Source organism: Hallerella succinigenes, assembly GCF_002797675.1.
Lineage (GTDB): Bacteria > Fibrobacterota > Fibrobacteria > Fibrobacterales > Fibrobacteraceae > Hallerella > Hallerella succinigenes.
The window spans coordinates 1,843,144-1,958,486 of sequence record NZ_PGEX01000001.1; the positions used below are offsets into that span (position 1 = coordinate 1,843,144).

The window sequence follows — 115,343 nt, forward strand, 5'->3', positions numbered from 1 at the left end:
ACTTTAGAAATCCCGAAATCAATTTGATGGACGCGGATAAAGCGGCCAAGTTCCGCTTTGTGCTCAAAAAATTAAAGGAAGTACACGAGGAGTATCAGGCGGATAAGCTTTCGAATAAGCAGCAGTCTTTTAACGATATGATTTTGCTTGTGCAAAAAGCGGTTCTCGAAAAGAATTCCACGCTTTGCCGTAAGCTGCGCGAAATGTACCGTTATGCGATTATCGATGAATTTCAGGATACGAATCAGGCGCAGTGGGATATTTTCAAAACGGTCTTTTTGAATTCCGGAAGCAACAATCTGATTGTGGTCGGCGATCCGAAACAGTCGATCTATTCGTTCCAGAATGCCGATTTGAATGTGTACTTTAATGCAATTCATTCACCGGGATTTGAAGGCCGTTCGCTGGGGGTGAATTACCGTTCGACGAATGCGATGATTCATGCGTGCAACGAAATGTTCAAGGCGCCTTTCTTTGGCGATTCGGAAAAGGCGATCCCTTTTAATGCGTCACTTGCACCGAGTGAAAGTTCTGCGTCGAATCCAGAAATTCCTTCGCCGACTTTCGATGGCCAGGTTCTAAAGCCGGTTTCGATTGTCAAAGGTTCTGCGGAAGAATTTGCCCGTTATGCGGCACAAAAAATTGCCGAATTCTGTGAAAAAGATTCGAACGGGAAAACGCGTTTGCAGGTTTTCCATAAAGAAGATCAGACGTTCCGGAATGTGAAATTTTCCGATATCGCACTTCTTGGCAGATCGCGCACGGAACTTGCAGAAATGGAATCGGTTCTTGCGCTTTCGGGAATTCCTTTTGCGCGGTATAAAGATGCGAACCTTTTTAAGGGGCGTGAATGTCAGCAATGGCTTGCGCTTTTCCGCGCGGTGGACGCTCCGGATTTTTCGGGCAGAAATCGTGCCATTTTGAATACGGCTTTGGTTTCGGACTTTTTCCGAATCTCTTTTGTGGATTTAGAAACCAAAAAATGGGAAGATCCGCGAAATCCGATTTTACTGCTCTTTGCCAAATGGAGAACTTTGGTGAAAAAATTCCGCTGGGCGGAATTGCAGGAAAGCATTTACGGCGAGACGCAAATCGACAAGTTCCTTTGTGAATCTTCCAAGCTGCAAAGCTTTGCGAAGGTCAAACAAATAGGCATGTACGCGTTTGATTATTTGTACAATAACCGTGTAAGCTTGGACGAACTGATTCACCATTTGGAAGGCCTGACGTCGAATTCGGAAGATGCCGATGAAGACGATGGAAATTTGGTTTCCAAGGGCAGCGATCTAGATGCGGTACAGTTGATGACGATTCACGCGTCAAAGGGATTGCAGTTCCCGGTGGTGATTTCACTTGCGGGAAACAAGGGCAAATACGCCCAGGCACCTGGACCTTTTGTTTATACGGATGCCGAAAAGCGGAGAATCTTCGGCTTGGATGACGAGTCCAAGAAGACGCGTCAGGCAGAAGAACTCGAAGAATGGCGCCGCTTGCTGTATGTGGATTATACTCGTGCAGAAGCTTTGCTGATCGCGCCGTTATACTCTCATTGGTTTGATGATAACGGAAATCTGAAGGGGGATTTCGTGTTCCTCGCTCAGGCGGAAATGTCGCTTCCCGAAGAATGGAAAGAAAGCGTGGATGCGACGGATTTGGAATGGAATCGCAACGCCTTAAAGTCTCGTGTGGATGCGATTTTGCAGACCGCCGATTCCGAAACAAAAACGTTTGCGAAGGTGCCGGAGGAAGGCGAAGAAGAACATCGGCAAAGAATTTTAGCCTTGGACCAAAGCCTGGGTGAAAAAAGCATTTTCCCGTATTCGTATAGCTCTCTATCCGGTCACGGCGATACAGACGATGTGACGAAAGACGGCTCCCGTGAAAATCAGGAAGACGGTGACACGGACGATGTAAAACCTTTGAAAATCGACTTGGATCCGGTGCGCGTTCTGCCCTTTGCTCCCACCGAAACCGTTCCTGCTTTGGAAACCGTCGAAGGATTCCCCAAGGGACGTTTGCTCGGTAATGCGATGCACGCCGTTTTTGAAAAGATGGATTTTGAACGGAGCGATAACTGGGTAAGTGAAGATGCTGTCTTGAATGATTCTGCGTTCCGGGCTTTGATTGCGGAACAGTTTCAAGATCAAGGCTATGAAATCCAGAGTAAGCCGGAATGGATTTCTCAGATGGCAAAATTCATTTATCATACGATGAATGCGACCCTCCCGGAAATCCACGGTTCCCGTTCGATGGGAAAGAACTTTGCTTTGAAGGAACTTCCGAAAAAGGATCGTTTGTCAGAAATGGAATTCCATTTGAAGGCGAATGATCTGGACATGGATTTGCACCAGTTCTGCAAAGGGTTTATGGACGTGCTTTTTGTGCGCGGTGATTACTTCTCCATTTTGGACTGGAAGTCCGATGTAATCCCGAATTACGGCGTGATGAATGCAGAAGGGGACGGAACGCAGACGACGGTTGACAAACGCTATGCGGTGCAACGGGTGCTGTATTCTTACTGCCTCATTCAATGGCTAAAATCTTTTGGTACGTTCGGCGATTCGGAAGAAGAAATCTTTGAAAAACATTTTGGTGGCGTTTATTACGTGTTTGCTCGTGGTTGCCGTTCGGGAGAAACGGCGGGCTTGTATGCGCAAACGTGGAAAAACTACGAAGATTTGAAAAAAGAATATTTGGTTTTGAAAAAGATGATGAGGGCGTAATTCGATGGAAGAAACGATTTTGAATGAAATTCCAAAAAGTTCGGAATTGAATCAAAAACTTTTGACGATGCTCGAACATTTTCAAAAGGATTTAAACGCTCTGGATGCAAAACAGATTTTTGCTGCTTACTTTGCGCTTCTGGATGACGGCAGTAGCTGTGTGACTTTAGACGCAGAGGCTTTGATTGCCAAGTGCGAAAAGAAATGGAAGCTCCCGTTTTCAAACGATCTGAAAACGATTTTTGAAAAAGGTTGTGGACAGATTTTAAACGGTGAACTTTCGCAAATCGTGACTTTTGTGCAGAACGACAACGAAATCGTTAAAACGCCTTTCGTCCTGGAAGAAAGTTCCAAGTCTCTTTTTGCGAGCAAGTACTGGACGGCAAAAAATGTCATCCTCAAAACCTTTGACGCTTCGAGCGGTATCTTTACGCAGAATGCACCGAAGGAATCCGAGGAAGATGTCAAACGTTATGTGAAGAGCGTTTTGCGAAAAGGCTCCCCGATTGAATTGAAAACGGCCCAGGCTCAAGCGATTCTGCGCGGGCAAAATTCCAACTTGCTGATTACAGGCGGTCCTGGCACCGGCAAAACGACCGTGGTGCTGTTTTTGCTGTGGAAGCTCCTTTCGGATCATGACGATATGCGGGATTGGAACCTTTATTTTGCGGCGCCGAGCGGTAAGGCGGCAAACCGTTTAAAGGAAAGCTTGGACCTTTCGGAAATCAATCCGGAGCTTTTGAACAACGAGTCCGCGGGTTTAATCGTCGAAAAGTTCAAAAACGCTGAAGGCCTTACCATGCACCGTTTGCTCAAATACAATGCGGGCAAGAACGCCTTTACGTTTAATGAGAACAATCCCTTCCCCGATAATTCGATTTTTGTAATCGACGAAGCGAGCATGATCGACATTTCGTTGTTCGCATCTTTCCTGAAAGCACTTCCAAAGGATCCTTCTAAGTTCAGACTTTTTATTTTGGGCGATAAGGACCAGCTGCCTTCGGTGAACGCGGGCGCGGTCCTTGGCGAAGTGCTCGGCAAATATCCGCAGTACATGGTGGAACTTTTGGAGTCGAACCGTTTCCAAGACGATTCTAAAATGGGACGCTTTGCGCATGCGATTCAAAAGGATTCTTTTGAAGATTGTGAAAAGTCTCTTGCAGAATGTGGAGACTTCCAAAAATGGGATGCTGCGAAAAAGTTCTGGCCTGCAGAAAGTTCACGGATGAACTTTGTTTCGTTCGACGAGAATATTCCTAAAAAGCAGCTGCAAGAAATGCTTTCGCAGTGGGTAAGTGCATATTGCGCTGCGCTTCCGATACTTGCAAAAGAAGTGAATCCGAGCGAGGAAGCGCCAAAAGGTTCTCGGGAATGGGACGCTCGGGAATGCCTATGGAAACGTGCCGAACAGGCGCGCATCCTTTCGGCAGAACGCCGAGGGCTTTTTGGCGTGGAATCGTTGAACCGGATGGTTCGCAACGCGATCCGCTCGATTCCGGAACTTGAAATTCCATACAGCACCTACTTCGCCGGTGAAATTCTCATGTTCAATCGCAATCAGAATATGATGAAGCTTTTCAACGGCGACTCGGGCGTTGTCGTGAAAAAAGATGGCGTCGATTATCTGATGATCAAAAAGGATGAGAACTTTGTCTGTTATCAGCTCGCGCTCTTCCCCAGCGATTGTTTGGAATCCGCTTTTGCGATCACCATTCACAAATCGCAGGGTTCGGGCTATGAAAATATCCTCATGTTCTTGCCACCAGAAACGGGCCATCCGCTGTTGAACCGTCAGATCCTTTATACGGGTGTGACACGTACCAAGGTGACACGCAAATACGGAGCGGATAAAGCCTCTTTTGTGGAAACGGGAACGCTGACTCTGGTGAGCGATTTGGATCACTTGAAGGAAGCGCAGCAGACGGTTCTTGAACGCGATACGGGGATCTATAGCGCCTAAAATGTAAACAAACTTTTTTGGCTTACAGTTTTTTGCGTAAACGCTACTGCCATTTTTCAAATCCCTTAAAATCAGACTGTCCCGCAATTGCAGAATCCAAATCCCTTAACGGCATTTTAAATAACCCTTCCCATGCAGCAGCATAGATAGTGTCCCCAACGATATCTAAACTATATGTAGCATCTTTAGAAACACAACCTCTTTTTTCGGCACACCAGCCGAGCATTATCGCACGCCATCCTTTAGGGATATTCCCATAGGGTTCGCCATAATCCCCCATATAAACTTTTGGGTAGGACGCATCTCCCGAGATAAAAAGGTGTTTTCCATCAGTAGCTAAATCCTTTATATCTCGCAGTGAACTTCTGTATATGTTATAAGACGAATCCCCGTTTCTTATTATAGTGGGAAGAATCATGCTATCTAAAGCAAGCCAATTACTCGAACCATCCCATTGATAGACTCGATCATTTGTTCCATCAACAGCAATCAATGCGCCCTTGTAAACGACTAGATCCTCAACCTCGTAGACATCATGATAATTAGCATTCCACTTCATCTTTGGAAATTTAGGCAACTCTGTCCATGAAAGGGAGGCTTCGTCCAGTTTCCATACCCCATCTCCAGTACCAACATACAGATTTCCATCCATTTCTGCAGCTTTCACACAAAGAAGGGGTTCCGTTTTACTTACATCATATATCACGCTATCTACAAACATTTCTTTGCGAATGCGAGGCAACTGTAATTCCAGCCATTCTGAGCCTTCTTGCAAAAGAAGTTTCGCATAATACCCCATAGATTCCGTGTAGCCAGCCATACTAACGATTAACCTACCGTTAAATCGTTGTATTCCATAAATATGATACCACAAAGAATCGTTTGTTTTTTTTACAGATAAGTTTTTCCATTCTTTTTTTTCTGGATTATACTCAAACACTTCGGAATTATAAGTACCAATATATACACCGAAAGAATCTGCATAAATCCGTTTGACATAGGCAGAAGTCGGCGGAACAAGGGTATCCCAAATGTCCGATCCAAGTCTAGAAATGAAAAGCCTCGGTGAATAAGTTGATTTTCCTGATTTTCCTTCTATAGGACTTGTCCACGCATCCATCAAGACTAGCCAATTTCCAGAATGCGTCACGTTTTGGAGACCACCGCCCCATTCAAAAGAAATCACGGGCGTAAAACCGGCACTTCGCCAACCGACAACGCTAGAAGGGACCTCTTCATGTTTAGAGTTCGTTCCCGTATCGTCAGAACACGCAAAGAATACAAATGCAGCTAATAACAGAGCAAGGATTCTTTTCATCTTAGAATCCCCATGCATACTGATTCGTCAGCAAATTCGGGCCGTCGTAAGATTCACATTTTTCAACAGAAGGAATTTGGCCGTATATTACATTTCCGAATCTAGTCTAAACGATAATAAAATCATTTTTTTTATCAAGTTGTATTCTATGCACAAATCAGGATTAGCCCCAGTTCCGCAAAGGCTTTACGGACGTACTTTTGTGCGTAGCGAAGACTTCTTATGTGAAAAATACTTCGCCGGTGAAATTCTCATGTTCAATCGCAATCAGAATATGATGAAGCTTTTTAACGGTGACTCGGGCGTTGTCGTGAAAAAAGAGGGCGTCGATTATCTGATGATCAAAAAGGATGAGAACTTTGTCTGTTATCAGCTCGCGCTCTTCCCCAGCGATTGCTTGGAATCGGCATTCGCCATTACGATTCACAAGTCGCAAGGCTCGGGATACAAAAATGTTTTGATGTTCTTGCCACAAGAAACGGGCCATCCGCTGTTGAACCGTCAGATTCTTTATACGGGTGTCACGCGTACCAAGGTTACACGAAAATACGGAGCGGATAAAGCCTCTTTTGTGGAAACGGGAACGCTGACTCTGGTGAGCGATAGGGAGCTTTTGAAGGAAGCGCAGCAGACGGTTCTCGAACGCGATACGGGGATCTATTCTGCGTAAATGTTCCTAAATTCACTACGAGTGGAAAAATCCGGCTTTTGACTTGGTTTTTCTTTTGTTTACAATGCTTGCATTTTCTTTTGCAAAACTTTTCGACGGAAAAAAGTTTGTAAGCCAGTTTTCCCTAGCAAATGAAATTCCGAGGATATAGTTTTACAAGAAATAAAAGGGTTGATTATGCAGATTTTAAAATCTTTAACTCCGTTTGCCGTAAAGCTGGGCTTTGGCTTTGCTTTAGGTCTTGGTTTGTGCTCGCAGGCTTCTGCTGTAGAAGATTACGTGTGGGGTAACGTTCGTTTTGACGGTGGCGGTTTCGTTTCCGCAGTCATATTTCACCCCAAGTCCGAAAACGTGCTTTATGCCCGCACCGACGTGGGCGGCTTGTACCGCTTCGATTTTGCGAACAATAGGTGGATTCCGCTGATGGATTGGATTAGCCAGACAGACGTGGGCCTTTACGGTACCGAAGCCTTTGCCTTGGACCCCACCGACCCCAAGCGCATCTATGTTTTGGCTGGTACCGGCTACTTTAGCGACGGGCGTACCGCCGTACTCCGGAGTGAAGACTTTGGCGCCACCTGGGACACCAGCTACGTAGAAATGTTGGCTCATGGAAACGGCATGGGCCGCCAGACCGGTGAAAAACTTGCGGTAGATCCGAATATGCCAAAAATTATCCTTTGTGGAAGCCGTTCCAAAGGCGTATATAAAAGTACGGACTACGGAAAAACGTGGACAAGCTTGTATGAAGTTGCGCTTTCTTCTGCGACGGGAAGCAGCCTGAATGGCGTGAACGGGGTGAGCTTTGTCATGTTTGACCCGGCTCAGGGAAAGCTTTCCGACGGAAGTACCGCTACGATTTACATTGGTATTTCGGAAACGGCAAAGAGTTTGCAGGTGAGCCACGATGGTGGCGCTACATGGAAAGCCGTTGAGGGAGCTCCGGAAGGATTGATGCCGCACCGTGCAAAAATTGTAGATGGCAATATGTACATTACTTTTGCCGATGGTCCGGGACCTTACAATATTTCTCGTGGAGGAGTTTTCAAGTACAACATCGCTTCGGGAACGTGGACAGATATCACTCCGTATGATGACAATAAAAAAGAAGACGGCTCGATTGTCCATGAAAAAAATGGCTGCTCCTATGGCGGTATTGCGATTGACCCGAAGGATTCGAAGCACATTGTGGTTTCGACTCTTGGACAGTATACGGGTCGCCATCTGTTCAAGGATGGAACCGAAAATTATGGCGACCGCATTTATGTGACGACTGACGGCGGCGCCAATTGGACTTTTGGACAGCACTACGACGACGGTGTGAACATGGATGAAAATGGCAACAACTGGATCCATGGAAATGCGATCCACTGGGCCGGTTCCGTGGAATTCGATCCGTTTGACAGCAAAAAGGTTTGGGTCACAAGTGGTAACGGTATTTTCCAGACGGACGACATTACTTCCAAAGTTCCTGTGTGGAAATTCCAGTCTGTGGGCATTGAAGAAACGGTCCCGCTGGATATCGTGAGCATTCCGGACGGACCGCTTGTAACGGCGATCGGAGACTATGACGGCGCAGCTTACACGAATATCGAAGAAAGCACGCCGCGCCATACACCGATTATAGGAACGACGGAGAGTATGGCTTACGCACCGCTTTCAGGAACACTTCTCCGTACAGGAGTCATTACCAAGTATTACACTTATGAGTCCATCAATTACAACGTGATGTACCGCTCCGATGATCTGGGTAAAACTTGGGATTCCGTCAAGACAACGCTCAAAGGCGGCAAAGGCCTTGTTGTGCTTTCTGCAGATGGTAAGGTGATGCTTCACCGTCCGGATCAAAGTGCTACCGTTTATCGTTCCGATGATAACGGTGCTACTTGGGAAGCTGTAGAAACGGGAACTCAAACGCAATACTCTCGAATTGTAGCAGATCCGGTAGATCCGAACGTTTTCTATGTCGTCGGTTCCATGGGAACGCTTTATAAGTCTACCGATGCGGCCAAAACATTTGTGGAACAGCCGGCTCGTCTTCAAAATGAACAGGCGGGAGAATATTATAATGGTGGCGGTTTGATTCGCACTGTCCCGGGTAAGGAAGGTCACTTGTGGGTCCCGATGGACCAGGCTCAAGTTTGGCAACCGAAGGGATTTACGGAATACGGTCTTGCTTATACGGAAGATGGCGGCGCTTCTTGGAATCGTTGCGAAGGCGCAAGCACGGCGATTGCGGTTGGCGTTGGCATGGCGAAGGAAGATGCTGACTATGAAACCATCTTCATCTGGGGGGCTGCGAAGTCTGGAGATCCGATCGGCATTTACCGTTCGACGGACAAATGCAAAACCTTTGAACGCATCAATGACGATGCGCATCAGTATGGTGGCCCGGGCAACGGTAATTTTGTTGTCGGTGATATGAATCACTTTGGCGTCGTGTACATGAGCACGGTGGGCCGTGGACTTGTCGTAGGCGCTCCGAAGGGTTCCATTTTGCCGATCCCGACGATTCGGATGCAGGAATCTTCGATTGTGAGCATGCAACTTTCCGCCCGAAATTTACGGGTGAGTGGTCCGTCGGAAAGCTTGCTGCTCTTGTTTGATGCGCAAGGAAAGCTCTGTCTGCAGCAGCGGATCGGGCCGAATTCCGAAGTGTCCTTGGAAAAGCTCCCGGCGGGGAAGGTGCTCGCCCGTGTGATTTCAAAGGACGGAAAGGCGCTGCATCATCAGAGCTTGACTCTGCGGTAAAAGATTCTCTTTTGCAACTGTTTGCGACTGGTGCACAAAAAAGGTAGCTGAAGGCTACCTTTTTTGTTGCAGATGCTAGTAAACTTCACTATGCGTTTTGCACATACTGAGCATGAAAATTCGGTATTTTGCGCATGCTCCGAAATGATTTATCTTATGGGTAAAGCTTTTTCCCGAAACCATCTTGTTGATTGATGCGTGGGAAAGCCAGGCCGCCATCGACGCGCATCACGCTTCGCTCATGATGAAGACGATTGCGAAACTCCGCGACAAGTACGACTTGAAAATGACTGTCGAACGCTACACGCCCGACAACACCATGCCCAAGACCGACGAAAAGTTCATCAGGAAGTAGTCCGATGAAATCGCGCGCGCTGTTTGGCGAGAAGGATTTTGGCGGGAAATAGCTTGGCTGAAAAATTCCGCTTTACTTCCTTTGCGAAGCTTGCCAATAAGACCATGGAGGGGAAAGCCTTCCCCTCGCTCGCACTTTGTTGCTCGCTACCCCTTCTCCTAGGGGTTTTCGCCCCTAAAACCCGGAAAATCGCGGACTAAAAAAGGCCAAGCGCGAAAATGCCCAGCCCATTGTAGAGGAAATTGATAAGGTTTTGAAAAAATATAGAATAAAGAATATTGAATAGATGCTTTTAATGTTTGAATAATTTCATTATTTTATACGGAATCCGAATATACCAAGGTCCAAACATAGAATCAACATCCTTCCACGTTATAAACTCGACTTTATTCTTTATTTGTTGAAACACGGCCGTTTCCTCAATATCTTCCTTTGAGCTTTCGTCATAATAACAAATAAACCATTTAGCATTTGGAGCAATTTTATCTATTTCATTAAAATACACATAATCAACACTACTTAACGAATGCCCCAGAACGTAAATCTGCTTCAATCCGGCTAAGGATTCAAAATAAGCCCTATTGCTCTGTGCTATTTGATTTACATCCTTTAAACATGCTTTATAATACTTTTCCATATATTTGTTCGCGTTAAAAGACGCGGCAGTTTTTTGCAATACATTATCAATAATGGGATTCCCCGTAGAATAAACTGAAATCGGCTGCATCGTATCTTGAATGGCCTCATAATTAGCATGACCAAAAATTAGTTGTTGACCGACCTTATTATGAATATGATTAACAAACTCTGACGGGATATTACAACTTTTTTCTAAAGTTTCCGTATAATTGAATGTTAAGTAGAATGCGTCACTTGTGGGCATTTTTAATCTACTTTTCTTTGGAATTTTTGTATTTATTTCATCTTTCATCCAATCAGAAATCTTAGTTGTTATGTTTTTCGCAAAATTTATAGCAGTAGGACCATCAGAAATTCCATTTACATATCCTAACATAGCTTCTAAGCAACGCCATGTATTCAGCTTAGGCAATAACCAATAATTTTTCGCCAATATCGTTCCATATTTTTTTCTATCTCCATGACATTCCTCTAAGCCCTTATGAATTTTTGTGTATTCTTCCGGCAAATCAAAAGGAAGATAATTGCGGTCGTAAAAATCTACAACCCTCTCCAGACCATTATTCTTCAAATAGACTTTATAATCGTCATAAGAGCAGGGTACATTATGATGTAAATCAAATCCATTGCCAATGATAAAGAGTTTTTTCATTTAGTTCTTTTTCCTTCCCCAAATACGAACCGCATGGCAAAAAGGGGGGGGGCTCCTGCCATGCGTCCATATACACTCGGCCAAATTATACACAAATTCACCAAAAAAGCACATATTTTGACGAAATTTTACAAAATTCAGTAATGTGCCGATTCTTTGACAATTTGTGACAGTTCGATTTGTTTATATTTCAAAAAAATCAAAGGCACTTTAAAGGATTTTCAAAATGGCTGACAACAAGAAAGAGCAGGAACGGGCAGAGCTGCACCGCGCCATCTGGAACATCGCCAACGACCTTCGCGGTTCAATCGACGGATGGGACTTCAAGCAATATGTACTTGGGATGCTCTTTTACCGATATATATCCGAAAACTTGACGAACTACATCAACCAATCGGAAAGGGAATCGGGAGACAAGGATTTCAATTACGCCGACTTGAACGACATGGATGCAAAACAAGCAAAAGATCAGATGGTTCAGGAAAAAGGCTTCTTTATGTTGCCGAGCCACCTCTTTTGCAACGTACTGAAAAAAGCAGAAAAAGACGAAAACCTGAACATAACTTTGGAAGGGGTCTTCAAATACGTGGAAGAATCCGCCAAGGGTACGGCTTCCGAAGAAGACTTTGCCGGGCTTTTCGATGATTTTGACGTAAACAGCAATAAGCTCGGAAAAACGGTCGCACAAAAATGCGATAAGCTGGTGAAGCTGATGAAGGGCGTTGCCGAAATGAAATTGGGCAGCTACCAGGACAACACGATAGACGCCTTCGGTGATGCCTACGAATTTCTAATGTCCATGTACGCAAGCAATGCGGGGAAATCAGGCGGAGAATTTTTCACGCCGCAAGAAGTTTCCGAGCTGCTGGTACGCATCGCCGTTTACGGCAAGAAGAACATCAAGAAAATTTATGACCCTGCAAGCGGTTCGGGTTCCCTGCTGCTGAAAGCCCGTAAAGTTCTTGGACCTAATGGAGTGCGCAAGGGCTTCTTCGGGCAGGAAATCAACCTTACGACATACAACCTTTGCCGCATCAACATGTTCTTACATGATGTGGGCTACGAAAAATTCGACATTGCTCTTGGCGACACCCTAACCGACCCGAAGCATTGGGACGAAGAACCTTTTGAAGCAATCGTCTCCAATCCGCCATATTCCATCAAATGGGCGGGCGATAGCGATGCGACCCTGATAAACGACCCGCGTTACGCGCCGGCCGGTGTTCTCGCTCCGAAATCCAAAGCGGACCTCGCTTTCGTAATGCACATTCTCAAATGGCTGTCGACCGACGGAACTGCTGCCGTGGTGTGCTTCCCTGGCATAATGTATCGCGGCGGCGCAGAACAGAAAATTCGCCAATATCTTGTTGATAACAACTTTGTTGATTGTATCATCCAGTTGCCCGACAACCTTTTCTTTGGAACGAGCATCGCAACGTGCATTATGGTGCTCAAGAAAAACAAGGCCGACAACAAAATTCTTTTCCTCGATGCAAGTAATGAATGCGTCAAAGTGACAAATTCCAATAAGCTCACAGACGAAAACATCGAAAACATTATAGGGAACTGGGCTAACCGCAAGAACAAGAAACATATCGCAAAGCTCGTTACAATCGACGATGTTGCCGAACAGGATTACAACCTTTCTGTCTCAACATACGTGGAACAGAAAGATACGCGTGAACAAGTTGACATCAAGAAGCTCAACGCAGACCTTGCTGAAATCGTAAAGCGCGAAGACGAACTACGCAGGGCGATTGACAAAATCGTGAAGGACTTAGAGAAGTAGACAATTCAGACACCGTCTGAACTATCTTGGAACGGTATGTACATGAACAAGGAAAGTCATCTTGTAGAATATAAGCGGGAACTCCCGGAAGGTTTGGAGCGCTCCGTTATTGCTTTCTTGAATTCCGGCACCGGTGGGCATATCTATATCGGCATAGACAACGACGGCTCGGTATATGGAATCAAGGACGCCGACGGACTCCAGCGCCAAATCGCCGATAGAATTTTAAACAATATCAAGCCGAATGCTATCGGATTGTTCGAAATCGTCGTTGAAGAAAACGAAAGCAAAAATGTCATCCATGTCATCGTTTCTGGGGGAACGGAAAAACCATACTATCTGAAAAAATTCGGAATGACGCCAAACGGCTGCTTTGTCAGAGTCGGCAGTACGGTGCATGAAATGAGCGAAAAAATGATTCTCGAATCATTCGCCTCCCGTGCAAAACTTTCCCTCGCCAAGATACCTTCACCACGCCAGGACCTGACCTTCAGCCAACTGAAAATATATTATGAAGAAAGCAAAAAGGCTCTGAACAGTCAATTTGCCAAGACTCTCGAATTGCTTACACCTGATGGTAAATACAACTACAACGCTTACCTGCTTGCTGATGAAAATGGGGTGTCTATCAAAGTCGCTCGTTACAGAGGCAAGGACAAATACGACCTTATCGAAAGCGAAGAATTTGGTTATTGTAGCCTTATAAAGGCGGTAAAGTCTGTCCTCACTCGGTTGAAGGTGGCGAACATCACGCAAACAAAAATTACCCCCATGGAACGGATTGAAAAACCTCTGGTTGACCCAGTCGCATTGCGGGAGGCCGTAATTAACGCAGTCGTCCATAACGACTATACAAGGGAAGTGCCGCCCCTGTTCGAGATATTTTCCGACCGTATGGAAATCACGACCTATGGCGGACTTGTCGAAGGGCTTTCAAAAGCGGACTTTTTTAACTGCTGTTCCATGCCAAGAAACCGTGAACTTATGAGAATATTCCATGATTTGGATATGGTAGAGCAGTTGGGAAGTGGAATGCGACGAATCTTGAGGGCCTATGATGAAAATTCGTTCTCGTTTACGGACCACTTTATGCGGACCTCTTTCTATTTTGATGCTCCGCAAAAACAGGATGATAGAATAAATGACAAGTTGGGAAGCCGGTTGGGAAGTAAGTTGGGTAGTGAGTTGGGTAGTACTCGTTCGGAACTGACCTATACACGGAGGCGGATTCTTGAACTTATGGAAATCGACTCTCGGATTTCCATAGCGCAAATTTCGGAAAAACTGGGATTCAGCACGACTGCCATTGAAAAGAATATAGATTATTTGAAAGTGAACGGATATCTTCAGCGAAAAGGAAAAACTAGCGCAGGCTATTGGGAGATTCTGAAATGAGCAAGATTGATGAGATGATTAATAATACATAATGGAGAATGGACTATGAAAAACGAAAATATCCCTGAAGAAAAAGATGCGCGGAAGGGTTTTTCTGATGAAAGCGGGCTTGTTCGTTTTACAGCTCCGCCAGAGAGCGTTGAAATGGACAAAACTTATAGCGATTTCATAAATAGTCTTGTTCAAGATGTTCATAAAACAAGAATTTCCGTAGTTCTTGCGTCCAATTCCGCGATGATTACTCTTTATTGGAATATCGGAAATGAAATTTTGAAAAAGCAGAAAGAACTAGGTTGGGGGGCAAAAGTTATAGACAGAATTGCTTTTGATTTGAAAAAGGCGTTTCCTGAGATGAAAGGCTTTTCTCCCAGAAACATCAAGTATATGCGAAAATTTGCAGAAACTTGGGTTGATAAAGAAATTATGCAACAGGTTGTTGCACAAATACCTTGGAGAAGCAATCTTATTTTACTTGAAAAGCTAAACGACCAGGAAAAACGTATTTGGTATGCAAAAATGACTCTCAAAAACGGTTGGAGCAGCAATATCCTTCAGTTACAGATAGAGAGTAAAGCAAAAGAGCGTATGGGGAAAGCTTTGAGCAATTTTAAACTTACGCTTCCGGATAAAGAAAGCGATTTGGTAAACAACATCTTCAAGGACCCCTATCTTTTTGATTTCTTGGGAACCGATGTTCCTCGACGAGAGGTAGAAGTTGAAAAGAAACTTACTGAACATATACAGGAATTTTTGCTTGAACTTGGACAAGGCTTTGCATTTGTTGGTCGTCAGGTACATCTTGAATTGGGCGGTGATGATTTTTACATAGATATGCTTTTCTATCATTTAAAACTTCGTTGTTATGTTATTGTTGAATTGAAAGTATGCGAATTTGACCCGGGTTTTGTGAGTAAACTGAATATGTATGTAAATGCAGTGAACAGAATTTTGAATCACCCTGATGACAAACCTGCAATAGGGCTTTTGCTTGTAAAAGGAAAAAATGAGACTGTTGTAAAGTATTCTCTTGATGGACTTACAAATCCAATTGGAGTTGCAGATTGGCAGGACAAACTGAATGGTTCTTTGCCTGCAGAACTAAAAAGTTCTTTGCCGAGCATAGAAGAAATTGAAGCAAGCTTGAAAGATGGAGAAGCCTTATGAGCAAGATTGATGAACTTATAAAAAAGCATTGCCCCGATGGCGTGGAAACCAAGGCTCTTGGGGATGTGTCAAAAATCAATCGCGGAGTTCGTGTAACGCGTGATATGTTGACTACAGATGGAAAAATTCCTGTTTATCAGAATGCGTTGACTCCACTTGGATATTTTGATAAATCAAATCGCAAGGCTTATTCGACATATTTGATTGGTGCTGGTGCCGCTGGTAAAATCGGCTTTTCCGATGTTGATTTTTGGGCCGCTGATGACTGCTATACTTTTGATGAATTAGACAATGTTAATGATAAATTCTTGTATTACTTCCTACAAACGCAACAAAATTATATTGACACAAGGGTGAGAAAAGGGAGCATTCCAAGAATTAGTAGGGATGTTTTTGAAAAAATTCAAATCCCCGTTCCTCCGCTAGAAATTCAGGAAGAAATCGTAAAGACCCTGGATGCGTTTACATCGCTTACAGCAGAGCTTACAGCAGAGCTTACAGCGCGTCGCAAGCAGTATGAATACTACCGCGACGCGCTGCTGTCCTTCGGAAAAGTTAGCCCCCCCTAACATTTGGCTTAAACAACGAAGAAGTAAGGTGGATGACCTTGGGCGAGATTTGCAAAAATATCTGTTCTGGCGGAACACCCTTAAAAGGCAATTCCGAGTTTTATGAAAATGGTACAATTCCATGGCTTCGCACGCAGGAAGTCGTTTTTAACGAAATTACAAAAACAGAATGTTTTATAACTGAAACCGCTGTTAAGAAAACTTCTGCAAAGTGGATTCCCGCAAACTGTGTTATCGTGGCGATTTCAGGAGCTTCTGCGGGCCGATGTGCTATAAACAAAATTCCTCTTACAACAAACCAACATTGCCTAAACATGGAAATAAATAGCAATGTTGCCCACTACAAATATGTTTTCTATTGTGTTCAAAATCAATATAACGAACTTCTTGATAAAAAAGAAGGTGCTAGAGGTGATTTAAACGCTTCACGTATAAAGTCTTTAAAAATCCCTGTTCCATCACTTTCCGTGCAGGAGCGCATCGTGAACGTCCTCGACAACTTCGATGCCATCTGCTCCGACTTAAATATCGGACTTCCTGCGGAAATCGACGCACGCAAAAAACAATATGAATATTACCGCGATTTGCTTCTGAATTTTGATCCGCTTGGCACGGTTCTTGCACAAGCAAGCAAGCAAGCAAGCAATAATTAGCCTCTATCGGTATGTGTTCGGGTATGCGGTCGTGCAGCTGGGAGATGTGGCGAAATATTCAGACACCCGCATAAAGAATTCCGAATTAAAACCTTTTACCTATGTAAGCGTAGAAAATCTTTTGCAACAAAAACAAGGTGTCGAATTTTCTGATAAAATCCCAGACGGTAATAATTCAATCGAATACAAAAAAGACGATATTCTGATAGGAAACATTCGCCCTTATTTAAAAAAGATTTGGAAAGCCGACAGAAACGGCGGAACAAATGGAGATGTTTTGACGATACGAATCATTGACGAATGCAAGGACGTAATTACGCCGAACTATTTATACTATCTACTTTCTTCGGATGATTTTTTCAACTATGATATGCAATTTGCAAAAGGCGCAAAAATGCCGAGAGGTTCAAAGGAAGATGTTATGAATTTTGAATTTTCCCTTCCCCCCCTCGCCGAACAGGAACGCATTGTCAAAATCCTCGACCGGTTCGACGCCCTGTGCAACGACATCAGCACAGGGCTTCCCGCCGAAATCGAAGCACGCAAAAAACAATATGAATATTACAGAGACAAACTGCTCTCGTTCCCTAAAATAGGCTAGATCTTCCAGGAATTTGACAACGCCAGAACTAAAAAGTTGAAGTGGTCTAAAGGGCTATATTACAAATAGAATCTCCGTAATTGCTTGTCAGAAATAGAGAAATGGTAACTTCCTTTCCTAGAATTTTTGTGGATATTTTATTTTTCAGTTCTTCAGGTATTAATGGAATTTCGCCAATTTTCAACTTTATTGTTGATGGCATTTGAGATTTCTGTATAGCTTGTAAGAATAAATTTTGATAAGAATTTTCGCCTATTTGCTGCATTTGAGACACTGCATGTTCAATGCTGGTTTTTTGGTCGTCGTTAGCGAAAGTTTGACAAACGATAACGAAAAATACACAACATTTATCAACATCAAAGTCGCAAACGGACAACATCATCAGCAATTTAACGAAAGAAGAGGATGTTTGTTTAATGGCTTTATCAATATCATGGGTGTCGAAGTTTGATTTTAGCTCGACAAAATGCAACGCAATATTGCCTTTTTCAGAAATGATGATTCCATCGCATTCATTCTTCATCAGCGAAGACGAAAGATTCTCTAGGCCGAGTTTCCCCTTTGTCAAATTCTGGTCGTAACAGATATAATCGCTAGATGTCAATTGGACTTCTACATGCCGTAAAGATGCTTGCGGGTCTTGTTCTGATATGTGAGTATTAGTTAATGGCTTTATTTTGTCGTACAGTTTTTTAAATTGGTCGATAAGTGCCATTACGTCCCTCGTCATCCTCAAAGAAGTCTTCGATTTTACCCGGAGTGTATAAATTTTTTTCTATAGCCTTTTTAAACGATTTAAAAGGAATTCCTTTGTCAAGATTTTCTTTTTGTATGGAAACAAAACCGTCTCTTTTTTCAAGATAATATGCCGAAATTTTGTTTCGATCTAATGTTACGATAGGATTGATTCCTTCCTCTTTACAATACTTATCGAACTGCTCTTGAGATTTTTCTTTTAAATCGTTCAGAAAAATCAATTCATTTAACCTTCGTAAAAAATAATCGCTATGAGTTGTAATCTGCATAGAAGCTCCTGTATTTACAAAAGCCCCAATGATGTCTGCGGCATCTCGCTGTTTTTGTGGATGTAAATGCGCCTCCGGTTCTTCAAACAAAATAGATATAGTTCTTATGTTTTCTTTTTGAGCTATTAAAGCCAAAGGAGCTAATTCCCTAATGGAAGCTGCTGCCGCTGATAAAGGCATTCTTTTTGAATCTTCAGTTACATAAGAATACTCCCCATTAGAATCTCGCAACACGTCGCCTTCTAAAATATGACGGATAATATTTAAGACATCTTTGGAGGAGGACCTTGTGGATTCTTTGGCGGCTTCAAGAGATTCTTTTTGACGAATAAATTCTTTATACAATCCTGTTTTTCCTGTGATACCTTCCGTCATAACAGGTCCTCTTGATGGAGGAAGACTGTATGTGCCCGTCAAGTTTCTAAAATCGCCAAATATAAGGTTGACCAATTCAGCACCTAAAAGAAATGAATATGGAGATTCAAAATCGTCTGTCAAATTATCGTCTCTTTTATTTCCGGCACGATAGCTTAAATTTGGGCCGGAAAGCAGAAGATAAACTTCGTCCTTGTTAACTAGACCAGCTAGTTCCTCTTTGTAGTTAAAAATAATGTCTTGAGGAACAGCTTCTGGCAACTTTACAGAAAGTTTTCCATCAAGTTGTTCATTATTCAAAAGATATCGCAAATATTTTAACGAATCAACTGCAAGCCATTCTTCCAATTGAGTTTTTTTAAAGCGAAAAGCCTCACCTTCATTTCTAAATTGTTTAACCCTTTCGGAATAATCAAAACCTATCGACTTGAAAAATTCTGTAAATCTCGGACTTTTGTTAGAGAGCACTGCATAAAAATAATGAATAAGCATAGCTGTATAACTTTTGCCTAGCCCCGAATCCCCACTAAAGATCATCAGCGGAGAAACCTCTATGTCAGAGTCCTTTATAAGTCCAAGTTGGTCAATATGAATTTTAATATTAGCCATATTTCATTCCTGCCATAGTGCGAAGATAAAAATACAAAAATAAATGTTCTTTTTTCAAAGTCGTGTCCAACTTTCTGTGCTCATATCATTGAATTATGAAGTCTTTTCAATGGACAATGCCATCGTGGGAAATCCTAGTTGAAATCGAGGCACGCAAAAAACAATATGAATATTACAGAGACAAACTGCTCTCGTTCCCTTCGACATAGCTCAGGGACCGCCCTTCGACCGCTTAACCTAAAGAAGCTCCCTTTGATAAGCGGTTGCTGAGCCTGTCGAAGGGCAGCAACCGGCAGAATGGGATGCTGAGCAAAATAGAAGCGTCGGCATTTCGGCAGGCTTAATGACCGAGAAATATTGTATCTTTAAAAAAGATGAATTTGTTTTTATTGTCACAAAGGTGAATGATGAGCACAGCAACAAAAGAACCCATAACCGAAGCGTCCGATATAAAAAAAACGCCAATCGATATATTCCAAGGCGGGTATTGCTGCTTACAAGAAGGCTCTCTCAAGCGGGGTTCCAGTCTGTTTTACCGAAGGAACTGTTATCTACAAGATGTTCCCTAGTGGAAGAAAAACTAGCATCGGTCAAGTAAATCCCCCTGTGAAGCTATCCAAAAAGGTTTTCTCCATATGATAACGAAGCGGTTTAGGGTATTCGCTGGGCCAAACTTGACGGAACGCTCAATATTACTATCAGCCTTTTATTAAATATTATTGTATATTTATAAGTGCTGAAGGTTGTTATCATGGCTACGACCCTTATCAAGGAATTCATTTTTTTATGAAAAAAGTTTCAGAAATGTCTGCGGGTGAGTTGAATAAAGCCCTGAACAGCGTGTTAAAGGGGTTTAATTCCGTTTCCGTCCCCCAGGAGTCTGCCATGGATTCGCAGGGAAATTTCAAAAAGTTTTCGCTATATGAGGATTTTGATATTGGCTATGCCGTAAATGCGACAACTCGTTAGGTGGAAATTGTATGCCAAATTGGAATGATGTCCTGACAGAAATTCAAAATTGCGGACGGACGAATGCTCTGGATTTTATCCGTCGCTCCCACTTGAAAGAATTTTCCGATTACCGTAAGCGAAATACGATTGCCTATTATTCAGGGTGGCTCCAAAAAAACGGAAATGCCAAATCCAGTATAAACGACGATGATAAGAATGGATTCATGGCGACTATCCATAAAATGGATCGTTCTCTTGGTCTAGATTTAATTCTGCATACCCCTGGTGGCGATATTGCAGCAACTGAATCTATTATAGACTATCTGCAACGTATGTTCAAGGGGAATATTCAGGCGTTCATTCCTCAGCTGGCAATGTCAGCAGGGACCATGATTGCCTGTTCGACCCAGTGTATTTACATGGGAAAAGAGTCCAGCATAGGCCCCATTGATCCTCAATTTGGTGGAATCCCCTGTCATTCTATTTTAAAAGAATTTGAAGATGCAATTGCTGAAATAAAAAGGGATCCAGGATCGCTTCCTGCTTGGCAGTGTATTCTAAGCAAGTATCACCCAACGCTTTTGGGGGAATGTAAAAAAGCGATTGAATTGTCTAGTGAGATTGTCTTGAAACAACTGGAAAGCGTCATGTTTGCTGGAGACGAGGACGGTAGGCAAAAAGCTGAAAATGTTATCAATAAACTGAATGAACACGAAAGCACCAAAATTCATGCAAGGCATCTTTCTATTGATGATGCGAAAGGATGTGGGCTGAAAATTTGCGATTTAGAAAATGATCCAAAATTGCAGGACCTGCTTTTGACAGTTCATCATTGTTATATGCACACTTTTGCCAATTCTACCGCTGTGAAAATTGTGGAAAACCAAAAGGGAGTCGCGGTCGTTACAATGGCAGGGATTCCGCAATAGCTAAAGATGTACAATACCGTCGCCCAGACAAGTGAATCTACAGTCGTTGCCGAATACAGGCCGATTCGTTCCAAGTCAAGCGCCTACCAAAGTGAAGCTGACCTTGAACGGGAGTTCGTTAAGCAGTTACAGGCACAGGGCTACGAGTATCTTAAAATCAAGTCAGATGCGGATTTGATAGCCAATCTTCGTAAAAAGCTTGAAGAACTGAACAAGTACAAGTTCAGTGATGACGAATGGGAACGGTTCTATAAGCAGGAACTTGCAAACGCAAATCAAGGTATCGAAGAAAAGACAGCGACTATCCAAGAAGACTCTGTAAAGACATTCAAGGACGACCACGGACGTTCAAAGAATATCACCCTTATCGACAAGAAGAACGTCCACAATAACAGCGTCCAGGTCATCAATCAGTATGTAATCGGAGAAGACCAGGGTGCCGCTCACGACAACCGTTATGACGTGACAATTCTTGTAAACGGCTTGCCGCTTGTTCACGTCGAACTCAAACGTCGCGGAATCTCCGTCAAGGAAGCATTCAACCAAATCAACCGCTACCAGCGAGACAGCTTTTGGGCAGGGACAGGGCTTTTCGAGTTCATTCAAATCTTTGTCATAAGCAACGGAACGGAAACCAAGTACTATTCAAATACCACTCGCGACGGACACTTGAAAGAAAATGCGGGGCGTCGTGGCAGGGTCAAAACAAGTAATAGTTTTGAGTTTACCAGTTACTGGTCGGACGGCAACAACAAAAACATTCGGGACCTAGTGGACTTTACCGCAACATTCTTCGCGAAGCATACAATCTTGAACGTGCTCACCAAGTATTGTATCTTTACGGAAAAGAGAATTTTGATGGTGATGCGTCCCTATCAGATTATGGCGGCGGAACGCATACTGGAACGCCTGAAAACCTCTACCACCTACAAGAAGATGGGAACGGTCGATGCTGGCGGCTACATTTGGCACACGACGGGTTCGGGAAAGACGCTTACCAGCTTCAAGACTGCGCTACTGGCTTCACAAATGGAGGCCGATGAGAAAGACAAAATCGACAAGGTGCTTTTTGTCGTCGATAGACAGGATTTGGACTATCAGACGATGCGCGAATATGACAAATTCCAAAAAGGCGCCGCCAACGGAAATACTTCTACAGCAATTCTCAAAAGACAGTTGGAGAATAGAAACGAGAAGGGCGGAGTCCAGGAATACAAAATCATTGTCACGACCATTCAGAAACTGGGCTGTTTCATCAAGCAGAACAAGACGCACGAAATCTACAATAAGCACATTGTCCTCATATTCGACGAATGCCATCGAAGCCATTTTGGTGAGTTGCACCAGCGCATTACAAAAACTTTCAAGAACTACCATATTTTCGGCTTCACGGGAACACCCATATTCCCGCAGAACTCTGGCAGCGGCAAGCTCCCGCAGCTAAAGACAACTGGGCAGGCTTTTGGCGACAAGCTCCACCACTACACAATCGTAAACGCAATCAATGACGGAAATGTTCTTCCATTCCGCATTGACTACATCAATACAATCAAGGCAAAGAAGGGTGGAAGCGACAAGCAAGTTTCTGCAATCGAAACGGAAGAAGCCCTGCTTGACGGCAAACGCATCAGCGAAATCGTCAAGTATGTTCTCGACCATTTCGACAAGAAGACCAAGCGCAATAAGGCTTACGCGCTTGAAGGAAAGCGTCAATACGGTTTCAATTCCATCTTTGCTACGGCATCTATCCCAGCAGCCAAACTCTACTATAACGAGTTCAAGAAACAGATAGCAGAGCGCAAGCCAGGAGAACCAGGCGCGGGCTTAACCATCGCGACAATTTTCAGCTACGCTCCTAATGAGGAAGATTCTGGAATCCTGCCCGAAGAAGACTTGGATTCTCCCGATGGTCTCGACCAGTCTTCAAGGGATTTCCTGGAATCTGCAATCTTCGATTACGACAAGACTTTCAAGACCAACTTTAGCGGAAAGAATAAGAGCGCGAAGGTCGTTGCAAGCAAGGGCGGAAACTTCGACAACTACTACAAGGATTTGTCGGAGAAGATGAAGACGAGGCAGGTGGACCTGCTTATTGTCGTAAACATGTTCCTTACGGGCTTTGACGCAACCACGCTCAACACGCTATGGGTCGATAAGAACTTACGCCAACATGGTCTATTGCAAGCCTATTCCCGCACAAACCGCATTCTCAATTCCGTCAAGACATTCGGAAACATTGTCTGTTTCCGTTCTCTTCAAAAGGAAACGGATGACGCAATCGCACTCTTTGGTGACAAGGATGCAGGCGGAATAGTTCTCTTAAAGACTTTCAAGGACTATTATGAGGGCTATACGGAGAAGGGTAAGCACGTCAAGGGCTATCTTGAAATTGTTGCCGAACTAGAAAAGAAATTCCCCCTTGAATACCTGACAAGTGGGGAGCCTGTTGGCGAGAAAAATGAAAACGAGTTTATCCAGCTTTACGGCGCCTTACTCCGCCTAAGAAACATTCTCAACTGTTTCGACGAGTTCAAAGACGATGAGTTTTCTGCAAGAGCCTTGCAAGATTACCAGGGCGAATACCTGCGTCTTTATGAAAAATATAAGCCGCATCCAGGCGAGAAGGAAAGTATCAAGGAAGACGTTGAATTTGAAATCGAGCTTATCAAACAGGTGGATATTACCATCGACTACATCCTTGAACTTGTCGCCAAGTACCATAAAAGCCACTGCAAGGACAAGACTATTCTTGGCGAAATCAATAAGGCCGTGAATGGTTCTATTGAACTACGTAGCAAGAAAGAACTTATCGAAGCGTTCATCGAACGGGTGAACACCAAGACAAACGTGGATAAGGACTGGCGCGAGTTCGTCCGCGAAAGCCGCGACGCCGACCTTGAAGAACTTATCAAGATAAACAGGCTCAACGACGAAAAGACTCGACAATACCTTGCAGACGCATTTAGGGACGGCAGCTTGAGCGACATAGGTACAGGGCTTCCCGCGCTCATGCCGAAAAAGAGCCTTTTTGCAAAGAAGGACGAAGGTTCTGAAAATAGAAGCGAGTTGAAGAACAGAATCTTCGCGCTGCTAAAAAACTTCTTTGACAAGTATTTTGGAATCTGCGGCTTTGAAGATGATGAGGTTTCATCGCAGAAAAAAGCAGATAGCAATCTCATAAGTATGAAAGAAGCCGAAGAGATCATGCATGAAGCTGAAGAACTCAAAGATTTGCAGCTTTACAAAAATGTTGCCGAACCCCATAAGAAGTATTCTGCGAAAAAATAGTGATTTCTATAGAACTCAAAGAAGAAATGTTTTAGCTACTGTGCGTTCCTGTAACTTTCGTCCAGCAGTTGCTTATAAAGGCTTTGGAATCTGGTGGCGAGGCTAGCGAAACAAAAGAAAAACAGACATCATGTGATGAGGCTTTTGAGGTGTCCATTGTAGACCCGTCAGGTCCTACGAATATCCGCGATAAACCCAGCGGAGCGACCGTCATGCAGATTGATGGCAATGCTGTAATCAAGGTGAAAAACTCTGAAAGGGGGTGGTGGCGTATTGAAGGTAATAGCTATATACAAGGCGTTCCCTATCGAGAAGATTCCTATATACCGTTAGAAAAGAAAGGATGCTGGATTAAGGCCAAAACGAAAGACGGCTCCCATTCCGGATGGATCGGCTTTAGTTGGGTAAATACGGTTTTGGGAGGCGCATAACGATTCCCTCCAGGGAAATTTATTCCAAGATGCTTTCCTTGAGCAAGAAATCACATAATCCGATGTGGTAGATTCCGTTGTCATCGTACCAGGGCGAAAGTCCGTTCCGCGTGATGACGATTTTTTTGAAAGAGTTGCCGACAATATTGAAAGGTAAAAGTTCTGCACGTTCCTTTTCGGGGGTGTCCATGCGGTATGCGGATTGGATGTAGCATTGGGCGTTCCCGTAATTGACAACAAAGTCTATCTCTCTGGTTGATCGGACCGTTTTTCCGTTAGCGCCCTTGCTGAAACTTTCTAGAACTCCCACATCGACTGAATATCCCCTTTGCACCAGGTCGTTGAAAACGATGTTCTCCATGATGTGTGTTTCTTCGTTTTGTCGCATGTTCAGTCGGACATTTCTTAATCCGACATCGACGCAGTAGAACTTGCTATTGGAATTGAAGTATTGCTTACCGCGGATGTCGTAGCGCTTCGCTTCCTTGAAGAGGAATGCGTTTTCCAGATGTGACAGGTACGAGGCGACGGTGTTATTGTTTACCTTGTTGTCTTTGCGGTTCTGGTAGCGCGAATTGATGGTGTTCGCCAGTTTCGTCGAGTTTGTAAGGGAGCCGGTCGCAGAACAGATTTCATCGATAAGCGAACCCAGGAGTTCTTGGTCCCGGATTCTGTTTCTTTCCACGATGTCCTTTAGGTAGGTCTCTTCGAACAGGTTCTTGAGATAGGATATTTTTGATTCGGCAGAAGGTCTCGAAAGAATGAAGGGCATCCCGCCATAGAGCATGTATTCTTTCAGGGAATCTTCCTTGGAGCCGCCCTTTGCAGAATAAAATTCGCGGAAAGAAAGGGGATGGACCTTAACTTCATCGCCGCGTCCCCGAAATTCGGTCAAGACATCTTTCGACAGCATCTTGGAATTGCTGCCGGTAACATAGATATCCAAATTCTTTTTTGCGAGAAGTCCATTCAAAACATCGTAAAAGGTGATGTGGTCGCCCTCGACATCCCTGTTCTTGACTTTCTTGACAAGCTGGATTTCGTCGATGAAGATAAAGTAATCCTGGTCTTCCGAAATTTTCGACTTGATATATTCTGATAGTTTCAAGGGGTTGCGTAGGGAGGCAAAATCGGAATTGTCCAGCTGAATGCGGATGATTTGCCTATCCAGTATGCCTTCGCCAATGAGATGCCTGAAAAACAGGTCGAAAAGGAGTACGGACTTTCCGCAACGACGGACGCCCGTAATAATCTTGATGAGACCGTTCTGCTTACGGTCAATCAGTTTTTTCAAGTATATGGGCCGTTCAATCATATTGGTCGCTTCTTTTAGAGATAAATATAAATAATTTATTGTTTAAATGCAAGTTTTATTTGTAAAATATGTGACTAGACACAAGTTTTATAAACTTATCGTGTGTTTTTTAAATATGCCTATTTTTGCTGCCTAAACTCCATGTCAGGGCAAAAAAACGCCAAAAGTGTAAAAAAATGCCAAAATTTCAAAAAAACTTGACATTGTTTTTTTTTGTTTACATTTGGTGCAAAATACTTTAGTTAGTTAATGAAAAAGCTGGTAGATTCCTTTTATGATGCTTTGTTCGCATTGTAATAAAACGTTGAATGACAACTTGAAGTTTTGCACCGCTTGTGGAAGGCCTGTTTATGCAGACCTGAAAGAAAAGTTTGGCTTCGGACGTTTTGTTTATTTGAACATATATGCGTTTCTTTTGCTTGCTAGTTCAATTTCTGTTCTTTGTATTCCTGGCTATAAGATATCGTTATTCTTGTACGTTCTTCAAATTTTTTTATCGATATATCTTTTGAAAACGTGTCGTCAACTCTTTTCAACTTGGCAAGATAAGAAACGTAAGTATTTTCTGCTAGTCCAAAGGAATCGGATAAAATTTTGTGCATATTCCTTTGAAAAATTTATGAAGGCCCCTTGTGGACGATTGCTGACAAGGGTGGTTTTAAAGGATATCCGTCAAAGCGGACGATATGCTTATTTGAAAAAGAGGTATTGTAGCTCCTTTTGGAGTCAATTTAGTTTTTTCTTCAAAACAAAAACAACAATCACAATTTATAAAAAATATTATTAGTGTCCGGGTAAATCGTTGAAAACGCCTAGGCCCTAGAATTCGTACGCTCTAAACTTTTATTTTGCCGTTGCAAGCCCCTCCCTAAAAAAACGGATGTTATGGCGGGCCGGGCGAATGCTGCATCATCGTAGCCAGCCCTGAAAAACTCCAGTGCCGTTTAAGTCCGCGCTGCACAAGCGTCAGGAGCAGATTCGCGATGAGCGTTATCCAGATTTGGATCTTGATCGAGGTCGAGGCTGTTCGTCAAGAGCTGGACTTCCTGCTCCTTGCATCCCCTTCCGGATGTCTTGGTTTCAACATACGAAACGATCCTGGCCCTGTGCGTCGTGCCGTCCTTGTGAAAGACGACTTCCTTAACGGATTTTTTCCGAATTTCCCGTCGTCAAGCAGGAGGCTTTCGGAGACGGTTTCATAGGTCAGGTTCTTCTTCATTTTGGTTACGTAAGTCACGCCACGCCGTGTCAGTTCCTCGAACTTTTCATAGTCGATGTAGGCGCGGTCCATGGCAAGCACGTCGCCATCGTCAAAGTTCGCGGGCTTCAGCATGAAACTGTTGTCTCCAAAGATCGAGTCGCTCCTTTTTGCGTTGGCGTCCCCCAGCGTGCTCCGCTTTGGTACGAGCCCATTTGCAGATGCGTCCACGTGTCAAAAGACTTCCTGTAACGTTCTCCGCCAGATTCCGTGCTGATCTTGAGGACTTCGTCCCTGTCAAGATACTTGCAGAGTTGCGCGAAGACCGGCTGTCCGGTAAAAAATGTACTTTTGACCATAGCGTTTTGTTTTTGTTTGTTTTGTGGTAATTACAAAGTAAAAACAAAACGGGCGGGTTCTTCGTCTGAGGATCCTGCCATTTTTATTTTTGGCTATATTTTTACCGGACACTAATAATTTAAGCCAAACGTCTGGTACACAAACTTGTGGACCACAACTTTGTGTACTTTTTGGTACACAGCATTGTGTACCGACGAAAAATAATGTATATTCTAGGCGGAGGTTCCCATGAACGACGCTTTTATATATGGTTATGCGGTTGAGGGCGAAAACTTTACGGATCGCAAAGCCGAGACCAAAAGGCTCAAGGCGAATTTTGAGCATGGGGTAAACACCTTGCTTATCTCTAATCGCCGTATCGGCAAGACATCTCTGGTTCGCCATGTCGGCCGCTTGGTGAATCCGAAAAAGGCCCTCGTCGTTTATTTGGACATTTTTGATTGCCGCAGTGAATACGATTTCTACAATAAACTTGCGACCGCGGTCTTGCAGCAGACTTCGTCAAAGATTGATTCTATCCTGCAAAATGCGAAGAATTTTTTGAGCCGGGTTTCGCCTAAAATCAGCATGGGGCCGGATCCGACGTCTGAATTTTCGCTTTCGCTGGGTATCACTCCGAAGGAATACGCTCCCGAGCAAATTTTGGAATTAGCCGAAAGGATCGCAAAAAAGCAAAAGAAACGCATCGTTGTTTGCATCGACGAGTTTCAGCAGATAGGCGAGTTTCCGGATTCAATCTCGGTTCAGAAAAGGCTTCGCGGTGCATGGCAGTTGCAGCAGAACGTTTCGTATTGTCTGTTGGGCAGCAAAAAGCACCTGCTCACAAACATCTTCCAGAACAAGAGCATGCCATTCTATCAGTTTGGCGACGCGATTTACCTGGGGGTCATTTCTACTGAAAATTGGGTTCCCTTTATCTGCGATAAGTTCAAGAAACATGGACTTCGTATCGACAAGGAACAGGCTTCAAGAATTTGTGGCGAAGTGGAAAATTATTCTTCTTACGTGCAACAGCTTGCCTGGCTGGTAATGTTGCACACGGAACGCGAAGTTACTTCTGAAATAATTGATACCGCCATGAATGAACTTATCGCCCAGAACGCGGCGCTCTTTATGCAGCAGACAGAGGGGCTTTCCAGTTACCAGATGAACATGCTCCGGGCGATTGCCGCGGGGATTCATAATGGATTCTTATCGCAGGAGGTGCTGGAGACCTATCGCCTCGGGACTAAATCGAATATTCCCCGAATAAAGAAGGCCCTGATAGACCGAGATATAGTAGAACAGCGTGAAACGGGTCTCTATATCAGCGACCCCATATTCAACAAGTGGTTCAGGAGATTTTAAGAAATGAACATCAATTCTCTGCCGAAACAATATCGTAGCCGTTTACTCCGTGAAACGAACTGCATCCACAAAGAACCGATTCCGTTTAAGACTCTTGCAAAACTTCTGAATGCTTGCCCAAAGGATTCCGTCCAGGATATTCATTTCTGCACGACGCCGGAACTAGAAAAAGACGAGGCTTGCGAAGAACAATTGCGCAAGGCCGAGTACATCGAAATCCTTAAAAAGCGAATTCCCAAAATATTCGAGAGCTTTGTCAAGTATTCCGGTGAATTTGAATATTCGCTGTTCTTGGACCTTATGTTTGATGAATACGCGAATAACGCTCCCTTCAAGGAAATGTTCCCGGAAGGTTATCCTGCAAAATTCAACTTTCTGAACATCGACGAACGCGTGTTCAAGTTCGTGGAACAGAATTTGTCTATTGGGTTTATGTTCCTTTTTGGAACGGATGAAGACCACTTGACATTGGTTGTTCCTGAGGAATTTCTTGAAATTGTGGATGGAACAAAACGGTCTATGGCTGGGTTCCATGACTATTGCAAGGTTTACGCCAATCTTTATGGCGTCTGCAATCCCGAAACCGTCATCAGCAAGTGGAACATGGACCATGTCGACCGCACCCTGACCAAGAAACAAGGCGTTGCGGCAATCAACGAGTGCAGTTTGTTTACCCGTTATTTTATAAATTATGGCGTGTGCCTTTGCACTTGGAGTGTCGAAACATCTGTAGCGATTGAGCACATTATTGAAGAACGTAAGATCCATCGCCCCTACAGGCCGACCGATGAGGAATTTAACGAGTGGCTTGACTATACGGATGATATCAATGAAAATCTTGCGGAATTCAAGACCATCCGCGATCATTTTAAAAGATATTCGGATAAGCCCGCCTCTGCTGATTTTGATGCGCACTGCCTTCTGGACGATTTGCGCATAGGACTGCAACATCCTGCTGCAATTATTGAAAGGTATCGTCTGCAAATCGGCTTTACCCGTATCGATATGGATAAGATTACGCCTATTATCAGTGCCATTATGGAACTGAACAACAAGGCTAGGCTTTGGGTTACTTACGGAAATGCTCCAGATGAATTGTCTTCGTCTCAAGAAAGCTGCTTTGGAATGAAGCAGAATATCGCCGTTGTTCGCTCGACGCCGAAAGTGGGGCGCAATGATCCTTGCCCTTGTGGTAGCGGCCTCAAGTACAAGAAGTGCTGCGGCAAAATGGTGAATTAGACCCTTCCTTCATGAACCCGAACGGAATGAGCTTCTTGACAAGGAGTTTCTTGCCGTTGAATTGTTCTTCGATGCCTGTCACAATCGAAAAGATAGATGAATTTATTTACGGCTCAGTTAGAAACAGCGACTTCCCGGCGTGCGTCGCGGTACTTGTGCAGGCCTAGCATCACGCGACGGGCAATCGGCTGCGCGATCAAGATTTCTACGGCAAGCGAAATGGCAAAGTTGCGGGGCCACTTGTAAAAGAAGTTCACGATGGGTTCCGTCGTAATTTCGCGATTTCCGACCCAGGTGCCTACAATCGTCAAGATGATGGACATCAGGAAAACCGTGCACATGATGTTGAGGGTAATCACCGCGTGGAAGCTGTCGCCTTCCTGCGTGAGTCTTGATGTCAGGAACGCCGCAGGCTTGTATGTGACAAGCACCGTCGCGATGACGCACGGCCAAAGAATCGGCATAATCGGGAATACATGCGCCCAGCTTTCCATGCTAAAGCCCATCTCGAAACAGGTGATGAGCGGCGCGATGATGTTCATCGAGATAATCGAAAGCGTCACGAGAAATAGGGTGAATTCGCGTTTGCCGCGCGGGAGTTTCATGTAAAAGTCCATTTTAACCTCTTTTGTTGCGGGCCCTGCGCAATAAAAAAGGCGCAAAACCCTGATGTTTGAGTTTCACGCTGAACCATTATACGCAATGAAATTTCGTGCCCATAAATAAAATTTTTTTTTGGCTTTGTCAAGAACTTGCCAACGGAAAATTTTTTCCTAAATCCGCTTGCGAAATCAACGTGTAGCGGTCCCGTCCTCACCAAGTTCCTTGCGATGGTGAACGCTGTGAACGGAGTTGCCCCGATTATAGCCCCGGTGCTAGGCGGATTCTTGCTGAATTTCATGAGCTGGAAGGGAACTTTTGCGCTGAATACCGTTTTCACGAGCATTGGTTGCGCGTTGTCGGGTAAAGTCGGCAACGAATACAAGGCTCTGAAAATCGCGGGCACGGGAATGTTCGGTTCATGTTCAATATGAGCCAGCTTCCCGCAACGGCCTTGGCATTGAACGCTGAGCGTACAAATGCAGGTACCGCTGCAACGGCCATCGGTTCACTATGCGCAAAAGGCATAGTGAGTCATAGCAAATAAGTATTTTGAATTGCTAGCACAATTATTTATTTTGTGTGTATGCGAAACATCGTACTTGTAGCGTTGTTCTTTCTCGTGGCCTGCAGCGATGCCAGTTCATCATTAAAAGTGGGTGAGGCTACCGTGAAACTCAAAATCCATGTGAACGACACCACCTTCACGGCAACGCTCGAAGAAAATTCCTCCGCCAAGGCCTTCGCCGAATTCCTTGCGCAGGGCGACCTCACGCTCGACATGCACGACTACGGCAGTTTCGAGAAGGTGGCCGACCTGCCACGCAGTTTTCCGCGTAACGACAAGCAAATCGACACCGATGCAGGCGACATCATCCTTTACCAGGGCAATTCCATCACCATCTACTACGACAAGAATTCCTGGAACTTTACGCGCCTCGCCCGTATCGACAACGTGAACAAGAAACGCCTCCAGCAGATTCTCGGTAAAGGGAACGTGAAGGCGACTTTCTCGGTGGAATAAACGTTTTCTTGTCTCCTCAAGAAAAAAAACAATAATTCCCTTGCTTTTCAAAAATAATGTTTGTATATTTACGAACAATAAACAGGAACCGAAATGGCCCAAAAGAGCAAATACTGTGAAGAAACAGAGATCTTGGCGAGGTATGCCAAGGCATTGGCGCATCCCGCACGCGTAAGTATCATGCAGTTCTTGGCCAAGCGCAATACCTGTTATTTTGGCGATATCCACGAAGAATTGCCCATTGCGAAGGCCACGGTTAGCCAGCATTTAAAGGAGCTAAAAGAGACCGGTTTGATCCAGGGTGAAATCGAAACGCCCAAGGTCAAGTACTGTATAAACAAAAAAAACTGGAAAAATGCCCAGGCATTGTTCAGTGATTTTTTCAATAAAGATTTTTGCGATAGGGAATGCGGATGCTAAAAAATTTTGCCATATATGTTCGTTGTTCTACGAACTACAAACAAAAAAGAGGAAAAATGAAAAACATAAAAATACTCATGAGCCGGTGTGGCTGTAACATTGCTTTCGCCGAATCTGTTGAAAAAATCGTTAAGGAATCGGGCCTAGAAGCTTCGGTCTCCCGCATTGATGATGTTGTCCAAATGCTTCCGTACAATGTCATGACATTACCCGCGCTTGTTGTCGATGAACGGCTTGTGTCCACAGGTAAAATTAGCGAAGATAAAATAAAAGAACTTATCAAAGGTGAAATATGAAGATACTCTTTCTTTGTACAGGCAACAGGTGCCGTAGTCAAATGGCCGAAGGATTTCTCAAGGCTCTGGATTCGTCGTTGACCGTATGTTCTGCAGGAACGTTTCCGGCAAAGAACGTGCATCCGACTGCAATCGAAGTGATGAAGGAACGAGGGGTTGACATTTCCCTTAATAAGCCCAAAAATGTATCGCAGTACCTTGATACATCGTGGGACAACGTTGTCACCGTCTGCGACAAGGCGAAAGAAAGTTGTCCGTTTTTTTTGGGGGGCGTCAAGAACAGAATTCATCTTGGCTTTGATGATCCTGACGCGTTCAGAGGAACAAAAACCGAAATTCTGCAGGAATTTCGTCGTGTAAGGGATGAAATCGACATGGCTGTAAGGACTTTCTATGATACAATCATTCGCCGATAATCTTGTTTACAACATTATTGGATTGGATGGCTCGTCTCCTTTGGGCTCGACGATAAATTTCTTCGTTTACGACAGCCTCAAAATTATCCTGATATTGCTTTTTATTAGTTTCCTGATGGGGCTGCTGAATACATTTTTCCCGATTGAGGCGATTCGCAATTTTTTGTCGTCGCATCGTTTGTACGGAGTCCAATATTTCCTCGCCGCAATCTTCGGAGCGGTTACCCCTTTCTGCTCATGTTCCAGTATTCCCCTGTTCATCGGTTTTGTCAGGGGCGGCATCCCCCTTGGCGTCACGTTCAGTTTTCTTATAACATCGCCACTTGTAAACGAGGTCGCTGTTGCCATGCTTGCGGGAACATTCGGATTGAAAGTGACTGTGATTTATGTAGGTTCCGGCGTGTTTCTTGGAACATTTTTAGGGATGTTCCTGGAATGGTTCAAGCTGGAAAGATTTCTAAGCGATTGGGTGAAAAATTTGCAGCAGACAAACGAATCTGTCAACAACGACGCAAAGCCATGCAGCCTTAAGCAAAGGGGCGTTCAAGTACTGCAGGAAATACCCCAAGTAGCAAGGGATGCCCTTGGTGTAACGCGTTCGGTTTTGCCCTATGTGCTTGCAGGCATTGCGATCGGCGCATTAATGCACGGTTATGTTCCTTCGGAATTTTTTGAAGAATACCTGTCAAAAGACAAATGGTTTGCCGTTCCCCTGGCGGTAATTCTTGCCGTTCCCATGTACGCAAATGCAGCTGGAGTTATTCCCATTGTCGAGGTTCTTGTTCAAAAGGGTGTCGCTCTTGGCACGGCACTTGCCTTTATGATGGCCGTTGTGGGACTCTCGCTCCCCGAAGCCATACTTTTGAAAAAGGTCATGACACTTAAGCTGATATATGTCTTTTTCGGAACGGTTACGGTGGCTATCATCGTTCTTGGAATCGGCTACAATCTTTCTATAAGTTCCTGATTATTTAGTTTGTGTTAATGTCGGCGAACCAAGTGAATCATCGTTTTGAATTAGTTTTGGCGATTTTAATGCAATAAATCTGCCAAAAATATGGATAAATCAATAGATTTGGCAAATTTTATGGTGTAACTCCGCCAAAAGTTGAAATTTTTAGCCTATTTTGGCAAAAATGTTGTATAGTTATAGATTAGGCAGATAAATACTTTACAAAACAAGCAAAGTTTACTATATTTGCATCATGGAAAAAGATGATGCAAGAAAGAATGTCCAGAGCCTTCTCGAAAAACGGAAGACAATCGTAAAAATGAAGAAGGCGGGATTCAAGAAAAGCAAGATCGCAGAGACCTGCGGCGTGAGCCGCCCCATGGTGGATGCAGTTCTATCGCTTTACGAGAAAGGCGGGATGAATGCGCTCAAGCCGAAGACAAGGGGCCGCAAGGAAAGGGAAAAAAGGCTCCTTTCCGCCAATCAAGAATCCGAGATACAGAAACTAATCCGGGACAAGCGTCCCGAACAGCTCAAGTTCAAGTTCGCCCTCTGGACCCGCGAAGCGGTTGCGGAGCTTGTCCGCAGCAAATTTGGAGTGAAGCTGGCCAAGAGAACGGTCGGCGACTACCTCAAAAGATGGAACTTCACCCCGCAAAAACCGATTGTCCGCGCGTACGAGCAAAACCCCGAAGCGGTGAAGAAGTGGCTCGAAGAGGAATACCCGAAAATAAAGGCCGATGCGGTATGCGAGAATGCGGAAATCCACTGGGCGGACGAGACCGCCATCGTGAACACGGATGTCCGTGGCCGCAGCTACGCCCCCTGCGGGCAGACCCCGGTCGTGAAGGCTCCCGGATGCAGGGAGCGCTTTTCCATGATATCGGCGGTGAACAATCGCGGGAAGTGCCACTGGATGATGATTGACGGGGCGTTCGACGCGACGAAGCTCATCGACTTCATGACGGCTCTGGTGAAGGATGTGTATGCAGACGGGAAAGGGAAGAAAGTGTTTCTCGTGATGGACAACCTGAGGGTTCACCACAGCAAGCCGGTAAAGGAATGGCTTGAAGCGAACACGGACAAGATAAGCGTATTCTACCTGCCCAGCTACAGTCCCGAGCTGAATCCTGACGAACGTCTTAATGCCGACCTGAAACACGAAATATCTTCCAACGCACCGGCTCGGACTCGCGAAAAGCTACGCTCCCATGCGGAATCCCACATGAAAATGGTGAGCAACAGCCCTGAACGAGTAATCAAGTATTTTGGCGACAAGCATGTCTCTTATGCAGCATGACTATGTAAAAAATATATCCGCCGGAGCAATAGGTTCCGAGGTGCCCCTGGCGATGAAAAAGATTATCGGACGCGGTAGAGAACTAAAAAATTCAAACTCATATTGAACTCGAAGAAATCCGAGTTTGTAGTGGTATGTGGCAGACGCCGTGTTGGAAAAACATTTATAATCCGTGAATTTTTCAAAGAAATCAGAGAAAGATTGCTAGAAGAAATTTTCTAAGAATAATCTTGTTTAGCAGTTGTTAATGAGAAATGAATTGTTTGGCAAATCCTCCATTTGGAAAGTGGTAATCAAGCAGGCTGTCAAGAACGCAAAAAATCCCGGTCGCTGTGTCGGGATTTTGATTTTCCAAGAATGGGATTTGGTATAAATTAAGACTTCCTTTCGTCGTGGACAAAAGCGTCGATCGCGTTGAGGGATTCCTGCGAAAGAATGTGTTCCATTTTGCAGGCATCTTCGTTTGCGTTCTTTTCGCTGACGCCGAGCTTGGTGAGCATGGCCTTGAGCAAAAAGTGACGGGCGAGAATTTTTGCAGCGGTCTTTTTGCCGACCGGGGATAGGGAAATGCCTGTGTACGGTTCCTGAATCACCAAGTCGAGTTTCTTGAGTTCATTCATCGCTTTGTTCACGGAAGGCATTTTCACGGAAAGACGTTCGGCGATATCCTTGACGTGTGCGGTCCCCTTGTTTTCTAGACAAAGAATGTGAACCATTTCCAAATAATCTTCGAGGCTCTGCGAAAGCTTCAGTGTTTGAGACATTTTTCACCCTTACTTTTAGCTCTATCTAAGTATAATAAACATAACAAACAGAATCAAAAAAAACAAGAGCGAGAAGAGTCCCTATAAATATTGAATACGTTTGCGTTCTTCGATCCAATTTGAAATAAATTAAAAATGTGAATGCAGATAAAAAGAAATACAGATGGGATAGGGAAGAAGACGTCTCCGCCATTCTTTTCGCCTTCGTCGCACGGGAAAATTTCATCTTTGAGTTTGGGGGAATTTTCTTCGGTTTTGGAATGTTCTCCATTTTTAAAATCCTTTGCTATCACGGTTTTAATTATATCCGATTAAAAGCTTTTGAGGCATCGCAAGCACCTTACGCTTATGCTTTGAACGGTTGAGACATGATGAACGCTTATGGGAAGCTTCCGTTACAGGGAAGGGTTGTTAGATTTCTGATGCGAAGAGGGTGGAGAATGCGGGATTCGGATTGTTGGAATCGTATGAGTTTAACCGCCCAGGTCGCAGGATTTTGCAGAATTTGATGCTTTTGTGGCAAAATACAACCTTCGATAAAGATCTGCATTTCGTAGGGGGAAAAGAAAATTCTAAAATTGGAGTATGGAGAAAATTTCTATAGCCGCATTCGCTTTTTGCCTTTCGACATCCGCGCTTTTCGCGATGGATTCAGAAGAACGTTTGACCGCTCAGGAAGAAGAACTTCGTTTGGTTCAGGAAACTTATGATACGCGTATCAACGAAGTCATGGAGACCCTGAATGAAAAAGATTCAACCGCTTTCTTTAAAGCGCGTGCCGAAGGCAAGTATGTGACGTGGAAAGATTTTGAAATTGAAATGCCGAGTCTTCAGATGTTCACGATCAAGGAAGAACCTTACGGTTACACGCTCAAGAGCAAGCATAACGCGCGTGAATCGGTGACCGTTCTTGTGTACACGCGCGATGACGATTTGTATTACAAGACGACGATCGGAAAGAAAGCATCGAATGATTTTAGTCGCATGGTGGAAGCGATCTTTGAAGCCGAAGGGGAAACTACATCGCGTGAAGGAACGGCTTGCAACAGCAAAGCGGTTTCTTGCATTGGCGGCTACGAAAAAGGCACCCCGGGCAAGAACAAAAAGTAATTCGACAAAGACTTAACTAGGGAAAATTTATGGCAGCAGAACTTGGATCGATTGGTACACCTCTGAGCACGAGCGCAACGCGCGTTCTCTTTTGCGGTGCAGGTGAACTCGGCAAGGAAGTCATCATTGAAATGATGCGCCTTGGCGCCGAAACGATTGCCGTGGACCGCTACGCAAACGCTCCGGGTATGCAGGTGGCGCACCGCAGTCATGTAATCAATATGCTCGACGGTGCGGAACTGCGCCGTGTGATCGAAATGGAAAAGCCGGACTACATCGTTCCGGAAGTCGAAGCGATTGCGACGCCGACCCTCGTGGAACTCGAAAAGGAAGGCTACAACGTGATTCCGACCGCCATGGCGACACGTCTCACGATGAACCGCGAAGGCATTCGCCGTCTTGCCGCTGAAGATCTAGGCATTAAGACGTCCCCGTACCGCTTTGCCGATACCGAAGAAGATTTTAAGGCCGCCGTGAAGGCTGTGGGCATTCCGTGCGTCGTAAAGCCCGTGATGAGCTCTTCGGGTCACGGACAGAGCACGGTCAAGTGCGAAGAAGATATCGATAAGGCTTGGAACATTTCTCAGACCGCAGGTCGCACGGGTAAGCCTTCCCGCGTGATCGTCGAAGGTTTTGTGCCGTTCGACTATGAAATTACGATGCTCACCGTGCGTCATGTGGGCGGTACGAGCTTCCTCGAACCGGTCGGTCACCACCAGGTGAGCGGTGACTATCAGGAATCCTGGCAGCCGCAGCCGATGAGTGCCCATGTGCTCGAACAGGCTCACGACATTGCCAAAAAGGTGACGGACGCTCTCGGCGGTCGTGGCATCTTTGGCGTGGAGCTTTTTGTGTGCGGCGAAGAAGTGCTTTTTAGCGAAGTGAGCCCGCGTCCGCATGACACCGGCATGGTGACTCTCATTTCCCAGGATCTTTCGGAATTTGCCTTGCACGCTCGTGCAATCCTCGGGCTTCCGATTCCGAACATCGCATTCCGCGGTCCGTCCGCTTCCAAGGCAATCGTTGTTGAAGGCGAATCGGATAAGGTGCGATTTAGCAATCTCGCCAAAGTCCTCGAAACTCCGGATACGGGCATTCGCCTGTTCGGTAAGCCGCAGGTGGGCGGTCACCGTCGGATGGGCGTTTTGCTTGCCCGCGCGAACTCCGTCGAAAAGGCGGTGGAAACGGTAAAGGAAATGCGCGAAAAGCTGAGCGTCGAACTATAGGAATATTTTGGAAAGGAGGGCTCATGTCCGCTCCGCGTAAGTTGCTTTTGTTGGATTCGTTTGCACTCGCGTTCCGCATGTTTTATGCGTATGCGAAAAATCCGTTGGTGAATAAAGACGGCTTGGATGTTTCCCTGGTGCACGGTTACTGGGGCGCTGTACTTCGCATTCTCGCCAAGCATAAGCCGACGCATTTTGCAATTGTGACAGATGTAGGCGCGCCGACGTTTCGGCATGAACTTTACCCGGAATACAAGGCGAATCGCGGTCCGATGCCCGAAGAAATGGCCAAACAGATGCCGCTCCTCGAAGAAATCATCAAGGTCAGCGGAATTCCACTGCTTTCCGAAAAAGGTTACGAAGCTGACGACGTAATGGCCGCCGCTGCGGAAGTTGCGTACAAAGAAGGTTTTGAACAGATTCTGCTGGTGACAAAGGACAAGGATCTTTCGCAGGTCGTGAACGATCGCATCCATCTTTTCCATTTGGAAAAAGGGGCGGACGGCATCGACTTTGGACCGGAACAGGTCAAGGAAAAGTACGGCATTCCGCCGGAACAGATCCGCGATTATCTCGCTTTGATGGGAGACTCTTCCGATAACGTTCCGGGTGTTGCGAAGGTTGGCCCCAAAACGGCTGTACAGCTTTTGCAGGAATACGGCTCGATCGACAATTTGTATGAGAACCTCGACAAGATTACCAAAAAAGGTTTGCATGACAATCTGGAAAAGGGCAAGGAAAACGCCTTCCTTTCGCGTGAACTGGTAACTATCCAGTCGGCACGCGGATTCAAGGGGACCATGGCAGAGCTTGAATTCAAGGGCATCGAAAGCGATGCGATGGCAAAGCTCTTTAAGGAAAACGAAATTTTTAGTCTGATCCGTTTGCTCGAAGATGTTCCGTCCAAGGCGGGATTTTCGGGTGAACTTCCGAAGCGGCATGCGAAACCGTTTGAAACGGTTGTCGTGCGCACGACCAAGGCTTTTAAGGAAATGATGGAAGCGGTCGAAGGCTCTCCTTCGCCTGCGATTTCTGTGATGTATGACGGTTCGAATCAAATGGAAACACGCATTTCGGGCGTTGCCTTTGCAACGGAACCGGATAAAGGTTTTTACGTGCCGCTCGGTCACACGGACGACATGGGAATTCCGCTGAACAACATCGATACGGAATATTTTTCGGATTGGTTTGTGCCGGCGTTTACGGTTGCGCAAAAGCCGTGGCGTATGTTCGGTGCAAAGACCGCGTTGCATGTGCTATCCTGGTCGATGGATGAACGTGTGGAACCGCATCAGGTTTTGGATGCCCAGATTGGAGCATGGCTCGTTTCCCCGGGGGAATCCAAATACGAGCTTGAAGAACTTTCGATGCGTTATGTGGGCAGGGAAGTTCCCTTAAAAGAAACGCTTGTCGGTCGTGGAAAAAATGAAATCGAATTTTGCCGTGTGTCTGTTGACGATGCAGCGGAATATGCCGCACAGACCGCTGCGGCGATTTATGAACTCTGGGACAAGATCCAGGAAAAGCTTTCTCAGAACGGGCAGCTGAAGCATTTTGAAGAAACGGAAATGCCGATTCTCAAGGTGCTCTTTAACATGGAAGAAAACGGCGCGTCCGTGGACTCCAAGGCTTTGCAGGCGCTTTCCGCAGACTTTTCGACGCGCATCGAAAAAACGGAAGAACTCGTGTACCAGCTTTCGGGTGGAAGCCCGTTCAATATCAGTTCTCCAAAGCAGCTCGCCGAAGTTCTTTACGACGATTTTAAGCTCAAGGTCTTGAAGAAAACGGCGACCGGCCGCAGCACGGACAGCGCTGTTCTCGATCGCCTTTTGAACGAATTCGACCTTTCGGAACAGGAAACACTTTTTATTCAGTCGATTCTGAATTACCGCGAACTGAAAAAGCTTCAGAACACTTACGTGGAAGTTCTCCCGACGCTCGTGAACAAGGAAACGCATCGCATCCACACGAACTTTGTGCAGTGGGGAACGGCGACGGGTCGCCTTTCGAGCCGTGATCCGAACTTGCAAAATATTCCGATCCGTTCTGAAGAAGGGAAAAAGATTCGTGCCGCGTTTGTCCCGGAAGATCCGGTTCATAACGTGATTCTTTCCGCGGACTATTCGCAGATTGAGCTCCGTATGCTCGCCCATTTGAGCGAAGACGAAAAGCTGATCGAAGCTTATAACAGCGGCATGGATATTCACGCGCTCACGGCTTCTGCGGTCTTTGGCAAGGCCCCTTCCGAAGTGACCGCAGACGAACGCCGCCGCGCCAAGGTGGTGAACTTTGGCGTTCTTTACGGCATGACGCCGTTCCGCCTTTCGCGCGATTTGCACATTCCGATGGGCGAAGCGAAGACTTTTATCGACGGTTACTTTAACCTTTACCGTGGCGTGGAAACTTACGTGGAAAAGATTAAACAGTTTGCGCATGAACACGGTTACGTGGAAACTCTCACCGGCCGCCGTCGCGCCATTTTAGGCATCGATTCGAGTGACCGCACGGAATGTCAAATGGCAGAACGCATGGCGGTGAATACGCCTGTGCAGGGAAGCGCTGCCGATTTGATCAAGACGGCGATGATTCGTGTCGCTAAGCGGATCGAGGAAGATTCCTTGCCGCTGACGATGATGCTCCAGGTGCACGATGAACTTGTGTTCGAATGCCCGAAGGACCGCGTGGAAGAAATGGGAAAAATCGTGCAGAGCGAAATGCAGAGCGCGATGGAATTGAAGGTTCCTCTCGTCGCTTCTGTCGGCTATGGTGCAAACTGGCTCGAAGCGCATTAAGCTTCGGGAAAGAACGCGGGGAGCGTTCCTTCCGCAAGTTCAATACACGCCTTTTTGATTTCGAGCGGTTGACGCTTGATTAAAAATTCTAGGCGCATGGCGTCGTGTTTGGTTTTTAATTCAAAGACCTTGAGAATTTTTTCTGGGGGGAACGCCTTGGTGAACTTGGCGCCCTTCCCGGATTTGTGCGCTTCGAAACGTTTTTGTACGTCAGTCGCGTACCCGGTGTAAATCCGGTCGCCCTTGCAAAGCAACATGTAGACGTAATGCGACATATTTTAAAGTTAAAACTTTTGAGCGTCCATGCAGATTGCTTCGTCGCGTTTCACGCTCTTTGCAATGACAGAGGGGGAGCTTCTCGTAATGACAGAAGGGGCGTCCTTTTCGCTGTCGTGTTTCAAGAAGTTCTGTGGCACGTTGGAGAATGCCTCTTTTTAAAGGAACGTTAAAGCTTTTCGGGTAACTTTGTTTAGAAGATAAGCAATTAAAAGAATCAGGAGGATGGTCACCGCCAAGAGAGCGGCTACGTTCCATTCTGTAAATCGCAGGTGCAGTTTAGCGAATAGCTGAATATAAGCTGCTTGACTCCAAAGAATTGCTACGTGCTGTACCAAAAATACGCAGTAGGAAAGCGGAGCGATTTTTTGAACGGAAGTGCCGACCGCTTTGTTGCGGAGCAGGGACGGAGCAAGGTAAAAGCCAAAGACGAATAGGGCGATGGCAGCAATAGTTCCGAAGCAATCCGTGTTGAGACTTCCGGGAATGTCGATGAAGGACAAAACGATAAAGACTATCGCAGAGATAATCGCCGTTCGCGAGCTCCGGAGTTTTTCCAGGTTCTCCACTAGGGCAAATCCCAAGCAGAACTTGAACAGGAGCGTGAAGGGGTATGCGCTCAATAAAAAATTCGGGGCGGGAATCCAAAACTGCAACGCATAAAGAACCGTCAAAACGGACAGGGTAACGATAGGCGCCTTTCGATAGACTTTGGCGAGGAGCGGATAGAGAAGATAAAGGAATACGATCGCTCCCACAAACCAGTCTCCGCAAAAGGCGTATGTGCTCACTCCGTAAAGCTTAACGTAGCCATCAAAACCGATGAGCGTAAGCAACAGCGTCAGAGGATGCGCAAGGGCAAAGGTGTTTCCGTCGGTCAACGCGTGACGCAATAGGCTAAAGGGAATGTAAAGGCTTAAAATCCAGAAGGGCGGGTAAATCGCCAAGGCTCGTTTTTTGTAAAAGCGCTGAAGGGAAATTTCCTTAGAAGGCGCATTCAACAAGTCCCCGTATTTCTTATAAAGTAACCCACCTGAAAGAATCAAAAAGATCGTGACAGCGACGTTTCCAAAATCATAGTTCGGAGTGGTGCAGAACAAGTTCATAACAGGAATCCCGGCGAAACCGTATTCAACAGCGAAATGGTAGGTGATGACAAACAGCATCGCCAAAATTCGCAGAACATCCAATTCCTGAATTCGCTTGATCATACTGGCAAAGATACAAAAGATCCGCAGCGCTTTAACAAAAATCCCGGGTCTTAAAGACTCGGGATTTTTGTATGTATTCAAAACCGCCGGCTAGGCCGGTGGTCCCGTTTAGCCTTCTGGCGTTCCATCCTCGACAAACAAGAAATCCTTTGGTTACTATTGAAATGCGGTCTGCCGGTAAGGACCTTCCGCAAGTGGCAGATCGACCAACGCGACGTGACGCGTGGCTAGTATCCTAGGGCTACGCCCGTAAAAGAAGAACCGCCGGCTATGCCGGCTATTGTAAAATTGCGTTTTTTTTATTTTTGTAAAAATTTATAGGTTTAGGCATGAAAAAATTATTTGCTTTGATTTGTCTGTTTTCCGCTTGCGTTTTTGCCGAAGGCTCTGCGTGGGAAACTGCTCCCCATTTCTCCACTTCGGAATCTGCAACTTTAGAATCCTCTGCGTCTGAAGCTCCGGCTGTGGAATCTTCGACGCTTGCCGCTCCTGTGGCAGAAGAAACTTTGCCTACCGCAAAACAAACTGCGCCGCGGATCGCGAACCCGAAGGAACACCGTGGCTTTTACAGTAATTTCGGTACGGGCTTTTCGTATGTCAATTTCCATACGGAACAAGTAGATGGCAATGACTACGAGGAAGCGAGCTTTAAGGGATTTACCTTCCCGCTTATGGATTTCCGCTTTGGCGTTGGCGTTGCAAATTTGCTCGTTTTTTATACAGAGTTCAATATTGCGGTTTATTCTGGCGAAGCAAATGATATCGAGATTTACTGTGATTCTTATGGGAATTGCGATGTCGACAAGGGTTCTGACGACAATTCGATTATGGCGCGTTCGTATATTGGTTTTGGAACGTCGATTTATCCGTTCCGCGATACAAGCTCTGCTTTGAATGGCTTCTTCTTGGGAGGATCGATTGGTTATGGATTAGATGCCGTGTATGGAGCTGATCTAGAATCTGTCGATTCCGAAGTGAATGTGGATTGGGGCTTTACGGTAGAAATTGGTAAAGACTGGTGGGTGAACGATCATCTCTCGATCGGTCTCAGTGCGGCGTATTTCCATGCGTCGCCGAAGGTCTATGTAACGGGCAGTGACAACGGCATTGACGGTTTCCACATCCTGTTCCGTTTGACGCGAGGCTAAAATGAAGACTCTCCTCCGAATGGGCCTTTGCGCGGCTCTGCTTTCCTCCGTCGCCTTTGCCCGTAATCCGCATGAGCACCGGGGCTTTTATTTTAGCGCGGGCATCGGTCCTGCTTATCATTCTTTTTCGGCAAGCTCTTCTTCGTCTAGCTATCGCTACCGCTGGAATGAGTATACTGCCGAATATGACTATTTCTGGGAATCGGAAAAAGAGGAAAATTCCTATAATGCGTTTGTCTTCCCGGCGATTGATTTCCGCTTTGGAAAATCCATCGGGAATTTGATTGCGCTTTACTCCACGTTTGATTTCATGTTTGACACGGACAACTGGGAATGTTTACGTGAAGAACAGAGCGATGTTTATGGAAAAACTTCAGAAAAAGCGGACTCAGAAAATTCGATCATGTTTTCTGGTGGAGCGGGCCTCGGGTTTGAAGTCTATCCATTTTTGAATCCGAATTCGGTGATGCGCGGTTTCCATATCGGGGAATCGACCTCTGTCAACGGGATGCTTCTCGATGCTGTCGGCGATGTCGGCGATAGGTCTGAATGGGGCGGTGTCTTTGTGGCCAATCGCATTAACGTAGGTATGGACTGGTGGGTGAGCGATACCTGGTCTTTGGGTGTTGAATTTTCTTATACCTATTTCGGTGTCATCGAAGTGGATTCCGACGATGACCCGGATCGACATTTGTTCCGTCTGATGTTCCGTTTCACACGCGGATAAATTTTTTTCAAATACAAAATCAAACAAAAAATCCCGGGTCTTAAAGACTCGGGATTTTTCAAATCAGAATGGGAAGTTAAAAATTAGGCTTCTTCTTCAGACTTCTTGGACTTCTTAGCCGGAGCAACAGCTTCAGCGATGGTAGTACCGTTTTCGCCCGGCTTGTGGGAATCCATCCAAGCCTTGAGCTCAGCGGATTCACGGTTCTTGAAGTAGTCCACCACAGAGAGATAGATCTTGCGGTTGTTCTGGTCGATTTCCGTCACAGCAGCCGGAACTTCGTCGCCGACCTTGAAAGCGTCTGCCGGAACCTTGATGTATTCGGCAGTGAGCTTGGAGACCGGGATGAAGCCTTCGAGACCGTTCGGGAGTTCCACCACGACACCACGGTCGAGGAGACGAACGATCTTGCCCTTCACTTCGGAGTCAACCGGGAAAGCCTTTTCGACGGAATCCCACGGGTCTTCGGTGAGGTGCTTCATGGAGAGGGAAATGCGACGCTTTTCCTTATCGACTGCGAGAACGACGCATTCGACCTTGTCACCCTTCTTGACCATTTCGGACGGGTGATTGATCTTCTTCGTCCAGGACATATCGGAAACGTGGATAAGGCCGTCAACGCCGTCCTTGATTTCGACGAATGCGCCGAAGGAAGCGAGGTTACGGATTTCGCCCACGACGCGTGCGCCCGGAGGAAGTTCGTCATCGATGTGTTCCCACGGATCTTCTTCGAGCTGCTTCAAGCCGAGAGAGATGCGTTCCTGTTCTTCTTCGACCTTGAGCACGACAGCTTCCACTTCCTGGCCAACGGCGAGAATCTTGGACGGGTGCTTCACGTGCTGAGTCCAGGACATTTCGGAAACGTGGATGAGGCCTTCGATGCCATCTTCGAGTTCGACGAATGCACCGTAATCGGTGATGGAAACGACCTTACCCTTCACGACCATGCCTTCCGGATAACGGGCGGCAACGTCCTTCCACGGATGCGGCTTAAGCTGCTTCATGCCGAGAGAGATACGTTCCTTCTTGTCGTTGAAGTCGAGAACCATAACTTCCACTTCATCGCCGAGCTTGACGATTTCAGACGGATGGCTGATACGCTTGTAGCTCATGTCGGTGATGTGGAGGAGACCGTCTACGCCGCCGAGGTCAATGAATGCACCGAAGTCGGTGATATTCTTGACGATACCCTTGCGGACCTGACCCTTGTCGAGAGTGTCAAGGACCTTGTCGCGCTGACTGTTGCGCTGTTCTTCGAGAACGACGCGGCGAGACACGACGATGTTCCTACGAGCCTTGTTGACCTTGATAACCTTGAGGTCAAAATCCTGACCGATGAGGGCGTTGATGTCCGGGATCTGACGGAGGTCGATCTGGGAGCCCGGAAGGAAGGCGTCGATACCGAAGAGGTCTACAACCACGCCGCCCTTGATACGCTTCGTGAGCGTACCGCGAACAATTTCATTGTTTTCGAAAGCCTGGTGAATACGTTCCCAAACGCGCACGAAGTCGGCCTTCTGCTTGGAGAGAACGAGACGGCCGTCGTCGTCTTCGAGCTTTTCGATGAAAACTTCGATTTCGGAACCGACTTCAGGAATTTCGCCTTCCTTGAATTCGTTGCGAGAGATAACGCCTTCGGACTTGAAGTTCACGTCGACGAGCACTTCCTGATCGTTCACCTGGCTGATCTTGCCGGTGACAACCTTGCCCGCTTCGAGGCCTTCCATACCAGCATAAGCTTCTGCGGCTTCGTTCGTGCCGATGGAACCGAGTTCCTTTTCAGCTTCGAGAATTTCTTGGAGGTCTGCGTCTGTACCGAATTTGAGTTTTGTAGACATATATTAATTGGGTTGTGGAAAAGGGATCGAGGCTACGCCACTACACCTACGCGGTCTTCGATCTTCTTTACCTGTTGTTCAATTGAGAGTTGTGTAGTGTCAATTTCGATGGCATCGTCCGCCTTTTTGAGCGGAGCGGTTGCGCGGCTGGAATCGATCCGGTCGCGTTCTGCCAAATTCTTCTCGATTTCTTCGAGCGTCATCGCAATGCCTTTCTGCAGGCATTCCTGGTAGCGACGTTCAGCGCGAACCTTCAGGTCCGTGACGAGGAAGAACTTAAAATCAGCGTTGGGGAATACGACTGTACCGATGTCACGGCCGTCGAGAATGCAACTGCGTTCGCCCGCGATTTCTCGCTGCCACTGGGTGAGGACGGACCTGACCTCGGGGATCGCGCTGTACGGGCTAACTGCTTCGGAAACCTGCTTGCCGCGGATTTCCTTTTCACGGTTAATGCCGTTGATGACGATCTGGTTATTGTTGTCAAAGCGAATCTTGGTGGACTGGAGGAGCTGGTCGATGCCCGCCTTGTTGGTCGGTGCAACGCCCTTTTCGAGAGCCGCGAACGTAATGGCGCGGTACATGGCCCCGGTATCCAAATAGGTAATGCCGAGATCCTTTGCGACGATCTTTGCAGTTGTGCTTTTGCCGGTTCCGCTCGGACCGTCGATGGCGATAATGATATGTTTTTTCGTATTCAAGATTTGCCAAATATAGCTATTTGGCTGTCGAATTCAACTTTAGAAGTCGGAAGTAGCACCGCTTTCGTCCGGTCCATAGTAACCGTCTTCTTCGATATTCGAATTTTCCGGTTCAAAGACCTGGGACTGTTCGCTTTCGGACGAATAGGAATTGTCGGAAGAGTCAGAAGCTCCTGAGGATTCTTCGGGCGTATAGGTTGCTGTCGTTTCGATTTCTTCTGGTGCGCGGAGTTCGCCCGTGCTGCCATATTTACGCTTTTCGTCTTCGGTCAACTTGTTCGTGATGACTTCGACTTCCGGTTCCTGGTTCGCCTGCTCTTCTTCGCCTGCCATGATGCGTTGACCGCGTTCTAAGGTCCGCTTGATTCGTTCCTGACGCATCTGTTCGAGATTCGAACCGACCTTCTTTTCGTCTTCCGAAACGATGTACTTCTTGTTGAAGTCGTCGAGAACTTCCTTGATGCCGATCAGACGGCCCTTACCGTCGACCTTCCACGGCATGCGCTTCAATGCGGAAATGCGGAGACGGCTTGCGGCGACGCGGTATTCTTCTTTCATCAGACCGTTTTCGTCCGTAATTTCCTCCGCTTCGTCTGCAGTTACGAACTTCAGGGCTTCCGGCCAGTGTTCCGCCTGGGAATTGACGGTGAAGCCGACAAGTGCGTCGTTGATTGCAGTCGGATCGTCAGACTGGACACCTGCGCATCCGACAAGACAAGCCAAAATCAAACCCAATGCCATCTTTTTCATCTCAAATCCTCCGAGATAATAATTTGGATAAAAAATATAAACAAATTGCGGAACTATTTGAAACGGTTTTTTAAAAGTTACAGATTCTCCGCATAATGGAATTTCTATCATTGGACTCATGAGCGAAATCTGTGAAAATACCGATATTCATCGAATTACGCGTGCCGATGGCAAGGAATTCATCTTGGTCGGGACGGCGCACATTTCCCAGGAATCGAAGGATTTGGTCGCAAAAGCGATTTCGGAGGTGCATCCGGATACCGTTTGTGTGGAACTGGACGAAGGCCGTCTCAAGTCCCTTGAAGATCCGGATCGCTGGAAAAAGACCGATTTGCGCAAGATTATCCGTGAACACCAGCTCGGCACTCTGATCGCCAACCTCGTTCTCGGTTCTTATCAAAAGAGAATGGGTCTGCAGACAGGAGTCCGCCCGGGCGCGGAACTCTACGGCGCCATTCTGAATGCGCGAGAAGCAAACATTCCGACCCTTCTCGCTGATCGAGACATTAAGGTGACGCTCCGCCGTACCTGGAGCTGCACTCCGTGGTACCGCAAGTTTTCGCTAATCGCTTCGCTTTTTGCAAGCCTTTTCGATAAAACGGAAGTTTCGGAAGAAGAACTCCGCAAGATAAAGTCGCAGGATTCCCTTTCGACGATGATGCAGGAATTCGGCAAGACCTTCCCCGAAGTAAAGACCGTCTTGATTGATGAACGCGACCAGTACCTGGCGAGCCGAATTCGGAACGCTCCGGGTAATCGTGTACTTGCGGTCGTGGGCGCAGGCCATATTACGGGCATTCGGAAGATCATTGAAGAAGATAGTTCGTTGCCGTCCGAAGAATCCCTTTGTGAAATCAAGCCGCCCTCATCGTTGTTCAAGATTATCGGCTGGACGATTACCGCGGCGATCATCCTTTCGGTCGTGTTTGTGGGCTTCCAGTCCGGACTTGAAAAAGCGGGCGAGCTTACGCTCAACTGGTTCTTGTTCACGGGCGGTGGTGCGATGCTCGGTGCGATCGTTGCAGGCGCACATCCGCTTGCGATGCTCACCGCCTTGGTGATGGCGCCTTTTACGGGCCTTACTCCGCTGATCGGTGTGGGCTTCTTTGTCGCGCTTGTGCAGGTTTACATGCGACCGCCGCGGGTTTCGGAATTTGAAACGGTGTCCGTAGATATTTGGAAAGTTTCCCGCTGGTGGCGCAACCGTGTGACCCGTGTGATTCTTTGTTTTTTGCTTCCGGGATTCCCGGCGATCATCGGCAAAATCATTGCACTCGTTGGAATTTATAAAGCATTTTAATGCATTGCGAACCCTATCAACTTTGTATATTTTCCTTGTAATAGGAAGGAGCGTTTATGAACCTTGAAAATCTGGACACCTTGTCCCAAAAAATCCAGTCGATTCTTGAAGCGAATCGCCGTTTGAGGGCCGAAAAGGCCGCCGCAGAACAGAAGGTTGCGGAAAAGTGCGCAGAAATCGAATCCCTTCAATCCGAAATTTCGAGCAAGTCCTCGGAGATTGACTCCCTTCAGGGTGAAATCGCTTCGAAAAATTCGGAACTCGGTCAAAAACAGGCGACGATCGACAGTACTTTGAAGGATTATGAATCGGTACGCTCGGAACTCGACCAGATTTCTTCTGAATTGGACAACAAGATTTGCGAAATCGAAACCTTGAATGCAAAGATTCAGGAACGCGACACCGAAATTGAAACCCTCAAGGCTAACGTCGCCGAAAAGGATGCAAAGATCGAAGAAATGGAAAATGTCGTGAGCGAACAGGACAGCGAAATTCAGTCTGCTCAGGAAAAGTTCCAGGACCTCCTTTCGACCATCGAAAATGAACTCGGCACGGAAATCCAGGTTACGGCTCCGGAAGAATCCGAAACCGCGGAAGAATCTCAGGAAGCTGCCGAAGAAGATGTGAACCAGGATCAACCGAAACAAGAGGAGTCTGCACAGACCGATTTTTTCGCCTGAGGTGGTTCGCAGCCACCGATTCGTTTGGCGTCGGAATAAAGGATGAATGAGGAAAAGATGGACGAGAAGGAACCTGCCTTACGCACTGTCCGAGTTGAAATTGGTACGGACCGATTCCAAATTCAGACAGACTTGACCGATGCTGAACTCTCTGCGATAGTCACCTATGTGACGAAAAAGATGCAGGCCTATGTAAGTTCGGACGCCCGCATGGATATGCGAAAGCAGCTCTTGCTGATGGCGATGGATATCACGTCGGAACTTTTCGACATGAAACGCCGTCACGCGAGATACAAAGATTATTACCTCGAAAGCCAAAAAGTGGCCCAGGTATTGTCTTCCATGTTGGACGATGAACTTGCAAAAATCGATCCAATGTCCGATATGACAAAGAAATGACAAAATTGTGGAAAGAAAAAGACACGAAAACGTTGTACGATTTCTTTTTGCAGGCTATATTATAGGTAGGCATCCATCGGAAGTTATGCCCGATCTAACAAGATTCAATCAGCTCCGAACTCTTTCTTGAATGTTTATGCCCGGTCGCTTGACCCTGAAAAACTGCAAAGGAAGGAGGGCTATCTTTTTACAAGAGTAGCTTCGAGCGTATAGACCCGATAGGATGCCAAATTTTAAAGCAAAAAGGACCGGCGAAATGCCGGCCTTTTTTGTTGAATCCTTTTTTGAAGTAGAAATCAATTCCTCTGGTAAATGCGCAGTCCAAAGAGCGGAAGCTTTGCCATGAGGAAGTCCACGACGTTTGATCCGAAAGTTTCGTATTCGGCCCAGGAAGTAATCTTGGTGAACATATAGATTTCGAGCGGAATGCCATAACCCTTCGATTCGAGTTCACGGGCAAAGTGCGTCTTTTGCGGATCGACATCGTCTAAGGAGCGGATGTAGGTCGTGGCGAAGGAGCGGAAGAGTTCCATGTTCACGACCTGATCCTTGGCGGTCATTTTTTCGAGGCGAGATCCGAGCATGGCGAGAACGGTCTTGTCGGCTTTGAGGGCTTCGATCTGCGATTCGTTTAAGTAGCCGAGCATTCTGCCGTCGATGAGAATGGAACGTTGAATGCGGCGGCGTCCGGATTCTTGCATGGTGCGCCAGTTTTTAAAAGTCGTGGAGACAATCGTGTAGGCGGGGAGAATGCTTGTCGTATTGTCCCAGTTTTGAATGCGGATGCTCGTGAGAGAAACGTAGTCCACGATACCATTGATGTTTTCCTTGGGAATCTCGATCCAGTCGCCTGTACGGACAAGGTCGAGAATCGCGATCTGGACGCCTGCCGTAAAGCCGAGAATCGAATCCTTAAAGACCAGCATGAAGACGGCGGCGAGAGCGCCGAGGCCCGAAAGAAGTATGACCGGGCTCTTGTTTGTGACCTGCGAAATCACGAGGATCGTGCAAATCAAGAAGCCTAAAAGAAGGCCTGCCTGGCAAACGCCTTGAATTGGAATGCCCTGCTTTTTCGGATTTAACAGAATCAAGTCGGCGATGGCGCGGAGGCAGGAATCGTAAATGAGATAGCCGACGACGATGAAGTAAATGTTGTTCAGCGTGATCAGAATTTGGAACAAGTCCGCGGAATCCGTAAGAACGCTAGGAAGTCCGCGGTAGAGAATAATCGCCGGAATAATGTGGGCAAAACGTTCAATCGCATGATGCTTGACGAGCAGATCGTCGAACTGGCCTTTGCTGCGTTTGGCGATTTTTTTGAAAATCGGCATAAAGGTGTAGCGGGAAATGTAAAGCGACATTACGGCGATGCCACAGAGAATTAAAAAGGCTTTGTATTGCTGAAATAATTCTATCATATTTCACAAGATAGAAAATTGCACAGGGTGAAAAGGGTCGCTCCGATGAACGGAAAAATTTCGGGTCTCGGTAGAATTTCTATCTTGCAGGGTCATATGGATTTGAAGAAATTTTCTATTCCGCGTGTGGTAAAGGCTGCGTTACGAGAAGTGATCGTGCCGATTGCGTGCGCACTGATTGTGATTCAGTATGTGATTCAGGCGTTCCAGATTCCGAGTGGATCGATGGAAGATACGCTGCTCACGGGCGATTTTATTTTAGGACTCAAGTTTACCTATGGTTCTCCGGTGCCGTTTACGCATTCGAAGTTCCCAGGCCTTACCGATCCGAAAGTGGGTGATGTCATCATCTTCCGCTATCCGGGGGAACCTGCTTATCCCGATTACGATTATGCGCGTTATACGCATCTCGCCGACGGCTTAATGTTTGGAAACTTCTATTGGGATTCAAAGCCTTTGGAAGGAAATCCGCATCTGGTGCACTTTGGCGACGGTCCCAAGGACTTTATCAAGCGCTGCATTGCGGTTTCGGGCGATACTATCGAAGTGAACCGTGGCGTGCTTTCGCAGAACGGGGTGAAGAATGCGATCCCGGGTAAGGGCAAGTACACGGCTTATTACCGTACAGGGATTGCCCGCGATTCTTTGGAAAAGACTCGCGTGCCAGCTCCGGGAGACGTCATTGATCTCACGCAACTTTCTTTGCCAAGGCTCTGGTGGATCCGCTCCCTGATGATGCAGGAAAATCCGGAAAAGAAGATTGAACTCGAACTGAACCTGTATAAGGATTCTGTCCTCGACAATCAGCATTATTTTGAAAACTTCCGCGTGCCTGTGGAAAATGACCGCGGTCTTTTGCTGAACGTGGTGATGTCGCAGGGGCAGATCGTGGGGCAGGCCATTCATCAGGGTGATACGATTGCGGGGCCTGCAAGCTTTATGCTGTTCAAGCAGTTCGCTCGCACGGGATTTTTGCCTCGCTTTGATCCGAACGCCCATTACAAGGGAATGACGCGCCCGGTGAGCTACGATTATTTCGAGGGTTCGCAGCTTGGCGATCTCGCTTATAACGTTTCGCTGGATTCGACTCTCCGTTTGGAAGTGAACATTCTGGTGGACGGTCAAAAGACGACCGAGTACACGGTGCAGTATCCGGTGTACTTTATGATGGGCGACAACCGCGACAATTCTGCGGACAGCCGCTACTGGGGCTTTGTTTCGAGAAGGAACATCAAGGCAAAGGCGTTTGTCGTGTACTTCTCCTTCGATAATTCGGATGGAAGCTTCTCCTTTGGAAATCCGTTCAGCTGGTTCAAGGTGCCGTTCCAGATTCGTTGGACGCGCATCGGCAAGATCATTCATATGATCGGGGATTAGTCGAAGATGAAGCTTCGAATTCTTGCGCTTTTCTTCTTTGCGTTCGTTCTTTTGAACTGCGCAACTTCCGTCGCTCCGGGTGGCGGTCCAGAAGACAAGTATCCTCCGCGTGTGGCTGGGGTTTATCCGGCGCCGAATTCGACGAACATGCCGCTCGAATTGAATATCCATTTGCAGTTTGACGAATGGATTGCGACGAGCGTACCGCGGAGTGCGGTTATGATTTCCCCTCCGCTCGAAAAGAGACTCAAGTTTGAAGTCGATGGCGACGAACTCTATGTGACGTCTAAGGCACGCCTCGATTCGAATACGACTTATACGGTGACGATTGCAAGCGGTCTCAAGGATTTGCACGGGAATGCGGTGGCGGATCCTTTCCGTTTGACTTTTTCCACGGGTCCGATTATCGATTCGCTTTCGCTGACGGGACGTGCCATGGTAACGGCTTCGATGATCCAGAAAAAACAGTTCCCGACGGTCGGTCTCTTTTTAATCGGAGCAGCGGAACGCGCTTCGCATCATTACTTAGAAAAGTACCGCGATTCGACGCAGACGGTGGAGGCTGATTCGATTCCTAAGCTCACCAAGGAACAGCCGCTCTTTTCGACGCAGACCGATAGCCTTGGAAGATTTCACATGGCAGGTTTAAAGGCGGGACATTACCGAGTCGTCGCCTTCCTCGATGTGAACGGAAACCAAAAGATCGAAACTTCGGCAGAACTCGCCGGCGTAGCGGTGAGCGATTTAAACTTGACCCCGGAATTTGCGGACACGCTCTGGATTCCACTTGCGGACCAGGATACGACTCCGGTTTCCCTCGAAGCGATTACTCAGGTTGGAAAAAACGCTTTGACGGCAAAGTTCTCCAAGAATCTGATGATCGACAGCACGATTCTCGACAAGGAAAATTGCGTTCTCTTGACGGCGGACTCGACCCGCATTCGTCCGACGTGGATCTTCCGTGCGCCACGTAGTGCCGACATGGAATTCGTCTTTGACTCTTTGCCGAACCGAGATTCCTCTTATACATTCCGCTGCGTGACCGGCAAGGATTCTGTGGGACGCATTTTGGATTCTCGCCTCGGTTCGCTTTCAATCGATTGGACGGAGCAGAAGGGCGATACCCTTCCGACGAAGATGATCGCTTCGGTACCTGCGATGAATGCGAAAAACATTTTCCCGAAGGATTCGATTGAGATTACCTATGACAAGCCTGTGGCGGATTCCGTGCTTGATTCGCTCCGTCGGGTGCTTGTTCTTGTGCAGAATCAGGATACGCTTCCGGTGCGCGTTTTGCGCAAGGATCCGGTTCGCTTTATGGTGTACGGCGATGAATTCTTCTTGACCGATGCGAAGGTGGAACTCCTGGAACGCTATGCGGATTCGACGCTTTCTTCGCCGGATTCGATGACGGGAATTCGTGATACCATCGTGACGAAGAAGACGCGTGTCTGGGTAAAGTTTGAAACAGTTCCGAAGCTTCAGTTGGCGTCGCTTTCGGGAAAAATTCCGGGAGGCTCGACGGATACGCGCGTGCGCATTCGAAAGGTGGACTCGGATCGATTTACCACGGTGACTTGTGCGCTGAATGGATCTTTCCAAATGGATGATTTGACGGAAGGAAAGTACCTGATGGAATACTTCCGTACCAAGGATTCTTTGGATGTTCCGTACGCGGGCAAGCTCTTCCAGTTTGAATATGGAATGCCGTGGCGCGCCTTGGCAGATACGCTTGTGATTGAGCGAGGCGCAAATGTGTTAGAAGCTGATTTGAAAGGACTCTGATGAAACCGAACGTGTACATTGCCTTGGATTTGGAGACGACCGGGCTGGATTTTGAAAACGATGAAATTATAGAAGTGGCTTTGGAAAGGTTCGAAAATGGAGAGCCTGTTGAAAGCAAAGATTTTTTGATTAAGCCGAAGCAGACGCTTCGCCCGTTTATTGCATCGCTCACGGGTATTTCGGATGCGGATCTGAAGGACGCTCCGGACTTTGCGTCTGTTGCAGGTCAGATTCGACAGTTTATCGGCGACTATCCGCTGGTCGCTCACAATGCGCAGTTCGATTCCAAGTTCTTGAAGAATACCTTCGGCAAGGTCGGCGTTTCGATCGATTCGAATCCGGTTCTCGACACTCTTATCCTTTCGCGTATCGCTTACCGTCGAATTCCCAATCACAAGCTCGAAACCTTGGTGAAGTATCTGAACATTCCGCGTGAACGGGCGCACCGCGCTCTCCCGGATGCAGACGCCTGCGGAAAGCTTTTTTGGATGGCGCTTTTGGAAATTGAAAAGATGGATTCCTTTGTGCGTCATCACCTGGCACGCCTTGCTAAGGGAACCTCTTGGGAAAGCATCTTTGACGACTGCGTTCCGGATCACGAAAAGCTCACCCCTTTAGAACCGGAAACGGTCACTTCGCCGCTGTCTTCCAAGGAACGCTTACCGCGTGTGAGCGAGTTCTTTGAAAAGGGCGGCAAGCTTTCGCAAGTCATCGAAAATTACTCTCCGCGCTCTTCGCAACTCGACTACGCAGAAATCGTGGAACGCAATATGCACAAGGGTGGACTTTCGATTCTCGAAGCGGGCACCGGCATGGGAAAGACTTTGGCCTACCTCGTTCCGGCAGCGCTCAAGGCTGCCACCGGTGAACGTGTTGTCATCAGCACGGCGACGCGAACCCTCGAAGAACAGCTTTGCCAGCACGATTACCCGGCGATTGCTCCGCTTTTTGGAAATCGCGTTTCCCCGGTCGTTTTGAAGGGCCGCGGCAATTACATTTGCCTGCGCAAGTTCGAAGAACATTTGATGTCTCCGGATGTGTTGCTCGCTCCCGATGAACGGGAATCCTTTATGACGCTCCTTCCGTGGATTGAACATACCAAAACGGGAGACGGCAACGAAAATACCGGTTTTAACCTTTCCCGCAACCGCTTGCTGTGGAGTAAATTTTCGAGCGATGCTTCGACGTGCCTCGGCGAAAAATGCCCGTTCTACGACAAATGCTTTGGTTTGAATGCGCGCCGCCAGGCGGCCAAGGCGAACCTGCTTTTTATCAATCATTCGCTCTTCCTTTCGGATCTTGCGCTGGACTTTGCGCTGCTCCCGACTTACGATCATATCGTATTCGATGAAGCGCATCGCCTGCCGACGATGAGTCACATGACCTTTGGCAAAATGGTGCGATTCTTCCGTCTGCGAAACATAACGAAGATTCTGGTTCACCCGAAGGCTCAGGACAAGGGTCTTGTCGCGGAACTCGAAACGCTCCTTTCCAAAGCGAATGCAGAAGCTTCGCTTTTGGATGCCTGTGCAAAACTTCGCGAAGCGACGGTCGAATGTGAAAAGGCGCTTCACCGTTTCTTCTTGAAGCTTGGCAAAAAGGTCTTTAAGCACAAGCCGGACGGTTTCCGCTTTGCCAAGGGAATCCTTGCGGAATACGATACGGATCCGCGCCCGGTTCTTGACTCTTGCAATACGGTGAAGGCGATTTCGGAAGATATTTCTTCGAAGCTCCGCGAAAATTCTGCCTTTGTGCTCGTTGCGCGAAATCTCGAAGGCGCTGCGATGGATATCGGACGCTTTGCCGAAGACTTTGGATTCATTACGCAGGCGGGCAAGGAAGACTGGGTCTTTTACATGGAAGAACCGGGCAATCCGCATACGGCAATCCTTCGCGCAATTCCACTGTACCCGGGCAACAACTGGTCCGAAAAGTTCTATCCGTGGATCAAAAGCGCAACGTTCACCTCGGCGACGCTTTCGCTGCAGGGATCTTTTGACTATTACGAACAGCGTATGGGCATGCATAGCCCGAGCCTTGCAAAAACAAAGACTCCTTTTGTGCGCACGTACCCGTCTGCATTCGACGTGAATGCAAAACGCCGGGTGATTATCGCAGACTTTTTGCCAAAGCCGAATACATCGGATTTCCAAAAGGCACTCGACGTCACCTTGGCGGAAATCTTGCCCGAAAACAAGAAGAATGCCCTTGTGCTTTTTACAAGCATCGTGAGCATGAACAAGGTGCACGACGCTTTGGCACCGTGCTTTGCAGAAAAGAATAAGCTCCTGCTCTGCCAGAATTTAGATGGAGGCATGGATAGCCTTGTAGAAATGTTCCGCAAAAAACGCGAAGCATGTTTGCTTGGCTGTCAGGTATTCTGGGAAGGCATCGATTTGCCGGATAACGCACTCGAACTTTTGGTGATTCCAAAGCTCCCGTTCCCGAATCCGTCGGATCCTTTGATTGCAAGCCTTGCCGATAAAATGAAGGAACGTAACGAGAATTCGTTCAAGAACCTTTATATTCCGGAAGCACTGCTTGAATTGCGCCAGGGTTTGGGGAGGCTGATTCGCAGTGAATCCGATACCGGAACGGCTTTGTTCTTCGATAACCGTTTGGTCCACGAAGCCTATGGCAAGAGCTTTACACGCCTTTGGGATGCAAAGCATGAAGTGGCGCACAACTTGGAAGAATTAAAGTCCCTTCTCGGTCTATAAGACCGTATAGTTTTCTATCTTTGGCCTCTGCTTGTTGGAGAACTTATGCTCGCTGTTAAAGATTTTTTAAACGAAATGCCCAAATCTCAGCTGAAAGAGCTGCATGCGAAGGCGTTCTGTTCTAAAGGCTTGCTGAACAACGCTAAAATTCTTTCGGAAACGAACACGTTCTTTACCGATACCGCTCGGTTCGAAACCTTCTATACGTCTTTGGAACCGTGGAAAAAACTTTGCTTGTTCTTGATTTACCATAGTGAAAATCGTGGTTTGGAAATGAATGAACTTCGCTTGGTGGCACCTGCTAACAAGCGTGAAGAACTGGAGACATTCCTTCTCGATTGTGCCAAGAACCTTTATATTTGGCGTTCCCGCACCGAAAAGAATACTTACGTCTATTTTGGTTTTGACGACTTTTTGAAGGGCATCCTTCTTTCTCCGGAAAATCCGGTAGATGAAAAGGCCCGCTTCTTCAGCTACGAAGATATGCTGGTTTGGCACCTTTGCCAAATGCTCTCTTTTGCGCGTCTCGGAAAGATGAAGATGAACGGCACGGGTAATTTGCACCGTCGTTCGATGCAGATCTGCGAAGAATCCTTTAAGTATTCAAGGCAGCTTTCTCCGGATGCCGTGCGTGAAGAATGTACGCTCCTTCTTGAATTTCTTTCGTCCCATAATTGGATTGAACAGCGCGGTATGGACCTTCTCGTGACCGATGAAGCGTTCGAATTTTTGAAGCACAACGGTTTCCGCCTGAAGAATGAAATTCTGGAATGGTGGATCAAGCGGCGCTTTCACGGCGAAGACGAGTTTTTTAAGCATGTATTGTTCTCGATCAAGCGTAACGCATCGGCGGTGAATGCTCAGCGCATTCTTTGGACTCTCGATCCGACATTCCGTTTGACGCTTACGACGAATGAAATTTACTGGTCTTCGATGCCGAAGCCGCTTGCGGAACTTTGGCTCATGGGCATGGTGGAATTCTCGGCGAATGCAGGTGCGATTACTGCAATCCGCTTGAGCGACTGGGCCAAGGATTGGCTTTCGGCAACGGCGGCTCCAATGCTCGGTGCGCAGATTTCAACGCTTCCGAACTTTGAAATGATCATTTCGGTCAAGAGCGCTCCGCGCGTTCTCTTTATGTCGGCGTGCCTTGCCGATGTGCAGAACGATGAACCTTACTTGCGTTTTTCGATTTCCCGCGACACGTTTTTGAATGGTCTTAAAACCGGATTTAGCCGTGAAACGACGGAAAGCTTTGAAGGCTGGATCAGCGCTCCTCCTAACGTTCAAGAAGCGATGCGAGAATGGTCTTCTTGCTATTACGATTCTTCGTTCAGCTCGGTTCGGTTGTTAAAGATCGACAATGGGGAAGTGCGTGAAGCTCTCACCGTATTCCCGCAGTTCATGGAAATGGTGAACGAAGCGATTCCGGGTTACGGTTTTTTGATCAAGCAGGAATGCGAACCGAAGATCCGTGAACTTTTGAAGCACTACGGTTTGGAACCGGCTAACCCAGTGAATGAAGCGCCGGTGGAACAGTTTCACAATACCGATTGGAACAAGGCTTTCTGGTTGCGTTGGACTCCGGAAGGAACACCGGATTCCGCTTTCAAACCGGAAACGGACGGCTCTACGGTTTCGGCAGCGCTGGGCACGACCAAGTACGGTGGCGATTTCCAAAAGTTCGCCATGGTGGATCTTTTCAAGGTGTTGCGCTACGCCCGGTCCACGAACGGCTCAATCGAAGCCCGTCTTTCGCAGAAGCCGCTCGATAAGAACATGAAGCTCCCGAAGCTTCCGCCGGAGATCCGTTTTAAGGTCGAAGCTTTGCATTTTTCGAAGGTGCCGTTTGTGGCGAAAATCACGCTCGAACCGAGCGGAAAATCGCTTGAACTTCCTCTCGAATCGATTACAGAACTTCGCATGGCGAAAGACTGAAATTTCGCTAATCTGAGCAGAAAATGAAAAGAGCGTGACAGCGGTCGCGCTTTGTCTTTTTGGCTGTCTTTCCAGCAGAATTTTTTAAATTCCCCAGTATGAGTTTTGTCCATCTTCAATTACATTCCGAATTTTCCATTTTGCAGGCGGCTGCACGTTTGGACGATATTTTTGACGCCGCTGCTGCCGATAACGCTCCTGCAGTCGCCCTGACGGATCATGGGACGATGTTTGGAATTTTGGAATTTCAGGAACGTGGCAAAGCTCTCAATAAAAAGCGTAAGGAAAAGGGTCTTCCGCCGATCAAGACGGTTCTCGGCTGCCACATCTACGTGGATACTCCGGGTGCAAACTTTAAGGAACCGGGCGGCTATGAACGCTTGACCCTTTTGGTCGAAAACGAACAGGGCTATTATAACCTTCTCCGTATTGTCAGCTACCGTTACGAGGAATCTAAACGTTGGGAACAGATTCCTTCCGTTCCACTCGAAATCGTCGAGGAACACAAGGAAGGCATTATTGCGATTGCGGGCGATTATGCGAGCCGCTACGGCATCAATGTGACCGCAGGCCGTGATGCACAGGCAAAAACTTACATCGAAACCCTCGATAAAATTTTTGACCACGATCATCTGTATCTTTCGATTTGCGATAACGGAATTTCCGCTCAAAAAACGCTCAACCTGTTTACCGTTGCACTCGCGAAGGAATTGAACCGCGAACTCGTCGCGGTCGGCGACGTGCACTACATTAAGCGGGAAGACGCCGACGCTCACAAGGCTCTCCGTTGCATTTCGCTCGTTGAAAAGTTCAAAGAATTTAACGACAAGCGTTTTCCGACAAATCAGTTCTACTACCGCGCCGAAGCGGAAATGCGAGAACTTTTCCCCGACCATCCGGAAGCGATTGACAATACGGTCAAGATTGCGGACCGTTGCGTCTTTGAAGTCAAAACGGGCATCGGTGATGACTTCTGGCCGCGTTACGAAATTCCGAAAGAATTCCTCGAATCCGAAGAATGCAAAGAAATCTACCGGGTCATGGAAGACGAATACAACAAGGGTTACCCGGAAGCCTTTGAAAAAGCGGCGAAGGAATTCTGCAAAAAGAATAAAGACAAAACAATCGAAACGCTCACGGATGAAGACAAGGATGCCGTGGAAAAGATCATGGAGCACAATAAAACGAGTCGCCACGGTGGCGACGCGGATGCTTACCTGATCCATTTGACGCGCGAACGTTTGCACTGGCGATTCCCTAATGAGAATACGCAGTACCCGAGTCACGATTCGGAAGTCAGCGATCGTATTTACAAGGAATTGAACTGTATTCGAAACATGAACGTCGCAGGTTACCTGCTGATTGTGTGGGATTTCATCAACTGGTCCCGTGAACACGGAATTCCGGTAGGGCCGGGACGTGGTTCTGCAGCAGGTTCCATTGTAACGTACATCATCGGTATTACGAACATCGATCCGCTCAAGTTTGGTCTTCTTTTCGAACGATTCCTGAACCCGGAACGTGTGTCCATGCCGGATATCGATACGGATATTGCGGACCGTGACCGTGGCCGGGTGATCGATTACGTGACGCGTAAATATGGCGCGGATTGCGTGGGCCAGATTATTACTTATGGTATGCTCAAGTCCAAGGCGGTGATTAAAGACGTCGCCCGTGTGCTGAGCATTGACCACCGTGAAGCCGATGCGATCATTAAGCTTTTCCCGCAACGCGTTTTGAACTTTAGCTTGAACGACGCGTGGACGGGCAAAACCAAAAAGGGTGCCCCTGTCGCTCCGGATTATGATCCGGCCCCGCTTCAGGCTTTCATCAACAGTCGAGAATCGTATAAGGAACTTTGGGACATTGCAAAGCGCTTGGAGGATCTTCCGCGCCAGACCGGTGTGCACGCTTGCGGTGTGGTGATTACGCCGACGCCGATTTACAATCTCGCTCCTCTCTACCGTGCCGCTCCGCTGGATACGCCGGTCGTGATGTACGACAAGCACTATTCCGAAACGATCGGCCTGTTGAAAATGGACTTCTTGGGCCTTATCAACTTATCCATCATTCAGGATACGGTAAACCTCGCCAAAAAAACGCGTGGCGTGGACATCGACATGGACAAGGTGCCGACCGACGATAAGGAAACCTTTGAACTTTTGAGTAAGGGCATGACGACAGCGGTGTTCCAGTTTGAATCTCCGGGTATGCAAAAGTACCTGCGTGAACTCAAACCGTCCCGCATCAGCGACTTGATCGCTATGAACGCTCTGTACCGTCCGGGTCCGATTGATCAGATTCCGCACTTTATTGCCCGTAAGCTCGGCAAGGAAGAAATCGACTGCTACCACAAGGACTTGGAACAGGTTCTGGGTGAAACGTACGGCGTGATTGTTTATCAGGAACAGGTGATGCAGCTCGCCCAGATTCTTGGCGGATATTCCTTGGGCGGCGCAGATAACATCCGTCGTATCATGGCGAAGAAGATGCCGGAAAAGATGGCGAAGCTCGAACCGGAATTCTTCCAGAAGTGCTTGGATAATGGCTATGACAAGGCTATGATTCAGAAGGTTTGGAATGCGGTGCTTCCGTTCTGCGGATACGCATTCAACAAGAGTCACGCTGCCGCTTATGCGTATGTGGCTTACCAGACCGCTTACTTGAAAACGCACTTTGGCCCGGAATACATGGCAGCGTCCATGACATCCAAAATGGGCAAGACCGAAGATATTGTGACGATTGTGCAGGAATGTCGTCGCATGAATATCGAAGTGCTCCCGCCCGATATCAACTCGTCTCTCGGCGTGTTCTCGGCAAATGCCGAAGGCAAGGTCGTTTACGGTCTCGCCGGTATTCGTAACGTCGGTCTCCCAGTTATTGAAGACGTGGTCGCCGAACGTGAAGCGCACGGTCCGTACACGACACTCTTTGACCTTTGCAAACGCGTCGCCGATTACCAGGCAGCTCAGCCCGAAAAGCGCCCACCTCTCAACCGTAAAACTCTTGAAAGTTTGATCATGGCAGGCGCCTTTGACAAAATGTCTCCGACTGTGCCGAACCGCCCCACGCTCCTTGCGAGCGTCGAAAAAGCTCTTGAAGTCGCGAACCGTCACCGCAAGGAACAGGATGCGGGCCAAACCTCGCTCTTTGATATGTTCGGCGGCGCTGCTCTCGAAGAAGCTCACATGGACGAAACTTACGAAGACGCTCAGCCATGGGGCCTCATGGAGCTTTTGAACAAGGAACGCGATGTCCTTGGACTTTACCTTTCCGCCCATCCTCTGGATGAATGCCGCCCGGAACTTCGAGGCTTTACCACGAATAGTCTTGCAGAAAGCGAACTGAATGAAATCGTGGAAGCGAATCCGAAATCGATCGTCTGCGTCGGCGGTATCATTACAAAGCTCCGCTCGTTCCAAAGTAAAAAGGACGAGACGAAGACGATGGGCTCGGGAACTTTGCAAGACTTCCAAGGCGAAATCGCGATTTTCTTCCCGCCGGATTCTTGGGAACGTTGCCGCGATCACTTTGGCGAAGATGACCGTGTAATTGTGAAGGGTAAACTTTGCCCGCAAAATCAGGATCCTTCTGCGTTGCAGATCATTGTGGACAAAGCTTTCTCCATCGATGAAGTGCGCACGCGTCTTGTGAACTTTATTCATGTGAACGTTTCTTCGATGGAACTCGTCGATGAAAAGATGACACAGATTTTGGAACGTATGGATATGGCTCAGGCGCTTCCGGGTGAACATGCGGCAGAAATGGTTTTCCACGTGGAAACGGTTTCGGGACATATTCACACGCTCCGCGCTCAGGTGGCAAAAATTGCTTATACGCCGGACTTCTTCGAATGGCTGCAAACGGAATTTGGACCTTCGAACGTTTGGGTCTCGGCAAAGGTCAAGGCTTAAACTTTCATGCGCCCGTACTGGCTTTTTTGCGCAGGCGAAGATTCCGGAGATGTCCTCGGCGAATCCTTAGTCCAGGAAATCCTGGAAAAAGGCTTTGACGCACTCGGGGCGGGCGGAAGGCGGATGGAAGGTGCAGGCCTTTTACCGCTTGTGCCTTTTGACGATTTACCGGTGAATGGATTCGGGGATGTCCTTTTGCATTCCCATCGGCTTGCGAAAAACTTCAAAATATTAAGGCGGGCTTTGCAGAATGAAAACTGCCACGGGCTCGTCGCCGTGGACTATCCAGGCTTTAACTTAAAACTCATGCAGCTTGCGCTTCAAATGGAAAAGCGCGTCATCTACGTAGAGCCTCCGCAGATTTGGGCGTGGAAACCCAAACGCGTCCAAGCCTTCCTTTCTCCAGAAGCCAAAAGGCTCGTGGAATTGCGGGCGCTGTACGATATCGAAATCGAAGCGTACCAAAAGTTCGGCCTGCACGTTCAAAAAATTCCGCATCCACTTTTGCAAAAAAGAAATTCTTTTGCAGAAAAAAATTTTTCTTTAACCGCAAAAGACCGCGCTACGGCTCCGATACTCCTTTTTCCGGGCAGCCGCCTTTCGCAGGCGAAGCGTAACTTGGAACTTTATCGCCGGTTAGCAGATAAATTAACTTCCAAAGGTCAAAATGTCGTCTTTGTCGCTTCTCGAACCGAACTGTTCCGATTCTTGGAAGGGAAATTCTGCGGGAAATTCCGCGTGCAGATTTCCCCGCAATCTGCAGAAGAAAGGTTCGCCCTTCTGCAGTCGGCAAAGTGCGTCGTCAGTGGACCGGGCTCTGCGATGATGGAAGCGTTCCTTGCCAAAACGCCCTGCGTGGCAGCTTCTCGAATCGAACCTCTCACGTTCTGCATGGGAAAGCTTTTCTTAAAGACTAAGCATTTAACGCTTCCGAACATTCAAGCGGATCGGTTACAAAAAGAGGCTTCCATTCCGGAATATGTCCAAAGTGTATTTTCAAATGTCGATGCGCAGGCGACAAAAGTTTTTTGCGCTGTTGAAAAATTCATATTTTTCTAAGCATGTTGTTTACATTAATCGCCATTATATTCTGCTTGGGCTGTTCCGCGTTCTGCTCGTTCACGGAAGCGGCGTTTTACAGTTTTCCTGCGTCGTCTATCGATGTTCTTAAAAAGAAAGGCGCTTTTACAGCGCGTTACATTGAACATGTCAAAACGAATATCGATCGTTATATCGCTTCGGTTTTGATTTTCAACACGGTGGCGAATACGCTCGGCGTTTCGCTGGCCACTTCGCTTGCGATTGCGCATTTTGGAACTTTTGGACAACTCGTTTTCCCGATAATACTCTCCGTTTGCATTTTGCTTTTTGGTGAAATTACGCCGAAGACGATTGGGGTGAAGCAGGCTCGAAAGGTCGGGCCGATGTGCGCTGTGCCGATGTATTACATCACGATTTTCCTCACGTACACGGGGCTGATTAAACTTTGCATGGCGATTACTAAGCACTGGACCAAGGGCAAAAATGAAGAGCCCGAAGTCAGTGTGGAAGACATCAACAGCTTGGTGAATTTGGGCCTTCGCGATGAAATCATCGATGGTCAGCAGGCGGTTGTGATAAAGAACATTCTCGCTTCAAAGTCGGTTCCGGTGCGCAAGGTGATGACTCCGCGTCAGGTAGTGTTTGCACTGCCACAGAACAGCACGATCGGTGAAGAACTCGATAAGATGCCGAACTGGCCTTTTTCCCGTATTCCGGTTTACGATCCGGAAGATAAAGAAAAATGGCTCGGCCTGATTATGCGGCGAGATGTTTACAATTTGGTCGCTGAAGGCAAACGCAACGTTCCGATTAAAAACTTGATGCGTCCGATCCAGTTTATTCCCGACAGTTTGACTTTGGATAAACTTTTAATCCGCTTCTTAAAGCAGCGCGGTCACATTGTCGCGGTTGTGGATGAGTACGGCTCGATTGCGGGCCTCGCTTCGCTCGAAGATGTTTTGGAAGAAATCCTCGGTCGTGAAATCGTCGATGAATTTGACGTTGCCGTGGACTTGCAGGAACACGCTCGCCGTAAGAGCCGAGCCTTGGCATTTGTCAGAGAACATAAAAGGGAAGGTCGTCGCGTATGATGTACGAAATCGCACCGCGTGTGATGCACAACGAATTCCGTGTGCAGTTGCCGAAAACTTCGGATTATGTGATTTATACGGAAAGGAATCTGGTCCTTTTGAAAAAGAATGCGGATTCGTTTGAACTGCCGACGGTTTTGGATGTGCAGACGGTCAACCCGAAGGCTTCTGAAAATTTGCACTATCTGTTTTCGGTTGACGATGAAGCGTTTTTCTCTTGCGATCAAAACTTTGCCCCGAATGCCTCGGACTTTGAACTGGTGAAAGACCGTTTTTTCCGCACGATGCCGAACATGCCGATCGCCTTTGGCGGTGCGGTCGGTTCGCACATTTCGCGTTGGGAACAGTCCAACCGTTTTTGCGGTCACTGCGGAACGCCGATGCAGCGCAAGGCTGATGAGCGCGCCTTTGTCTGCAAGAATTGCGGCAATACCGTTTACGGAAAAATATGCCCTGTCGTGATCGTTTCGGTCACATGGGAAAATAAACTTTTGATGGCGCACAACTTGAACAATCCGGACCGCAAACCGTACTTGATTTCGGGCTTTGTGGACATGGGAGAATCTTTAGAACAGGCTGTGCGTCGTGAAGTCAAGGAAGAAACCGGCGTGGCGGTCAAGAACATTCGCTACATCGGCAGTGAACCTTGGCCGTTCTCCAATTCTCTCATCGCAGGATTTTCGGCGGAACTCGACGGTTCTCCTGAAATTACTGTGCAGGAATCGGAACTGGAATATGCGAAGTGGGTGAACCGTGAAGACATCGGCGAATATACGGGCCGCTTGAGCATTTCTGGAGAAATGATTCAGCGTTTCAAGGCGGGAACTCTTTGATCGATTTCATCGGCGACATCCACGGCCATCGGGAACGGTTAGAAGCTCTGCTGAAAAAGCTCGGCTATTCCGTGGTGAACGGAACTTACTGCCATCCGACGAATACGGCCATCTTCCTCGGGGATTACATCGACCGCGGCCCGGACGCCCGTGGGGCTGTTCGCATTGTCCGCAAAATGGTCGAAGCGGGGACTGCGCAAGCGATTCTCGGCAACCACGAACTGAACGCACTCTACTTTTGGCAAAAAGATCCAAACGGCGGCTACCTCCGCGAACACACGATTAACAAGATCTTGATCCATTCGAAAACGATGGCTTCCTTCCAGCATTATCAGCCGGAATTTTTTGATCATCTCGACTGGTTCCTCTCGCTTCCGCTTTTTATCGAAACGGAAAACTTCCGCGCTCAGCATGCCTGCTTTGACATGGAAAACATTCAGACATTGCGCAGGGAAGGCCTAGAAATCATCGGCAATCAGGAAAATCTTTTCCGCATCCTCGCCAACAAAAAGATTCGCCGTGCCGTAATGGACACGGTCCAAGGTCCAGAAGTGGAACTAGAAAACGGAGCGACTTACCGCGACAGCGAAGAAGTGCTTCGCACCCGCGCCCGCATCAAATGGTGGATGGATCCCAAGGGAAAAACATTGCAAGATCTTTCGTTCCAGCCGGGCGTAAAGATTCCGCCGCAACCGCTTTCCGCCGAAGTCCAGGCTCGCGACTTTTACCGCGAAACGGAACGCCCGGACTTTTTCGGACATTACTGGCTCGAAGGCAAGCCGACACTTTTCCGCTCCAATGTCTGCTGTCTGGATTACAGCATCGCATCGTATAAAGGAACGGGCGTTTTGGCTGCCTATCGCTTTGACGGGGAAACTCATTTAAGCGAAAAGAACTTTTTTTACGTCTAAAAAAGAAGAATGAGTCTTTTGGGGGGTGGAATTCATCAAAATTGTTTGGCCGAAATGGAAGTTGTGTATAAATTAAGGGTATGAAAATGAAAAGACGGATCTTTACATCTTTTTCTTTAGCCTCTTTTGGGCTTGTGACAGCTGCAAATGCTGCAGCGACTTTTTACTACAATCAGGTCGGTTACGATGTGGGCAAACCGGTGACGGTCATTGTCAAAAATACGACCGATCTTTCGGGGACCGCTTTTTCGCTTTTGAAAGACGGTATTGCGGTTTCGACAGGAACGCTTTCGGTAGGCGCAAATCCCGATAGCTGGCTTTCGAGTGGAAGCTTTTACACGATCGATCTCGGACCCTCGCTCGAAGCGGGAACCTATATGATTCAGCTTGCAGACGGTTCCGTTTCGGGAGCTTTTACAGTTTCCGAATATGCACTTGCAACAAATACGCTTTCCACGGTCCTCGACTATTTTTATGAAGACCGTGCCGATACGCCGTATATTTTCAATTTGGATGCTTCTATCGGCATTTATGGTTCCTCTGAAAAGCGCAATGTACAGGGCGGTTGGTATGATGCGAGCGGTGACGTGAGCAAATATCTTTCGCACCTTTCCTATGCGAACTATTTGAATCCGCAGCAGATTCCGCTTTCGGTTTGGGCTCTTGCGTTTACGGCGAAACACATTCCGACTTTCCTTTCGGCGGTGTCTTCTGTGGCAAAGACGGACCCGGAGACAGAAGCCGTTTACGGTGCGGACTTCTTACTTCGCATGCTAAGTCCTGAAGGGTATTTTTACATGACCGTTTTTGATGGGTGGGGAAGTCCTTCGGCAACGCGTGAAATCTGTGCGTTCAGCGGTTCGAACGGCATCAAGAGCGCCGACTACCAGACAGCATTTCGCGAAGGCGGAGGCATGGCGATTGCGGCTCTTGCCAAGGCTTCGACGCTTGCGAAGGATGGCGATTCTACCCGTGCGCAGTATTTGGCAGGGGCTGTTCGCGCGTTTGAACATTTGCAGTCCAAGCAGACGATGGATGGAAGCTGCGCCTATTGTGACGATGGGGCGGAAAATATCATCGACGACTATACGGCACTCCTGGCTGCAACGGAACTTTTTACGGCGACAAACGAGGATTCTTATTTGACTGCGGCGCGTGCACGTGCAAAGCATTTGATGGACCGTTTGAGCGACAACGGTTATTTTTGGAGTGACGACGCGAAGACCCGTCCGTTCTGGCACGCAAGCGATGCTGGACTACCTTTAATTGCGTTGATTCGCTATGCCGAAGTGGAAGCTTCTTCAGAAAAAAATTTGAATTTGAAAACGGCTCTGGATGCGATAAAAAAGCATTATGATTGGCTGCTGAAGGTGACGAACCAGGTAGACAACCCCTTTGGCTATGCGCGTCAAACTTACAAGACCGGTGGCACGATTAAGGACGGATTCTTTATTCCGCATGACAACGAAAGCGGATACTGGTGGCAGGGTGAAGATGCGCGTATCGCAAGCCTTTCCGCTGCGGTCGCTTACGCGGCAAAAGTTTTGAACGATGTCAATTTCGAATCGGATAAATATGCGACCGATCAGCTGGACTGGATCTTGGGAAAGAATCCGTATGCGGTCTGTATGATGGAAGGCAAGGGTCTAAAAAATCCGAGTGTATATAACGGACAGTCTAGCTATGACGCAACCCTCGACGGTGGCATCGCAAACGGGATTACTGGAAAAAATACGGATGGTTCGGGAATCGCCTGGGACTCGGACGGTGTCGGTTCCGTCGGCTTTGATCTTTCGGAATCTTGGCAGAATTGGCGCTGGATCGAACAATGGCTTCCGCATACGACGTGGTACCTCATGGCCCTTGCGACACGTTACGATGAAGTCTCGTCAGACCTTATCCATACGGCGCTGCCCAAGACGAAATCTGCACCGACCTTCAACATCCAACAGCAAGGTCGCCTGCTCACGGTAAGTCTCCAGTCAAATCCGACGGGTAAGGTTCTCACGGTTGCGAACCTGAATGGTCAAAAGCTCTACCGTGAAACGCTCCGTTCCACGCAGACGACGGTGAACCTCGACAACTTGCAGGACGGCGTTTACTTTGTGCAGGTAAACGGTCTAGGCTCGCGCAGAATCCTTTTGAAGTAAAAGACTTTTTTGCAGAATCCAGTAGGCAAAAAAGCAAAAGAGAACGGAGAAAAGCGAACCCGCTGGAGCCGCAAGGCCCATCGGGGTCAGCGTATCGGGGAAGTATTTGGCGGCAAGCCCGGTTCCCGGAATGCGGAAGAGCACAATCGAAAGAGCATTGTGCACAAACGAAAGAATGGAAAGTCCGCAGGCGCAAAAGTATCCGCTAAAGCAAAAGTGGATTCCTGCAACCAGGCAGTCGATCACATAGGTTCTCAGGTATTCCGTTCCAAACCGTACCACGGAAGCGTCGCTTGAGAACAGCGCAAGGAACGGCTCGGAAAACGGCTGGAATATCACCGCAAAAAAGAGTCCTATCCCTGCCGCAATCGCGGTTCCTGTCCAAAGCGTTTTCTTCGCCTGCTCTGGCTTTTCGGCTCCCATGTCCTGCGCCGCAATCGCGGAAATCGTCGAAAGAATGGTGGATGGAACAAGGAACAGGAAGGTGATGATCTTTTCCACAATCCCGACGGCCGCCGCGATTTCAACGCCGCGGCTGTTTGCGATCATCGTAATGAACAGAAATGAAACCTGAATGAATCCGTCCTGGGCGGCAATCGGTGCGCCGATGTTCAAAAGTCCTTTGAACAAAGCCTTGTGCGGCCTAAAATCCCGACGGCAAAGCTTGACTCCTAAATGCAGTTTTTTTGCCGCGAAAAGGGAAACTAGAACGCTCATCGACTGCGCAAGGACTGTGGCGAGAGCCGCCCCTGCGGCGCCGAGGCGCATACCGCCCATGAACACGTAATCCAAAATAATGTTCAGCACGCAGGCGACCGCAATGAAGTACATCGGGTGCTTGGAATCTCCCATGCCGCGAAAAATCGCCGCGATCAGGTTGTACGCCACAATAAAAGGAATCCCGGCAAAACAGATCTGCAAATAGCGCACGGTGCCATCGACGGCTTCTGCAGGCGTCTTGAGCAAACTTACGATCGGTCCGCATAAAAGCAAGAGGACCGCTGTTGAAATCACGGCGAAAAGACTAAAGAGAACAATCGTGTTTCCGGTAATCCTCGAAATGCTTCGCAGGTTTCCAGCGCCCACGGCACGGCTTGTCAAAACGGTCGTGCCCATGGCAAGCCCGACGATTATCACCGTCAGAAAGTGCATCGCCTGGCTTCCCACGGCAACCGCGGTAATCGCTTCCGCGCCTTCGAACTGTCCAACGACGAATAGGTCCGCAAGGCCGTAAAGGGTCTGCAAAAAGTAGGCGACAAAATAGGGCGTTGAAAAGACGGCTATGTTCTTAAAGACACTTCCTTCTGTCAAATTCACAGGCATGGTGTGAATTTAGAAAAGCGACTTTCGGTTGCCAAAAAAAATCAAAATATCCGAAAATATTATTATAATTCTATTGATTAATATAATTAATAGAGCTAAAAACGCCTTATTTTAGGCAAAAATTGTAAAAATAAGACTTTTTTGCCCTTGATTTTTGTTTGTGGGTTTCTAATTTTGACGCCGGAACTGCGACACGTTTCTGTGTCCGCAGAAACTTTAGAGGAATGACATGAAAACCATTATGGTGAACCCGAAGACGGTCACTCGTCAGTGGAAGCTCATCGATGCTGAAGGCAAGCCCCTTGGCCGCGTTGCTACCGCTGCTGCTCGCCTTTTGATGGGCAAGCACAAGGCTATCTACTCCCCGAACGTCGACACTGGCGACTACGTGGTGATTATCAATGCAGAAAAGGTCCTTACCACCGGTAAGAAGGCTGAACAGAAGCAGTATTTCCATCACACGGGTCACATCGGTGGCGAGCGTTGGATCACTTATTCTGATTTGATCGCTAAGCACCCGACTGCTCCGCTTTCCGAAGCTATCTGGGGCATGCTCCCGCATACCGCTCTCGGCAAGAAGATGCTGAAGAAACTCAAAATCTACGCTGGCGCGGAACAGCCGCACGCAGCCCAACACCTCGAAACCGTAAGCATCGATTTCTAGGACGGAGGATAAAGCTATTACTACCGCAAAATCTAAGAAGATCTACCGTGGCACCGGTCGTCGCAAGAACGCCATCGCTGCTGTTATCTTGAAGCCGGGTACCGGCAAGCGTATCATCAATGGTCGTGATTTTAAGGAATACTTCCACTCTGACGTTCAGAACATGATTGCAAACCTCCCGTTCGCAGTCCTCGACAACGCAGATCAGTGGGATGTCGAAGTGAACGCTCACGGCGGCGGCATTGCTGGCCAGATGGGTGCAGTCCGTCTTGGCATCGCTCGCGCTCTCGTTGCGAACAATGCAGAAGACAAGTCCGCTCTCAAGAAGCAGGGTCTCATGACTCGTGATTCTCGTGCTGTGGAACGTAAGAAGTTCGGTCGCAAGAAGGCTCGTAAGAACTTCCAGTTCTCCAAACGCTAATCTCCGCTTCACGCATTGCAAAATTCAAAAGAAAGGCTCCCGGATGTGGGGTCTTTCTTTTTTATGCACTCAACAGATTGAACGTCATTTTCTATATTTCCGTTCGCTTAAGCAATTCCGCTTAAGTATAATCAAGCACCGGCTTGTAAAAATCGCTTCGGTGGCTGGACTCTGAACCAAATCAGGTCCCGCTTTGCGGTTTCATTCAAGTCGGGAAGAATAACCGAAAAAAGGAAAAATCATCATGGCTAATTTGCCTTCCGTTGAAGAATTGCTCTCTGCAGGCGCTCATTTTGGTCACCAGGCTCAGCGTTGGAACCCGAAGATGAAGCCGTACATCCTTGCCAAGAAGAATGACATCTACGTCATCAACCTCGACAAGACGATCAAGCTCCTCGAAGAAGCTGGCAAGGTCGCTGCTCGTATTTCGAGCGAAGGTAAGAGCGTTCTCTTCGTCGGTACCAAGCCGACCGCACGCGCTATCGTTGAAGACGCCGCTAAGAAGACCAACCACTTCTTCGTGTCCAACCGCTGGCTCGGTGGTATGCTCACCAACTTCCAGACCGTTCGTAAGTCCATCAAGCAGATCGACAAGATCGACCAGATGGAATCTGAAGGTCTCTTCAAGGTTCTTTCCAAGAAGGAAGTTCTCGATAAGACTCGTCTCCGCGAAAAGATGCTCGGCGTCTTTGGCGGTATCCGTGAAATGGCAACCCTCCCGGGTCTTCTTGTCGTCACGGACCTCCACCACGAACACATCGCTGTGGCTGAAGCTCGTCGTCTCCACATTCCTATCATCGGTATCTGCGACACGAACGTCGATCCGACTCTCGTGGACTACCCGGTTCCGGCTAACGACGACGCTGTGAAGTCTATCAAGCTCATTGTGGACTACATTGCAGACAACGTAACGGCTCGCTCTGAAGTCGCTAAGAATGCTGATGCAGAATCTGCTGCTAAGAAGTATGACGACGCTCCGGCTCCGCGCAAGCGTTCTAGCCGTCCGCGTAAGTCTGAAGACAAGTCTGCAAAATCTGAGGAAAAGTAATAATGGCAATTCAAATTACAGCCGCTATGGTTAACGAGCTCCGCCAGAAGACCGGCGTGGGCATGATGCAGTGCAAGAAGGTTTTGATCGAAGCTGAAGGCGATCAGGACAAGGCTGTTGAACTTCTCCGTAAGCAGGGTGCTGCTGTCGCTGCAAAGCGCGCTGACAAGGCTGCGAAGGAAGGCCGTATCTACCTCGTAGAAACAGCGGACAAAGCTGCTGCATTTGAACTCTCTTGCGAAACCGAACCGGTTTCCAACAACGCTGACTTCGTCGCTCTCGCGAACATGGCTGTCAAGGCTGTCGAAACTCAGGCTATTGCCTCTGTGGAAGACTTGAAGAATGCTGTTGTGGACGGCAAGAAGGTGAACGATGTGCTCCAGGACGTGCTCGTCAAGATCCAGGAAAACATCGACTTCCGCAAATTCCAGGAACTCAAGAAGGCTCCGAACTCCGTGTTTGGCGTTTACAGCCACATGAACGGTAAGATCGGCGTGATTACCGAACTCTCTTACGAAGGTTCTGCAGACGAAGCAGCCCTCAAGGCTGCTGCTAAGGACATCGCTATGCAGGCCGCTGCTTTCGCACCGGTCGCTTTGAACGATGCCGCTGTTCCGGCTGAAACCATCGAAAAGGAAAAGGAAATCGCAAAGGCTCAGATCGAAGCTTCCGGTAAGCAGACGAAGCCGGAATTCGTTCAGCGCCAGATCGACGGTCGCGTTGCCAAGGTCCTCAAGGAAATCGTTCTCGAAGATCAGGAATTCTTCATGTCCGAAAAGAACCCGAAGAAGCTCTCTGTCAAGGACTACCTCCAGGAAGTCGTTGCAAAGCAGCTCGGTCTTTCCAGCTTGAAGGTTGTGAACTTCGTTCGCTTTGAACGCGGTAACTAGTTTAGACGAAAGGCGAGTGGCGAGAGAATCGTCGCTCATCATCGCGAGCCCCGTAAGGGGTGAAGCAATCTCTAGTTAGAATTAAAATTGGTCGTCCCATCCGGGGCGACCAATTTTTTTTGTATACAGAAAATGTCGCAGAACCGCAACGCTGGGCTTTAAATTCAAAAGGTATTTTTTTGCTTGCTTTGCAAAAGTTTTCCCGTTGGCGAAGTAATTGAAATGTTCGTAAATCCTGTTTTTTTCAATTTCAGGATTAAAGGCTCGTATGATTGCATCTTTTGGGAAAAGGCCAATGCGTCATCGCCGGGCTCTATGATTAAAGTAATGTCGTTTGAATCAGGTCTTGTTATTCTTTGACGGATTGTCTTCAGATATTCGACTACCTCGTCGAATACATCAATATTTTCTTTTTTGAGCGATTTGTAATGTATCCCGTCAGGAGCTTGTTCCGTTGTGTAATAAAAATTTGGAGAAAAACTTCCGTTCGCTCCGATAACGATGTACTCATCTGTAATAAAAACGGAAAGGCTAAGCGTCTGTTCTGTCGCCCAAGATGACGCAGAATTCGCCAAGACAAACCACAATGTCATTAGAACAGTAAAAAACAGCCGTTTCATTCTACTCTCATTCGTGGCACATGCTCTTTGAAAACCTCGCCAACAGACATCCCTTCATGGACCTTTTCGTTCCCATAAATCCATTTAAAAGTCAAGAGACTAGGCGTTATCCATAGATTCCGGCTCTTGTTCGGCAGAACAGCCTAAGAAAAATAATGCAAAGAATAAGATGACGAATATCTTTTTCATGACGATAATTCAACCCAGTCCTATTCCTTAGGAATCTTGTAACTGCATGACCAATAGTTGTTGCTGAATTTGGCATGACCGCCGACGCCCCATTTACCATTCGTTTTTATCCACTGATAACTTCCACACGGATTTGCTGCGTGTATAATTTCAGATGCAGTTCGTTCCTCGATAATTACCTTTGTGAAATCAATCAAGGCATTTAGATTGACCTTTTTGCCGTCAGAAATGTCCTTGCGAAATTTTACATAACTATCATATGTCATTACTTGACCAAAAAATTCGGAAGAGAGACCATGACATTCAGAAGGAACACCAAAATCTGGACATGCATATTTTGCTGCCTCTTCATTGGTTGGATACACGCATCCGTAATACATGTTTAGTGAGTCGGGACAAACGGCGTTTGACGATTTGAATCTTGAGTTTTCGATATATTCTAGGTGGCAAAAACTTTCCGTACTATTACACCTCTTTATAGCAAGATATTTTTGTCCATCCCTTTTGTCGGCGACAAAGGTCCAACATTTGGAGACGCTACCATTCTCGGACTTATGAATTTCAGGTTTGGAAATGCAAAGAAAATCCTTTGCCGTTACGGCAAAGGAAATCCCTGTAATAAACAATAAAGCAGTTATAATCCGTTTTACTGATTTAGAATCCATGGCAAGTACTCGTCATAAAGTTGTTTAATCAAAGGAATGTTGTTAAAACAATGCTGTCCAAGAGTTTGTTCGTTTTCCATAAAATCCATTTGGTTTCGTCGTTTTTCCAACTTGTCGCGCAATGGCAACAATTGATCTTTACCTTTATCAAGCCATTTTACGATACTTTTTTTAAGTTCTGCTTTATTACGCATCTTATTATCCAGCACTCGATTTTCCCACTTCTTTTTGCGGAACTTATTTAATGCGTAAATATACACTAAATTTTGAATAACGGGTAGTTCGATTACATGCTTGTATTCGTGAGTGCTTATACCCAAGTTAGGTATTCTGCTACCATCAAAAGACATGGTAAACTTAGTATTGGGGTATGTAGTCAACGGGATATCTTTTTCGTATGTAAAGTTGTCGACGATATAATCAACCATTTCATCAATAATATAGTTGTTAGGTTCAAGCTTCGTCCAGTTGAACGCCTCACCTTCATTGAATTTTTCTGGTGTGATAGTTGATTCATATGTTACTCGAGGTCTAACATACTTAATTCCGTAAGGAGTTATAGATTAGGCAGATAAATACTTTACAAAACAAGCAAAGTTTACTATATTTGCATCATGGAAAAAGATGATGCAAGAAAGAATGTCCAGAGCCTTCTCGAAAAACGGAAGACAATCGTAAAAATGAAGAAGGCGGGATTCAAGAAAAGCAAGATCGCAGAGACCTGCGGCGTGAGCCGCCCCATGGTGGATGCAGTTCTATCGCTTTACGAGAAAGGCGGGATGAATGCGCTCAAGCCGAAGACAAGGGGCCGCAAGGAAAGGGAAAAAAGGCTCCTTTCCGCCAATCAAGAATCCGAGATACAGAAACTAATCCGGGACAAGCGTCCCGAACAGCTCAAGTTCAAGTTCGCCCTCTGGACCCGCGAAGCGGTTGCGGAGCTTGTCCGCAGCAAATTTGGAGTGAAGCTGGCCAAGAGAACGGTCGGCGACTACCTCAAAAGATGGAACTTCACCCCGCAAAAACCGATTGTCCGCGCGTACGAGCAAAACCCCGAAGCGGTGAAGAAGTGGCTCGAAGAGGAATACCCGAAAATAAAGGCCGATGCGGTATGCGAGAATGCGGAAATCCACTGGGCGGACGAGACCGCCATCGTGAACACGGATGTCCGTGGCCGCAGCTACGCCCCCTGCGGGCAGACCCCGGTCGTGAAGGCTCCCGGATGCAGGGAGCGCTTTTCCATGATATCGGCGGTGAACAATCGCGGGAAGTGCCACTGGATGATGATTGACGGGGCGTTCGACGCGACGAAGCTCATCGACTTCATGACGGCTCTGGTGAAGGATGTGTATGCAGACGGGAAAGGGAAGAAAGTGTTTCTCGTGATGGACAACCTGAGGGTTCACCACAGCAAGCCGGTAAAGGAATGGCTTGAAGCGAACACGGACAAGATAAGCGTATTCTACCTGCCCAGCTACAGTCCCGAGCTGAATCCTGACGAACGTCTTAATGCCGACCTGAAACACGAAATATCTTCCAACGCACCGGCTCGGACTCGCGAAAAGCTACGCTCCCATGCGGAATCCCACATGAAAATGGTGAGCAACAGCCCTGAACGAGTAATCAAGTATTTTGGCGACAAGCATGTCTCTTATGCAGCATGACTATGTAAAAAATATATCCGCCGGAGCAATAAAACATCTTGAATTTGAGTTTCAACATCTTCGGGCGTTTGAGGACAATCTGGCAAATCAAGATATTGGGGCGTGTAATTCGAATCTGATGTGTCATAATTGTACGGCTCAGTATTTATTTCGTAAGGTGTCATAAAGTCAGAGCAATCAGCATCGCTATCGTAACCCGTTTTTTCACGCACATCATCACATATAGAAGCCAAAATTTCATTATAGGTATTGGATTTCGGTGTTCCAAAAATGTCTGATATTCTTGGAACGGGAGTCTTTGTCTTATCCTGTGAAATCTGAGCGTCGTGTCTGCCCAATAGGATGTTTTCGATTTTACTTCTATTTTCTTTATTATATATAGGCATAAAGCCCTCCTTTTATTATTTACTTTTGATTAACGTTATTTACGGAAGAGGGTTTTTTCAGAGTTAAAATGTATGGGTAAAAAGTTAGTCCCAAATTCCAATGTAAAATATAGTAAACATTTTAGTTTTGTTAACAAAAATTTATATTTTTTGTTTGCTTCTGAACATAATTGTGCAAAAAGGTAGTACAAAGACTACCTTTTTGCGATCATTTCGTTGATGGCCGTGTAAACGGTCACCGGGAAGTTGAGACCGCCGTAGCGACGCGGCATCGTGACGCGGGTAAGCGACCGTTCGGCTTATGCCTCACTCTCGCCTCCGCCCCGCTTAACGCATGGGGCTTTGTGGCTCACAGCGTATAGGTGGCGACCGCAGAGTTCTGCCTTCGCGTTCTTGTATATAGAGAGGGAAAAGCCTTCCCTACGCTCGCACTTCTTTGCTCGTGATCCCTTCTATATCAAAAATTCGACGAATCCGTGTTGATGTTTATGCTTGTAACCTTGGCAGGAATAGAAAAAATTTGGGATGTTTTTGCCTCGGAGCCTTCCTTTTTTTCACTAAGTGCCCCTATAGCTGCTAGCACTGCGAGGATAATCACGATCAGGAGACAACCACAGCCACAACTTCGTTTTGAAGAGCTTTTAGAATCATCGGAACTATTGACGCTTTCGTTAAATTCTCCGAAGGCGTCCTTTATGTCTTGTACGCCTTCGTTAAATTGTCTTTTGCTTTCTGCACTTCTTTTTCTACGGCAGGCCGGACATGTTGGGCGTAGTTTGTATAAGCCGGTATTTCCAATATCAAAAAAAGATGGTTTTATCCACCGACCACAAAAATAACACTGATACATTTTATCTGACATTATTTTTTTATCCTTTTTTTTCATGTGTGTAATGGAAACTACCTTAACTTGAAAGACTCTATCAAGTCTTTGATGGCGTCTTCATTTGTTTTTGAAAAATTTCTTAATGGTTTAAGAGGAATGGTATTTGATATCTTTTGGGAGTCCAACAGATGCTTAACATTTGAAAGCTTTGCTTTTAAGGAGGATTTTGATAATCGTGGCAAACTTTTTTGAGCGAAATCCAAAAATTCTTCTACTGTAAGGGATGGAACCACATACTGTTTGATGCATAAAAATGAGAAAATGTATTCTTCCGCCTTGCTCCAGCTTTTTTGGGGCATAACAACCTCTTTTTCTGTGGCGAATGTAAAAAAAAATACATTTTCAAGTAAATTTTTGAAAACGCGAAAGTGGAACGGTGTTCGCGATGATGTCGCCAGCGACTTCGAGCACGTGGTTGTAGTTGTCCAATCGCGGAGGCATTGTCTTCCGGTGCATAGTCGAAAGCGTCCTCGTCGGCATAGCCCTTTTCCTTGAGCTTGACAATGCGCTGCATCAAGGGGCTGCTTTCGAGGTTGAACTTAATCTCTTTTTGTTACGTTTTTACACTTTTTCCGAAGAAAAAGTGCTTTTTATTCGCAAAAATTCTATATTAATAATATGTTTAGGTCTATAATCGAAAAAATGGTCCAGTGGAAGGACTCGAAAAACAGAAAGCCTCTTGTCCTTTGGGGAGCCCGTCAGACGGGCAAAACGTGGGCAATGAAGGAATTCGGCAAGACGCATTTTGAAGATTGCGTCTATGTCAGTTTTTATAACAACAGTAGGATTGCGAAGATTTTCGAGCCGGATTACGACGTCCGTCGCATCTTGAACGCTTTGGAAATTGAACTGCGTGTCAAGATTGTTCCTGAAAAGACTTTGCTGATTTTTGACGAGATTCAGTCTGCGCAGAAGGTGCTTGAATCGCTGAAGTATTTCTGTGAAGATTGTCCCGAATATGCGGTTGTGGTTGCGGGCTCGCTTTTGGGGGTTGCAATTCACGAGGGAATTTCTTTCCCGGTGGGCAAGATCAACGAGTTGTGGCTCCATCCGATGAGTTTTTCTGAGTTTTTGATAGCGCTTGGTGATGAACGCCTTGCCGCGTATATTGACAATCCTGAAAATGCGGAGGTGAACGAGTTTGCGGACTTGTATAGGGAACGTCTCAAGCAGTATTATATTGTTGGGGGAATGCCCGAAGTTGTGAATTCGTTCCGAGAAAATCAAGATTATGATGCTTGCCGTGAAATCCAGAATTCAATCTTGAATCAGTACGAGGGCGATTTCGGTAAACACGTGGACCCGAGGGAATTGCCAAGAATCCGTATGGTTTGGAATTCTCTACCATTGCAGTTGGCAAAGGAAAATCGAAAGTTTTTCTTTGGACAAATTAAGAAGGGGGCTCGCTCAAAAGATTTTGAAATTGCGATACAGTGGCTTTTGGATTGCGGGCTTGTGCATAAGGTAAATATGGTTTCCAAACCGGGAATGCCTTTAAAGGCATATGCGGAATTGGATTTCTTCAAGATTTATATGCTCGATGTAGGCTTGCTTGCTGCAAAAAGCGAACTGGATGTGTCGTCGGTTCTGAATGGAAATAGAATCTTTACCGAATTTAAAGGTGCTTTGACGGAACAGTATGTGTTGCAGGAATTGCTTGCCGAGAAGCCGTATACTCCGTTCTATTATGCCTCCGAAAAATCAACGTACGAGGTTGATTTCTTGATCCAGAAGAAGGGGAATGTCGTTCCCATTGAGGTCAAGGCAGAAGAAAATCTGAAAGCCAAGAGCCTCCGCTTTTTTGTGGATAAGTTCAAACCTTCTACGGCGATTCGCACATCTATGTCGCCATATCGCAAACAAGAATGGATGGAAAATGTCCCTCTGTGGGCTGTGAAGGGTATATAGGCTATTTTTGGGATAAGAGTGTCCTCGCTTTTTGTTACATTTCTCCCGAGAAACGAACCTATCAACTGGCGAATAATTATGTCTAAATTTAAGCGCATTCTTCTGAAGCTCAGTGGCGAAGCCCTTGCGGGTGAAAAAGGCCACGGTATTGATAATGTCATCCTTGCCGACATGGCAAGTGAAATCGCTTCCATCGTCAAGCAGGGCGTGCAGGTGGCTCTCGTTATCGGCGGCGGCAACCTGGTCCGCGGAATTTCTGCTTCGGCCGGCGGTATGAACCGTGCCCAGGGCGATGCCATGGGTATGCTCGGCACCGTGATGAACGGCCTTGCCATGCAGGACGCTTTGGATAAGCAGGGCATCGACTCCGTGGTGATGTCTGCGATCCGCATGGAACCGGTCTGCGAATTCTTTGACCGCCGCCGTGCGCTCAAGCTCCTTTCCGCAGGTTCCGTGGTGATCTTCTCTGCCGGAACGGGCAATCCTTTCTTTACGACGGACAGCTGTGCTGCTCTCCGCGCCATCGAAAGCGAATGCGACGTGATCATGAAGGCGACGAAGGTCGACGGTATTTATACGGCTGACCCGGTCAAGGATCCGAAAGCGACCCGTTTTGACGATATCAGCTACCAGGAAGTCATCTCCCGCGGTCTCAAGGTCATGGACACGGCTGCGGTCGCTCTTTGCATGGAACACAATATGCCTATCTTCGTGTTCAAAATGGTAAAGGGAAACTTGACGAAGGCTGCCGTAGAAGGTAATTTAGGAACGCTCGTACACTGCTAATTTGGCTGTGTGCATAACTTTTATTTTGAATTTGAAGAGGCTATTTCATGGCTGAAGAATATGAAGTAAAGATGCAAAAGGCTGTTGAAGCTACGGAACGCGAATTCGCCAAGATCCGTACAAGCGTTGCAACTCCGGCAATCTTGAACAACGTGATGGTGGATTATTACGGCACGCCGACTCCGATTCCGCAGGTGGCAAAGGTTTCCATTCCGGAACCGCGTATGCTCCTCGTGACTCCGTGGGAAAAGCCGATGGTCGAAGCGATCAACAAGGCGATTCTCGTTGCCAATATCGGCGTAACCCCGATGATGGAAAGCAACTGCATCCGCGTCGCGATTCCTATCCTTACTTCGGAACGTCGCGAAGAACTTGTAAAGCTTGCCCGCAAGCATGCCGAAGAAGGCAAGGTCGCCATTCGCAACATCCGTCGCGATGCGAACGACGCCATCAAGAAGAACAAGGAAATCGCTGAAGACGAAGCGAAGAAGAGCCAGGAACAGATCCAGAAGGTTACCGACGCCTATATCGCAAAGATTGACGAAATCCTGAAGGTGAAAGAAGCCGACCTTCTTGCAGTGTAATTGCCTATGTCGAACGAACTGAAACACGTTGCTATCATTATGGACGGCAATGGCCGCTGGGCCAAAGGTCGCGGTCTTGAACGCTTTCTGGGGCATCGCAAAGGTACTCAGGCAACGATCGACGCTGTGAAATTCGGGTGCGATCTGCACTTGGAACATTTGACCCTGTACGTCTTCAGTTCCGAAAACTGGCAGCGTCCTTCAAAGGAAGTGGATTACCTGATGAAGCTCCTTGTGGAAATGGTCCACAAGGAACTTCCCGACCTCATGGAAAAAAACGTGAAGCTCGTGGTCATCGGGAACATTAACCGCTTGCCGGATGCTCCGCGGTCTCAATTGCAGCATGCGATTGATGAAACGGCAAACAATACCGGTATGCAGTTGAACTTGGCCATTTCTTACGGTGGACGTCTCGAAATCGTAGACGCTTGCAAGGCTATCGCGAAAGAAGTCCAGGAAGGCAAACTTTCCTTGGACGCTGTAGACGAATCCGTCTTTGCAAAGCATCTCTATTTGAAGGGAGCCCCGGACCCGGATCTTGTAATTCGTACCGGTGGGGAATTCCGACTTTCCAACTATTTGCTGTGGCAGGCTGCCTACAGTGAATTCTACGTCACCCCGACGCTTTGGCCGGACTTTACAAACGAAGAGTTCCAGAAGGCCATCGAGTTCTACAATACGCGCGAAAGAAGATTCGGAAAGGTTTTACATGAGTAATTTGGCCCAACGATTGATTACCGCGTTCATCGCCATTCCGGTGGTGTTCTTTTTGCTGTGGTTCAACGATTTTAGCCGTGTAGGCCTTTTGTGCTTTTTGGCTGGCGTCGGTGCCTGGGAATGGGCGCGCATGGCTTCCAAAATGTATCAAGGCCCGGATACCCGGTATCTTTCGTTTGCGTCTTCCTTGGCGTTGACCCTTGCCTGGGTGCTTTCCGAAGGGGGGTATTTTGGACTCCCGGCGGTGCCTTTTGTGCTCGGTTCCACGTTCCTTGTCAGCTTTGCCATTTATATTGCCCTTGCCTATGCGAAGGTGAAAATCGATCACCTTTTCCCATGGCTCGTGATGCAGCTCGGTGCGCCTCTTTATTTGGGACTTTGGGGTGGCATGAACGTTTTGATGGTGGGGAATGGCCACGGCTTTGAACATTGCTACGCTTTTATCCTTGTCATGACGAGCGTTTGGCTCTGCGATACGGTCGCCTATTTCTTTGGCAAGTTTGCAGCGGGCAAGGGACCTTTTGGCCGTCATCTGTTTGCTCCGACGATTAGCCCGAAGAAGACGTGGGAAGGCTCCATTGCCGGCTCCATTGCGACGATCGCCTGGGTGGCCTATTTTGCAAAGTGCACTTCGGCGCTTTCCGCTTTCGGGGTGCAGTTCAACTGGGCTTCGGCAATTGCACTCGGTTTCATTTTGACCGTCGCCGGTCAGGCTGGAGACCTTTTGATGAGCGCTCTCAAGCGTTGGAGCGGTACCAAGGATTCTGGGAATCTCTTTGTGGGTCATGGCGGAGTCCTTGATCGGTGTGATTCTTTTTACTTGGCGGCCCCGACCCTTTATTTGATGATGGAATTCCTGAAGGGTATCGCTTAAATTTCTCGAAATTTTAAGGCTGGGTTTTGCCCAGCTTTTTTTTGCGCCTAAAGATTCTGTTGTTTTTGTTTACAACGGAGTTTTGGCTGTTAGTGCGAACTTTGGCTTTTGCGACTGTATTTTTTAGTGCGATTTTTAAAAAGGGATGAGTATGAATTGCACAAAAATTTCTTTGGTGGCAGTACTTGTTTGGGGAACTTCTTTTGCGTTTTCCCAGTCGGTTGAAATCGGCACGTGGGCGGGCTTTAGAAAAGGCGCGGTTTCCTTTACGTTTGACGACGGACCTAAAAGCGATGTGGAAATTGCCGCTCCGATGTTTGAAAAGTACGGCTATAGGGCCACGTTCAATATTGTGACCAACTGGGTCGGTGCAAATGGAATGGTCAGCTGGAGCGATGTTCAAACCATGGCAAGCGCAGGCCATGAAATTGCAAGCCACAGCGAATCGCATCCAGGTAACGGGGCGATGCCGGCGAATGAAATTGCTTCCTCCAAACAGGTGATTTCGAACAACGTTCAGCAGTCCTATGGCTGCATCACGCTCGCTTATCCGAACTGCAATACTCCTGGCGATCAGCAGGTTTTACACAATTATATTGCGGGTAGAATCTGTAATGCAAGCTGGAGCGGAGGTTCCGATATCATGGGGCAAAATGGCCCGAGCAATTGGGCTGCCGTCCCTGCGATCATGACGGGGAATCAAGGCTCGGAGGATTTGACGGGGAACATACAGCGCGCGGTGAATAGCGGTGGCTGGGTCATGTTCCTCACGCATGGGTTCACGACGGGAACAAACGGTTATGCGACCTATTCCCCCACCAATGCGACTGTGATGGAAAGCGCGCTGGGATGGGCAAAGCAAAATGACAAGGATGTTTGGGTCGCGCCATTCCGCAACGTGACGATGTATATCAAGGAACGCAATGCGGCTTTCATCGATCCGATGGACGGTGGAAATGCGGACAGTTATGCTTTTGAATTAAAGCATTCCATTGCGGATAATATTTCAAAATACGATTACCCGCTTTCCTTGCGGATGGCACAGCCGACTGGCTGGGAAAACATTCGGGTGATGCAAGAAAATGCCGAACTCGAAGCTTTGATAGCCGATGGCTATATCTATTTTGATGCGGTTCCGAATGCGGGAAAAATCACCATTTCGAATATGGACGCTTTGAGCTCTTCCAGCTCCGCGGAGGAATCCTCTTCGAGTGCAACGACGGCTCTTTCGGAAATCCCGAACCATTTCCCGTTTGCGGTTTATGCGGATAACGGTTCCATTGCGGTTTCGGGTGCGCAGGGAATGTCTGTGACGGTGTTCAATGCTTTGGGAAATAAACTGCGTTCGACGAAGGTTTTGGGCTGTGAACAGAAGGTGTTCTCGGGAGCAAAGGGTTTGTATATCGTGAAGGTGGGCTCCCACTCCTTCAAGGTGCGCCTGTAACACAGATTTTCTTGAAAACAAAAGGGATTCCTCTTCGGAGGGATTCCCTTTTTTTATTCTATCTTTGCAGGTGGAAAACCTAAAATTTTGAGGCAGAAGAATGAAAAATGTCGCCCTTCTCGGTGCTACGGGTTCGATCGGAACTTCGACCATTGGCGTTTTGAAGCAGCATCCGGAGCGTTTTAAGCTTTATGCAGTCGCTGCCAACCGCAACTGGAAACAGGTCGCGCAGATTGCCCGTGAAATGGATGTGGAACGTTTTTGCATGTTCGAGCCGGAAGCCGCCAAGGCTCTTTCGAAGGAACTCGGAAAGCCTGTGCTCACCGGCATGGACGGCCTTTGTGAACTTGCAAGCGATCCGAAGACTGACATCGTTTTGAACTCTTTGATGGGTTCCGTCGGCTGCCTCCCGACACTTTCCGCCATTCGCGCATCCAAGCACATCGCTCTTGCCAACAAGGAAACATTGGTGATGGCGGGCGAAGTGATTACTGCCGCTCTCAAGGCGAACCCGAAGGCTTACCTGACTCCGGTCGATTCTGAACACAACGCTATTTTCCAGTGCCTTGCCGACCGTCCGAAGGAAGAAGTCGAAGAACTGCAGATCACCGCATCGGGTGGACCTTTCCGCGAATGGCCCATTGAAAAATTCAAGGACATTCGCCTGGAAGATGCTTTGAACCATCCGGTCTGGAGTATGGGCAAAAAGATCACGATTGATTCCGCGAGCATGATGAACAAGGGCCTTGAAATCATCGAGGCGCACTTCCTGTTCGACATTCCGTATGAACAGATCAAGGTTGTGGTGCATCCGCAGAGCCGTGTGCATTCCTTAGTCCAGTTTCGTGATGGCAGCCTCATAGCTCAGCTCGGCGCTCCGGACATGAAGATTCCTATCCAGTGCGCTATGACCTGGCCGGAACGCATTCCGCTCGAAACGGACCGCTTGGATCTTGCTGAACTTGGAAAGCTCACGTTCTTCAAACCGGACTTTGAAAAGTTCCGCTGCCTCGCCCTCGCGATGGAATGCGGTAAAAAAGGTGGGCTTTATACAGCGACGATGAACGCTGCAAACGAAGTGCTCGTAAACGCATTCCTCGAAAAGAAGATCGGCTTTATGGACATTCCGAACGGCGTCGAAAAGATCGTGGAAAAGACCCCGACCGTTGTGAATCTCGATTTGGAAACGATTCTGGCTGCCGATGCGGAAGCGCGTAAACTGGCCGCAGAACTCATTCCGTAATCGATTTTTGCCTGATTTGAAAGGAATTCGATATTTGTCGGGTTCCTTTTTTTGTTAAAGTGGCTACAGCTGTAACCATATACGGCAAAAATATGTGGAATTTTGCTCCTTTTTGGCATAGATTTGATAAAAGAACCTATCCCATGGAGGTCTTATGTCCGCTCAATTCGGTTTGAAACAGTGCGTTCCATTTGCGATTACGCTTTTATCTATGGCTTCGGCCTCCTTTGCGGCGACAGCCTATATCAACCAGATCGGTTATCGTACGGGTGACGCCAAGGAATTCACCCTTTTCGAAGGCTCCGGCGATGTGAAAATCGTGGATGCAAGTGGCACGACCGTGTTGACCGTGACCCCGTCTGCTGCAACAACTTGGGCGGCAAGCGGTCAGAGCGTTCAGCTGGTGGATTTTTCGGATTTGAAGACTCCGGGCACTTATTCGATTCAAGTCGGCGGACAGGTACTCCGTTCCGATTTAAAAGTTTTGGATGCGCCGTATGTGGATGTCGCGAAAGCATCTCTGAAATGGTATTACTATCAGCGCGCATCGATGGCTCTCGAAGAAACTTATGCCGGACAGTGGAAGCGCCCGGCAGGTCACCCGGATACACAAGTTTCCTTGCACAGCTCTACGGGAAAATTGGGGAGCATCAGCAGCCCTAAGGGTTGGTACGATGCCGGTGACTATGGCAAGTACATTGTGAACTCGGGTATTTCCACGTATACGCTCCTTGCGTTGTACGAACATTTCCCGGCCTATTTCAACACGCTCAAGTGGAACATCCCTGCCGAAGGAAGCCTTCCGGATCTTCTCGCCGAAATCAAGTACAATCTGGATTGGATGCTTACCATGCAGGATATTGATGGCGGCGTTTTCCACAAGCTTACGACGCTCGAATTCCCGGGCGATGTAATGCCGGCTGCCGATAAAGCGGCTCGTTATGTGGTGGGCAAAGGGACTGCGGCGACGTTTGACTTTGCCGCGGTGATGGCAGTCGCTGCCCGTGTGTACAAACCGTTTGATGCCGCTTATGCAGAACAGTGCCTGACTGCGGCAAAGAGCGCTTACACTTGGGGCATTGCAAATCCGAACGTCGCGTTCAGCAATCCGTACGATGTAGCGACCGGGGAATATGGCGATTCCTGGCTTGAAGATGAAAAGCTCTTTGCCGGCACGGAACTCGCTTTGACGACAGGAGATGCTTCTTATACGCAGGGAGGTGCGACAAGAAGTGTTCCGAGCTGGGGCGACGTGGCTGGCCTTGCGACCTATGAAAAGGCGGCGCATGCCGATGCCTATGGCTCGGAAGGTAGTGCCGCGAAGGACAGCTTGCTCAAAACGGCGGATGTCTTTGTGGCCCGCGCAGAAACCGGTTTCGGTGTCGTGATGGATTACGGCGATTTCGTCTGGGGATCGAATGCTGTTGCGGCCAATCAGGGTGTTTGGCTGTTGCATGCTTATTACATTACCGGTGATAAGAAGTATTATGTGGCTGCAAACAAGGTCCTGGATTATCTTCTTGGCAAGAACCCGCTGAACATGTCCTTTGTGACGGGTTACGGATCCAAGTCTCCGAAACTTCCGCATCACCGTCCGAGTACGGCTGACGGCGTTACGGCTCCGGTGCCGGGCATGGTTGTGGGCGGCCCGCAGCCCGGTGGTGAAGATATCGGTTCGCAGTCCTGGGAATGCAGCGATTACAAAACGGGATATCCGGCAACTTCTTACATCGATCACCGTTGCAGCTATGCCAGTAACGAGGTCGCGATCAACTGGAACGCTCCGTTTGCTTACCTGGCGTTCGCTCTCGAAGCTTTGAATGCAGGATATGTTCCGGACTTTGCTGTCGATGGCATTACGAGCATTAAAACCAAACCGGTTGTTTCTCGCAAGGCGAACGTTTCCAAGGCGCGCCTCCGCTTTTCGGGCGAAATGCTCTTTATCGAAAAGAACGGCAAACGCTTTAACCTGAACGGTCTCCGTATCAAGTAAAACACCTTTTGTAAAAGCTTCTTCGCTTGCTCATGCAGGCGAGGATTTTTTATTGGAATGTTTTTGTTAAATTACGGAGTAATGGAATCCATATTCAACAATATTCTGATTTTTATGCTCGGCATTTTGAGCCTGAGCTTTCTCGTTTTTATTCATGAACTTGGACATTTTTTGGTGGCCAAGTGGAACAAGGTCAAGGTCAGAACCTTTTCGATCGGTTTCGGTAAAAAGCTTTTGAAGTTCAAAAAGGGTGACACGGAATATTGCATTTCGATGATCCCCTTTGGTGGCTATGTGGCGATGGAAGGCGAAAATCCGGATGAAGCGGATTCAAACGACCCGAATTCCTTTGCCGGTAAAAGTGTGAAGGCTCGTGCGGCGATTGCTTTTGCAGGTCCGTTTGTGAATATCGCATTCGCTTTTGTAATGCTGATCGGGCTTTACATGTACGGCGTCGAAGAACCGGAATCTTCCCGTTTAATCGTGGGGCTTGTCGTGCCGGAAAGCGCGGCAGAACTTGCCGGTGTTCAGATGGGCGATACAATTTTTGAAGTCGATGGCAATCCGACAAAGGGCTGGGACGATTTCCGGGAACAGATCGGTGTACGCCTTGGTGCAAAGGTTCCTGTGAAGCTTTTGCGCGGTTCCGATACGCTCACGCTCACCCTCGTTCCGCAAGAAATGGTGATACCAGCCCAGGATTCCGGTAAGAGCGATATTCGCATGGGCGTCGGCGAAGCGGGCATTTATCCGCGTCACCGCGTAGTCGTTTCTGGGGAACCGATGGCAGGGAGCGCTGCTGAAAAAGCGGGATTCCTCCCGGGCGATACGATTGTCGAAATCGATCACCAGTGGATTTACCGTCACAAGGACGTGGTCGATCACATCAATGGTTCGGAAGGTAAGTCTGTGCTGGTGACGATTCACCGTGGCGCAGATACGCTGTACAAGGAACTTTCGCCGGTTTACAATGCGGAATATAAACGTTACATGATCGGCATTCACATGACCTATGTGATGTTCAAGGAAACGCATATCGTGAGCCGTAGCTTCCCGGAAGCATTTGCCAAGGCTTCGGCGACCAGCTGGAAAATGACGACGAGCGTGTTCCGCTACTTTAAGCGGATGTTCCAGGGACAGGTCAAGGTCGATGCGATGTCTGGCCCGGTGACGATCGTCGCTGTGATGGGAAATGTCTGGATGGCTGGTTTCCAGCAGTTCTTGATGATTCTTGCCCTTATCAGTATTAACTTGGGCATTATGAACCTTCTTCCGCTTGCGATTACGGACGGTGGACTTTTGCTGTTCCTTTTGATTGAAGCGGTGCGCGGAAAACCGATTTCTCAAGAAAAGCAGGCGATCATTCAGCGCATTGCGATGGCTTTCTTCATAGCGCTCTTCGTGTTCATCACGTTCCTCGATCTGGAAAAAATTTCGCTCTTCTTGCGGTAAAGCAAACGCAGGCGAAGCAACTCGCCTCGTTCCTTACGTACAACATATTCAGGATGGTTGCGCTTACACGCCCGAAATAGGACTAGCCCGCGCGTCGGGCGCCCACCGGGGCGAAAAACCGGGCCGAAAGGCCCGGAACAAAGAAGGAATAGCGCCTGAATTACGATAATTTTACGCCTGAAAACGACAAATAAACCCATCTTCAGGAAATGAATGTATTTTTAGAGGTCCCTATAGAATGTCTTGGCGCTGGGCGAGATGACTTGGCAATCTCTAGTTGTTTTATAGATTATAGCAACAAACTATATCGCAGTGGATTAGGTATGAACATTCTGATTCTTTCGGGTAGCCCGCGCAAGGGCGGCAATACGAATTTATTGGTGGAGGCGTTCGTGAAGGGTGCTTCGCCAAGGCACCATGTCGAAGTCGTCTCTGTTCACGATTACAAAATCAATCCTTGCATCGGGTGCAATTCGTGCTTTGCACGCGAAGACCACAAGTGCTGCCAGAAAGACGACATGCAAATTGTCTACGAAAAAGCCGCAGCTGCCGAGATGCTCGTGATTGCGTCTCCCGTGTATTTCTATGGTCTGAGTGCGCAACTCAAGGCTGTCATTGACCGGTTCCACAATCCGATCCGCGATACGTTCCACATCCACAAGATGGCCTTGCTCTTGGTCGGTGCCGCCTCGCTCCCGGAACTGTTTGACGGCATCCTCGCGCAGTACAGGCTTTGCCTCAATTTCTTCAAGTTGCAAGATATGGGCCGCGTGCTCGTGCGTGGCGCAAAGGACAAAGGCGATGTCGGGGAAATTGCCTTGCAGCAGGCGTATGAACTTGGAAAAATGTTGGAATAAATTCGGATAGGGACAAATTCAAAGGATGCGGAAATGTTTGATATTTCTAAAATGAAATGGGTCAGGGAACCCCGGAATTATAGCATCAATCAGGAATGCGTCGAAATGGTGACCGCCCCGCATACGGACCTTTGGCAAAGGACCTACTATCATTTCAGAAACGATAACGCTCCCATTCTGCAGATGGAAACAGAAGAAAAGTTCTTTTCCTTTGTCGTCAAAACCGATTTTTCCGAAAGTCGTCATCGCTTCGATCAGTGCGGGGTGGCACTGTATCTGGATTCGGAAAATTGGCTTAAGGCGTCGGTCGAATATGAGAATGAAAAATTTCAGCACCTGGGTTCTGTCGTGACAAACCGCGGGTATTCAGACTGGGCGACGACTGCGATTCCTGCAGATGTAAAATCCATGTGGTATAGGCTCAGCAGGCGCGAAGATGACTACTGCATAGAGTGCTCTCGGGACGGGGTGCAGTTTTCCCAAATGCGGATTTGCCACATGCTCGAAGGAGCCGGAAAAATTCGGTTTGGCATATATGCATGCAGCCCGGAAAATTCCAGCTTCACGGCTCGATTTACGGATATGCAGGTGACGGAATGCGCATGGAAAGCGCACGACGGCCAGCAACCGGATATGTAATCGCAATTCGAAAATGCCCCCTTGAGGGTGTATGGAGGCGCGCCCTTATTCCTCCTCTTCCCGCAGCTTCTTGAATAGTGGACGATACCCTGCGATATCTTCCAGCTGCACGATGGTCGTGATCATGCTCCCCGCATCTTTGGATAAACGCTGCTCGTTCAGAATCAGAAAGTGCTTGAAGGTGCTCGGGTCAACGAAATTTGAGCAATTCCGTCATTTCCTAGCAATTGCTTGTTTTCCATCGCAATGTAATCCTTCATCTGCTTGAAAAGACGGATGAGAGCCTTGCTCGGTAAAGGCATAGGGCATCTTTCGAACACCGCCCCCGCAAGCCCCGGCAGTTGTCAAGTATTCCTAGACAACTACTCATGTGCGGAATACGAACGACACGAAAAAAAATTCTATATTCCCTCTAGTACCAACTTACGGAGACTGGATGCTGTTTAGCAAATCTTGGTTCATTGTCTAGGGCCTTGGGAGACATTCCTTGGGCCGTCTTCCAAGGCGATTTTTATGCCCGTCATAAAAATTCAACCTGGAGATAAACAGTGAAAAATTACACCATCCGCACGGAACAACCGCGCGACTTTAAGACCGTCGAAAACCTTACCCGCGAAGCCTTCTGGAACGTGTACCGTCTTGGATGCACCGAGCATTACGTGCTGCACTGCTACAGGAGCGAGCCCGACTTTGTGCCGGAACTCTCGCTCGTACTGGAAGTGGACGGCGAAATCATCGGCCACGTGATGTACGCGTGGTCGCACATCGACGCCGACGACGGGCGCAAAATCCGCATGATGACCTTCGGACCCATCAGCATCCGCCCCGACTACAAGCGCAAGGGATACGGGAAAACATTGCTCGACCATTCCATGCGAATTGCCGCCGAGATGGGCGCGGGCTGCCTCCTGATTTGCGGGAACATCGCGTTCTACGGCAAGAGCGGCTTTGTGGTCGCGAGCACCAGGGGAATCCGCTACGCCGACGACCCCGAAAGCGACGCGCCTTACTTCCTCTGCAAAGAACTGCAAGAAGGGTTCCTCGACGGAATCACCGGCAGCTACCGCGATCCCGAACCGTACTTTGTCGCCATGCGCAACCCCGAAGCGTTCGAGAAGTACGACGCGGAATTCCCGCCGAAGGAAAAGCTCGTGCTGCCCGGGCAACTCTAACCCGTCCCCCGCGCAACCTTAACTTGTCTCCCCGATCTCCTAAAAGCAAGCGTCAGGAGGAATTCTTCTGGTGCTTTTTCTTTAAAAATGCCACGAATTTGACAATCTTTTTCTGAAAAATGCCACGAATTTGACGATGTGTTTAATACTACACTTTTGTACACTACTTGTTATCATTTCTTACAGACCGGGCGATGACCAGTTCTGGATTGGCTGCACGATGGCCGAGACCGAGATAAAAAATATCGAAAGTCGGTTTGATTGGCTAAAAAACGGGTGGATAAGTTCTCTTTTTAAAAATAGGGATTAGTTCTCTGAAAAGCTTTTATTCCCCCTCTCGCAGCAGCCTTTCAAACAGTGTATGATACCCCGCGACATCCTCCAGCTGCATGATGGTCGTGATCTTGTTGCCGGCATCTTTGGAAGATGCCCCGCAGTGGAAAAGTTTCTCGGTGTCTGTCCCGAAATCCAGGTAGATATACCTGTCGTGGAACATGTTTCCCGTGGCACGAACATCGCTAAGTTCAACATCCGGGCGGGCGGCCCTGAAGTCCGCCAGCATGCTCTCGGTCAGGCGGGTGCGACCGTGCTGTTCGCTGAAAATCTTGACAGAAACACCCTTCGCTACGCACCGCAGCAAATCAAGCGTCTTTACATCCAGATAGTCATCCACAATCAGCACCGACTTTTTTGCCATACCGTAGATTTGCGTATAGGCGACATCTGCCTCAAGCCGCTGCCCGTTCAGAATCAGAAAGTGTTTGAAGGTGCTCGGGTCAACGAAATTCGCCATGACTTTTTGCAGGTCCAGGTTCACCTTTCCGAGATTTTCACGCATATCATGAACTTCACCAGAAAGTTCCCTAATACCGGCAGAATGTTTCGCGATATCCCTCGTATTTTGTGCAGTCTGCAATGCGATTTGGGCAATTCCGTTATTTCCTAGCAATTGCTTGTTTTCCGCTGCAATGTAGTCCTTCATCTGCTTGAAAAGACGGATGAGGGCCTTGCTCTGTGCGGTCGCCTGCTCGCCCTTAAGAACCGTCATGAGCATGTAGATGCCCTGCTCGGTGAAGGCGTAGGGAGCGTACCTGGCGCCACCCCAACTTGAGGTGCAATTTTTGCACCTCAAGATACCTTGCGGTTCAACTTTGCTCTCATCACTTGAGGTCCAAATTTTGGACTTCAAGCTTTCAAATTCCTCTGAATTCAGCCGAAACCGAAAATCTTCATCGAATTTTTCGATATTGTTCTTGACTTGTCTGTTAAAATCTTTCGTGCTATACCCGTAAATCTCTGCCAAATCGGCATCGAGCATGACCTTTACCCCGCGGATGGTATATATTCGCGACTTGAGCAAATCCTCGTCTATCAGGGAAAATTCGGGCTTTTTCGGCGCAACGGCCTCGGTCGCACTGGCCGCAACATCTTTCTTCATCGTCAACTCCTCTGGCGCTTTTCATTATCTTTCATTTTCCAGTAGCCTCTCGAACAGTGCACGATACCCCGCGATATCTTCCAGCTGCATGATGGTCGTGATCTTGTTGCCGGCATCCTTACTTGAAGCCCCGCAGTGGAAAAGCTTCTCGCTGTCGGTCTTGAAATCCAGATAGATGTACCTGTCGTGGAACATGTTCCCCGTGGTGCGTACATCGTCAAGTTCAACGTCCGGGCGGGCAGCCCTGAAGTCCGCCAACATGCTTTCGGTCAGGCGTGTGCGCCCGTGCTGCTCGCTGAAAATCTGGACTGAAACACCCTTCACCACACACCGCAGCAAGTCGAGCGTCTTTACATCCAGGTAGTCATCCACAATCAGCACCGACTTCTTTGCCAAGCCGTAAATCTGCGTGTAGGCTACATCGGCCTCCAACCGTTGCCCGTTCAGAATCAAAAAATGCTTGAAAGTGGTCGGGTCGATAAAATTTGCCATGACCTTCTGGACGTCATTAGATAATTGCTCAATTTTTTGATTTTGGGCTGAGTGGGCTGTGTTGACGAAAAAATCCACCCTTTGCTCAACGGCGGTAAGGCGCATGTCAACATTTTGCTTGAAAAGGGCAATCTCCGTGCCTCCCATTGCCAGCATCCGTTGATTGATGCTGTATCCCCTGAGTAAATGATCCCTAAGGACTTGGTTTGCCCACTGGCGAAACTTTACGCCATTTGCGGATTTTACCCTGTATCCTACAGATATAATGACATCTAGGTTATAGTGTTCAACATTTCTGCGGACGTCTCGACCGCCTTCATTTTGAACTGTCGCAAAATTTGCGACAGTTGGGGTATCCTTGAGTTCTTCTTTTAAGGCATTGGCAATGTGTTTGCCAATTGTTTTTACATCTCTGCCGAAAAGGATGGCCATTTGCTGTCGATTTAGCCAAACACTCTCGTTTTCGACCCGGACTTCGATGTGGAATTCACCACCCTCCGGCTGGTAAACGACTATCTCGTTTTTGTCGGCCTCGGCCGCACTGGCCGCAACATCTTTCTTCATCGTCAATTCCTCTGGCATACAAGCGGAAAAACACCAAAGACTACACACTTGTGCACTACAATATAGATTCAAAAATCCCGTTTATCAATAGACCCGCACGATTTTCTGAAAATTATTTTGGTGGGGGAAGTCTCCCGCACCACCTAAAGGTGGCCATGCCCACATAAGCGCTGAAGCGCTAAGTGGTCAAAGGCCGCAACGCCCCGACTGCAAAAAAACGGGATTTGTCGCAAAACCTTGGGATTGCCATCTTTTGTCTTCAAAAAGGGTATATTTCCCTTGTATGTCAATCAAGTTCATTTTGCCTAAAAAGTCCGTCAATTCCGCGTTCCTCAAGCTCCCTGTCCCCGTCGAAAAGATGGAATATTTCAAGCTTTCGCTCAAGAATCTTTATAGCAAGCGGAACGCTGCGCAGGACGAAGAATACCACAAGGGCGAAATCTGGAACTTTTTACGCAAGATTTTTGAACCCGATTATTCGGTGCAGGTCAACCGCCCGATAGACCTTGCAATTTTTAACGGCAATACGGCAAGTGCAAAGCCTGCGGTGATTATCGAAGCGAAGTCGCCGACGAATGCGGCGGAAATGTTTTCGGCGGAGCATCCGAACGTAAAATCGTTGCAGGAACTTGTCTATTACTTTATGCTGGAATACGTGCAATCGGGCAATCACGAAATCAAGTGGCTCGCCATCACGAATTTTGACGAATGGTATTTCTTCGACGTAAAAGACTTTATCCGCTATTTCGGGAACAAGTCAAAACCGATATACGATCAGTTCCTGAAATTCAAGGCGAATCAGATGAGCGGCAACAAGACCTCGGATTTCTACAACGAAATCGCGAAACCCGCCATCGACGATTTCCTCGCCTCCTGCGACATCAACGTTGTACGTTTTAACTTGGAAGATGCTTGCAAGAACGTCATTGCGAGTCCCGGATCAAAGTCCGGGATAAACTCCACGAAGCAATCTAATGCAGCGTGTCATCCTGAGCGGAGCGTAAGCGGAGTCGAAGGATCTAAAAAACTCCTCCCTCTCTACAAATTCCTCTCCCCGGAAACCCTCCTCGCGAAGCCTTTCGCAAACGACAGCAACAGCCTAGACCGCAATTTTTATGCGGAACTCTTGCACATCATCGGCCTCGAAGAAGTAAAAGAAGAAAAGGGAAGCAAGAAAGTCATCCGACGCAAGAAGCCCGCAAATCGCGACAAGGCGAGCCTCCTCGAAAGTGCAATTTACCAACTCGAAGACGATTTCCCGAACAAGGAAGAATGCGAAGCGATGGCGCTCCGTCTTTGCATCACATGGGTGAACCGCCTGCTGTTCCTGAAACTTGTCGAATCGCAAATCCTCATGTATCAAAAGGGCGATGCATCGTACCGGTTCATGAGTACAGACAAAATAGCGAACTTCGACGAACTGAATATTTTCTTTTTCAAGGTGCTCGGCAAGAAAATCGAGGATCGCGACGAAGACGTGCTCAAGCGTTACCCGAACGTCCCTTACCTGAACAGTTCACTGTTCGAGTCGACCGAAGACGAAAAGCACCTGAAAATCCGAGGCATTCCCGATGCCCAGATGGAAATTTTCAACAAGACCGTTCTGAAGGACGAACGCGGCAAACGCGCGAAAGGCACGCTCCCGAATCTGGATTACATCTTCAAGTTCCTCGATGCGTACAACTTCGCAAGCGATGCCCAAGGCGGCGTGACCTCTACGAGCAAGACGCTCATCAACGCGTCGGTTCTCGGACTCATCTTCGAAAAAATCAACGGCTACAAAGACGGCAGTTTCTTTACGCCGGGGTTCATCACCGACTACATGGCCCGCGATGTGCTGGAACGGACGGTAGTGCAGAAGTTCAACGAGAAAAAGTCCTGGAAATGCGAAAATTTGGAAGATGTCTCGGACAAGATTGAAGATATTTCAGAAGCGAATGAAATTGTCGATGACATCCGCGTTGCTGATGTCGCCGTGGGCTCTGGGCATTTCTTGGTGTCGGCCCTTAATCGCCTGCTTGCAATCAAATCGGAATTGAACATTTTGTGCGATGCAGACGGCAAACGCATCAAACGTCGCGACCTGATTTTGAAAGTAGATAACGATGAACTTTCTGTTGTTGATGACGAGGGCGAACCGTTTGAATACAAGCCGGGCAACGAAGAAAGCCAGCGGTATCAAGAAGCTTTGTTCAACGAGAAACGTCGCATTATCGAGAATTGCCTTTTCGGCGTTGACTTGAACCCCAACAGCGTGAACATCTGCCGTTTGCGCCTTTGGATTGAACTTTTGAAGAACGCCTACTACACCAAGGAAAGCGGCTACAAACAACTTCAGACACTCCCGAACATCGACATCAATATCAAAGTCGGCGATTCGCTGCTGAGCAAATACCCCGTGCAGAACGGGCGCTTGATTGCGGACTATCTTACTCGTGATGAACGAGCCGACCGCAAACGGGATAGCCTCAAGAATAGCCTTATTGAATACAGACAACTTGTGCAGGAATACAAAACGGGCAAGTCGCAGAGTTCCAAGATGATGCTCCGGCACAAGATTGCGTCGCTCAAGAGCCGAATGGTTGAAGACGGGCAGATTGAAATGTTCGACGAATACAAGGGCTCAGCGGGCGACACCATCGATTTTTCCAACTCGCTTGAATGGATGTTTGAGTTCCCAGAAATCCTTGATGACGAAGGTCGCTTTACAGGCTTCGACGCCATCATCGGAAACCCGCCGTATGTGCAACTCCAGAGCATGGGCGAGATGAGCGACGTTTACGGCAAACGGGATTACAGTTGCTACAACAAGTCCGCAGACCTTTATTGCCTTTTTGTGGAACGTGCCTACAGCCTGCTGAAAAAGAACGGATATTTCTCGTTCATCATGCCGAACAAGTGGATGCTTGTGGATTACGGCAAGGAACTGCGAGAGTTTATGAGCCAGACCTCGCTCAAGAAAATTCTCAACTTTGGCGATGTCCAGTTCTTTGCCGATGCGACCATTTATGTGTGCATATTCGTATCGCAAAAGTCCGGCGACAAGATGCCCGTTTTGGCGTGCTCGCTGAACAGCAAGAACTATCACGGCGAATTCGAAAAAGAAGTCAATGCCGCGACATTCGAGTTCCCGGCAGAAAATTTTGGAGCAAGCGAATGGAGCATCCGCAACAAACTCCACGATTCCGTATTGCAGAAAATGAACGTCGGCACGGCTCTGAAAGATATGCCGATTACCATTAATTACGGTTTAAAGACAGGTTATAATGACGCGTTTTTTATTGATGGAAAGACGAGAGAAAAACTCATTGCTGAAGACCCCAAGAGCGAAGAACTCATAAAGCCCCTGCTTCGTGGCCGAGACATTAACGCATGGGTGACGGAAAGCGATCAGTATCTAATCAATCCGCATAACGGAATTAAAGAAAAGAACATTGCGCCGATTAACATAGACGAATACCCTGCAATCAAAAAGCATCTTGACCAATTTATAGATAAATTGATTAAACGTGGAGACAAAGGCGATTCGCCATACAATCTACGTAATTGTGCCTATTTGGAAGAATTTGCCAAACCGAAAATCATGTATCCGAACATGACCTCGGTATTCCCGTTTACCTATGACGAAACCGGCTCTTTCGGCAACGACAAATCTTTTATCATTACGGAAAAGGACAATTCGCAGAATTTGCCAAAGGGAACGGAAAACGTCATTGCGAGCGAAGCGAAGCAATCCAATGCAGAATCAATCAGCGATGTCATTCCCGCGAAGGCGGGAATCTCCTCTCCTAGTGGCTATAACCTACTGAAAGCCCTTCTCGCCATATTCAATTCCAACCTCGTCAAACTTTGGATATGGTACAACTGTCCTGAACTCATGGGCGGCACCCGTGAAATCCGCAAAGCCTACTTTGAAAACCTCCGCATCCCACTAGACAATGCGGAACTCCTGCACCAACTCGCCACCCTCGCCGATGAAATCATTCGCCTGAAAAAAGAATTGGTGAACAGCAACAAAACTCAGGTCCCTGAGCCTGCCGAAGGGCCGACCGAAGCAACCCAAAAGCAACTTGCCACCCTCGAAACCCAAGTCAACACCCTCGTCTATCAACTCTACGGCATCACCGATGCAGAAGAAATCGAAGCTGTGGAGAAAAGGTGAAAAAGGAGTTTTTTTATGTTTAGAGCGTATGCATTAGATTTAGATCAAATAGGTTCCTTAATAGAGAATGAACCTGTTAAATCTATTTATGATAATGTAGATAGAGAAAAAATTAATTCTTCTTTAAAAAAATTTCTGAAGGCTAATGTTACTTGTTTGAATGGAGAAAAATTAATAGAGATTTTTTTTCCTTCTAAATGTTGTCCTGTTTTTTTATCTCATTCTGGTTTAGATAAAAGTAGAGTTGAACAGTTTGCGCAATGGTTGAAGAAAAATTTTGAAATAAATTCATTCATTGATTCGGATTTATGGGGATGCATAACGGATTTACAACGGGAAATTGATCAAGAGTGTAAAGAGAATGCAAGTAAGCAATCGATAGAACGATACATTAAATCACGTTGTTCGGGGACTCCTTTTAATGCAAATAAATATGAAAGTACTACGCATGTTCATATAATGCTATGTCAAGCATTGGCACATATGATTGATCGTGCTGAGTGCTTTATATTTCTTGGGTCATCCAATTCATATTCAAATCAAAATGGCGAAAAAGGAACATTTTCTCCATGGATTTACCATGAATTGTCTATGGTGGGTATAATGCGAGAAAGAAAAAGGGAATCTATACCAGATTTTTCGCAGCTAAATTGTTCTTCGACAATGTTTGAAGGTGATGAAGGTAAGAAAAAAATAAAAGTTTTTTATCCTGAGCCTTTAAAAGAACATGTTCTTTTGACGGAGAATTGTTTAAAATTATGGGCTAGTCAAAACTTTAGCACAAATTCTGTCAATGATCCTTTGTCAGAGGAGGCTGTCCGTCTTTGTGAAAATAAAGATGCTAAAGAAAAATGGGAAAAAGCCTTGAATTGGCTTTACGAAAAATGTCGCAAAAAGGTTACGGAGTATGAAACGTCAAGTCTTTTATAGTTTTCACTACAAACAAGATTCTCGTCGAGTTGCTCAAATTCGAAATATTGGGGCTATTGAAGGAAATACTTCTGTATCCGACAATGATTGGGAAGAAGTAAAGAAAGGTGGAGACGAGGCCATTCGTCGCTGGATTGATGCTAATATGCAGTATCGCTCGTGTTTGATTGTCCTTGTGGGGGAACATACCTCGGAAAGACCTTGGGTTGACTACGAAATTCGACGAGCATGGAATAAGGGAATGGGTGTTTTTGGAATATACATCCATCGTATAAAAGATCCTTTGCTTTGTCGATATGGTTATATGGGTTTTTCTAATATGGGTGATAATCCCTTTGATAAAATATTCTTTGAAAATGGTAATCCATTATCTTCTGTGGTACCATGTTATAATCCAAATCCTAACGATGCATACAATGACATTGCAGAACATTTAGAAGAATGGGTTGAAAAAGCAATTAAGGTGAGAGGTTAAAGAATGGCTTTATTTAATATTGATCGATTTGAGTCTATTGCTCGAGAAAATCGCGTTGTTGCGTCAAAATATGCTATTGATGAGGCTGTATTATTAGAATCGGAAATGAAATGTTTCTCTCGGTATGATGAAAAGAAAATATATGACATTTTTCTGTCTCATAGTTATAGGGATCGAGTGGCTGTTGCAGGATTGGTAAAATATTTGAAAAGACAATACCATTACGAAATATATGTTGATTGGATAGACGATCAAAACTTGAATCGTTCTCGTGTGACAAAGGAAACGGCGGAGACTATAAAATCTCGAATGAGAAATTGTAAATGTCTTTTTTATGTAACATCAGAGAATGCTCCACAATCAAAGTGGATGCCCTGGGAATTAGGATTGATGGATGGATTAAAAGATAGAGTTGCGATATGCCCGTTAACAAGAGAGGTATATAATGCTGATGATTATCATGGACAAGAATATTTAGGAATATATCCATATATTTCTGAAACCAAAACTGATAAAGGTCAAAATGCACTATGGGTGAATAATGACAAAAGGCATTATATAATTTTTGAAGAATGGATTAAAGGAAACAATCCTTACTTACGTCAATAAAAAAGGAGTTTGCAATGTGTGACAATAGAGAAGAAAAAAGACAACATATAGATATTATCGAATCAACCATTACTCGAATGAGCGAGAACTCAAAGCAAATGAAGGAATGGTGTATTGCTCTAATTACAGGACTTGTTGGCGTCAATTTTGTTATTAAGATTTCATGGTTGATTATTATTGCCTTGATTGTAACAATTCTTTTTGGGGGTTTAGATACGTTTTACTTAACACTCGAAAGACGATATCGCTATCTGTATAATGATGCAGTGTGTATTGGAAATAAATATTCCATATCGAAATGCTTTGCTAAGATTAGATGTTTTCTTGCAAAAAAAAGAAACAGACAAAAAATAAAATACATAAAGTCGTTTGTATTTTGTAGAAAAATTCCTTTGTATGGAATGTCTACAAAGAAATATGAAAAGTATGTAACATATTGTTCTGCATTTATATCAAAAAGTATATGCCTTTTTTATGGAGGGGTGTCTCTCGCATTGGTGATTCTATTTATTGTAGCAGTTAAATCATCAAATGTTGATGAAACTACCAAAATAGAATTGTCAAATAAACAGATTGAATTTAAGATGAATGACCCTTTGAACGTGAATGTAAAAGAATTTGATTCGTTGAAAATAAATTTAGATAAAATTGATTCATTGATTCTTAAAATTGATGAATTGAAAAAAGTTAACGTTCAAATTCTTGATACAGTAAAAAACAAAACTCTTGTGAAAAAAGGAAAATGAGTATGGCTAGATATTTTTTTAGTATGAAAGAAATGAAAAATGCTAACGAAATAATGATACCGGAAAATAAATTTAATTTTGACGAATGTGTAAAACAGGGATATTTGATTGCAAGTAGAAATAAGAGAAAAACGGCTGAAAAACTGGATGCGTATCCATTTCCTAAAAATGCTGATGATGTTGATTTGACGGAGGTTATGAAAGATTGGTTTCCGTTAGGAGAGAATGACATTTTTCTATCGCATTCGCATAGTGATGAAAAATTAGCAATAGCAATATCATATTATTTAGCGAAAAATTTTAAATTAAAATGTTTTGTTGATTCTTGTGTTTGGGGATATGCAGAGACATTGCTGAGAAAATTGGATGAGAAGTATTCTGATAACAATAATTATGATTGTCGCAATGGAACGACTGCTCATGTTCATCTTATGCTAAATTCAGCATTAATGAAAGTTATGCATTCCTGTACAAGCTTTATTTTTTTGCAAACAAAAAATTCTTTGCGAAATGATCGAAAAGGTGTGAAAAATTGGACATACTCATCATGGATTTATTCGGAGCTGAGTATGAGTCGAGTGATGTCTGACATTTTATATTCGGACAAAGAAAAGAAAAAATCTCGTTCTTCTTGTATTTTGTTGGAATCTGCTCAACTCCCTATGGGTTATAGCAACATTACAACAAATCATTTGAAAAATATTACACTAGAAGATTTACAAATTAGTTTTAGAGAAGATTGGCAAGAATTATATGGCTGTTCAAATAAGGAAAAAATATTTGAAAACTTGTACGTTAATGCGAAATAACGATTGTGTGTATGACAGCAATGTAGTCGTTTTTTTTAATAGATATTGAACTATTAGTGTCCGGAGAAAATTTTCAAAGCGTCTAGACCCCAGAATTTACGCGGTCTAGACTTTGATTTTGCCGTTGCAAGCCCCCTCCCTAGAAATTTGGACGCTACGATGGGCAAGGTGGATGCTGCAGCATGCGTTCCCAGTCCCTTGTGGGATGTTCAAAAAAGTCAAACATGTCAATGTAGAGCATCAGGATTATTCGCATCATTGTCGCAAGTCCGGAAAAGCTCCAGCGCCGTTCAAGGCTGCGCTGCACAAGGGTCAGGAGAAGGTTCGCGATGAGGGTTACCCAGATCTGGGTCTTGATGGCGTTCTCGCTCACCCCATAGAAGTAGCGCAGGGGAAAGTTCTGCTTAAGTTGCTTGAAAAGCGATTCGATCTGACAGCGCCTTTGATAGATGGCGATAACTTCATCCACGCCGAGGTCGTGGCTGTTTGTCAGCAGCTGGACCTCCTGCTCCTTGCTCCCTCTCCTCGAAGTCTTGGTCTCGGTGTACGAGATAATCCGGGCCCTATGCGTTGTAGCGCCCTTGTGGAACACGACGTCCCTGACCGACCTGTTCCGGTACCTGCCATCGTCGAGCAGGACGCTCTCCGAGACCGTCTCGTAGGTCAGGTTTCTTTTCATCTTGGTCACGTAGGTAACGCCATGCTGCGTCAGATCCTCCAGCTTTTCATAGTCGATGTAGGCGCGGTCCATGGCGAGCACGTCGCCGTCGTCAAAGTCGCATGGCTTGAGCATGAAGCTGTCGTGGGTGGCCGCGGAAGTAAACTTGATGTCGCCGGGAACCCCCTCGTTCGCGCTGATGACTGTATGGACCTTTATGCCGCCTTTCTTCTTTCCAATTTTCGGGTCCCTGCCGACACCCCTGAAAACCAGGTTGGAGAACAGCGTCACCGTTGTGGAATCGATGATTTTGAGCCGTCCCAGCCATCCGGGCAGCCCGTTGAGGCGGCTGTCCGGTAAAAGTCGGCTTCTGTGCGCCCTTAGCAGGCTGAAATAGGTGTCCCCGAAGATGGACTCGCTTCTCTTCGCGTTGGCGTCCCCCCTTCCTCAGGTCAAAATGTCCGCTTTCATCTCCTAAATCCGGGGCGGAAAGGGGACTTTTATGTCCAGAAAAACTACCGATACAACACTCAGGGATTCATTTCTTGAGCGAATAAAGAAGCCGGGATGCCCGTCTGTCAAGACCATCGCCGAAGAAATGAACCTGCCAAAAGCTACATTGTACTCATGGATTGCTGCGGAACGGCAACGCAAACGTCAGGGAGTCTCCATGAGCAAGAAATCGGCAAAAAGATCCGCACTCACCAAGTTCAGCCTCGTCGCAAAATCTGAGGGCATGACACCAGAGGAACTCGAAAAGTTCTGTGCCGAAAACGGGGTTTCTTTTGCGGAACTCCAGTCCTGGAGAGACCTTTCTCTTTCCGCAATGGAGAACTCTGGTGACGGAAACGTGATGTCCGTAAAACAGCATGAGGATGAAGTTGCCAAGCTCAAGGCGGAACTTGCACGCAAGGAAAAAGCACTTGCCGAAGCAGCCGCACTCCTGATTCTTCAAAAAAAAACTTCGGCAATATTGGGACCGGAAAAGTAGAAGAGGAAAAGAAACGGAAAATCCTTGCGGCCATCGAGGAGGCTATCCAAAATGGCGCAAGGCTTTCCAAGGCGTGCGATGTAATCGGTCTTTGCGAACGTCGTTACAGGCGCTGGCGAAGGAATGTTGCGGACAACCGAGGTGGCTATCGTGAAAACAATTCACAACGGCTTTCCCTGGAAGAAACAGCCTCGATTATCGAAAACTTTACGAGGGAAGAATACCGTAACCTCCCGTTGAATATCGCCCATGCAAAGCTTATGGATCAAGGAATCTACATTGCTTCGCCGTCGACTTGCGAACGCGTTATGAAAGCTTATTATCAAGGCATAGGCAGAGTCGCCGACCGCAATATTGTGCGGCGTAAACGGCCTGAATATTCAGCGAAAGGACCGAACCAGGTCTGGTGTTGGGACATTACCTGGCTCCATTCCGAAGTGACCGGGAAGTACTATTACCTCTACTTGATTATCGACATGTATTCGAGGTACATCGTCGGATGGAGTCTGCATACAAAAGAAGATGGAAAACTGGCGGAGATGCTCTTTGCGGAGACTCTACAAAAATATTGCCCCGGCGAAAACGTATCTCTGTTGGTCCATGCGGACAACGGGAAACCCATGCGCAGCAAGGATCTTAAATCTTTGTTTGAAAAGCTGCACGTGATGTCAAGCCATAGCCGGCCGCATACGAGTAACGACAACGCCTTTGCCGAGAGCATTTTTGCTACGATGAAAAGTCGTGTGGTATATCCGGAATACTTCATGACTATCGAGGACGCAGAACGATTTGTCGTGGAATTTGTGGACTGGTACAACAACGAACATCTGCACTCCGGACTGGATTTGCTGCCGCCGTGCGCCGTTCATTTTGGCTACCACCAGGAGATTCTCGACCGCAGAAATGCGTTGCTGGAAAGGTCCAGGGAACTGCATCCAGAACGCTTTGGGGGAAGGAGAAAGTTCTACAAAATTGATGAAACCGTCAGCCTAAAACATCGAATCCACTTGCAAAAAGCAGTATGACATACTAACTTTAAACTAAACTAACCGAGCGGACATATTGCCTGAAAATTGCCGGCGTCCCCCAGCGTACTCCGCTTGGGCACGCAGCCCATCTGCAGGTGCGGCATTCTGCTCACGAATGTCAGCGCAGACGCCTCTATCTCCCGCAGGGAATCGAACCGCATCACGACCGCATAGAGCATCGAAAGCAGGTGAGTCCATGCGTCGAAGGACTTCCTGTAGCGTTCTCCGCCGGATTCCGTGCTGATTCTGAGGATTTCGTCCCTGTCGAGATACTTGCAGAGTTGCGCGAAGACCGGCTGTCCGGTAAAAAATGTACTTTTGGCCATAGCGTTTTGTTTCCCTTTGTTTTGTGGTAATTACAAGGTAAAAACAAAACGGGCAGGTTCTTCGCCTGAGGAACCTGCCATTTTTATTTTTGGGCTCTTCATCAACATGTGTGGGTGGCTTCGCCACCCTTTTTTTGTTGACTTTCGCCTAAATCAAACAAAAAAAATGGGCTATTTTCTAAAATTTAATCGCCAAAAAAAACAGAAGAAAAAGCCCATGTCAAAATTATACAAATCCATCTTCAATGTCAACGGCTGTTCAGTCGTCAAGCAGGAGCAAACCGACACCACGGTCACCATCACGGTAAGACTCACCAAGGGCAACGCCAGCAGGTGCGGCTGTTGTGGGCGAAAAGGGAAGCTCTACGACAACGGCCGGGAACAGAGGGTATGGCGGACGCTCGATCTCGGCACGAAGATGGGCTTCATCAGGATGGACACCTACAGGGTGAAGTGCAAGAAATGCGGCGTAAAAACGGTGAAGGTGCCGTGGGCAAGCCACAGGTCAGGCTTCACCGACGCCTTCGAGCAGCAGGTCGCATGGGCCGTATGCAGCATGTCGAAAAAGGCTGTCGCAAAGCAGCTACGCATCGCCTGGAATACCGTGGGGGAAATTGCCGACCGCGTATGGGATCGCCTGGACACAAGGCCGATCAAGGCAGGCTGCATCTTCAGGCGCATAGGCATCGACGAGACCAGCTACAAGAAAGGGCACAAGTACATAACGGTGGTAGTGGATCACGACAGGCGCTGCGTGATCTGGGTCCACGAGGGCTACGGGAAGGAGGTGCTGGACCTCTTCATGAGGGAACTCAGCGAAGAGCAGCGCAAGGGCGTGGAGCTTGTGACTTGTGACGGAGCCAAGTGGATAAGGTCAAGCATCGAGGAGTTCCTGCCCAATGCCGAACGGTGCGTGGACAGCTTCCATGTCGTACAGTGGGCGACAGAAGCCCTGGACAAGGTCCGTGTGGAAGCCTGGAAGGAGGCCCGCAAGGAAAACCGCAATCAGAAACGGGGCCGAGGCAGGCCCACGAAGGATAGCGTCCCGAAGGACCGCACCGCGGAGGGGATAAAGAACTCCAGGTACGCTCTGGGCAAGGCTCCAGAGAACCTTAACGAAAGCCAGCAGAGAAAAATAGAACTCATAGCAAGCCGCTATCCGCGTCTCTACAGGGCATACCAGCTCAAGGAGGAACTGCGCATCATCCTGAAGATGGGCTATGACGATGCCAGGGAAAATCTGGACAGGTGGCTGTGGCGTGCAAGCCACTCACGCATCGGCTCAGTCAAGGATCTGTACGCAAAGATCAAGCGTAACTACGACGGAATCCTCAACACAATCAGGCTGGGCGTGTCAAACGCAAGGATCGAGGCGACGAACAACAAGATAAAGCTACTGATACGGACTGCCTATGGCTTCAGGAACATGAACAACATGCTGTCGCTGATAATGTTGAGCTGTTCCTATGTCGATGTAAAGATAGCCTACGAATGGGAATCGGAATCGAGAGAATCATCTAGCAAGGCTGCCTAAATGCTACCACACATATTGATGATGCCTCTATTTTTGGCTATATTTTTTACCGGACACTAATAATATTGAACTTAGTAAAGGTTTCTATGTGTGAAAATAATATTGAATCTATTCTAAATCAATTTAGAGCTTTGCATGTTGGCAATCTCAAGGATGTTTATAGTCACTACTCGGATAAAATTGAATTTGATGAAAATTTTACATCGTATAAAGAGCTTTGTAATAAACTAAATGAGGAACTAAAACAAAATATTGAGTTGAATAATCGCAATAAAACATCTGTTTTTTTGTCGCATAGCCATAAAAATCTTAAATATGCATATTGTGTAGCTCTTTTTTTGACCAGAAAATACGGAGTAAATGTCTATATTGACGAATTTGATTCATTTATGCCATCAATAACAAGTCCACAAACGGCAAAGAGATTAATCAGTAAAATAAAGCATTCGAATAGGTTTATTTTTATCGGTACAGAAGAATCATTTGATTCAAAATGGTGTAATTGGGAGGTTGGTTTAGGAGATACAAAAAGGTTGAAGGGACATCTTGCTTTTTTTGTAATGAATGATAGAATAGAAAAAAATGGTGGCTATGATAAAAATGAATATGTTGGTTTATATCCTTTCATTTGGGACAAAGACATTCGACATAACAATAAAGATGATGATGTTCTATATGTAGGTTATTATGAGCGGGATAACAGCACTTTAGTTTCTTTAGATGATTGGTTGCACCAAAACAAAACTTTTTTTTAATAGCTTTCACAGGCTCATCTTATTCCAAGGTTCAATTCAAAACCGAAGAAGAGGTCGAGAAGGTTGTTGTTGAAAGCCTTACGTTTCTTCGCAAAAATTTTAACTATTAACCAATAGACAAATTATGTTTAACGCAAAACCAGAATCTTCAAATTACAACGAACTGATTAACAACATCGAATCAGGTCGTGTTAAAATTCCTCAGTTTCAAAGAAAGTTTGTTTGGTCTTTGGATATGACTGTCAAACTTCTTGATAGTATTATCAAGGGTTATCCCATAGGGTCTTTTATTCTTTGGAAAACTAGGGAACGCCTACGTTCTATTCGTAATGTCGGTGGAATTTCCTTGCCGGAGCCCCCTGATGGCGACATGATTCAGTATGTGTTGGATGGTCAACAACGTATGACCAGCTTGTATGTTGCCATGAGAGGTTTGAAAATAAACGATGACGACCGCAACGACGATTTCTCTGAAATCTATGTGGATCTTGAGGCTAAAGAAGACGAACCTATTGTTATTGGAAATGTCGAGGAGAAGCCGGCTGATACATTGGTTCGTTTTACAGATTTGTTAGGAAGTACAGTCAAAGTTGCAATAGCACATCCAAATTATAGTGAAAAAATCGAAGCATATAGTCAGGCCGTAAAAGGGTATCAGTTCTCTATAATTTCTGTAAGTGATGCTCCTATTGAAATTGCAACAGAAATTTTCACCCGACTGAATGAAGGCGGTAAACGGCTTTCCGTATTTGAAATTATGGTTGCCAAAACCTATGATCTTCCGTCTAACTTTGATCTTTCTGAGAAATACGAAAAACTTGTAGATGAACTCAAAAAATCTGATTTCGAAACCATTTCGAGTGCTGTAGTACTACAAGCTGTGTCCGCCTGTCTTGTTGGAGAGTGTGCAAAGAAACATATTTTAAAATTGGATAAGTTCTCGATTATTAAGGAATGGGATAATATCATTAATGCATTCAAGGAATCGGTTGATTATATGCATTCGTTCTTCCGTATTCCGGTGTCCCAGTTAATGCCCTATGATTCGTTACTTGTTCCCTTTACATATTACTTCTACAAACACAAAGAAAAACCTATTGCAGAACAGCAAATGTTTATGCAGGATTTTTTCTGGCGTTGCGTTTTGACTTCAAGATATTCTGCAGCAACAGAAACAAAGCTCGCGCAAGATATCAAGCGTATTGATGCTGTTATTTCAGGAAACAAGCCGGATTACGACGAGCCAATTGATATTTCGGAAGATTTTTTGAAATCTCATGGTGGATTTTCAACGGGAGCGGCTTTTATCAAGGGTATGCTCTGTCTGTTAGCGTACCATCATCCGCAATCCTTCTTGGATAACAGTCTCGTGACTATAGACAATTCCTGGTTAAAACAAGCCAATAGCAAAAACTACCATCACTTCTTCCCTAAAGCCTATATGAAAAAACGTGGCTTTGAGGATTCTATAGTCAATCACATAGCCAATATCACAATTGTTGATGATTTCCTTAACAAACGTAAAATTCAGGATAAAGCGCCGTCAAAATACATTAAGGAATTCAAAAAGAATAAGAAATTGGAAAGTGCCTTACAGACTCATCTCATTTGCATTCCGAACCAAGAAAATGCTGACGATTCGAAAACGACTTTTCAAGAGTTGCTTGCTGATTGGGGAGTTACAAAAGATGATTATGAAGTATTCTTCAAAAAACGTCTTGAACAGTTTAACAAGGAACTCAAGGAACGCGTTATTTTAACAAACCTTGATCGTTCGTAGAAATAGTGAATACGTGTGTGCAAAATCGTAAGAAAGGATAATCGACTTGAAAAGCTTACATTCTCGTCTAAATAGCAGTTCTATAGACGAAAATTGGCGAAATTGAGCAAAAAACGGCAAAATTTTAGGCGAGAGAATGTTTTTTTTTCGGAAAACGCCGGTTTGACATTTTTTGACATCTGATTGCGAGTGTATTTGCCTAGAATGGATTCCTCTAGATAAAAAAGGACGTATGAAAAAGAATATCTTAGATTTTATTGATTCTGGACGCGAAAACGGTTTGCTTCTCGTTGATCCGAATACCGGAAGTGGCAAAACGTTCTGGTCTTGCCAGACAATTCACGATTATGCTCGGAATCCCAATAACAAAAAGAAAATCTTTTTCACGACGACTCTCTTAAAAAATCTGCCAGAAGATGAACTTAAAAAAGCGTACAATAATGAAGTTCTTTACAAAAAGGAAGTTCTGGTTGATTATTCTGGAGCGGCGGAGCCGCCAGTCCGGAGAAGTGAGGGCCACTAGTCCCGTCACTGCGGTCTTGCAGTTGTCGGGCACGAGCATCTTCGAGACTCCGCCGAAAAACTCGAACATGTGGATGTGTGCGTCGTTCCATGACTTCTGTTTTTCGTCCGGGAAGGCCTCCGCGTAGGCATACATGCTGTAGTTGAGAACGCCTACGAACACGTAAGCCTTTTTCTGTTCCCCCGTTTCGGGGTCGATGATGTATGCGGGACCTCCGGCCCAGTCGACTTCGATCTGCTCGCCGGGTTTGCGGTTGATGTGCATTGTAGCCCTGCGGACGCGTTCGTCCTGCAGGATGTAGTGGCAGAACTGCGAGTACATCAGCGGCTTGGTGTTCTCGAGCCTGCATTCTTCAAGATATTCCGCCCAGAGGAGCTTCTTGTTCACGCCGTTGCGCAGCAGTTCGTTCTTAACGTGGTCGAAATCGGGCAACTTCCTGTCGGTGATTTTCCTGGTCTCGTTACCGTTCGGGTGTATGATCTTGTCGATTTCCCTGTCGCTGAGACGTTCTTCCAGGGGCCAGCGGAGATTGTACTCGTTGGCCAGTTTCAGGACCTTGTTTACGGTCTTTTTTGACACCTGGCAGCTTGCCGCAATGTCGTTCTGGCTTAATCCCAGGCTTCGCAGCCTGAGAATTTCGCGGTATTTGGTCATTAGACCTCCTGTCTATTTTGTTCGCACGGAATTGTGCAGGCCAAAATTAGACAGGTTTCCATGTCTCCGGAATCGCGGTTTCCGATTAATCGGAACGACGGTTTCCTTTACTCCGGTTTCATGGTGTAATTCACTCCGGAATACTCACCAGTAAACTACAAGGGCGAATATCATTACCGTTCAGGGAGCACGAAGCAACTTTTGCAAGGTGCGACCCTGACTAATTTCCTTTTGCGTAAGACGGGGAAAAACTGGGATGCGGTTCCTCTGGAAAACGTTTCTGTGGACGACCTCGACAAAGAGAGTTTTGATATTTTCTATCGCGAGGCCGCACGAAGCGGACGGATGAGTGCTGACGACTTGAAACTTTCGGTGACTCAGTTGCTGGAAAAATTGAATCTGGTAGATGGTTCCCTGCTGAAAAGGGCGGCAGTTTTGCTTTTTCATCGGAATCCTGAGAAATGGATTACTGGTTCTTTTGTCAAAATCGGGTTCTTTGAAAATGACGCAGATTTGCGCTATCAAGACGAAGTACATGGGTCGTTGATGATCCAAGCAGATCGTGTAATTGACTTGCTTTATACGAAGTATTTGACGGCCGAAATTTCTTATGACAATGTCACCCGTATTGAGCGTTATCCGTTTCCTAAAGACGCTATTCGCGAGGCTGTTTTTAACGCCTTGATACACCAGGATTTTTCTGTCGGTGTGCCTGTGCAAATCAGCGTGTATAGGGACAAACTTTACATTAGCAATGATTGCGTGTTTCCGCCCAGTTGGACTACGGAAACCCTTTTCCAAAAGCACCGCTCTTTACCTCACAATCCCGATATTGCATATACCTTCTTCAGGGCGGGTTTTGTAGAAAGCTGGGGCCGTGGTGTGGAAAAAATTTGCAAGTTGTGCAAGGAACATGGCATTGCTGAACCTGAATACACGGTGCATCCAAACGATATCATGGTGCTTTTCGAGGCAAAAACTCCCAGTTTGCATGGTCGTGACCAAGAAAATGTCCAAGAAAATGTCCAAGAAAATGTCCAAGAAAAAAGCCGGGCATCTGCGATTATCGAACTCATCTGTGCGGATAATTCAATATCTCTGAGGGAGCTATCTAAAAAGCTAGGGGTGTCCTCGAAAACCGTACAACGCGAAATCGAAAAACTGAAGGCCAAAAACGTTGTTCGCCGTATAGGTGGCGATAAGGGCGGTCATTGGGAGATTTCCTGAAAGAGGGAATAACCATGCAACCACTAAAACTTGAAGATCTTACCGCGCAGTTCGATAGCATCGTCCGCAGGTATCGCGACGGTGGGCTTATCGCTTACCGCGACGCGCACTATTTCATGAACGACATGCTGAATCTTTTCGAACGAATCGAAAGGCTTCGCCTGTATGTAAACAATGACGGCGCCAAGAAGGTTCTGGTCCATTTCACGAAAAAGCTCGGGAACCTGAACAATCGAAATTCGAAGAAGCCGATAAATGCCTAACGAGCTTGCTGGACACTAGTAGTGACAATTTCCGTAGTTGCCGAAGCAAGAGCGATGAGCGCGAGGATGAGAGGTTTAATCTTTGATCATAAAGAGCCACTATAAGACAATGACTGCGTTTATCGCCATCGATAGAAATCCCCGTTGATGGTTCTGCCGTCGATGCGCTGGGCTACATCAAGGTGTGAAACGGGTAAACCGGCTATCTTCTCAAGCCAGGGAACGCCGTGTTCGATGTTGGTGAACGCTTCCCCTTCTTCCGTCTTTAACAGGCAGAGAACAGCCTGCCGCACTTTCTTTGCGATGTTGCCGATACGGCAGATGTGGTCGCCATCAAGGAAAATGTCGTGGGATTTGTCAAGGGCCATTTCGTTCATCAGCCCGTAAACTATTATGGGGAAGCTTACAGCCCTACGTCGGCGTAAAGCCCATGCTCCGCGTGACTAACGAGCAAATTGAAGACGGCGAATTGTTGGCGAAGCTTCTGGATGCTATGCTCCCGGAACTGCCTGCCGCGAAAGTGAAGAAGAAAAAGTAGGGGTGTTTGTTCTACGTAGAAGGAACGATAATCACTCGCCATTCGTTTTCCGACCGCAGGATATACCCCTTGTCGGTCATATTTTTTAACTGTTTTTGAATGGCTGACATGTTGATCCCGATTTTTTGTTGTAGTTCTCGGTATGTAATGGATGGGTTGTCCAATAGGCTTTCGAGAATTCTTGTCGAGTTCTCGCTGCGGAATGTTATCCGTTCCCCATCGTACCACCAAACATCGGGTGAATGCTCCTGAACAAAGCCTATGTTGTATGCGATTTCTTCGGCATAAATTTTCTTGAAATAATTCTTGAATGCCCTGATTTGTCGAAGAGTCGCTTGCGCTCCATCAGAAGGGGCGTCGCCGACTTCCAAATCGGATTGGTGTAGAGCGTCAAGGTATTCGTTTTTCTTGCGGCTACGGACCACTATCATTGGGTAGCCGTGCCTGGCTAGAATGTAGTTGACGAGTAATCGTGCAATTCGTCCGTTTCCATCTTCAAAGGGGTGAATGCGGATATAACGGTAATGGAACAAAGCGGCGAGATCGACAGGATTCATTGATTTTGACGATTCCGTTTCGTTGTACCAATCTACAAGGTCAGCCATTAAGGCAGGAGTTTCTTCTGGGGAAGCGTAGGTGAAAATATCCCCATAACGTGTAATGACGCTGTTCGGACGCGTTTTGTATTGCCCCGCATGAATTGTATATGATGAGTGGTTCCCGTCGGGAAGAGTGTAATGGACTTGATAGTCTTCTCGAATCAGGGTCCTGTGCAATTGGCGGATGAAATTTTGGGTTAATGGTGAGAATGTGTCCTGCGATTTTTCTGAAGTCATTTTAAGACAAACTTCGCTGGCCTTCATCTCTTCGCAATCCCTAACCTTCGCGATACCTTCCACCTTGCCAAAAAAGAGCAGCAGTTCCGTTTGTCCGTATGTTAACGTATTGCCTTCGATATGGTTGCTGTTGTAGTTGAAATCCACCGAAAAACGACGGCTCAGGCGAAATAGGTCGTGCTCGCTAAGGGGTTGCATTGCCCGCCATTCGGCAAGGGTATTTTCGAGATTTGGGCGCTTCATACCCTAAATATAACAAAATTTCATTAAAAGGTGGTATTGCACCACCTTTTCGGCGTTTTTTTGTGCCAGCGGGGTTGCCGGGTTGATAGCCACTACGATGAGATGCACGGCGACACGCTCGTAATCTTTTTCTATGGCAATAGGGAAGATCCGCTTTGCTGAAGTCCGCGAATAGGCTGATGGGATGAAACAGATGTTTCTTGAAAGAAATTATATTGCAGAGAATGAAATTTCTTGTTGGGATAACTCTTTTCTTGAATGTATGGCTTTGGGCGGGTACGGAAATTCCGTACTCCGTAGAATCTATATCTCAGTTCAAGGAGTATAGAAAAAATTTACTTGAATTGTTAAAAAATCAGAAAAAAGAAGATGTTGTTTCAATTGTGCAATATGTAAAAGAAAGGGCTCCAGATGAATTTGCAATTGATAACTTGGAACTGATCCAAATCTACTTGTTGGTGGAACGTTATGACCTGGCTCTTGATTTGTGGATTGGGGAGTATGAAAAGGTTGGACGGAAAGTGCAATATTCTTTTGTTAGGGATTCCTTGCTGGATTATCTTGATGCAAATATGAATTTGACAGACTCTAGTGTAGTAAAGAAAAAACTTAAAGAAGTTGTTGTGTCTAACGTTGATGAAGAACAAAGGGGCTTGTATAAAATCCTGTTGGAAATGACGCCTTTTTACGAAATGCAAAATAAGTTCTATGCAATGCATTATAAAACATGGGATCGTGAGCAACAAACCTTGGTTTATAAGTTGGCCGTCAAGTATGTGGGTGACTCCTTGGCAAATTCAACTTTTGGTCAATTTGTTTTTGAAAATCGTGTGATTGATAAATTTTATTATAGAAGTGGAATTAATCCTGAATGCATAGAGAAATTGATTCTATTGCTTAAAGAATTTGAGCGTAATTTCCCAAATTCGGAAAGATTGCCGTGGATAAAGTATGAACGAAATCGATTTGAAAAATTATTGAAGGATTACTCGGAGTTCTTGAACTATCATAAGAAAAAATTATATACTGGTGGTTTGGGTATTGAAGGCTGGTTGACGAATGATGGTTGGGAAATTGGAATCCCGATACAATTTCATCGCTTCTTGTTTATCCCGACTTTAGACTCGGATGAAAAACTTAATGATGACGGATGGATATTTATTTTTGGCTTTGACTTGTTTGAAGTAAAGCATTTAAAGATTGTTCCGTTTGTTGGTTTGTGGGACCCTTATGTGGCAGGAATGCAGATTGAATTTCGTCCCTGGCTCGAAAAGTATCCCGATACAAAATTTGGCGCAGCTGCGTATATATCGCTAAAACTAAAGTATATGATGAAATATGGAGAATTGGCAGAAACTGATGAAAAAGGTTTCGCTCATTTGTTTTATGCAGGTCTAGGTTTTCATTTTTGGTAATTTTGGGGTGTTAGGGGCTGTCCCCCTAGGCGACTTGAGCGAAGTGAAAGTCCAATCTTCCCCCTTTACAGACCGCTCGGCTCTGTCGCATAAAAGAACCTACGAAATCGCCTCGCTTTCGCCAACACGACTCGTTAAGACGAGTCGCTTATGGCTCACATTTACAGACCGCTCGGTTGCATTTTGTCTAAGTTCTAAGCTCTAGGTTCTGCCGAGACCGTCGTGCAGAAGATTCTCGACAGCGTCGAAGTGCCGCAAAATTTAAATGCGGATCGCGATCGTCGCTATGCTAAAGCAGAAGTAATGAGACAAGAAAAAAGTATATGAATTTGGCTGGAATCCTTGATTTTATTGGGTTTTCGTGTCTCATTAAACCCGATAAATTTTGTCTTCCTCATTTTGCTGCTTTTTCGCGTTTTCAGCTTTCGTGAGACAAAAAAAACAGGGCTGAAGGCCCTGTTGCGATTTGTTTGTGGATTATTGCATGTTTTTTAGATGTTTAGCCAAAAAG

103 protein-coding genes and 3 pseudogenes (1 of these 106 running past the window's edge) are annotated in these 115,343 nt (G+C 46.7%); 76 read left to right on the forward strand and 30 right to left on the reverse strand.

Annotated elements, in window-relative coordinates:
* Together BGX16_RS08395 and BGX16_RS08400 are read left to right on the forward strand one after the other, a co-directional pair.
* Positions 1 to 2,723 carry the 3' portion of a UvrD-helicase domain-containing protein gene (locus tag BGX16_RS08395; RefSeq protein WP_100425640.1) on the forward strand. The gene continues 757 nt to the left of window position 1, outside the view, so the window shows 2,723 of its 3,480 coding nt (coding positions 758-3,480); its start codon lies off the left edge, out of view; its stop codon occupies positions 2,721 to 2,723.
* A gap of 4 nt (positions 2,724 to 2,727) precedes the next feature.
* The gene (locus tag BGX16_RS08400; protein ID WP_100425641.1) at positions 2,728 to 4,683 is read left to right on the forward strand and encodes an ATP-dependent DNA helicase; all 1,956 of its coding nucleotides are present in this window, start codon (positions 2,728 to 2,730) and stop codon (positions 4,681 to 4,683) included.
* Between the two features lie 43 nt (positions 4,684 to 4,726).
* Here BGX16_RS08400 and BGX16_RS08405 read toward each other — a convergent pair whose 3' ends face one another.
* Complete coding sequence (locus BGX16_RS08405) at positions 4,727 to 6,001, reverse strand: hypothetical protein (RefSeq protein ID WP_157797943.1); 1,275 nt, start codon at positions 5,999 to 6,001, stop codon at positions 4,727 to 4,729.
* A 148-nt stretch (positions 6,002 to 6,149) separates the two neighbouring features.
* Between BGX16_RS08405 and BGX16_RS08410 the strand changes: the two genes are divergently transcribed.
* The 3 genes and pseudogenes from BGX16_RS08410 to BGX16_RS08420 all read left to right on the forward strand — a co-directional run.
* A complete protein-coding gene (locus BGX16_RS08410; protein WP_100425643.1) occupies positions 6,150 to 6,671 on the forward strand; it encodes an ATP-dependent DNA helicase in 522 nt (173 codons plus the stop codon).
* Between the two features lie 177 nt (positions 6,672 to 6,848).
* Complete coding sequence (locus BGX16_RS08415) at positions 6,849 to 9,422, forward strand: sialidase family protein (RefSeq protein WP_100425644.1); 2,574 nt, start codon at positions 6,849 to 6,851, stop codon at positions 9,420 to 9,422.
* Positions 9,423 to 9,594: 172 nt separating this feature from the next.
* Positions 9,595 to 9,777 (forward strand): annotated as a pseudogene (locus BGX16_RS08420) (antibiotic biosynthesis monooxygenase); the annotation flags it as partial.
* A gap of 292 nt (positions 9,778 to 10,069) precedes the next feature.
* On the opposite strand, the gene BGX16_RS08425 reads toward BGX16_RS08420, so the two are convergent.
* A complete protein-coding gene (locus BGX16_RS08425) occupies positions 10,070 to 11,068 on the reverse strand; it encodes an AbiH family protein (protein ID WP_100425645.1) in 999 nt (332 codons plus the stop codon).
* A gap of 226 nt (positions 11,069 to 11,294) precedes the next feature.
* On the opposite strand from BGX16_RS08425, the gene BGX16_RS08430 reads away from it, so the two are divergent.
* Genes BGX16_RS08430 through BGX16_RS08455 form a run of 6 tightly spaced genes read left to right on the forward strand, consistent with a single transcriptional unit; the run spans position 11,295 to position 17,239 of the window.
* Positions 11,295 to 12,857, forward strand: a complete 1,563-nt coding sequence (locus BGX16_RS08430) for a type I restriction-modification system subunit M (RefSeq protein ID WP_100425646.1) — start codon at positions 11,295 to 11,297, stop codon at positions 12,855 to 12,857.
* 42 nt (positions 12,858 to 12,899) lie between these two features.
* The gene (locus BGX16_RS08435; RefSeq protein WP_100426805.1) at positions 12,900 to 14,252 is read left to right on the forward strand and encodes an RNA-binding domain-containing protein; all 1,353 of its coding nucleotides are present in this window, start codon (positions 12,900 to 12,902) and stop codon (positions 14,250 to 14,252) included.
* A 45-nt stretch (positions 14,253 to 14,297) separates the two neighbouring features.
* The gene (locus BGX16_RS08440; RefSeq protein WP_198514891.1) at positions 14,298 to 15,416 is read left to right on the forward strand and encodes a PDDEXK nuclease domain-containing protein; all 1,119 of its coding nucleotides are present in this window, start codon (positions 14,298 to 14,300) and stop codon (positions 15,414 to 15,416) included.
* Positions 15,413 to 15,985, forward strand: a complete 573-nt coding sequence (locus BGX16_RS08445) for a restriction endonuclease subunit S (RefSeq protein WP_100425647.1) — start codon at positions 15,413 to 15,415, stop codon at positions 15,983 to 15,985. Before BGX16_RS08440 ends, BGX16_RS08445 begins: the two co-directional genes overlap by 4 nt.
* A 32-nt stretch (positions 15,986 to 16,017) precedes the next feature.
* On the forward strand, positions 16,018 to 16,638 hold the full coding sequence (locus BGX16_RS08450; RefSeq protein WP_100425648.1) for a restriction endonuclease subunit S: 621 nt from the start codon (positions 16,018 to 16,020) through the stop codon (positions 16,636 to 16,638).
* Entirely contained in the window at positions 16,604 to 17,239 is a 636-nt protein-coding gene (locus BGX16_RS08455; protein WP_198514892.1) for a restriction endonuclease subunit S, read from the forward strand. Before BGX16_RS08450 ends, BGX16_RS08455 begins: the two co-directional genes overlap by 35 nt.
* Before the next feature lie 46 nt (positions 17,240 to 17,285).
* On the opposite strand, the gene BGX16_RS08460 is transcribed toward BGX16_RS08455, so the two are convergent.
* Complete coding sequence (locus tag BGX16_RS08460) at positions 17,286 to 17,954, reverse strand: hypothetical protein (RefSeq protein WP_100425649.1); 669 nt, start codon at positions 17,952 to 17,954, stop codon at positions 17,286 to 17,288.
* Complete coding sequence (locus BGX16_RS08465; protein ID WP_073306430.1) at positions 17,932 to 19,248, reverse strand: AAA family ATPase; 1,317 nt, start codon at positions 19,246 to 19,248, stop codon at positions 17,932 to 17,934. Before BGX16_RS08465 ends, BGX16_RS08460 begins: the two co-directional genes overlap by 23 nt.
* Positions 19,249 to 20,034: 786 nt before the next feature.
* On the opposite strand from BGX16_RS08465, the gene BGX16_RS14615 reads away from it, so the two are divergent.
* The 4 genes from BGX16_RS14615 to BGX16_RS08490 all read left to right on the forward strand — a co-directional run bounded on the left by BGX16_RS14615 (position 20,035) and on the right by BGX16_RS08490 (position 24,847).
* Positions 20,035 to 20,217, forward strand: a complete 183-nt coding sequence (locus tag BGX16_RS14615; protein WP_157797944.1) for a hypothetical protein — start codon at positions 20,035 to 20,037, stop codon at positions 20,215 to 20,217.
* Positions 20,218 to 20,228: 11 nt separating this feature from the next.
* The gene (locus BGX16_RS08480; protein ID WP_100425651.1) at positions 20,229 to 21,128 is read left to right on the forward strand and encodes an SDH family Clp fold serine proteinase; all 900 of its coding nucleotides are present in this window, start codon (positions 20,229 to 20,231) and stop codon (positions 21,126 to 21,128) included.
* Between the two features lie 6 nt (positions 21,129 to 21,134).
* Positions 21,135 to 24,416 (forward strand): type I restriction endonuclease subunit R, encoded by a 3,282-nt coding sequence (locus BGX16_RS08485; protein ID WP_100425652.1) that lies wholly within the window; start codon positions 21,135 to 21,137, stop codon positions 24,414 to 24,416.
* An 83-nt stretch (positions 24,417 to 24,499) separates the two neighbouring features.
* Complete coding sequence (locus tag BGX16_RS08490) at positions 24,500 to 24,847, forward strand: hypothetical protein (RefSeq protein ID WP_157797945.1); 348 nt, start codon at positions 24,500 to 24,502, stop codon at positions 24,845 to 24,847.
* A gap of 19 nt (positions 24,848 to 24,866) precedes the next feature.
* Here the strand turns inward: BGX16_RS08490 and BGX16_RS08495 are convergent, their stop codons facing one another.
* The gene (locus BGX16_RS08495; protein WP_100425654.1) at positions 24,867 to 26,162 is read right to left on the reverse strand and encodes an ATP-binding protein; all 1,296 of its coding nucleotides are present in this window, start codon (positions 26,160 to 26,162) and stop codon (positions 24,867 to 24,869) included.
* A 277-nt stretch (positions 26,163 to 26,439) separates the two neighbouring features.
* On the opposite strand from BGX16_RS08495, the gene BGX16_RS15330 reads away from it, so the two are divergent.
* Positions 26,440 to 26,949 carry a zinc-ribbon domain-containing protein gene (locus BGX16_RS15330; protein WP_477190191.1) on the forward strand — a complete coding sequence of 170 codons (510 nt, stop codon included), beginning with the start codon at positions 26,440 to 26,442 and terminating at the stop codon, positions 26,947 to 26,949.
* 243 nt (positions 26,950 to 27,192) lie between these two features.
* Here BGX16_RS15330 and BGX16_RS08510 read toward each other — a convergent pair whose 3' ends face one another.
* Together BGX16_RS08510 and BGX16_RS15245 are read right to left on the reverse strand one after the other, a co-directional pair.
* The gene (locus BGX16_RS08510; RefSeq protein ID WP_100425656.1) at positions 27,193 to 27,495 is read right to left on the reverse strand and encodes a transposase; all 303 of its coding nucleotides are present in this window, start codon (positions 27,493 to 27,495) and stop codon (positions 27,193 to 27,195) included.
* Complete coding sequence (locus BGX16_RS15245; RefSeq protein WP_100425657.1) at positions 27,489 to 27,719, reverse strand: DUF4372 domain-containing protein; 231 nt, start codon at positions 27,717 to 27,719, stop codon at positions 27,489 to 27,491. The genes BGX16_RS08510 and BGX16_RS15245 overlap by 7 nt, the downstream gene beginning before the upstream one ends.
* A gap of 229 nt (positions 27,720 to 27,948) precedes the next feature.
* Here BGX16_RS15245 and BGX16_RS08520 point away from each other — a divergent pair, with 229 nt between their 5' ends.
* Positions 27,949 to 29,067: an AAA family ATPase gene (locus BGX16_RS08520; protein ID WP_100425658.1), complete on the forward strand. Its 1,119-nt coding sequence runs from the start codon at positions 27,949 to 27,951 to the stop codon at positions 29,065 to 29,067.
* A gap of 3 nt (positions 29,068 to 29,070) precedes the next feature.
* A complete protein-coding gene (locus tag BGX16_RS15000) occupies positions 29,071 to 30,306 on the forward strand; it encodes a YecA family protein (RefSeq protein WP_100425659.1) in 1,236 nt (411 codons plus the stop codon).
* A 113-nt stretch (positions 30,307 to 30,419) separates the two neighbouring features.
* Here the strand turns inward: BGX16_RS15000 and BGX16_RS08530 are convergent, their stop codons facing one another.
* A complete protein-coding gene (locus BGX16_RS08530; protein ID WP_198514893.1) occupies positions 30,420 to 30,911 on the reverse strand; it encodes a DUF2798 domain-containing protein in 492 nt (163 codons plus the stop codon).
* A gap of 147 nt (positions 30,912 to 31,058) precedes the next feature.
* On the opposite strand from BGX16_RS08530, the gene BGX16_RS08535 reads away from it, so the two are divergent.
* The 7 genes from BGX16_RS08535 (at position 31,059) to BGX16_RS08565 (ending at position 35,314) form a co-directional block, all read left to right on the forward strand.
* Positions 31,059 to 31,340, forward strand: coding sequence for a hypothetical protein (locus tag BGX16_RS08535; RefSeq protein ID WP_100425661.1), 282 nt, complete (start codon positions 31,059 to 31,061; stop codon positions 31,338 to 31,340).
* Positions 31,341 to 31,576: 236 nt separating this feature from the next.
* On the forward strand, positions 31,577 to 31,930 hold the full coding sequence (locus BGX16_RS08540) for a cyclophilin-like fold protein (RefSeq protein WP_097020925.1): 354 nt from the start codon (positions 31,577 to 31,579) through the stop codon (positions 31,928 to 31,930).
* Positions 31,931 to 32,023: 93 nt separating this feature from the next.
* Complete coding sequence (locus BGX16_RS08545) at positions 32,024 to 32,350, forward strand: ArsR/SmtB family transcription factor (RefSeq protein ID WP_100425662.1); 327 nt, start codon at positions 32,024 to 32,026, stop codon at positions 32,348 to 32,350.
* A gap of 56 nt (positions 32,351 to 32,406) precedes the next feature.
* Positions 32,407 to 32,646, forward strand: coding sequence for a thioredoxin family protein (locus BGX16_RS08550; RefSeq protein ID WP_157797946.1), 240 nt, complete (start codon positions 32,407 to 32,409; stop codon positions 32,644 to 32,646).
* Positions 32,643 to 33,062: an arsenate reductase ArsC gene (locus BGX16_RS08555; protein WP_100425664.1), complete on the forward strand. Its 420-nt coding sequence runs from the start codon at positions 32,643 to 32,645 to the stop codon at positions 33,060 to 33,062. Before BGX16_RS08550 ends, BGX16_RS08555 begins: the two co-directional genes overlap by 4 nt.
* On the forward strand, positions 33,040 to 34,029 hold the full coding sequence (locus BGX16_RS08560) for a permease (protein ID WP_100425665.1): 990 nt from the start codon (positions 33,040 to 33,042) through the stop codon (positions 34,027 to 34,029). The genes BGX16_RS08555 and BGX16_RS08560 overlap by 23 nt, the downstream gene beginning before the upstream one ends.
* Before the next feature lie 238 nt (positions 34,030 to 34,267).
* Positions 34,268 to 35,314, forward strand: coding sequence for an IS630 family transposase (locus BGX16_RS08565; RefSeq protein ID WP_073306514.1), 1,047 nt, complete (start codon positions 34,268 to 34,270; stop codon positions 35,312 to 35,314).
* 374 nt (positions 35,315 to 35,688) lie between these two features.
* Here BGX16_RS08565 and BGX16_RS08570 read toward each other — a convergent pair whose 3' ends face one another.
* A complete protein-coding gene (locus BGX16_RS08570) occupies positions 35,689 to 36,078 on the reverse strand; it encodes a metal-dependent transcriptional regulator (RefSeq protein WP_100425666.1) in 390 nt (129 codons plus the stop codon).
* Positions 36,079 to 36,215: 137 nt separating this feature from the next.
* Between BGX16_RS08570 and BGX16_RS14620 the strand changes: the two genes are divergently transcribed.
* The 4 genes from BGX16_RS14620 to polA all read left to right on the forward strand — a co-directional run bounded on the left by BGX16_RS14620 (position 36,216) and on the right by polA (position 41,206).
* On the forward strand, positions 36,216 to 36,443 hold the full coding sequence (locus BGX16_RS14620) for a hypothetical protein (protein ID WP_157797947.1): 228 nt from the start codon (positions 36,216 to 36,218) through the stop codon (positions 36,441 to 36,443).
* A 220-nt stretch (positions 36,444 to 36,663) separates the two neighbouring features.
* Positions 36,664 to 37,188: a hypothetical protein gene (locus tag BGX16_RS08580; protein WP_100425668.1), complete on the forward strand. Its 525-nt coding sequence runs from the start codon at positions 36,664 to 36,666 to the stop codon at positions 37,186 to 37,188.
* A 29-nt stretch (positions 37,189 to 37,217) separates the two neighbouring features.
* On the forward strand, positions 37,218 to 38,414 hold the full coding sequence (gene purT / locus BGX16_RS08585; protein ID WP_100425669.1) for a formate-dependent phosphoribosylglycinamide formyltransferase: 1,197 nt from the start codon (positions 37,218 to 37,220) through the stop codon (positions 38,412 to 38,414).
* A 23-nt stretch (positions 38,415 to 38,437) separates the two neighbouring features.
* Positions 38,438 to 41,206 (forward strand): DNA polymerase I, encoded by a 2,769-nt coding sequence (gene polA / locus BGX16_RS08590; protein WP_100425670.1) that lies wholly within the window; start codon positions 38,438 to 38,440, stop codon positions 41,204 to 41,206.
* Here polA and BGX16_RS08595 read toward each other — a convergent pair.
* Positions 41,203 to 41,481, reverse strand: coding sequence for a GIY-YIG nuclease family protein (locus BGX16_RS08595; protein ID WP_100425671.1), 279 nt, complete (start codon positions 41,479 to 41,481; stop codon positions 41,203 to 41,205). The two genes, polA and BGX16_RS08595, sit on opposite strands and share 4 nt — an antisense overlap.
* A gap of 159 nt (positions 41,482 to 41,640) precedes the next feature.
* Positions 41,641 to 42,693, reverse strand: coding sequence for an acyltransferase family protein (locus BGX16_RS08600; protein ID WP_100425672.1), 1,053 nt, complete (start codon positions 42,691 to 42,693; stop codon positions 41,641 to 41,643).
* A gap of 329 nt (positions 42,694 to 43,022) precedes the next feature.
* On the opposite strand from BGX16_RS08600, the gene BGX16_RS08605 reads away from it, so the two are divergent.
* The gene (locus BGX16_RS08605; RefSeq protein ID WP_100425673.1) at positions 43,023 to 43,841 is read left to right on the forward strand and encodes a hypothetical protein; all 819 of its coding nucleotides are present in this window, start codon (positions 43,023 to 43,025) and stop codon (positions 43,839 to 43,841) included.
* Between the two features lies 1 nt (position 43,842).
* Positions 43,843 to 44,568, forward strand: a complete 726-nt coding sequence (locus tag BGX16_RS08610; RefSeq protein ID WP_100425674.1) for a hypothetical protein — start codon at positions 43,843 to 43,845, stop codon at positions 44,566 to 44,568.
* An 83-nt stretch (positions 44,569 to 44,651) separates the two neighbouring features.
* Here BGX16_RS08610 and BGX16_RS08615 read toward each other — a convergent pair whose 3' ends face one another.
* From BGX16_RS08615 to BGX16_RS08625, 3 genes are read right to left on the reverse strand one after another with little or no spacing between them, the layout of a single operon-like run.
* Entirely contained in the window at positions 44,652 to 46,406 is a 1,755-nt protein-coding gene (locus BGX16_RS08615) for a 30S ribosomal protein S1 (RefSeq protein ID WP_100425675.1), read from the reverse strand.
* Positions 46,407 to 46,438: 32 nt separating this feature from the next.
* Entirely contained in the window at positions 46,439 to 47,107 is a 669-nt protein-coding gene (gene cmk / locus BGX16_RS08620; RefSeq protein WP_100425676.1) for a (d)CMP kinase, read from the reverse strand.
* Between the two features lie 39 nt (positions 47,108 to 47,146).
* The gene (locus BGX16_RS08625) at positions 47,147 to 47,857 is read right to left on the reverse strand and encodes a hypothetical protein (protein ID WP_198514895.1); all 711 of its coding nucleotides are present in this window, start codon (positions 47,855 to 47,857) and stop codon (positions 47,147 to 47,149) included.
* Between the two features lie 118 nt (positions 47,858 to 47,975).
* Here BGX16_RS08625 and BGX16_RS08630 point away from each other — a divergent pair, with 118 nt between their 5' ends.
* The 3 genes from BGX16_RS08630 to BGX16_RS08640 are packed head-to-tail and all read left to right on the forward strand — an operon-like array spanning position 47,976 to position 50,236.
* Positions 47,976 to 49,157: a TraB/GumN family protein gene (locus tag BGX16_RS08630; protein ID WP_100425677.1), complete on the forward strand. Its 1,182-nt coding sequence runs from the start codon at positions 47,976 to 47,978 to the stop codon at positions 49,155 to 49,157.
* A 56-nt stretch (positions 49,158 to 49,213) separates the two neighbouring features.
* A complete protein-coding gene (locus tag BGX16_RS08635) occupies positions 49,214 to 49,837 on the forward strand; it encodes a coiled-coil domain-containing protein (RefSeq protein ID WP_100425678.1) in 624 nt (207 codons plus the stop codon).
* Positions 49,838 to 49,879: 42 nt separating this feature from the next.
* On the forward strand, positions 49,880 to 50,236 hold the full coding sequence (locus BGX16_RS08640; protein WP_100425679.1) for a cell division protein ZapA: 357 nt from the start codon (positions 49,880 to 49,882) through the stop codon (positions 50,234 to 50,236).
* A gap of 296 nt (positions 50,237 to 50,532) precedes the next feature.
* On the opposite strand, the gene BGX16_RS08645 is transcribed toward BGX16_RS08640, so the two are convergent.
* Positions 50,533 to 51,654: a mechanosensitive ion channel family protein gene (locus BGX16_RS08645; RefSeq protein WP_100425680.1), complete on the reverse strand. Its 1,122-nt coding sequence runs from the start codon at positions 51,652 to 51,654 to the stop codon at positions 50,533 to 50,535.
* Positions 51,655 to 51,750: 96 nt separating this feature from the next.
* Between BGX16_RS08645 and lepB the strand changes: the two genes are divergently transcribed.
* The 10 genes from lepB to BGX16_RS08695 all read left to right on the forward strand — a co-directional run bounded on the left by lepB (position 51,751) and on the right by BGX16_RS08695 (position 69,414).
* Entirely contained in the window at positions 51,751 to 53,031 is a 1,281-nt protein-coding gene (gene lepB, locus BGX16_RS08650) for a signal peptidase I (protein ID WP_100426808.1), read from the forward strand.
* 6 nt (positions 53,032 to 53,037) lie between these two features.
* A complete protein-coding gene (locus BGX16_RS08655; RefSeq protein WP_100425681.1) occupies positions 53,038 to 54,816 on the forward strand; it encodes an Ig-like domain-containing domain in 1,779 nt (592 codons plus the stop codon).
* A complete protein-coding gene (locus BGX16_RS08660) occupies positions 54,816 to 57,536 on the forward strand; it encodes a helicase C-terminal domain-containing protein (protein ID WP_241899502.1) in 2,721 nt (906 codons plus the stop codon). The genes BGX16_RS08655 and BGX16_RS08660 overlap by 1 nt, the downstream gene beginning before the upstream one ends.
* A 45-nt stretch (positions 57,537 to 57,581) precedes the next feature.
* Positions 57,582 to 59,474, forward strand: a complete 1,893-nt coding sequence (locus BGX16_RS08665) for a hypothetical protein (protein ID WP_100425683.1) — start codon at positions 57,582 to 57,584, stop codon at positions 59,472 to 59,474.
* A 98-nt stretch (positions 59,475 to 59,572) separates the two neighbouring features.
* Positions 59,573 to 63,388, forward strand: a complete 3,816-nt coding sequence (dnaE, locus tag BGX16_RS08670; RefSeq protein ID WP_100426809.1) for a DNA polymerase III subunit alpha — start codon at positions 59,573 to 59,575, stop codon at positions 63,386 to 63,388.
* A gap of 6 nt (positions 63,389 to 63,394) precedes the next feature.
* Positions 63,395 to 64,447: a glycosyltransferase family protein gene (locus tag BGX16_RS08675; protein ID WP_100425684.1), complete on the forward strand. Its 1,053-nt coding sequence runs from the start codon at positions 63,395 to 63,397 to the stop codon at positions 64,445 to 64,447.
* Between the two features lie 2 nt (positions 64,448 to 64,449).
* Positions 64,450 to 65,520, forward strand: coding sequence for a hemolysin family protein (locus BGX16_RS08680; protein WP_100425685.1), 1,071 nt, complete (start codon positions 64,450 to 64,452; stop codon positions 65,518 to 65,520).
* Positions 65,517 to 66,353 (forward strand): NAD(+) diphosphatase, encoded by an 837-nt coding sequence (gene nudC, locus BGX16_RS08685; protein WP_100425686.1) that lies wholly within the window; start codon positions 65,517 to 65,519, stop codon positions 66,351 to 66,353. The genes BGX16_RS08680 and nudC overlap by 4 nt, the downstream gene beginning before the upstream one ends.
* Positions 66,350 to 67,264, forward strand: coding sequence for a metallophosphoesterase (locus BGX16_RS08690; RefSeq protein ID WP_241899503.1), 915 nt, complete (start codon positions 66,350 to 66,352; stop codon positions 67,262 to 67,264). Before nudC ends, BGX16_RS08690 begins: the two co-directional genes overlap by 4 nt.
* Before the next feature lie 86 nt (positions 67,265 to 67,350).
* Positions 67,351 to 69,414 carry a glycoside hydrolase family 9 protein gene (locus BGX16_RS08695; RefSeq protein ID WP_241899504.1) on the forward strand — a complete coding sequence of 688 codons (2,064 nt, stop codon included), beginning with the start codon at positions 67,351 to 67,353 and terminating at the stop codon, positions 69,412 to 69,414.
* Here BGX16_RS08695 and BGX16_RS08700 read toward each other — a convergent pair.
* Positions 69,385 to 70,737, reverse strand: coding sequence for an MATE family efflux transporter (locus BGX16_RS08700; protein WP_100425689.1), 1,353 nt, complete (start codon positions 70,735 to 70,737; stop codon positions 69,385 to 69,387). The genes BGX16_RS08695 and BGX16_RS08700 overlap by 30 nt on opposite strands.
* 229 nt (positions 70,738 to 70,966) lie before the next feature.
* Between BGX16_RS08700 and rplM the strand changes: the two genes are divergently transcribed.
* The 4 genes from rplM to tsf all read left to right on the forward strand — a co-directional run bounded on the left by rplM (position 70,967) and on the right by tsf (position 73,760).
* Positions 70,967 to 71,401 (forward strand): 50S ribosomal protein L13, encoded by a 435-nt coding sequence (gene rplM, locus BGX16_RS08705; RefSeq protein WP_100425690.1) that lies wholly within the window; start codon positions 70,967 to 70,969, stop codon positions 71,399 to 71,401.
* A gap of 16 nt (positions 71,402 to 71,417) precedes the next feature.
* Entirely contained in the window at positions 71,418 to 71,822 is a 405-nt protein-coding gene (gene rpsI / locus BGX16_RS08710) for a 30S ribosomal protein S9 (protein WP_100425691.1), read from the forward strand.
* A gap of 244 nt (positions 71,823 to 72,066) precedes the next feature.
* Positions 72,067 to 72,870, forward strand: a complete 804-nt coding sequence (gene rpsB, locus BGX16_RS08715; RefSeq protein WP_100425692.1) for a 30S ribosomal protein S2 — start codon at positions 72,067 to 72,069, stop codon at positions 72,868 to 72,870.
* Positions 72,871 to 72,872: 2 nt separating this feature from the next.
* Positions 72,873 to 73,760 (forward strand): translation elongation factor Ts, encoded by an 888-nt coding sequence (gene tsf / locus BGX16_RS08720; protein ID WP_241899505.1) that lies wholly within the window; start codon positions 72,873 to 72,875, stop codon positions 73,758 to 73,760.
* Positions 73,761 to 73,924: 164 nt separating this feature from the next.
* On the opposite strand, the gene BGX16_RS08725 is transcribed toward tsf, so the two are convergent.
* From BGX16_RS08725 to BGX16_RS08735, 3 genes are all read right to left on the reverse strand, one after another.
* Positions 73,925 to 74,380: a hypothetical protein gene (locus BGX16_RS08725; RefSeq protein ID WP_100425693.1), complete on the reverse strand. Its 456-nt coding sequence runs from the start codon at positions 74,378 to 74,380 to the stop codon at positions 73,925 to 73,927.
* A 209-nt stretch (positions 74,381 to 74,589) separates the two neighbouring features.
* On the reverse strand, positions 74,590 to 75,234 hold the full coding sequence (locus BGX16_RS08730; RefSeq protein ID WP_100425694.1) for a hypothetical protein: 645 nt from the start codon (positions 75,232 to 75,234) through the stop codon (positions 74,590 to 74,592).
* A complete protein-coding gene (locus BGX16_RS08735) occupies positions 75,216 to 75,584 on the reverse strand; it encodes a hypothetical protein (RefSeq protein ID WP_198514897.1) in 369 nt (122 codons plus the stop codon). Before BGX16_RS08735 ends, BGX16_RS08730 begins: the two co-directional genes overlap by 19 nt.
* Positions 75,585 to 75,848: 264 nt before the next feature.
* Between BGX16_RS08735 and BGX16_RS08740 the strand changes: the two genes are divergently transcribed.
* Positions 75,849 to 76,895 carry an IS630 family transposase gene (locus BGX16_RS08740; protein ID WP_073306514.1) on the forward strand — a complete coding sequence of 349 codons (1,047 nt, stop codon included), beginning with the start codon at positions 75,849 to 75,851 and terminating at the stop codon, positions 76,893 to 76,895.
* On the opposite strand, the gene BGX16_RS08745 is transcribed toward BGX16_RS08740, so the two are convergent.
* The 4 genes from BGX16_RS08745 to BGX16_RS14865 all read right to left on the reverse strand — a co-directional run bounded on the left by BGX16_RS08745 (position 76,883) and on the right by BGX16_RS14865 (position 78,647).
* Entirely contained in the window at positions 76,883 to 77,281 is a 399-nt protein-coding gene (locus tag BGX16_RS08745) for a hypothetical protein (RefSeq protein WP_100425696.1), read from the reverse strand. The two genes, BGX16_RS08740 and BGX16_RS08745, sit on opposite strands and share 13 nt — an antisense overlap.
* A 457-nt stretch (positions 77,282 to 77,738) precedes the next feature.
* Positions 77,739 to 78,167 carry a hypothetical protein gene (locus tag BGX16_RS08750; protein WP_157797948.1) on the reverse strand — a complete coding sequence of 143 codons (429 nt, stop codon included), beginning with the start codon at positions 78,165 to 78,167 and terminating at the stop codon, positions 77,739 to 77,741.
* 14 nt (positions 78,168 to 78,181) lie between these two features.
* Entirely contained in the window at positions 78,182 to 78,466 is a 285-nt protein-coding gene (locus BGX16_RS08755; RefSeq protein ID WP_100425698.1) for a P-loop NTPase family protein, read from the reverse strand.
* Between the two features lie 43 nt (positions 78,467 to 78,509).
* Positions 78,510 to 78,647, reverse strand: a complete 138-nt coding sequence (locus tag BGX16_RS14865) for a hypothetical protein (RefSeq protein ID WP_198514960.1) — start codon at positions 78,645 to 78,647, stop codon at positions 78,510 to 78,512.
* A 162-nt stretch (positions 78,648 to 78,809) separates the two neighbouring features.
* Between BGX16_RS14865 and BGX16_RS08760 the strand changes: the two genes are divergently transcribed.
* The 12 genes from BGX16_RS08760 (at position 78,810) to BGX16_RS08820 (ending at position 91,836) form a co-directional block, all read left to right on the forward strand.
* Positions 78,810 to 80,075, forward strand: a complete 1,266-nt coding sequence (locus BGX16_RS08760; RefSeq protein ID WP_241899506.1) for an ATP-binding protein — start codon at positions 78,810 to 78,812, stop codon at positions 80,073 to 80,075.
* A 78-nt stretch (positions 80,076 to 80,153) separates the two neighbouring features.
* The gene (gene pyrH / locus BGX16_RS08765) at positions 80,154 to 80,861 is read left to right on the forward strand and encodes a UMP kinase (RefSeq protein WP_073302648.1); all 708 of its coding nucleotides are present in this window, start codon (positions 80,154 to 80,156) and stop codon (positions 80,859 to 80,861) included.
* 47 nt (positions 80,862 to 80,908) lie between these two features.
* Positions 80,909 to 81,445 carry a ribosome recycling factor gene (frr, locus tag BGX16_RS08770; RefSeq protein WP_100425700.1) on the forward strand — a complete coding sequence of 179 codons (537 nt, stop codon included), beginning with the start codon at positions 80,909 to 80,911 and terminating at the stop codon, positions 81,443 to 81,445.
* A 6-nt stretch (positions 81,446 to 81,451) separates the two neighbouring features.
* Positions 81,452 to 82,162: an isoprenyl transferase gene (locus BGX16_RS08775; RefSeq protein ID WP_100425701.1), complete on the forward strand. Its 711-nt coding sequence runs from the start codon at positions 81,452 to 81,454 to the stop codon at positions 82,160 to 82,162.
* Entirely contained in the window at positions 82,155 to 83,036 is an 882-nt protein-coding gene (locus BGX16_RS08780) for a phosphatidate cytidylyltransferase (RefSeq protein WP_100425702.1), read from the forward strand. Before BGX16_RS08775 ends, BGX16_RS08780 begins: the two co-directional genes overlap by 8 nt.
* 151 nt (positions 83,037 to 83,187) lie before the next feature.
* Positions 83,188 to 84,480 (forward strand): polysaccharide deacetylase family protein, encoded by a 1,293-nt coding sequence (locus BGX16_RS08785; RefSeq protein WP_100425703.1) that lies wholly within the window; start codon positions 83,188 to 83,190, stop codon positions 84,478 to 84,480.
* A gap of 100 nt (positions 84,481 to 84,580) precedes the next feature.
* The gene (locus BGX16_RS08790; protein WP_100425704.1) at positions 84,581 to 85,723 is read left to right on the forward strand and encodes a 1-deoxy-D-xylulose-5-phosphate reductoisomerase; all 1,143 of its coding nucleotides are present in this window, start codon (positions 84,581 to 84,583) and stop codon (positions 85,721 to 85,723) included.
* A gap of 154 nt (positions 85,724 to 85,877) precedes the next feature.
* Positions 85,878 to 87,716: a glycoside hydrolase family 9 protein gene (locus tag BGX16_RS08795; RefSeq protein WP_100425705.1), complete on the forward strand. Its 1,839-nt coding sequence runs from the start codon at positions 85,878 to 85,880 to the stop codon at positions 87,714 to 87,716.
* Positions 87,717 to 87,797: 81 nt separating this feature from the next.
* The gene (gene rseP / locus BGX16_RS08800; protein ID WP_241899507.1) at positions 87,798 to 89,168 is read left to right on the forward strand and encodes an RIP metalloprotease RseP; all 1,371 of its coding nucleotides are present in this window, start codon (positions 87,798 to 87,800) and stop codon (positions 89,166 to 89,168) included.
* 323 nt (positions 89,169 to 89,491) lie between these two features.
* Positions 89,492 to 90,025: a flavodoxin family protein gene (locus BGX16_RS08805; RefSeq protein WP_100425707.1), complete on the forward strand. Its 534-nt coding sequence runs from the start codon at positions 89,492 to 89,494 to the stop codon at positions 90,023 to 90,025.
* A gap of 33 nt (positions 90,026 to 90,058) precedes the next feature.
* On the forward strand, positions 90,059 to 90,664 hold the full coding sequence (locus BGX16_RS08810; protein WP_100425708.1) for a DUF1349 domain-containing protein: 606 nt from the start codon (positions 90,059 to 90,061) through the stop codon (positions 90,662 to 90,664).
* A 548-nt stretch (positions 90,665 to 91,212) separates the two neighbouring features.
* The gene (locus tag BGX16_RS08820) at positions 91,213 to 91,836 is read left to right on the forward strand and encodes a GNAT family N-acetyltransferase (RefSeq protein WP_100425709.1); all 624 of its coding nucleotides are present in this window, start codon (positions 91,213 to 91,215) and stop codon (positions 91,834 to 91,836) included.
* Positions 91,837 to 92,161: 325 nt separating this feature from the next.
* On the opposite strand, the gene BGX16_RS08825 is transcribed toward BGX16_RS08820, so the two are convergent.
* Together BGX16_RS08825 and BGX16_RS14870 are read right to left on the reverse strand one after the other, a co-directional pair.
* Complete coding sequence (locus BGX16_RS08825; protein ID WP_100425710.1) at positions 92,162 to 93,274, reverse strand: ORF6N domain-containing protein; 1,113 nt, start codon at positions 93,272 to 93,274, stop codon at positions 92,162 to 92,164.
* 24 nt (positions 93,275 to 93,298) lie between these two features.
* A complete protein-coding gene (locus BGX16_RS14870; RefSeq protein ID WP_198514898.1) occupies positions 93,299 to 94,330 on the reverse strand; it encodes a virulence RhuM family protein in 1,032 nt (343 codons plus the stop codon).
* A gap of 283 nt (positions 94,331 to 94,613) precedes the next feature.
* Between BGX16_RS14870 and BGX16_RS08835 the strand changes: the two genes are divergently transcribed.
* Genes BGX16_RS08835 through BGX16_RS08860 form a run of 6 tightly spaced genes read left to right on the forward strand, consistent with a single transcriptional unit; the run spans position 94,614 to position 102,061 of the window.
* Positions 94,614 to 98,492, forward strand: coding sequence for a type IIG restriction enzyme/methyltransferase (locus BGX16_RS08835; protein ID WP_100425711.1), 3,879 nt, complete (start codon positions 94,614 to 94,616; stop codon positions 98,490 to 98,492).
* 15 nt (positions 98,493 to 98,507) lie between these two features.
* A complete protein-coding gene (locus tag BGX16_RS08840) occupies positions 98,508 to 99,422 on the forward strand; it encodes a hypothetical protein (RefSeq protein WP_100425712.1) in 915 nt (304 codons plus the stop codon).
* Complete coding sequence (locus tag BGX16_RS08845; RefSeq protein WP_100425713.1) at positions 99,400 to 99,897, forward strand: TIR domain-containing protein; 498 nt, start codon at positions 99,400 to 99,402, stop codon at positions 99,895 to 99,897. The genes BGX16_RS08840 and BGX16_RS08845 overlap by 23 nt, the downstream gene beginning before the upstream one ends.
* 3 nt (positions 99,898 to 99,900) lie before the next feature.
* Positions 99,901 to 100,506: a TIR domain-containing protein gene (locus BGX16_RS08850; protein ID WP_100425714.1), complete on the forward strand. Its 606-nt coding sequence runs from the start codon at positions 99,901 to 99,903 to the stop codon at positions 100,504 to 100,506.
* Positions 100,507 to 100,520: 14 nt separating this feature from the next.
* Positions 100,521 to 101,252 carry a hypothetical protein gene (locus BGX16_RS08855; protein WP_100425715.1) on the forward strand — a complete coding sequence of 244 codons (732 nt, stop codon included), beginning with the start codon at positions 100,521 to 100,523 and terminating at the stop codon, positions 101,250 to 101,252.
* Between the two features lie 2 nt (positions 101,253 to 101,254).
* Positions 101,255 to 102,061 (forward strand): hypothetical protein, encoded by an 807-nt coding sequence (locus BGX16_RS08860; RefSeq protein ID WP_157797949.1) that lies wholly within the window; start codon positions 101,255 to 101,257, stop codon positions 102,059 to 102,061.
* Between the two features lie 154 nt (positions 102,062 to 102,215).
* On the opposite strand, the pseudogene BGX16_RS08865 reads toward BGX16_RS08860, so the two are convergent.
* Positions 102,216 to 103,142, reverse strand: a pseudogene (locus BGX16_RS08865) (IS4 family transposase); the annotation flags it as partial.
* Between the two features lie 79 nt (positions 103,143 to 103,221).
* On the opposite strand from BGX16_RS08865, the gene BGX16_RS08870 reads away from it, so the two are divergent.
* Entirely contained in the window at positions 103,222 to 103,710 is a 489-nt protein-coding gene (locus BGX16_RS08870; protein ID WP_095879140.1) for a terminase gpP N-terminus-related DNA-binding protein, read from the forward strand.
* Between the two features lie 20 nt (positions 103,711 to 103,730).
* Positions 103,731 to 104,735 (forward strand): IS3 family transposase, encoded by a 1,005-nt coding sequence (locus BGX16_RS08875; RefSeq protein ID WP_255404509.1) that lies wholly within the window; start codon positions 103,731 to 103,733, stop codon positions 104,733 to 104,735.
* A 20-nt stretch (positions 104,736 to 104,755) separates the two neighbouring features.
* Here the strand turns inward: BGX16_RS08875 and BGX16_RS08880 are convergent, their stop codons facing one another.
* Positions 104,756 to 105,064, reverse strand: a complete 309-nt coding sequence (locus BGX16_RS08880; RefSeq protein WP_100425718.1) for a DUF4372 domain-containing protein — start codon at positions 105,062 to 105,064, stop codon at positions 104,756 to 104,758.
* Positions 105,065 to 105,281: 217 nt separating this feature from the next.
* Here BGX16_RS08880 and BGX16_RS08885 point away from each other — a divergent pair, with 217 nt between their 5' ends.
* The 4 genes from BGX16_RS08885 to BGX16_RS15250 all read left to right on the forward strand — a co-directional run bounded on the left by BGX16_RS08885 (position 105,282) and on the right by BGX16_RS15250 (position 109,656).
* Positions 105,282 to 106,598, forward strand: a complete 1,317-nt coding sequence (locus BGX16_RS08885) for an ISL3 family transposase (RefSeq protein ID WP_100425318.1) — start codon at positions 105,282 to 105,284, stop codon at positions 106,596 to 106,598.
* Between the two features lie 86 nt (positions 106,599 to 106,684).
* Positions 106,685 to 107,353 carry a toll/interleukin-1 receptor domain-containing protein gene (locus BGX16_RS08890; RefSeq protein ID WP_157797950.1) on the forward strand — a complete coding sequence of 223 codons (669 nt, stop codon included), beginning with the start codon at positions 106,685 to 106,687 and terminating at the stop codon, positions 107,351 to 107,353.
* A 124-nt stretch (positions 107,354 to 107,477) separates the two neighbouring features.
* Complete coding sequence (locus BGX16_RS08895) at positions 107,478 to 109,133, forward strand: DUF262 domain-containing protein (protein WP_100425721.1); 1,656 nt, start codon at positions 107,478 to 107,480, stop codon at positions 109,131 to 109,133.
* A 232-nt stretch (positions 109,134 to 109,365) separates the two neighbouring features.
* Complete coding sequence (locus tag BGX16_RS15250) at positions 109,366 to 109,656, forward strand: DEAD/DEAH box helicase family protein (protein WP_420866601.1); 291 nt, start codon at positions 109,366 to 109,368, stop codon at positions 109,654 to 109,656.
* Between the two features lie 6 nt (positions 109,657 to 109,662).
* Here the strand turns inward: BGX16_RS15250 and BGX16_RS08900 are convergent.
* A pseudogene (locus tag BGX16_RS08900) lies at positions 109,663 to 110,310 on the reverse strand (transposase); the annotation flags it as partial.
* A 201-nt stretch (positions 110,311 to 110,511) separates the two neighbouring features.
* Between BGX16_RS08900 and BGX16_RS08905 the strand changes: the two are divergent.
* Together BGX16_RS08905 and BGX16_RS08910 are read left to right on the forward strand one after the other, a co-directional pair.
* Positions 110,512 to 111,537 carry an ATP-binding protein gene (locus tag BGX16_RS08905; RefSeq protein ID WP_100425723.1) on the forward strand — a complete coding sequence of 342 codons (1,026 nt, stop codon included), beginning with the start codon at positions 110,512 to 110,514 and terminating at the stop codon, positions 111,535 to 111,537.
* A 14-nt stretch (positions 111,538 to 111,551) separates the two neighbouring features.
* Positions 111,552 to 111,800: a hypothetical protein gene (locus BGX16_RS08910; protein WP_100425724.1), complete on the forward strand. Its 249-nt coding sequence runs from the start codon at positions 111,552 to 111,554 to the stop codon at positions 111,798 to 111,800.
* A 119-nt stretch (positions 111,801 to 111,919) separates the two neighbouring features.
* Here the strand turns inward: BGX16_RS08910 and BGX16_RS14875 are convergent, their stop codons facing one another.
* The gene (locus BGX16_RS14875) at positions 111,920 to 112,177 is read right to left on the reverse strand and encodes a hypothetical protein (protein ID WP_198514961.1); all 258 of its coding nucleotides are present in this window, start codon (positions 112,175 to 112,177) and stop codon (positions 111,920 to 111,922) included.
* Between the two features lie 172 nt (positions 112,178 to 112,349).
* Positions 112,350 to 113,417 carry a Fic family protein gene (locus tag BGX16_RS08920; protein WP_100425726.1) on the reverse strand — a complete coding sequence of 356 codons (1,068 nt, stop codon included), beginning with the start codon at positions 113,415 to 113,417 and terminating at the stop codon, positions 112,350 to 112,352.
* Between the two features lie 224 nt (positions 113,418 to 113,641).
* Between BGX16_RS08920 and BGX16_RS08925 the strand changes: the two genes are divergently transcribed.
* A complete protein-coding gene (locus BGX16_RS08925) occupies positions 113,642 to 114,832 on the forward strand; it encodes a hypothetical protein (RefSeq protein WP_100425727.1) in 1,191 nt (396 codons plus the stop codon).
* Positions 114,833 to 115,343 lie beyond the last annotated feature (511 nt).

Excerpts from the sequence above, each read along its gene's own strand:
- BGX16_RS08400 (WP_100425641.1), top strand. The coding sequence starts at position 2,728 with ATGGAAGAAACGATTTTGAATGAAATTCCAAAAAGTTCGGAATTGAAT.
- BGX16_RS08405 (WP_157797943.1), bottom strand. The coding sequence starts at position 6,001 with ATGAAAAGAATCCTTGCTCTGTTATTAGCTGCATTTGTATTCTTTGCG.
- BGX16_RS08410 (WP_100425643.1), top strand. The coding sequence starts at position 6,150 with ATGCACAAATCAGGATTAGCCCCAGTTCCGCAAAGGCTTTACGGACGT.
- BGX16_RS08415 (WP_100425644.1), top strand. The coding sequence starts at position 6,849 with ATGCAGATTTTAAAATCTTTAACTCCGTTTGCCGTAAAGCTGGGCTTT.
- BGX16_RS08425 (WP_100425645.1), bottom strand. The coding sequence starts at position 11,068 with ATGAAAAAACTCTTTATCATTGGCAATGGATTTGATTTACATCATAAT.
- BGX16_RS08430 (WP_100425646.1), top strand. The coding sequence starts at position 11,295 with ATGGCTGACAACAAGAAAGAGCAGGAACGGGCAGAGCTGCACCGCGCC.
- BGX16_RS08435 (WP_100426805.1), top strand. The coding sequence starts at position 12,900 with ATGAACAAGGAAAGTCATCTTGTAGAATATAAGCGGGAACTCCCGGAA.
- BGX16_RS08440 (WP_198514891.1), top strand. The coding sequence starts at position 14,298 with ATGAAAAACGAAAATATCCCTGAAGAAAAAGATGCGCGGAAGGGTTTT.
- BGX16_RS08445 (WP_100425647.1), top strand. The coding sequence starts at position 15,413 with ATGAGCAAGATTGATGAACTTATAAAAAAGCATTGCCCCGATGGCGTG.
- BGX16_RS08450 (WP_100425648.1), top strand. The coding sequence starts at position 16,018 with ATGACCTTGGGCGAGATTTGCAAAAATATCTGTTCTGGCGGAACACCC.
- BGX16_RS08460 (WP_100425649.1), bottom strand. The coding sequence starts at position 17,954 with ATGGCACTTATCGACCAATTTAAAAAACTGTACGACAAAATAAAGCCA.
- BGX16_RS08465 (WP_073306430.1), bottom strand. The coding sequence starts at position 19,248 with ATGGCTAATATTAAAATTCATATTGACCAACTTGGACTTATAAAGGAC.
- BGX16_RS14615 (WP_157797944.1), top strand. The coding sequence starts at position 20,035 with ATGAAAAAAGTTTCAGAAATGTCTGCGGGTGAGTTGAATAAAGCCCTG.
- BGX16_RS08480 (WP_100425651.1), top strand. The coding sequence starts at position 20,229 with ATGCCAAATTGGAATGATGTCCTGACAGAAATTCAAAATTGCGGACGG.
- BGX16_RS08485 (WP_100425652.1), top strand. The coding sequence starts at position 21,135 with ATGTACAATACCGTCGCCCAGACAAGTGAATCTACAGTCGTTGCCGAA.
- BGX16_RS08495 (WP_100425654.1), bottom strand. The coding sequence starts at position 26,162 with ATGATTGAACGGCCCATATACTTGAAAAAACTGATTGACCGTAAGCAG.
- BGX16_RS15330 (WP_477190191.1), top strand. The coding sequence starts at position 26,440 with ATGCTTTGTTCGCATTGTAATAAAACGTTGAATGACAACTTGAAGTTT.
- BGX16_RS08510 (WP_100425656.1), bottom strand. The coding sequence starts at position 27,495 with ATGCTGAAGCCCGCGAACTTTGACGATGGCGACGTGCTTGCCATGGAC.
- BGX16_RS15245 (WP_100425657.1), bottom strand. The coding sequence starts at position 27,719 with ATGGTCAAAAGTACATTTTTTACCGGACAGCCGGTCTTCGCGCAACTC.
- BGX16_RS08520 (WP_100425658.1), top strand. The coding sequence starts at position 27,949 with ATGAACGACGCTTTTATATATGGTTATGCGGTTGAGGGCGAAAACTTT.
- BGX16_RS15000 (WP_100425659.1), top strand. The coding sequence starts at position 29,071 with ATGAACATCAATTCTCTGCCGAAACAATATCGTAGCCGTTTACTCCGT.
- BGX16_RS08530 (WP_198514893.1), bottom strand. The coding sequence starts at position 30,911 with ATGAAACTCCCGCGCGGCAAACGCGAATTCACCCTATTTCTCGTGACG.
- BGX16_RS08545 (WP_100425662.1), top strand. The coding sequence starts at position 32,024 with ATGGCCCAAAAGAGCAAATACTGTGAAGAAACAGAGATCTTGGCGAGG.
- BGX16_RS08550 (WP_157797946.1), top strand. The coding sequence starts at position 32,407 with ATGAAAAACATAAAAATACTCATGAGCCGGTGTGGCTGTAACATTGCT.
- BGX16_RS08555 (WP_100425664.1), top strand. The coding sequence starts at position 32,643 with ATGAAGATACTCTTTCTTTGTACAGGCAACAGGTGCCGTAGTCAAATG.
- BGX16_RS08560 (WP_100425665.1), top strand. The coding sequence starts at position 33,040 with ATGATACAATCATTCGCCGATAATCTTGTTTACAACATTATTGGATTG.
- BGX16_RS08565 (WP_073306514.1), top strand. The coding sequence starts at position 34,268 with ATGGAAAAAGATGATGCAAGAAAGAATGTCCAGAGCCTTCTCGAAAAA.
- BGX16_RS08570 (WP_100425666.1), bottom strand. The coding sequence starts at position 36,078 with ATGTCTCAAACACTGAAGCTTTCGCAGAGCCTCGAAGATTATTTGGAA.
- BGX16_RS08580 (WP_100425668.1), top strand. The coding sequence starts at position 36,664 with ATGGAGAAAATTTCTATAGCCGCATTCGCTTTTTGCCTTTCGACATCC.
- purT (WP_100425669.1), top strand. The coding sequence starts at position 37,218 with ATGGCAGCAGAACTTGGATCGATTGGTACACCTCTGAGCACGAGCGCA.
- polA (WP_100425670.1), top strand. The coding sequence starts at position 38,438 with ATGTCCGCTCCGCGTAAGTTGCTTTTGTTGGATTCGTTTGCACTCGCG.
- BGX16_RS08595 (WP_100425671.1), bottom strand. The coding sequence starts at position 41,481 with ATGTCGCATTACGTCTACATGTTGCTTTGCAAGGGCGACCGGATTTAC.
- BGX16_RS08600 (WP_100425672.1), bottom strand. The coding sequence starts at position 42,693 with ATGATCAAGCGAATTCAGGAATTGGATGTTCTGCGAATTTTGGCGATG.
- BGX16_RS08605 (WP_100425673.1), top strand. The coding sequence starts at position 43,023 with ATGAAAAAATTATTTGCTTTGATTTGTCTGTTTTCCGCTTGCGTTTTT.
- BGX16_RS08610 (WP_100425674.1), top strand. The coding sequence starts at position 43,843 with ATGAAGACTCTCCTCCGAATGGGCCTTTGCGCGGCTCTGCTTTCCTCC.
- BGX16_RS08615 (WP_100425675.1), bottom strand. The coding sequence starts at position 46,406 with ATGTCTACAAAACTCAAATTCGGTACAGACGCAGACCTCCAAGAAATT.
- BGX16_RS08625 (WP_198514895.1), bottom strand. The coding sequence starts at position 47,857 with ATGAAAAAGATGGCATTGGGTTTGATTTTGGCTTGTCTTGTCGGATGC.
- BGX16_RS08630 (WP_100425677.1), top strand. The coding sequence starts at position 47,976 with ATGAGCGAAATCTGTGAAAATACCGATATTCATCGAATTACGCGTGCC.
- BGX16_RS08635 (WP_100425678.1), top strand. The coding sequence starts at position 49,214 with ATGAACCTTGAAAATCTGGACACCTTGTCCCAAAAAATCCAGTCGATT.
- BGX16_RS08640 (WP_100425679.1), top strand. The coding sequence starts at position 49,880 with ATGAATGAGGAAAAGATGGACGAGAAGGAACCTGCCTTACGCACTGTC.
- BGX16_RS08645 (WP_100425680.1), bottom strand. The coding sequence starts at position 51,654 with ATGATAGAATTATTTCAGCAATACAAAGCCTTTTTAATTCTCTGTGGC.
- lepB (WP_100426808.1), top strand. The coding sequence starts at position 51,751 with ATGGATTTGAAGAAATTTTCTATTCCGCGTGTGGTAAAGGCTGCGTTA.
- BGX16_RS08655 (WP_100425681.1), top strand. The coding sequence starts at position 53,038 with ATGAAGCTTCGAATTCTTGCGCTTTTCTTCTTTGCGTTCGTTCTTTTG.
- BGX16_RS08660 (WP_241899502.1), top strand. The coding sequence starts at position 54,816 with ATGAAACCGAACGTGTACATTGCCTTGGATTTGGAGACGACCGGGCTG.
- BGX16_RS08665 (WP_100425683.1), top strand. The coding sequence starts at position 57,582 with ATGCTCGCTGTTAAAGATTTTTTAAACGAAATGCCCAAATCTCAGCTG.
- dnaE (WP_100426809.1), top strand. The coding sequence starts at position 59,573 with ATGAGTTTTGTCCATCTTCAATTACATTCCGAATTTTCCATTTTGCAG.
- BGX16_RS08675 (WP_100425684.1), top strand. The coding sequence starts at position 63,395 with ATGCGCCCGTACTGGCTTTTTTGCGCAGGCGAAGATTCCGGAGATGTC.
- BGX16_RS08680 (WP_100425685.1), top strand. The coding sequence starts at position 64,450 with ATGTTGTTTACATTAATCGCCATTATATTCTGCTTGGGCTGTTCCGCG.
- nudC (WP_100425686.1), top strand. The coding sequence starts at position 65,517 with ATGATGTACGAAATCGCACCGCGTGTGATGCACAACGAATTCCGTGTG.
- BGX16_RS08695 (WP_241899504.1), top strand. The coding sequence starts at position 67,351 with ATGAAAAGACGGATCTTTACATCTTTTTCTTTAGCCTCTTTTGGGCTT.
- BGX16_RS08700 (WP_100425689.1), bottom strand. The coding sequence starts at position 70,737 with ATGCCTGTGAATTTGACAGAAGGAAGTGTCTTTAAGAACATAGCCGTC.
- rplM (WP_100425690.1), top strand. The coding sequence starts at position 70,967 with ATGAAAACCATTATGGTGAACCCGAAGACGGTCACTCGTCAGTGGAAG.
- rpsB (WP_100425692.1), top strand. The coding sequence starts at position 72,067 with ATGGCTAATTTGCCTTCCGTTGAAGAATTGCTCTCTGCAGGCGCTCAT.
- tsf (WP_241899505.1), top strand. The coding sequence starts at position 72,873 with ATGGCAATTCAAATTACAGCCGCTATGGTTAACGAGCTCCGCCAGAAG.
- BGX16_RS08725 (WP_100425693.1), bottom strand. The coding sequence starts at position 74,380 with ATGAAACGGCTGTTTTTTACTGTTCTAATGACATTGTGGTTTGTCTTG.
- BGX16_RS08730 (WP_100425694.1), bottom strand. The coding sequence starts at position 75,234 with ATGGATTCTAAATCAGTAAAACGGATTATAACTGCTTTATTGTTTATT.
- BGX16_RS08735 (WP_198514897.1), bottom strand. The coding sequence starts at position 75,584 with ATGTCTTTTGATGGTAGCAGAATACCTAACTTGGGTATAAGCACTCAC.
- BGX16_RS08740 (WP_073306514.1), top strand. The coding sequence starts at position 75,849 with ATGGAAAAAGATGATGCAAGAAAGAATGTCCAGAGCCTTCTCGAAAAA.
- BGX16_RS08745 (WP_100425696.1), bottom strand. The coding sequence starts at position 77,281 with ATGCCTATATATAATAAAGAAAATAGAAGTAAAATCGAAAACATCCTA.
- BGX16_RS08750 (WP_157797948.1), bottom strand. The coding sequence starts at position 78,167 with ATGAAAAAAAAGGATAAAAAAATAATGTCAGATAAAATGTATCAGTGT.
- BGX16_RS08755 (WP_100425698.1), bottom strand. The coding sequence starts at position 78,466 with ATGCCCCAAAAAAGCTGGAGCAAGGCGGAAGAATACATTTTCTCATTT.
- BGX16_RS14865 (WP_198514960.1), bottom strand. The coding sequence starts at position 78,647 with ATGCCGACGAGGACGCTTTCGACTATGCACCGGAAGACAATGCCTCCG.
- BGX16_RS08760 (WP_241899506.1), top strand. The coding sequence starts at position 78,810 with ATGGTCCAGTGGAAGGACTCGAAAAACAGAAAGCCTCTTGTCCTTTGG.
- pyrH (WP_073302648.1), top strand. The coding sequence starts at position 80,154 with ATGTCTAAATTTAAGCGCATTCTTCTGAAGCTCAGTGGCGAAGCCCTT.
- frr (WP_100425700.1), top strand. The coding sequence starts at position 80,909 with ATGGCTGAAGAATATGAAGTAAAGATGCAAAAGGCTGTTGAAGCTACG.
- BGX16_RS08775 (WP_100425701.1), top strand. The coding sequence starts at position 81,452 with ATGTCGAACGAACTGAAACACGTTGCTATCATTATGGACGGCAATGGC.
- BGX16_RS08780 (WP_100425702.1), top strand. The coding sequence starts at position 82,155 with ATGAGTAATTTGGCCCAACGATTGATTACCGCGTTCATCGCCATTCCG.
- BGX16_RS08785 (WP_100425703.1), top strand. The coding sequence starts at position 83,188 with ATGAATTGCACAAAAATTTCTTTGGTGGCAGTACTTGTTTGGGGAACT.
- BGX16_RS08790 (WP_100425704.1), top strand. The coding sequence starts at position 84,581 with ATGAAAAATGTCGCCCTTCTCGGTGCTACGGGTTCGATCGGAACTTCG.
- BGX16_RS08795 (WP_100425705.1), top strand. The coding sequence starts at position 85,878 with ATGTCCGCTCAATTCGGTTTGAAACAGTGCGTTCCATTTGCGATTACG.
- rseP (WP_241899507.1), top strand. The coding sequence starts at position 87,798 with ATGGAATCCATATTCAACAATATTCTGATTTTTATGCTCGGCATTTTG.
- BGX16_RS08805 (WP_100425707.1), top strand. The coding sequence starts at position 89,492 with ATGAACATTCTGATTCTTTCGGGTAGCCCGCGCAAGGGCGGCAATACG.
- BGX16_RS08810 (WP_100425708.1), top strand. The coding sequence starts at position 90,059 with ATGTTTGATATTTCTAAAATGAAATGGGTCAGGGAACCCCGGAATTAT.
- BGX16_RS08825 (WP_100425710.1), bottom strand. The coding sequence starts at position 93,274 with ATGAAGAAAGATGTTGCGGCCAGTGCGACCGAGGCCGTTGCGCCGAAA.
- BGX16_RS14870 (WP_198514898.1), bottom strand. The coding sequence starts at position 94,330 with ATGAAGAAAGATGTTGCGGCCAGTGCGGCCGAGGCCGACAAAAACGAG.
- BGX16_RS08835 (WP_100425711.1), top strand. The coding sequence starts at position 94,614 with ATGTCAATCAAGTTCATTTTGCCTAAAAAGTCCGTCAATTCCGCGTTC.
- BGX16_RS08840 (WP_100425712.1), top strand. The coding sequence starts at position 98,508 with ATGTTTAGAGCGTATGCATTAGATTTAGATCAAATAGGTTCCTTAATA.
- BGX16_RS08845 (WP_100425713.1), top strand. The coding sequence starts at position 99,400 with ATGAAACGTCAAGTCTTTTATAGTTTTCACTACAAACAAGATTCTCGT.
- BGX16_RS08850 (WP_100425714.1), top strand. The coding sequence starts at position 99,901 with ATGGCTTTATTTAATATTGATCGATTTGAGTCTATTGCTCGAGAAAAT.
- BGX16_RS08855 (WP_100425715.1), top strand. The coding sequence starts at position 100,521 with ATGTGTGACAATAGAGAAGAAAAAAGACAACATATAGATATTATCGAA.
- BGX16_RS08860 (WP_157797949.1), top strand. The coding sequence starts at position 101,255 with ATGGCTAGATATTTTTTTAGTATGAAAGAAATGAAAAATGCTAACGAA.
- BGX16_RS08870 (WP_095879140.1), top strand. The coding sequence starts at position 103,222 with ATGTCCAGAAAAACTACCGATACAACACTCAGGGATTCATTTCTTGAG.
- BGX16_RS08880 (WP_100425718.1), bottom strand. The coding sequence starts at position 105,064 with ATGGCCAAAAGTACATTTTTTACCGGACAGCCGGTCTTCGCGCAACTC.
- BGX16_RS08885 (WP_100425318.1), top strand. The coding sequence starts at position 105,282 with ATGTCAAAATTATACAAATCCATCTTCAATGTCAACGGCTGTTCAGTC.
- BGX16_RS08890 (WP_157797950.1), top strand. The coding sequence starts at position 106,685 with ATGTGTGAAAATAATATTGAATCTATTCTAAATCAATTTAGAGCTTTG.
- BGX16_RS08895 (WP_100425721.1), top strand. The coding sequence starts at position 107,478 with ATGTTTAACGCAAAACCAGAATCTTCAAATTACAACGAACTGATTAAC.
- BGX16_RS15250 (WP_420866601.1), top strand. The coding sequence starts at position 109,366 with ATGAAAAAGAATATCTTAGATTTTATTGATTCTGGACGCGAAAACGGT.
- BGX16_RS08910 (WP_100425724.1), top strand. The coding sequence starts at position 111,552 with ATGCAACCACTAAAACTTGAAGATCTTACCGCGCAGTTCGATAGCATC.
- BGX16_RS14875 (WP_198514961.1), bottom strand. The coding sequence starts at position 112,177 with ATGAACGAAATGGCCCTTGACAAATCCCACGACATTTTCCTTGATGGC.
- BGX16_RS08920 (WP_100425726.1), bottom strand. The coding sequence starts at position 113,417 with ATGAAGCGCCCAAATCTCGAAAATACCCTTGCCGAATGGCGGGCAATG.
- BGX16_RS08925 (WP_100425727.1), top strand. The coding sequence starts at position 113,642 with ATGAAATTTCTTGTTGGGATAACTCTTTTCTTGAATGTATGGCTTTGG.